Origin of the sequence: Paraburkholderia bannensis NBRC 103871, assembly GCF_000685015.1 — a bacterium.
GTDB lineage: Bacteria > Pseudomonadota > Gammaproteobacteria > Burkholderiales > Burkholderiaceae > Paraburkholderia > Paraburkholderia bannensis.
In genome coordinates this window covers 1-115,343 of sequence record NZ_BAYA01000018.1, presented here as the reverse complement: position 1 = coordinate 115,343, position 115,343 = coordinate 1, and the positions used below count along the sequence as shown (strand labels likewise).

Here is a 115,343-nt window from a genome sequence, read left to right as displayed (position 1 = left end):
CTTTCTTGGGCTGGACAACGTGGGGATTTTCGATCGCTCGTCGCCGTTGCCGACGGGCGGGCGTCTCGACCAGGCGGACGGCACCGCATGGATGGCCGCCTATGCGCTCGATCTCATGCGCATCGCGCTCGAACTGGCTTTCGACAATCACGTGTTCGTCGATATCGGCGTGAAGTTTTTCGAGCACTTCCTGTATATCGCGGGCGCGGTCAGTTGCGACGATGGCTGCGATACGGGCCTGTGGGACAGCGTCGACGAGTTCTTCTACGACAAGCTGCGGCTGCCCGATGGCACCACCGAGCCGCTGCGCATGCGCTCGATTGTCGGCCTGATTCCGTTCTTCGCGGTGCGCGTGCTGGAGGAGCAGGTGCACGGCGGCCTGCCTGGCCTGCGCGACCGGCTGGTCTGGTTTCTCGAACATCGTCCTGACCTGGCGCGTCTGGTGTCGCGCTGGAACCAGCCGGGCAAGGGCAATTCGCTGTTGCTCTCGCTATTGCGCGGGCATCGCATGAAGGCGCTGCTGAAGCGCGTGCTGGACGAAAGCGAATTCCTTTCGGCGCATGGCGTGCGGGCGCTCTCGCGCACGCACCTGGATGAGCCCTTCGTGTATCGCTACAACGGTTGCAATTTTGGCGTGCAATATCTGCCGGGGGAATCGGATTCGCGCGTCTTCGGCGGCAATTCGAACTGGCGCGGGCCGATCTGGATGCCGGTCAATTATCTGCTGATCGAATCGTTATACGAATTCCACCGCTATTACGGCGACGATTTTCTCGTCGAATATCCCACCGGATCGGGCAAAAAACTTTCGCTCGCGCAGATCGCCGATGAGCTCGCGCGGCGCGTGACCACGCTTTTTTTGCTCGACCACAAGGGCGAGCGCCCCGTGATGGGTGCGTATGCGCAGTTGCAGGCCGATCCGCGCTGCCGCGATCTCGTGCTGTTTCACGAGTATTTTCATGGCGACAACGGGCGGGGCATAGGCGCTTCGCACCAGACCGGCTGGACGGCGCTGGTTGCGCTGATGTTGCAGCCGCACGCGCTGGGCGCATCGGGCAACGTGCCGCTGGCGGCGGAAATGGGCGCGGTGTAGTTCGGCGGATTAGTTCGGTTTGCCAGGCTTATTGGCATGCCGCGCCAGGAAGCGGTCGAGCTGGCTGGCGAAGGTATTGCTGTCGCGCGTGGAAAAAGGCGCAGGGCCACCCGTTTCAATGCCGGTGCTGCGCAATTGATCCATCACGTCGCGCATGGTGAGACGCTCCTTGATGGTGTCGGGCGTGAACCAGTTGCCGCGCGGGTCGAGCGCATGCGCGCCTTTGTCCAGCACGGCCGCGGCCAGCGGAATATCCGCGGTAATCACGAGGTCGCCGGATTCGGCGAGTTCGACGATGCGGTTATCGGCAACGTCGAAACCCGCCGGCACCTGGATGGCCTTGATGAACGGCGAGGGCGGCGTGCGCAGATACTGGTTGGCGACCAGCGTCACGCAGACCTCGACGCGGCGCGCGGCCCGGAACAACATGTCTTTGATGACGGACGGACAAGCGTCGGCGTCGACGAGAATCTGCACGGACAATCTTCCGAAAAAATCAAACGGGGATCATAGCGCGTCCGCGCCGCGCCGGCATCACCATCGGCATCAATGGTGGCAGCGCGTCTCCCAATGGTGATGCACGCGCACCTTGTGGCAATTATGGTGGTCGTAAGCGAAAGCCGGTTGCACGGCGGCGAGCGAAACGAGCGTCGTAGCAGCGATCAGAAGCAGCTTTTTCATTGCGGATTCTCCCTGTGGTGAGGCGGCCGGAAAAGGGGCCAGCGTGGGGCCAGCGTGAGACCAGCGTTGGGCTTGCGTGGCCGCGCACTGCGAGAGCAATTTGCTTGCCCGGGGGGGGCAAAACCGCAAAAACCGCAAAACCGAAAAAGGGCAGCAAGGGCGGCGCCAATTCCTCTGCGCAATGAATGGCGCTTGCCCGCGCTGCTGGCGACGGCTAGATGTGAATGCCGCCCGCCACTTCGATACGTTGCGCGTTCACCCAGCCGAATTCATCGGAGAGCAGTCCCGCGATAACGGGGCCCACGTCCTGCGGCAGGCCGACCCGGCCGAGCGCCGTATGATCCGCCACCGCTTTGTTGACCTGCGGATTGTCGCGCACGATGCCGCCGCTGAAATCGGTGGCAATTGCGCCTGGCGCGACGACGTTGACGGCGATGCGGCGCGGCGCCAGTTCCACCGCCATATAGCGCGTCAGCGCTTCCACGGCGGCCTTGATGGAGCCGTAGCCGATGCGGTTTGGCATGGCAAAGCGCGCAAGGCCCGAGGAAATATTCACGATGCGCCCGCCATCGTTGATGAGCGGCAGCAGCTTTTGCGTGAGAAACAGCACGCCCTTGAAATGCACGTCGTAAAGCGCGTCCATTTCCGCTTCGGTAATCGATTCGAGATTCGCGCTCGACGAAATGCCAGCGTTATTCACGAGGTAATCGAAGCGTTGCGCGCCCAGCGTGCCGAGCGCCGCGCGTACGGCTTCGGCGAAACCGCCAAAGGTGCCCGAAGCGCCGGTATCGAGCTGCAAGGCTACGGCGCGCGCGCCTGCCTGCTCGACCAGCGCCACGACCTTATCGGCTTCCTCGCGGTTGGACTTGTAGGTGAGAATCGTATCCACGCCGCGCCTGGCGAGACAGAGCACGGCGTCACGGCCAATGCCGCGGCTGCCACCCGTCACGATCGCGATTTTGCTGCTTGCCATGATTGAGGCTCCTGTAAGTTTGCGTCGCCGTAGATTGGCGCACGGGTTCATTATGTCGAGCGCGCCGCGAGGCTAGAATGCCGAAACTCGCCGATTTCCTGCCTGATCCTGCTCAGCCTGATCCGCCCAATGCACCCGATGAACCCACTCGCCGATGTGCTGTTGCGCTTCACGCAGCGCCAGTCCGGCGCAAGTCCGTTTATGACGCCCATCCCCGGCGTGGCCGTGATGCGTTCGGATCAACCGAAACCGCCCTCGCACATGATCTCGAAGCCCGCGTTATGCATCGTCGCGCAGGGCGCGAAATGGGCGACGTTCGGCGGCAACCAGCTGGTGTACAACGCGGGGCAGGCGCTGGTGATCGGTGTCGAAGCCCCGTCGATTGGCCGCGTGGTCGAAGCCAGTCCCGGCGAGCCATGCCTCGTGATGGCGATTGAGCTGGATTTCACCGTGATGCGCAGCGTCGCCGACGAACTCGAAACACCACCCTTGCCTGGCGACACGCCTGGCGCGGGCATCTTCGTCGCCGACTTCGACGGGCCGCTTGCCGATTGCGCGTGGCGCATGGCGCGCCTGCTCGAAACACCGCAGGCGATTGCGGTGCTGCGCCCGCTGATCCTGCGCGAGATCGGCTACTGGCTGCTCACGGGCGCACAGGGCGCCGATATCGCGCGGCTGACACTGGTGAACAGCCCGTCGCAGCGCGTGATCGGCGCCATGCACAACCTGCGCGCGCGGTTCAGGGAAAGCGTGCGCATCGAGGAACTCGCGGAAATCGCGCAGATGAGTCTTTCGGCGTTTCATCGCCAGTTCAAGACGCTGACCTCGTTGACGCCGCTGCAATATCAGAAGCAGTTGCGCCTGCTCGAAGCGCGGCGGCTGATGATTTCGTGCGCGGCGAATGTCGAGACCGCGTCGTTCGAAGTGGGCTACGAAAGCGCGTCGCAATTCAGCCGCGAATATGTGCGCATGTTCGGCCAGTCGCCCAAACGCGATGCAATGGCCATGAACCAGGCGCTGCAAATGGAGCGCACCGGGTAATCGCGAACCATGCGTGAATGAGCGCGCGTCTCGCGCGGTAACATTGCGGTTTCGCGCGGCACGGTTTCGTGCATCCAGGGCATTCAAGTCACTTCCATTGGCGGACTATGGACAATCTCGGAGACATACGGCTTTTCGTCGAAGCGGCCAGTCAGGGCAGCCTGTCCGCTGCAGGCAGGAAGCTGGGGCTGTCGCCCGCCGCCGCCAGTGCGCGTCTCGTGAAACTCGAAGGGGTGTTGCGCACGCAACTATTCGAGCGCTCCACGCGCCGGTTGCGTCTGACCGATGAAGGCCGCGTATATCTCGCGCACTGCCAGCATGCGCTGCAGACGCTCGAAGACGCGCGCGCGGCGCTTCAGGCGGGCCGCGCGACGGTGAGCGGCGCGTTGCGCGTGTCGGCCACCTCGGACTTCGGGCGCGCCGTCCTGCGCCACTGGCTCGACGAATTCAACGAGCGCCATCCTCAGGTCACGCTCACGCTGGTGCTGTCCGATTCGCTCTCGCATCTGCTGCAGGACGATATCGACATGGCGATCCGCTTCGGTACGCCCGCCGACAGTGCGATGATCGCCAAGCGTCTTGCCGACAATCGCCGCGCGCTGTGCGCCTCGCCTGACTATCTCGCGGCGCACGGCATGCCGCGCCATCCCGACGAACTGTCCCAGCTCGATTTCGTTCTGTTGGGCTCGGCATCGGGCGTGGCGAACAACTGGCGCTTCACGCGCGGCAACGAAACCGCCACGTTCACCGCGCCGCCCGAGCGCGCGCGGCAGACCAACGACGGCGCAATTGCGCGCGAATGGGCGATCGAAGGGCGCGGCGTGGCCATGAAATCGATCTGGGATATCGGCGGGGATCTACAGGCCGGGCGCCTCAAGCTGGTACTGCCGGAATGGCGCTGCCCCGATGCGCCCGTGAACGCGCTGTTTCAGCGCACACCGTATATGGCGCCGCGCGTGCGCACGCTGCTTGATTTTCTGGAGCAAAAGTTTGATCAGGCATCCGAATCATTGCAGCCTTATCTGGCGTAACGCGATCGTCCATGCAAATTCATGATCCGACTTGAAGACCTCGTGATTTTCGTTTCAGCGGCGGCCAATGGCAGCCTTTCCGCCGCTGCGCGCCAGCTCGACCTCACGCCCGCGGTCGCCAGCGCGGGCCTCAAGCGCCTTGAAGCGGAACTCGGCGCGCGGCTGCTCGCGCGCTCGACCCGCAGCCTGAGCCTGACCGCCGACGGCGAGCGCTACCTGGAATTCGCGCGCAACGCCATCGAGCAACTGGAAGCCGGGCAGAACGCGGTCGCGCATGGACGCAAGATGATCGGCGGCGCGGTGTCGCTGTCCATACCTTCGGATCTGGGGCGCAGCCTGCTGGTGGGCTGGCTCGATGAATTTCAGGCCCAATACCCGGCGGTGTCGCTGCAGGTGCGCATTGGCGACCAGATCGCGGATATGTTCCGCATGCCGATTGGCCTCGCGATCCGCTACGGCGTGCCCGAGGATTCGAGCCTCGTGGCGCTGCCGCTCGTGCCCGACAACCGCCGCGTGCTGTGCGCCACGCCCGCGTATTTCGCGCGGCACGGCAAGCCCGCGACGCCCGCCGACCTGGCGCGCCACAACTGCCTGCGTTTCGCGCTGAGCGAGACGCTGCACGACCGCTGGACGTTCTTCAGCGACGATGAACCCGTGGTCGTGAGCGTGCACGGCAATCGCAGCAGCGACGACGGCGAACTCGTGCGCAAATGGGCGCTGGCGGGGCTGGGCCTCGCGTACAAATCGCACCTGGACGTGCTTGCCGATCTGCGGGCCGGTCTGCTTGAAGCGGCGATGCCGCAATTCGGCACGGAGCACGCGCCGCTTCATCTCGTCTGCGCGCATCGCGCGATGCTCTCGCCCACCGTCAGCGCGCTGCGCGATTTTCTCCAGCAGCGCTTCGCCGCCTATCTCGGCTGACGCATTTTCAATCGTGCTTTGAAACTGCTTGCGCGCCCACCCACTGGGTCGGGCGCGCGAATTCGGCCATCATGCTTCCCATGACGAACAGCGAACGCAATGGGAGGCGCACCGTGCTAATCGCCATCGCGCGTTTTCATTTGCGGCCAGAGAAGGCCCAGGCGTTCGAAGCCGTGTGGCAGGTGGCCAGCGCCGCGCTGGTGAACAAGGACGGCTATCGCGGACATCGCCTCGGGCCGCAATGCGAGGATGCGGGCTGCTACGTGCTGGAGATCGAGTGGGACAGTCTCGATTCGCAAAGCGCCTTCATGGCGCATGCTGATTTCCCGCCCTTTCTGCACAGCCTCTGGCCGTTTTTCGCCGCGGATCCCGAACTGATTCATTTCGAGCCGCTGGAGGTTCGCTGACTTCGCGCTGATTTTTTCGCGCCGACTGTCCTTCGAATCTTTCTTTCGAATCAATTCAAGTGGTTTTCAACTGGAGAAGCATGATGAAAGCGATTGGCTACCACCGCAGCCTGCCGATTACCGATCCCGAATCGTTGATCGATATCGAACTGCCCGATCCGGTGCCGGGCGCGCACGATCTGCTGGTCGAAGTGCATGCCGTGTCGGTCAATCCGGTGGACACGAAAGTGCGTATGCGCATGGCGCCCGAGAATGGCCAGCCGAAGGTGCTGGGCTGGGATGCGAGCGGCGTGGTGCGCGCGGTCGGCCCTGACGTGACGCTGTTCAAGCCGGGCGACAAGGTCTGGTATGCGGGCTCGCTCGTGCGGCCAGGCACGAATAGCGAGCTTCACGTGGTCGACGAGCGCATCGTCGGTCCTATGCCGGCTACGCTGGATTTCGCGCAGGCGGCGGCGCTGCCGCTCACGACCATCACGGCGTGGGAGCTGCTGTTCGATCGCCTCCAGGTGCCCGAAGGCCGCGAGGCCAGCGGCCAGGCGCTGCTCGTGATCGGCGCGGCGGGCGGCGTGGGTTCGATCCTCGTGCAGCTTGCGCGGCAACTGACCGGTCTCACGGTCATCGGCACGGCGTCGCGTCCCGAGACGGCGCAATGGGTCACGGAGCTGGGCGCGCACCACGTGATCGACCATACGAAGCCGCTTTCGCAGGAGCTCAAGCGCATCGGCCTGGAAGGCGTGGAATATGTGGCGAGCCTGAACCAGACCGATCATCACTTCGACGAGATCGTGGCGTCGCTCAAGCCGCAAGGTCGCCTGGGTCTGATCGACGATCCCGAGATGATCGACTTTCGCAAGCTCAAGACCAAGGCCGCGTCGCTGCATTGGGAGTTCATGTTCACGCGTTCGATGTTCGGTACGGCCGACATGGTTCGCCAGCATGAACTGCTCGATCGTGTGGCGCACCTGATCGACGAAGGCGTGTTGCGCACCACGCTCAACGAACGCTTCGGCAGCATCAATGCGGCCAATCTGCGTCGCGCCCACGAACTGATCGAGACCAACCGCGCGCGCGGCAAGATCGTGCTCGAAGGCTTTTGAACGCGTCAAAAGCGCGTGGGCGCCGGGATATACTTCGCTTCGACATTTGAGACAGGCAAGGGCGCGTGCCCTTGCTCATCCTTCATACGAAGCAACGATCATTCCGGCGGTGATTCATGGACCTCGTCCAAAGCATGCGGGTCTTCATACGTGTCGTGGACGCAGGCAACTTTACGGCGGCGGCCCATTCGCTCAACACGACCACGGCCTATACCTCGCGTGCCGTGTCCGATCTTGAGGCGCATCTGCAAACGCGCCTGTTCAACCGCACGACGCGCAAGATCATCCTGACCGAAGCGGGCGAGCGCTTTCTCGCCCGCAGCCGTCATCTCCTCGACGACCTCGAACAGGCTGAATCCGAGGCGCGCAACGCGACCGTGGTGCCTTCAGGAAGGTTGCGCATTCATTCGATGAGCGGCTTCGGCACGCGCTATGTGGTGCCGCTCGTGTCGCGCTATATGGAGCAGCAGCCGCTCGTCGAAGTCGATCTCACGCTGCATCAGCGCATTCCGGATCTGCTCGAAGAAGGGCTCGACATTTCGATCGTGCTGGCGCAATCGCTGAAGGAGTCGAACTATATTTCGCGCTCCCTCGGCAGTTTCTATAGCGTGATGTGTGCATCGCCCGGTTATCTCGAACGCCATGGCGCGCCGCAGACGCTCGCCGATCTCGACCAGCATGCGTGCCTGAAGCTCGTCATGCCGTCCGGGGAGTCGGAGTCGTGGGTATTCGAGAGCGATGAGGGGCAAGAGGTTTTCTCGCCGCAGAGGCTGCCGTTCTCGGTGAACCTGCCGGAGGCGCTGGCCGAAGCGCTCGCATCGGGCATGGGCGTAGGCGTGCTGCCCGCATCGACGTTCGCGCGCGAACACGCGGAAGGGCGTCTCGCGCGCGTGCTGCCTGACTACCGGCTCGACGTGCGCAATATCTACGCGATCTATCCTTCGCGCAAGTATCTGGATGCGAAGGTGCGCACGTGGGTCGAATTCGTCGGCGAGCACCTGCCAGCGTTGCTGGCAAGCGACAAGGCGGCAATCGGCTGAGCACTGATTGCGCGCGCAACCTTCGTGTTGCTATGACGCCGTGTTTTGCAGGCGCGGCGCGCCCATCTTGAACCACGCCCTGGCGATCTTGCCGTCGATGACTTCGTAGACGGCCAGCACATCGACTTCGCCCACGCCTTCGGGGAAGTCGCGCGTGACGCGCTCCTGGTCGAAGACCGTATTGCCCACCACGCCGCGATGGATCAGATGGCCGTGCAAATGCGGCTCTTCGAAGCGCGTGAGATGGCGTGCGCGAATCTGTTGCGCACCGCTCGCGAGCAGGCGCGAAGGGAACTCGTAGTATTCGGCGTCATCGGCCCAGCAGGCCATGAAGGCGTCGATATCGCGCGCATTATAGGCGTCGAGTTGCCGTGCGACGGGCAGGGCGATATCGGCGTGAAGGGCGTTGGTGGCGGTCGTATCGGACATGGCGGCTATTCCTCGTATGAAAGCGCGTTGCCGATTCTAGCCTGCCATGTATCAAAACCTGCAAACGAAAACGGGATCGATGCGTGAGCAACGATCTCGTTCGTTTGATTGAGGCCGGCAATAAACGTATCGCACGACCTCAGCGCAAATAATTACTTCGCAGCGAGTTCGCCTTCGACAACGGCTTGCTCGGCGTTTTGCTGGTGAGCGCGCGAGAGGCGGCCCATCAGCGGCAGCAGCAGGATGGCGAGCAGCGCGCCCGCAGCCGCGAGCCAGCCCAGGCCGTCGAACAGCTTCGTGTAAAGCGGCAGCGATTCGAGCGGCGAGAGGTTGCCTTCCGGCATCTTCGCGAAGGTGGCGACCACGCTGCCCAGGTATTGCGACACGCCCGTGGCCACGAAGTACGCGCCCATCATGAAGCCGCTCATGCGAGCCGGCACGTAGCGCGCGATCATCGCAAGGCCCAGGCCGCTCACGAGCAGTTCGCCCAGCGAGTAGAGGCCGTAGCCCGCCACCATGAACCACGACGACACGCGGCCATCGACGGCATAACGCCCGCTCAGCGCGTAGACGAAGAAGCCCGCCGACACCACGACGAAGCCCAGCGCGTACTTGGCCGCAACCGGCACGTCGCCGCCGCGGCTTGCGAGGCGCGAGTAGAGCGTCGCGAGGATCGGGCTCATGACCATGATCCAGATGGGATTGAGCGCCTGGAATTGCGCCGCGCTCCAGCTGAACAGCGTCGTGCCGAACAGGCGGAACGCCGGGTCGACGTTATGCACCGCGAACAGCGTGAGCGACGTCGACATCTGCTGGTAGAACACGAAGAACAGGATCACCTGCAGCACGAGGATCAGCGCGGCCACGAGGCCCGCGCGCTCCTGGCGCTCGCAGGTCATCAGCATCCAGCCGAAGATCGCGAGGATCGCCACGCCTGCCGTGTACACGCAGGTCACGGCCAGCTTCTTGTCCTGCAGCACGAACATGGTCGCCACGCCCAGCACGACGCCACCCGCGAGCACCCAGGCAAGACGACGCCACTGGATCGGCTCGGCATCGGGAATCGAGCCGATCTGCGCGAGCGTGCGCTTCATCAGGAAGAAGTTGGCGATACCCAGCAGCATGCCGCCGCAGCAGACCGCGAAGGCCGCGTGCCAGCCCCATTGATCCTTGATCCAGGGCGTGAGCAGCATCGACACGGTCGAGCCGATGTTGACCGCCATGTAATAAATCGTGAACGCCGCGTCGATGCGCGATTCGTCGCCTTCATAGATGCGGCGCACGAGATTGGCCGCATTGGACTTAAACAGGCCGTTGCCGACCACGATCACGCCGAGCGACGCGTACATATGGCCCAGATGATCGTTGGGCATGGCGAGCATGAAATAGCCCGCGAACAGGATGGCCGCGCCCAGCACCATCGAGCGACGCGAGCCGAGCACGCGGTCGCCGATCCAGCCCCCAATCGAAGGCGATGCATAGACGAGCGCGGCGAACGCGCCCCAGGTGAGGGTCGCATGCTCTTCGCTGAAACCCAGCCGCTCGACCATGAAAAGGACAAGCAGCGCCGCCATGCCGTAGTAGCCGAAGCGTTCCCACATCTCGATCAGGAAAACCGTCGAGAACGACTTCGTCCGTGAAACCGTTGAATTCATTGTGACCTCAATTTGCTGCCCTTGGACAGCGTGTTACTGCGATAGTTGGTGCAGGCGCGCGGGTCGCGCGCAAAGTGAGCCCCTACTCACGTCGGGAGTGGAGCTGCAGGCAGGACGGCGCTTATGGCGCCAGTAGGTGTCATATCTCCTCCTTGGCTGGTCTGCGGATCGCGCAGGCACCAGGTTTACAATTTCGTTTTTTGTCTGACTCTCCATCACAGTGACGGCGCGGATCTCGCTGACGCACTGTTTTGGTGCCGGTTCATATAAGTGAAAATTCGGCAAGCCGCAAGGGTATCAAACCAGATTTAGTTGGATCAAACATTTTTTGACGAAAATTTACGTACCTGATATGGCTTCTACAAGTGGAAAGCAGGATCCGATGGCATTGGCGCTCGGCGAAAAGATTCGCGCGCTGCGTCAGCGGCTGAACCAGACGCTCGACCAGACGGCAACAGCGGCGGGTATTTCCAAGCCGTTCCTGTCCCAGGTGGAGCGCGGTCTGGCTTCGCCGTCGCTCACGTCGCTGTCGGGTATTGCGCGCGCGCTGGGGGTGACGATGCAGTATTTCGTCGAAACGCCGTCGGAGGAACGATCGGTCAAGCGCGGCGACCAACTGGAGTTTTTCGGCTTCGCGAATTCGTCGAACCTGTTCGCGCGGCTCACGAATACGGCGAGCGGGCGTCAGCTCGAATCGATCCTGGTGCGCCTGCCGGTTGGCCAGAAGCGCTCGGAAGTGACCACGCACGCGGGCGAGGAATTTCTCTACGTGATCGACGGCGAGTTGTCGCTGGAACTGGAGGGCAAGTCGTTTGTGCTTCAGGCGGGAGACTCGGCGCATTATCAGTCGACGGTGCCGCATAGCTGGAGCAACAACGCCAGCAAGGAAGCGGTGGTCGTCTGGGTCGGGACGCCGCGACTGTTTTAAGCCTGGGCCTGAACCTGACCCTGAACCTGGGCCTGAAGCTGGGCCATAAAAAACGGGGCAATGCGCGACGCGCATTGCCCCGTTTGTTTTGCTGCGTGTGATGCGGGTGGATCAACGCACCGGAATCACCAGTTGCTCGCCCACGAGGATCAGGTTCGGATTCGGCAGGTTGTTGCGGCGCTGGATATCGCGGTAACGCGAACCGGCGCCCAGTTGCGCGGCGGCGATGGTATTGAGCGTATCGCCGCGCTTGACTGCGTAGGTATGCTCGCCATTGCCGGCGGCGATCACGTCGGCCTGATCGCTGCGGAAGTATTTGCGCAGCAGATCCAGATAGGCAGGCGTCTGCTTCACACGGCCAATCGCGCTGTTCAGGTACACGAGCAGGTTCTGGTCGTTCGCGCGCACGCCGATCTTGTAGCTGATCGACGATCCATCGAGCTTGGTCTGTGCGAACGTGAGGTCGCTGCCCTTGATCGATTCGACGGCGAACGGGTAGTCGTAGATGAACGCGTCGACCTGGTGCTCGTCGATGGCCTTGGTGATGAACTGATCGTCGGCGTCGTTGACTTCGACGAACTGCGTGTTGGGGAACTGGCGCGTGACAAAGGCCTTCACGTCCGGGTCGCCTTGCAGGATGCCGACGGTCTTGCCCGCGAGATCCGCCGTCGAATGCAGCTTCGAACCCTTCTGCACGATCAGCGCATAGCCGAAGTCGTCCAGATACGGATTCGTATAGATCACGCCCGACGGCGTGTTGTCGGGGAACGTCAGGCCGTCCATGGCGATATCGACGGCAGGCACGCCGTTATCGGACGCCAGCAGCTGACGCGGCACGTCCTTGTAAGCGCTCACCTCGTGATGCGTGTCGATCTTGATGGGGCCGCCCGCGCTGAATTCGGGCTGACCGAACAGCAGCTTCGCGAATTCATAGTTGAAGCCGTGCGGCGTGCCGTTGGTTTCGCCGTAGATCGGCTCGCTCGGGTTCTCCACCGAAATCCGCACGACGTGGTTTTGCAGGATCTGCTGCCGCGTATCGGCATTCGGCGTGAAGCTGGCGGGGATCGGCTGTTGCGTGGGCTGTTGCGTTGTCTGTTGGGTCGCGGCTTGCGTCGTGCTTTGATCCGCCGGCGGCGCGACGGACGTGGATTGCGAATTGTTGCCGACGTCGAGCGCCGCCGGCTGCGTATCGCCATGCTTGCCGATCAGGCCATGTTGCCAGGCATAGTACGCGCCGTAGACGATCGCGACACTTGCGACGAGGCCGAGGAAGCGCTTCGCACCAGTGGTCAACTGCATGAGGAGACTCCTTAGTCTTAGTTTTTGTAGCGGGTATAGTCGATCGGGCCGGGCGAGGGCGGCTGCGTCTTGCCGGATGCGGCGGACGACGCATGCGCGGTGTCGGTCAGGCGCGCGGCAGGCGTGAAGTCGATCTGGCGGCTGTTGAGATCGGCGAGCAGTTGCAGGCCGCGTTCGGTGTCGGCGTCGTCGCGGATCTGCACGGCGTCGATCACCTTCACGCTGTCCTGCACGTAGGCGCGCATTTCGCCCATCTTCGCGGCGGTGTCGTCGTTGATGTAGTCGACCAGCATCTCTCGCAACTCGTTGACCGTGGTCGTGCGGCTGAACGCGCGACGGAAGCCGCGCCATGCTTCGGTCATCGAGTTCACGGCCTCATATTCCTTGACCTTGAGGCGGATCTTGAACTCGGCTTCGTCGTGCATGCGGCGAAAGGCGTTTTCGGCTTCGACGAGATTGTTATAGGTCGCGCTCAATTCGTCGTAGACCTTGCCGGTGCGCTGGATCGCGGCGTCCAGCTGGCCGATGCGGCGCGCGTGCGAATTGATCTCTTCCTGCGGACGATGCTTGCGCGCCATCGCCACGGCTTCGCGCTTGAGCTGCTCCTCTTCTTCCTTGAATTCCTCGATGGTACGGCGCACCGCTTCGACGCGGCCGCCGCCTTTCACGCGTGCTTCGGAGGCCTCATCGATCATCTTGGTGATTTCTTTGGAAAGAATGCGCTCCGTGGCCGCCGGATCGTACTTGATGATCGAATAGGTCAGCCCCTTCATGAGCAGCTGATAGCCAAGCCACAAACGGCTGCGCAGCGTGTTATCGAAGACGAGCACATAAACGAGACCCACGGCGATCGCGCCGAAGAACACTGCGGCCGCCGTGTTCTCCATCAGCCGCGCGATAAACGGCATGACCTTGCCCGCGCCCCACACGAGCCCGCCTAGCGCCGCGACGCCGACCACCATGCCGACGCCGCCTTCCTTCGTGTCCCAGAACGAGCGCACGCGCTTCTTGATTTCGGACTTCACGATGTCGTTAGCCATGTGCCGAGTCTCCAAGATAACCCTGAAGCTTCTTCACGATGCCGTAATATTTCTGCACGAGCGTCGTACGCACCGATTCGAAATCGATCTTCGCCTTGGCGAGTCCGGCTGTCTTGCTGGTGATGGATTTGCTGACTTCGTCTTTCTTTGCGTTCTTTTCCGCGAGCTGGCGCGCGAGTGCGCCAATCTCCTCGTTCAGGCTGGTTTCCTGTTCGCGCAGCGAGGCGATCTCGGCTTCCGAGCGCACGACAAATGCGGCGGCAAAGTTCTGCTGTTCCTTCGCGAGTACATCGGCATGCGAATTGACTGCGCCAAGCAGCGCATCGAGATTGGTTTTCACGCCGAGCAGCGCGGCGCGATAACGCTGCTGCTCATCGGGCACGGCGGCGGCAATCGACTGGCTCATTTCAGCGAACGCGCGATAGGGCGCGTAAGCCGGATTGTCCTGGATGAGTGTGTCGATGCGCTTTTCGAGGTCGGCGACATCGATTCCGCTATTTACGCCCGGCTGTCCCGCCGATGCTGCCTGGTTGCCTTGCGTCGCGCCTTGTGTGTTTTGCGCGCTGGCTGACGAATCGCTTTCGGTCTCTGCTGTAGCTGGCGCGGACGCAGCGGACTCGTCCACGATAACCAGATTCACCACCTTCTTGAGACCTTCTGGAATTTTCATTCAGTCCTCTCTGGGTGTTTGCTGACAACGCAACGACTAATGCGCGCTCATTGTGCGCTGCCCACAACGAAAATCAAGTGGCACTTGAGCGGCGAGGATTAAGCGCTATGCAGGCGGCATTATTCTAAAAATATGCGAGATAGATGACTGTGACAGTCACACTAAAATTCAAGGCGAAGCCGGTTCATCAATTAATCAGCGTGCCTTTATATGTAGTTTGGAATCCGAATCATATTGATCGGAGAATGCCGAAGAAAAACCGCGCATCCCGACCAACGAAGCAGCCGATGAGCGCGACGCGCGCGGCGGCAAAAACTTGCCAATGGTGACGCGTGCGTGGTACGGGTATGTCCCAACCCAGACGGGCGACGAAGCCGCGGAGCAACGCGCTACGATAGCCAACGCGACATTGAAAAAAATACCTGTGCCCCACGACCTTTGTGCGGGCACTTATTTTGCTACCAAGAACAATTTGCGGTGCCCAGAACCGCCAGCGAAGGCCATGGCATTCCAGTACCATGGTAGGAGTCACGCCAGTTTGCCCTGGTTTGCTCCGGGGTCGCCCCGGGCTAAACGGACGAGGCAGGCGTGCTCAACGGCGGCTGGTGCCCGGTTCTGCAAGGAGACATCACGCATGCGCGCAATGCCTTATCTAGACGGCTCCACGAGCGAAGCCCCGGTACGCGATCTTCGCCGCGTGCCCATTCATCCCGATCATTGGTATCCGCTCGCCTGGTCGCGGGAGGTCAAGGCGGGCAAGGCGCTGGGGGTTCACTTCGCGGGCGAGCCCATCGTGCTTTTCCGCACCGAATCCGGCAAGGTGTTCGCGCTGGAAGACCGCTGCGCGCACCGCCAGGTGCCGCTGCACAAAGGGGTCGTGGACGGCGAATCGCTGCGCTGCGGCTATCACGGCTGGACGTACGACTGCTCCGGCCAGTGCGTGGACGTGCCGTACCTTGGCCGCGAGCGTCTGCCCAACGGTGTGCGCCCCTACCCCTGCCAGGAAGCGCACGGCATGATCTTCGTGTTCCCCGGCGACGCCACGCTGGCCCACGAGCGCCCGGTGCCGACGCTTACCTCGGCGGAAGACAAGAAGTACAAGACGCGCCGCTTCGGCCGCCCGGTCAAGTGCCACTACTCGTTCATGCACGAGAACCTGATGGACATGAACCATCAGTTCCTGCACCGCCGCCAGATGGGCCAGATGCGCGCGCGTTCGCTGGGCCGCCGGCGCGGCGAAGGCTGGATCGAGGTGGATTACACCTTCGTGCGCGAGGAAGGCAAGCAGCCTGCGGGCGAGGCGCTGGTGTTTCGCGGCAGCAAGAAGCGCGAAGACCAGAGCGGCGACAGCGTCATGACCATTCGCACGGAATATCCGTTCCAGACGCTCAAGATCCATTCGAGCGACGGCACGCTCGTGATGGATCTGTGGATCAACTATGTGCCGCTCGACGCGCAGCAGCGCACGAACCGCACCTTCGGCATGCTGTCGATCCGCCGTCCGTCCATGTCGTTCCTGCTGGATCTGGGCTGGCCGCTGCTGGTGTGGTTCACCGAGCGCATCTTCGCGGAAGACCGCACCATCGTCGAGCTGGAGCAGGCCGCGCACGACCAGCAGGGCGCCGACTGGAACCACGAGGTCTTCCCGGTCATCAACGAGTTGCGCGAGCTGCTGCGTACCTGCGGCGACCGCACGGTCATTCCGATCCGCGCAGTGACCGATCTGGCGTGAGGTTGTTCAGGCGTCCGCTTTTTTCGCTGCTTTAGCGGGCGCTTTCTTCGCTTTCTTGAGCTGATTGAATTCGATGGCCGCGCGGATCAGCGCCTTGAGCGCCCGCGCGTCGATCTTGTCGCCTTCGAAGAAGTCGATCGCGCGCCGCGCGTTGCCCTCCAGTCCCGCATTGAAGAGGCCGTTGGGGTCGGGCAGGCTCGCGCCGTACTGGAACGTCAGCTTCACCTTGCCCTTGTGCGCGTTGGCCACCGCGATGATGCCGTCGCGCTCCCAGACCGGGCTGCCCATCCACTTCCATTCCTCGACGATGTCCTTGTCTGCCGCGAGTATGGTCTTGCGCAGCGTGGCAAACGTCTCGGCGCGCCAGTCGGGGATGCCCGCGATCAGGGCGTCGATCTGTTCGGATGGCGTCATGATGTCTCCGTGCGTGAGTGTAAAAACTACGCGATGCGGCTCGCGTCAGCGCACATTGCGCGCCGCTGCCCAGATATTCTGCGCACCAATGCTCGCATGCCACGCATCGAACTGCGCGCGCCATTGCTCGAAGGGTTCGGTGAGCGGGTGGCGTGGATCGCCGCTCAGCGAATACGCCATGCCTTCGATGAGCCACCGCGGCCGGGTGGCCACGGCGAGATTGCCGAGCACTTCGGCCTGGCGGTAATGAATCAGCTCGTGCGCGAGATAGAACGGCTTCCAGCCGCGCGGCGCGACGATCACGCCGAAGTCGCCCACGGTTTGCGCCGCCTGGGCGCCGATGCCGAACGCCTGCGCACAGGCCGCCGTCGAGCAGAACACCACGCGCGGCATATCGCGGAACGGGCCGACCGCATTGCGCGCCATCGCATAGCCTTCGCGATAGAGCGTGCGCGCGGCGTCGAAGTTGGCCGCATCGTCGGTGCAGAGCGTGTCCTTGATGCAGAGGATGCCGGGCACCAGCGTCGGCGCGACGACGCGCAGCGGCTTGACGAGCGCAAAGGCAGCAACCGGCACGGCGGCGAGCGCCGCGAAGGTAACGCACAACAGACGCTTGAGAGTCATGGTCAGCAGCGGCGAGTCCGAGGTGCGGGCAAGCTTAGCATCGCTGCCCGCACGCCCGTGCGAGGCTGCTCGCCGTGGTCGTCTGGTGCGTCAGTGCGCCGTGAAGCTGTAATGCCCGGTGGTGCGGTGACCGTCCGCTGCGACTGCAACCCACGTCACCGTGTACTTGCCCGCACTCAGCGTATCGAGCGGCACCGACATACGCTTCTTGTTGCTCGCATCAACGGCGGCCTTGTCGCGGATCACCGACTTGCCCGACGCATCGGCCACCTGAATCGAGCTGAAGGCAGGTTCGAGCGCGTCGTCGAAGTCGATCGTCACGGCGCTTTGCGTGGTGGGCACCGTCGAGCCTGCCGGCGGCTCCTGATGCGTGGGGTAGGCGTGCGCCCAGGCGAGTTGCGCGGCGCCGAGCGCGAGAGCGGCGGCAGCGAAGCGGAAAGCGGCAAATTTCATGTTCGGATTCTCCACAAAAGCGATTACTGGAACAGCGGCTTGCCGATGGAGTTCGGCGCCACGTCGTCGAAGAAAATGTGCGTCTGCACGAGGATGCCCACGTGCGAGCCGCTCGCGCGGTTCACGGGGATCTGCGCCTCGATGCCAAGCTGGCCATAACGGTTGATCCAGATGAAGCCTGGATTGATCGTGCCGGTCGTCTGCCCCTGGCTGCGCGACAGAGGCACTTCCACGATCGGAATGAGGTTCGAGAGCGGCTGCGGCAGGCCAAGATCGTGTACGTGCTGCTGCAGATACGGCAGGCTGTACTGGAACGTGAAGCCGTAGTTGAAGGCGTTGGGCTGGCCTGCGCCGGTAGTGAAAGACGGGCCGAGTTCGCCGGTGATGGCGACCGGGCGCAGCCACGCGAGCGAATCGGGCAGGTCGCCCATGCCCTTGCCCGCATAGAACGTGGGCGAAATCGTCGAGAAGTTGTCGGCGACGGCGCGGCTGCCGGTGCCCCCGAGTTCGGCGTTCACGCCCACGGAGGTCATGAACTCGTGCGCGTCGTTCACGTAGAGCAGGTACTTCAGGCCGACGCCAAAGTTGTCGAAGCCGCGCGCGGTGGGGTTGTTCTGCATGACGTAGCCGCCGTCGACGGACAGTGCGAGGCGAGGCGTGAGCAGCTTGTCGTATTCGAAGTCGAACGAGTTGATGCTCTGGTCGCCGGCATCGCCCGGCACGCGCACGTGGCCGAACTGAAGATCGGCTTCGTCGCCGACGCCGGGGTCGTCGACGGCCATGGTCGCCGGAAATACGCGGTCGCCTGCGATGGCATGGGCGTGGGCGCCCAGCGGCGCGACAGCCAGCGCGCCCAGCAACGCGCAGGCGAGCGCGGCGGCCCTGCGCGGGAAAAGGTCAGACATGATAGTCCTGATGCAATGAAGGTGCGCGCGTCAAGGCGGACGCGCGTGCAGTCGCGCGGCGGTGCGCCAGGGCGCATCGTCGCGAGGGCGGGCAATCAGGTCAAACCAGGGGCGGGGCGCGCGCGAGCGCGAAGGTGAGGGGTTCGACGCGCGCGAGGCGCTCGAACCGCGCGGTGACGCGCTCGTGGACGAGCCGCGTGGCCAGCGCCAGCGTCACGGGAACGCCGGGCACCGCGGGCAGGTGGGCGAGCAGGTTGCAGTAGCCGCAGTCTTGCAGGTCGGCGCTTAAGGTTGGCGCGTGGTCTTTTGCGCCGGTCATGTGGCGCATCGACGGCATGTCGCAATGCGCAGACATCATGAGCGGCTGCGCGGAAAGCGTGCTCTGCACCGCTTGCGACGCGAGCAGGTGCGATATCACCGGGGCGAGCGTCGTCATGAGGATCGCAAGCGTCCCCAATAGACTGACCAGCCTGAGATGAAACCGGCGCATGGCGTCGAGCAAAAAATAGCGGTGAAGAAAAAGGGGATTATGCCACGCGCGACGTGCCTGCACGGTGCGGGGTTTTACGTCATCTCAACGTGTCGTGCCCGACTCGTCCATCCATGTAGATGTCCTGAGCAATCATTGTGATCGCACAACAACGCGCGCCACCGCCTTCATTTTTCCCTGCAACAAATCCTTCATCAACACCCGTTACGTTAGCGATCGATTGACCGCCTGTTCGTCCGAAAAACAAGCTTTAAATTCCTTACGGAGACGTTCCAAATGGCCATCGAGACCCTTCGTTCTGCTTTCCATTCATCGTTGTTTCCACGCCGTCCCGCGCTTGCTGCCTTGACGCTTGCCGTCGCGAGCACGGCGGCAAACGCCGGACTTCCCGAATCGTTCTTCAGCGGCCCGGGCCTGCTGATCGTAAGCCGCAGCGTGTACGACAATCTGTCCAGCAACGTGCAAACCGGCGCCGTGCTGCCGCCGGGCTGCACGAGCACCCAGGCGGGCTGCCCGAGCGGCAACGGCGCGACCAGCGACGGCACCTATCCGTATGTCTGGAACAACGTGCTCTACGATCCGAGCTTCGGCGTCACCGCGCGTATTTTCCTCGACACCATCACGCCGGGCGGCGAAGTCGTCCATACGCTCGAAGTGCCCAACAGCCTGCATCCGGGCCGGGATCCAGACCAGCTCGTGACGAGCTTCAGCTCGAAGTCGGAGCTTGCGCTCAACCTCTCCGCCGATGGCCGCTATCTCACCTTCATGGGTTACGTGGCCCCTGTGAACGCAATCGACGTGTCGAATTCGAACACGCCCGGCGCGAACGATCCCACCAATCCCGACGGCCAGGCGTTCTATCGCGCCGTCGCCCGTCTCGACCGCGAAGGCCACATCAGCTTCACCGAAACCAACGCCTATAGCGGCAACAATGGCCGCAGCGCGATCCTGAACGACGCCAGCGGCGAGGGCTTCTACTACACGGTCGGCAACGCGGGCAACGGTTCGAACCCGCAGCCTGCGAACGTGATCCTCGGTGCGGGCGCGCAGTACATCGCGGCGACGAAGGCGCATGAAGCGCAGCAAGCGCCGGGCATGCCCACGCCGCTCGCGAGCTTCTCGGTCACGGAGCTGGGCGCGAAAGCGGACAAGGTGGGCAAGGACGACAATTTCCGCGGCCTCACGGTGTACAACAACGTCGTGTACTTCACGAAGGGCAGCGGCAGCAACGGCGTCAACACCGTGTATTTCGTCGATACGACGGGCACGGCCTGTCCTTCGGGCGTCGGCGTGCCGGCGGCGAACGCCACGCTGCCCGCCAACCCGCTTGCCTACAACGCCGCCACGGTTCAGTCGAGTGGCTTGCCGAACAACGTGTGCGTACTAGCGGGCTTCCCCGCCACGCCGAACAAGACGGCGACCACGCTGGCTTACCCCTTCGGCATCTGGTTTGCCGATGCGAACACCCTCTATCTCGCCGACGAAGGCGACGGTTACGCGGGCGGCAGCGATCTCTACACGCACGCCGCCGCGCAGACCGGCGCGGGCCTGCAGAAGTGGGTGTACAACGCCGGGACGAAGTCGTGGAAGCTGGCTTATACGCTGCAAAACGGCCTGAACCTGGGCGCGGCGTACACGGTTGCGGGTTATCCGGCCGGCTCCAATAGCGCCACCGGCCTGCCGTGGGCCCCGGCCACCGACGGCCTGCGCAACCTCACCGGCCACGTGGATGCGGACGGCACCGTAACGATCTGGGCGATCACCTCGACGGTGAGCGGCAACGGCGACCAGGGCGCGGATCCCAACCGCCTCGTCGCGATCCGCGATGTGCTGCGCAATACGGCGGCCAGCGGCGCCACGCGCGAACACTTCGTTACGCTGCGCGAAGCGGGCTTTGGCGAAGTGCTCCGCGGCGTGTCGCTTGCGCCGGGCAGCGTCAACGGGAAGTGGTTTTAAGTTTTCAGACGGGCTTTAACGCTTCAACCAGGCCGGGTGCAGTCGCGCCCGGCCTTTCTTCTTCCGCGCGATTAACCCCTGTTTCAGGAAAGGTACTTTCGCGCGCGTCGTCTTGATCCTCCTTGCCGCCAGCGCCCACAATCGCGACCTTGCTCGTGCAGGGGCTGCGCGCGCCTGCCCGTAGCAACCGGAAGCAACCGGAAGCAACCGGAAGCAACCGGAAGCAACCGGAAGCAACCGGAAGCAACCGGACTAACTTCACCAACAAAAATCGGGTGCACGATGCATCGCGTGCGGTCTCGCGCGCGCAACGTACGCCCGCGAGACCAGCACATGATGAACAAGAAAGTCCTCTCCACCTGCGCCGCAGGCCTTTGCAGTCTGAGCGCGGGGGTTGCTCACGCGCAAAGCAGCGTCACGCTCTACGGCTTGATCGATACTTCGATATCCTATGTAAGCAACCAGCGCACCAACGGCCCGGGATCGTCGGGAAGCGGCAATGTGTCGATGAACAGCGGCAACCTGAGCGCCTCGCGCTGGGGGCTGCGCGGCAGCGAAGACCTGGGCGGCGGCGCGTCGGCGATTTTCATGCTGGAAAGCGGCTTTTCTTCGGTCAACGGCAAGACCAGCAACGGCGGCAACCTGTTCGGCCGCCAGGCCTACGTGGGCCTGCGCGCGAATGGCTATGGCACGTTCACGATGGGCCGCCAGTACGATTTCATCCTCACGTTCGTCACGCCGCTGGGGGCGGCCGGGTCGGGCTGGGGCGGCAATCTGGCGATGCATCCCTACGACAACGACGATTCGATCCAGAACATCCGCATCAACAACGCCGTGCGCTATACGAGCGAAACGTATCGCGGCTTCACGGCGGGCGCGATGTACGGTTTCTCGAACACGCCCGGCAGCTTCGGCAACAACGCGGCGTACAGCGCGGGCCTCTCCTATGCGAACGGCCCGCTCAAGGCCGGCGCCGCGTTCCTCAAGATCAATCGCGATGGCCATGTCGCGAATCCGGATGGCGCGGTGAGCACGACCGACGGTTCGGCAACCGTCACGGGCGGCGACCAGCTGATCGTGGCCGTGGGTGCGCGCTACGCGTTCGGCCCGCATTCGGTGGGGGTGAGCTGGACGCATTCGGCCACGGACGACGTCACGGGCATTTACCAGGGCGGCAAGATCGCGTCGCTCAAGGGCAATACGCTGATCTTCGATAATTACTCGATCGACGGCCGCTATGCCGTTACGCCTTCCCTTTACGTGGCGGCGGCTTACACGTACACGCAGGCGCGTTTCGATGCAGGCGCGGGTTCCGCGCGACCCAAATGGAACCAGGTGGTGGCGCAGGTCAACAAGCAGGTGACGCCGCGCACCGATCTTTACCTGGAAGGCGTCTATCAAAGCGTGAGCGGCGGCCGCAATATCGCTGCGTTCGATGCATCGGTCTACACGCTCACGCCGTCGTCGAACAGCAACCAGGTGGCGGTGGCGCTCGGCATGCGCCATCGCTTCTGATTTAGCCCGCTGCTTTACGGCCCTTTCGCCGATTCAAGTAGCCATTGCGCGAGCCGCTGCGCGCCGTCCGGCATTTCCGCGTCGGCGCGCCAGCAGAGGTAATAGTGACGCCCGTCGTCCAGCTCGTGATCGGACAGCTTGCGCAGCGCGCCCGATGCGAGTTCGCGCGAGATCAGCGGCGCGCGCAACAGCGCTGCGCCCAGGTCGGACAGCGCGGCGCTCAAGGTCAACTGGCCGTCTTCGAACAGCGGGCCTTCGGTGCGCGTGACGTGGCGCACGCCCGCACTTTGCAGCCAGTTTGCCCACGTGCTGCGGTCTTCGTCATGCACGAGCGGCACGCCCGCGAGATCGGCGGGCTTGCGCAGCGGCCCATAACGGCGCTCGAAGCGCGGCGTGCACACCGGCACCACCGCGCCCGAGAGCAGCGGCGTGCTCGTATAGCCAACCCAGTCCCCCGCGCCGAAACGGATCGACAGATCGGCGGCATCGCTGCGGTAGTTGCGGTGGTTCGCGTAGAGGACGGTCACGTCCACATCGTCATTAGTCGCGAGGAAATCGTGCAGCCGCGGAATGAACCAGCCAATGCCGAATAGCGGAATCAGGCTGACCGTGATCTGCCTGCGCGCCGAACGCTCGCGCACGAAACCCGTCGCGCTGCGCAGCACCGAAAACGCCGCGCTGATCGAGCGATAGTAGTCGCGCCCTTCGTCGGTGAGCACCAGCGAGCGGCCGCTGCGCACGGTCAGCGGCGTCTGCACGAACGATTCGAGCAACTGCAGCTGATGGCTCACCGCCGAGGGCGTGATGTCCAGCTCGCGCGCGGCCGCCGCGACCGAGCCGTGCCGCGCGAAAGCCTCGAACGCGCGCACGGCGCGCAGCGGCGGATCGTCGGCGATTTGCTGAATTTTATTCATGTGTCGAATTATATCGAACGTCGCTGGCGCGGGTGGTCATGCAAATTGTGGCGATAAATCAGTGATTTATCGACTATTGTGGCCTGCGGGAATAATGATCGAACTAAAGATAATTTAGGCGGTTTGGCATCAAACCGTAATCTTTTTCATTATTCAAGGCGGCGCTGCAAGCGCCTGCCCGTTCCCACATCGCACGCCTACCGACACATGAAAAAGAAAACCCTGCTGTTGCCGATCGCCGCGCTGGTCGCGACGCTTTTCGCGGGCGCCGTTCAGGCCCAGGACGAACAGGTCGTTCTGATTGGACTCGCCGCGCCGCTCACGGGCGGTTCCGCGCGGATCGGCAAGGACCTGGAAAACGGCGCGCAACTGGCCATCGACGACGCCAACGCGAAGCATCCGACCATCGGCGGCAAGCCTGTCGTCTACAAGCTCGCGAGCGCCGACGATCAATCGGATCCGCGCACGGCCGTGACGGTTGCACAGCAACTCGTCGATCGCCATGTGATCGGCGTGGTGGGGCACTGGAACACCGGTTGCAGCGTGCCGGCCGCGCGCGTCTATCACGATGCGGGCATTGCGCAGATCGCGCCGGCCTCGACGGGACATCAATACACGCTGCAAGGCTTCGACACGTCGTTCCGCATCATGGGCCACGACGACGACAGCGGCGCTTACACGGGCGCGTATGCCGTGAAGACGCTCAAGGCGAAGCGCATCGCCGTGATCGACGACCAGACCGCGTTTGGCGCGGGGCTTGCGAACCAGTTCATCAAGGGCGTGCAGGCAAACGGCGGCACGGTGATCGATCATCAGTACGTGACGGACAAGACCATCGACTTCAGCGGCGTGCTCACCGAAATCAAGGGCAAGCGCCCCGACCTGATTTTCCTGGGCGGCATCGACGTCGAGGCCGCACCGCTCGCGCGCCGCATGCGCCAGCTGCATATCCAGGCGCCGCTGCTGGGCGCGGGTGGCTTCGTGAGCCAGACCTTTCTCAAGCTCGCCGGGCCCGCTGGCGAAGGCGTGACGGCGCTTGAACCGGGCCGTCCGCTCGAACGTATGCCGGGCGGCCCTGCGTTCGACGCGCAGTATCGCGCGCGCTGGCACGCACCGATCGAGCTGCACGCGCCGTTCGCCTACGATGCCGCGGCCACGATCATCGCGGCCACGCAACAGGCCAACTCGACCGACCCGAAGAAGATCGTCGCGACGCTGCACACGATCCGTCGCGATGGCGTGACGGGCACCATCGCGTTCGATGCGCAAGGCAACCTCAAGGATCCGGCGTACACGATCTATCAGGTGCGCGACGGCAAGTGGGCCGTGGTGGACGTGCTGGGCGGCGGCGCGAAAGTCGCGGCAAAGTAAGGAGCGAGGAGTCGAACATGACACAGCAACATGACCAGCATGGCGAACAATCCGAAGGCGTGAATGGTGTGAACGGTGTGACGCTTGGCATTCTGGAGCGCCGCCGGATCGAAGCCGGGATCATCAAGCCGATCTACGAGATCCTCAAGCGCGACTTTGGCGCCGAACGTGCGCAAGCCGTGATTGCGGAAGCGGTGCGCGGCGCGGCAGTCGATGCAGGCCGCGAGTTCGCGGCGCGCGAGCCCAATGGCACGAGCATCGCCTCGTTCGTGGCGCTCCAGGTGCTCTGGGAAAAGGACGATGCGCTCGACGTCGAGACGTTGCGCGCCGACGCCGATGCCTACGACTACAACGTGCATCGTTGCAGTTATGCCGAGATGTATCACGCGATGGGGCTGGGCGAAATCGGTCATCTGTTGAGCTGCGCGCGCGATAGCGAATTCATCGCGGGCTACGATCCGCGCGTCGAACTCACGCGCACCAGCACGATCATGCAGGGCGGCAAGCGTTGCGATTTCCGTTATCGCATGCGTGACGCGGGCGCGGCTACAAGCGCGGAGAACACGAATGGCTGAGCAAGACCTCGCCGCTATCGCGGCGCTGCGCGTGAACGGTGCGCGCCTGTGGGACTCGCTCGAACGCATGGCGCAGATCGGCGCGACGGCGAAGGGCGGCGTATGCCGCCTCGCGCTCACCGAACTCGACCGCGAAGGGCGCGACCTGTTCGTGCAGTGGGCGCGCGACGCGGGCTGCACGATCCGCGTCGATCGGATGGGCAACATCTTCGCGCGTCGCGCCGGGCGCAACCCGGACGCCGCGCCCGTCCTGACCGGCTCGCACGCCGACACGCAGCCCACGGGCGGCCGCTATGACGGCATTTATGGCGTGCTGGGCGGCCTCGAAGTCGTGCGTGCGCTCAACGATGCGGGCATCGAAACCGATCATCCGATCGAAGTCGTGATCTGGACGAACGAGGAAGGCTCGCGCTTCGCCCCGGCGATGATCGCGTCGGGCGTCTATGCGGGCGTCTATCCGCTCGACTATGGGCTCTCGCGCACCGATGCGTCGGGCACCACGATCGGCGAGGCGCTGGCGCATATCGGCTATGCGGGCGAGGAGCCCGTGGGCGGCACGCCCGTCCATGCCGCGTATGAACTGCATATCGAGCAGGGCGCGATCCTGGAGCGTAGCGGCAAGACCATTGGCGTCGTCACGGCGGGCCAGGGGCAGCGCTGGTACGAAATCGAGCTCGAAGGCGTGGATGCGCACGCGGGCACGACGCCGATGGAGCTACGCCGTGACGCGCTGGTGGGCGCGGCCCGCATGATTACGTTTGTGGAAGCGCTGGGGCGCCGCTATGCGCCGTATGGGCGGGCGACGGTCGGCATGATCGACGCGAAGCCGAACTCGCGCAATACCGTGCCGGGGCGCTGCTTCTTCACGGTGGAGTTTCGTCATCCGGACTCCGAAGTACTGGCGCAGATGGACGCACAGCTTCGCGACGAACTGGCGCGCGTCGCCGAAGCCGCGCAGCTTGGCCACAAGATCGAGCAGATCTTCAACTACGCGCCGGTGCCGTTCGCGCCCGCGTGCATCGAGGCGGTGCGGCGTGCTGCCGATGCACTGGGCTTGCCGAACGCCGATATCGTCTCCGGTGCGGGGCACGACGCCTGCTACCTCGCGCGCGTCGCACCTACGGGCATGATCTTTATTCCCTGCATCGATGGCCTGAGCCACAACGAAGGCGAGGCGATCACGCCCGAATGGTGCGAGGCGGGCGCGAACGTGCTGCTGCATGCGATGCTGGCGAGCAGCCAGTCGGGCCAGCGCTAAAGATCGAGCACGAGCAAGGTCGTGTGCGAGCGCGAGCAGCAGGGCAGAAACTGGTCGCCTGCTGCTTTTTCCTCGTCGGTCAAGTACGCGTCGCGATGGTCGGGTTGGCCCTCGATCACGCGCGTGATGCAGGTGCCGCACACGCCTTGCTCGCACGAGGTCAGCACGTCCACGCCGTTGGCCGCAAGCGCTTCGATTACGGTGCAGCCTGCGGGCACCTCGATGGTTGCGCCGCTGCTCGCGATGCGTACCTGGAACGCGGCGTCGCTGGCGGACTGCTCCACCGCTGCACCGAAAAACTCATAGTGAAGCCGCGCTTCGTCCCATTGCTGGTCGCGTGCCTGCGCGAGCACGGCGTCCATGAAGCCACGCGGCCCGCAGACATAAAGATGGCTGCCCGCAGGCGCATTCGCGAGCGTAGCCGCGATATCGAAGCGCTGCGCCGGTGCTTCGTCGTCGAAATGAAACGAGGCTCGCGCGCTAAACGGCGCAGCGGCAATCCGCGAAGTGAAAGCCGTACGTTCGCGTGAACGCGTGCAATAGTGGAGATCGAACGTTTCGTCGGCGTGAAACAGGTGTTCCGCCATGCACAGAATGGGCGTAATGCCGATGCCGCCCGCGATCAGCACATGATGCGACGCGCCGTGCGCAAGGGGAAAGTGATTGCGCGGTGCGCCGATCGTCAGCGTCGAGCCCTCTTCGACCGCATCGTGTATTGCACGCGAGCCGCCGCGGCCGTTCTCGTCGCGCAGCACCGCGATCTGATAGCGTTGCGTGCTGCCGAAGTCGTTGCACAGCGAGTATTGTCGAACCAGCCCGCCAGGCAGGTGCACGTCGATGTGCGCGCCCGCGCTGAAGGGCGGCAATGCGCCGCCGTCTGCATTGACGAATTCGAATCCATAGATATCCTGAGCTTCATTCCACTTGCGGGAAACGATCACGTCCAGGGTAGCGTTGAGGTTGGCGTCGGACATCATGCCTCCACGCTTTCTGCAGCGAGCAGCCGGTCGATCACCTTGCGCGACAGCACGCCGCCCGCATCGATATTCAGCTTGAGCAGCTTGCGATCCGGCCACGCTTCCAGGTTGCGTTGCTGACGCTCCAGCATTTCCAGGTCTTCGGAGAAAATCTTGCCCTGGCCTTCGCGAATCTGCTCCGTGAGCGCGGCGTCGTCAGGCTGGAAATTGCGCGCCATGCCCCAGAAATACCAGATCGACGACTCGGTTTCCGGCGTGATGAAATCCACCACGATCGACGATGCCTTGTATTCGTCGGGAGCGTGATAGCCGCCGTGTCCCGCATGCGCCACGCCCACTTCGATCATCACGTGGCTGGGCGGCGAGAAACGGCAGATCTGCCAGCGGTCGACGGGCACGTCGTCGGCGAGGCCGTTGCCGCGCAGCGCCATGCGCCAGAACGGCGGCGCCATGATGTTCTCCATGAAGCGGCTCGTCACGACCTCGTTGCCTTCGCTGGTGGTTTTCGGCGGCGCTTCGTCGATTTCCTTCTGGCCGATGCTGCTCGCGTGCACGTAAGTTTCGTGCGTGAGATCCATCAGGTTGTCGATCATGAGACGGTAGTCGCAACGGATGTGATACAGACCGCCGCCATAGGCCCATGAGGGATCTTCAGCCCACGGCAAGGGATGCAGCGCGGCCGGATCGGCTGCTGCGGCGTCGCCCGGCCAGACCCAGATGAAGCCGTAGCGTTCGATCACGGGGAAGCTGCGCACTGCCGGAAAGCCGTTCACGCGCTGGCCCGGCATGCCAGTGGCCTTGCCGTGGCAGCCCATTTCCAGGCCGTGATAGCCGCATACCAGCGTGCCATCGCGTACGAAGCCCAGCGAGAGCGGCGCGCCGCGATGCGGGCAGAAGTCTTCGAGCGCCGCGACCTTGCCTTCGGCGGCGCGGTAAAACACTATCGCTTCGCCACAGATCGTGCGGCCGAGCGGCTTCTGCGCAATCTCGTCGGGCGTGCACGCCACATACCATGCGTTCTTGAGAAACACCTTGCGTCTCCTTGGGGATGGATTTGTCTTCGCGCGGGGAATGGCGAATCGAAGGTCGCGCGACGACCGATTCATCATTCCGTATACTGAATGACGTTCAGTGTACTTACCGATTCCATCATGAACAAGCGCTGCGGTATGCTGGTTTTCCCGTAACGCATTCGCATGGACGTTCCTTTTATGGCGACGATTGAGGCAAACCGCCCGCGCGCGATCGACCTGTACGACGACGCGGGCCACCTGATCCGCCGCGCGCATCAGATTGCGGTGGCGCTGTTCCTGGAGAAGATGGGGCGCGACGTGACACCCGTGCAGTACGCCGTGCTGCGCATGCTGCACGAGTCGCCCGGGCTCGATCAGGTGACCCTGGCGCAGCGCGTGGCGCTCGATACGTCGACGACGGCGGAGCTGGCCGCGCGTCTCGAAGCCAAAGGCTGGATCGTGCGCGAGATGCTGGCGCGCCGTCAGCGGCGGCTTTCGCTGACGCCCGAAGGCGAAGCGTTGTTGATGAGGCTCGCGCCGTCGATCGAGTCGATGCAGGAGGGTTTGTTCGAAGGCATGGAGGACGCCGAGTCGAGCGAGCTGATTCGCCTGCTGCGCAAATTCGTCGACTTGAACAACGAGCAGAGCCGAGCGCCGCTGCGTCGGGCGCAGGCAGGCTAAAGCGTCATAGTCGATGCGTTAAAATCCCTGGCTCAAGAAGCGGGCGTAGAAGCGGGCGTAGAGGCATTCGCCCAGCGGCCCCATGCAGCACCGTTCGACCAGAGGACATTCCATGAGCAGTACGGCAACGCGGCCGGCGACACGGACGCGCAAGAAGAAAAAAGACGAGCTGTCCACCGATCTCTACGAACAACCGGGCCACCTGATCCGCCGCGCGCATCAGATTGCGGTGTCGATGTTCCATACCGTGCTCGGCACCGATATCACGCCGGTGCAATATGGCGCGCTGCGCATTCTCCAGGATCATCCGGACATCGATCAGGTGACGCTTGCGCGTTATTGCGCGCTCGACAATTCGACCACGGCGACGCTCGCCGTCCGCCTCGAAGAGAAAGGGTGGATCGAGCGCATCACGCCGCCCGAGGACAAGCGCGTGCGCCTGCTGCGTCTGAGCGAAACGGGCGCGGCGCTGCTGGAGAGCCTCGTGCCTTCGGTGCACGAGCTGCGGCGGCGCATGATGCAGACGCTGTCCGCCGACGAGCAGGAGACCTTTCTCGCGCTGCTCGCGAAGTTCGTCCACATCAACAACGAAAAGAGCCGCGCGCCGTTGCGCCGGGGCGATCCCGACTGAACCGCGCGCCACTGGCCGAAAAACGGTGACTAGCGATGGCACCGTTTTTTGTGCTGCACATCTGCAACTAACTGCCAATTCCGGCGCGATACTTCCAACGCCGTTTCACGGCGCATTTACCCGCTAGCGCGCATTCCATCGGATCAGATCGACGCCGGTAATCTTTTAAGATGTCTGACGTCATACTTAACTTCGATCACTCCCTGTTTTCGTTTTTGTTCGTTTACGGGTCTTTCTCCTATTGACTGAGTTCGAAAGCGAACATAGCATCAGTCCCACGTTGAAAGCGCCAAGCGATGCTTCACGCATTCACGCTAAAGCCGTCGATACTTCTCGCAAAGAAAGTCATACGACAACGTAACAGATCAAAACAAGATGGAGACAGGCGGTATGGAGGCAGTCTCGAAAGGCATCAAAGGATTGCGCTGGTGGATCATCGCGCTGGTCTGCATCGGCACGATCATGAATTACCTCACGCGCAACTCGCTCGGCGTGCTCGCACCGCAGCTCAAGGGCGAGCTCAACATGTCCACGCAGCAGTATTCGTACGTGGTGGGCGCGTTCCAGGTGGGCTACACGATCATGCAGCCGGTGTGCGGCATCATCGTCGACCTGATCGGGCTGCGGCTCGGCTTCGCGCTGTTCGCGATGCTCTGGTCGGCCACCGGCGTGCTGCACGGCTTCGCCACGGGCTGGACTTCGCTCGGCATGATGCGCGGGCTGCTGGGCGTGTTCGAGGCGGCCGCGATTCCGTCGGGCATGAAGGCCGTCGCCGAATGGTTTCCGGACAAGCAGAAGTCGGTGGCGGTGGGGTACTTCAATGCGGGCACGTCGCTGGGCGCGTTGCTCGCGCCGCCGCTGGTGGTGTTCCTCTCGCTGCGCTACGGCTGGCAGTCTGCGTTCGTCGCGACCGGCGCGCTGGGGTTCGTCTGGGCGGCCGTCTGGTACGTGCTTTATCGGTCGCCTGCGCAGCATCCCCGCATTTCCCCGCAGGAACTGAACCTGATCGAAAGCGGCCAGGCGCGCGTCGCGCCGGTGGGCCGTCGCCCGGTGCTCGACATTCTCGGCTCGCGCCGTTTCTGGGCCATCGCGCTGCCGCGCTTTTTCGCGGAGCCGGCCTGGCAAACCTTCAGCTTCTGGATTCCGCTCTATCTCGCCACCGAACGTCACATGGATCTCAAGCAGATCGCGCTGTTCGCGTGGCTGCCGTTCCTCGCGGCGGATCTGGGCGGCATTCTCGGCGGCTATCTTTCGCCTTTCCTCATGCGTTATTTTCGCGTGCCGCTGCTGTGGTCTCGTGTGGCGGGTGTCGTGCTGGGCGCGTTCATGATGATCGGGCCTGCGTGCATTGGCCTCGTGGCGTCGCCGTATATGGCGATTGCGCTGTTCTGCCTCGGCGGCTTCGCGCACCAGATGCTGTCCACGCTCGTCAACACGCTTTCCGCCGATGTCTTCGATCCCGACGAAGTCGCCACGGCCAGCGGCTTCGGCGGCATGGCGGCATGGATCGGCGGCCTGAGTTTTTCGCTGGTGGTGGGCGCACTGGCCGACAAGGTGGGCTTCGGGCCGCTGTTTGCGTGCCTGGGCGCATTCGACCTGATCGGCGCCGCGTTGCTGATCCTGCTGATACGCGGGCAGACGCGTGAGGCACGCAGTGCGTTGCCGGCTTCGCGGCCGGCGGCTTGAGAAGAATCGGACTCCATACGATCCAGGCGAACATAAAATGAATAATTCATACTTCTCGTATCGCAGCAAGGCGCTCCAGACACTGATCGTTGCGGGCGCATCGATGAGCGCGCTGATGGGCACAAGCGGCGCACAGGCCCAATCGAGCGTCACGCTCTATGGCGTGCTCGACGATTCGATTGCCTACGTCAACAACCAGAAGGGCCATTCGAACGTCTATCTGCGGCAAGGCAATCTGTATGCGTCGAAGTTCGGCTTCAAGGGCGCGGAAGACCTGGGTGGCGGCACGAGCGCGATTTTCGATTTGCAGGCGGGCTTCGATCCGAATAACGGCACGGCGTCGTCGTCGGGGCTGCTGTTCAATCGCCAGGCGTACGTGGGCCTGCAAAACAAGACCTGGGGCGCGCTCACGATGGGCCGCCAGTACACGCCGTATTTCCTGCTGGTCGGCCCGCTCGCGTCCAGCACCTATCTGACCGGCGCGACCGGCGCGCATCCCGGCGATATCGACAGTCTTGATACGACGGTACGCATCAATAACTCGGTCACGTGGACGTCGCCCAACTGGCAGGGTTTCAGCGCGAGCGCGCTGTACGGCTTGAGCGGCATTCCGGGCAGCGTAGGCGCGGGGCAGACGTGGAGCGGCGCGCTGCGCTACTCGAATGGCAGCATCAATCTTGCGGCAGGTTTCCTGCGCATGAACAACACGGGCCGCACGGCGAATTTCGATCCCGGCGCGAGCGGGTCGTTCGCGACATCGGCGCTCAATGCGGGTTATCTCTCGGCGCGCGCCGTGCAGAATGCCGCGATTGCAGGCACGTGGGTCTCAGGCGATCTCACGCTCGGGCTGACCTATACCAACGTCGAATATCTGTCCGGAGGCTATTCGGCCTTCCGCGATACCGCGGTGTTCAACACCTACGCGGCACACGCCGTATATCGATTTACACCCGCGTTCGACGTAGCGGCGGGCTACGCGTGGACGCTCGCGTCGAAGGCCAACGGCGTGTCCAGCGCCGCGCGCTATCAGCAGGTCTCGCTCAAACAGGCTTATCACCTGTCCAAACGCACGACGCTTTACGCCTTGCAGGCGTGGCAGCACGCGAGCGGGCAGACGCTTAACTCGAACGGCGCTGTCGTCGATGCGGTGCCGGACGTCGGCGATTCGCAGAATTCGACGCCTTCGTCCACGCGTTCGCAATTCGTCGGGATGCTCGGCATCGCGACGGTGTTTTAACTATCAGGAAGCAATCCCAGGGAATCGCCAGATGGCATCGCTATTGAATCGCCCAATTTTCCGGCTGGTCGACGAGGTGCGCAACCGCCTGACGCTGCAAAGCGCGCAGGGCGCGACGCTCGAAATCTTCGTGCTCGAAGAGGACATCGTGCGGGTGCGCGTGTTGCCCGACGGCAAGGCGCGCGGCCCGCGCAGCTGGGCGATTGCGCCCGGCATGGACGACGTGCCGCTCGAAGGCCGCGATCGTCTCGATCTTGCGGGCTTTGCCCTGCCGCGATACGCCAGCGAGGTCACGCCCGATTGCGTGCGCGTGAGTACGTCGAAGATCCGCCTGACGGTGAAACTGGATGGCGGCTTCTGTTCATGGGAAATCGATAAGGATGGCGAATGGTGTGTGGCGCTGGAAGATCGCGCCACGCAAGCCTATAACTTCGGCTGGTGGGACGAGCGCGTCTATCACTACGTGCGCCGCCTGCCCGGCGAGATGTACCTGGGCCTGGGCGAACGCGCAGGCGCGCTCGACCGGGCCAATCAGTCCTTTCGCATGACCAACGTCGATGCAATGGGCTATAGCGCGAAGACCACCGACCCGCTCTACAAGCACATTCCGTTCTATCTGACGTGGCGCGCGCAGATGCAAACGGGTTTTGGCCTGTTCTACGACACGCTTGCCGATTGCACCTTCGACATGGGCCGCGAGCTCGACAATTATCACGGCCACTATCGTCACTTCATCGCCGATCATGGCGACCTCGATTATTACTTCATCGCGTCCGCAGGCACGCCGCTGGACGCGGTGCGCCGCTTTACGTGGATGACGGGCCGCCCCGCGCTGATGCCGAAGTGGGGCCTGGGCTATTCCGGCTCGACGATGACGTATACCGATGCGCCCGACGCCCAGGCGCGCATGAACGAGTTCACCGATCGCTGCGAAGAACACGACATCCTGTGCGATTCGTTTCATTTGTCGTCGGGCTATACATCGATTGACGACAAGCGCTATGTGTTCAACTGGAACCGCGAGAAGTTTCCCGACGTCGAGGGCTTCGTCAATCGCTATCTGGAACACGGCGTCAAACTGTGCGCGAATATCAAGCCGTGTCTGCTGCGCGATCATCCGGAATTCGAGCAGGCGCAGCGCGCGGGCCTGTTAATTCGCGCGTCCAATGGCGAGCCTGCCTGGGTGCAGTTCTGGGACGAGGTGGGTGCGTATCTGGACTTCACGAATCCGGCCACGGTGACGTGGTGGAAGGCACGCGTGACCGATGCGCTGCTGCGCTACGGCATTGCCTCGACCTGGAACGACAACAACGAATTCGAAATCTGGACGCCCAATGCAATCGCGCATGGCTTCGGCAAGCCATTTCCGGCGCGCGAGGCCAAGGTGCTGCAGACCTTGCTGATGATGCGTGCATCACGCGATGCGCAGCGCGCTTATGCGCCAGCAAAGCGGCCTTTTCTGGTGTCGCGCTCGGGTTGCGTCGGCATGCATCGCTATGTGCAGACGTGGTCGGGCGATAACGCCACCTCGTGGGAAACGCTGCGTTACAACCTCAAGATGGGACTGGGGCTCGCGCTCTCGGGCGTGTCGAATATCGGCCACGATATTGGCGGCTTCGCGGGCCCGGCGCCGGAGCCGGAGTTGTTTATCCGCTGGGTGCAGTTCGGTGTGTTCATGCCGCGTTTCAGTATTCATTCGTGGAACGACGACGGCACGGTCAACGAGCCGTGGATGTATCCCGAACTCACGCCGCGCATCGCCGATCTCGTGAAGCTGCGTTACCGGCTGATTCCGTATCTCTATCAGTTGCTGCACGAATCCAGCGCGAATTACGAGCCGGTGCTGCGTCCCACCTTCGCGGAGTTCCCGGCGGACGCGCAATGTTATGTCGAATGCGACGACATGATGCTGGGATCGTCGCTCCTGGTCGCGCCAGTCGTGGACGCGGGCCAGCGCGAGCGCCAGGTGTATCTGCCCGCGGGCGCGCGGTGGGTCGATTACTGGAGCGGCGCTGCATTCGACGGCGGCCAGACCGTGACGCTGCCTGCGCCCTGGGACAAGCCGGTCATGCTGGTTCGCGAAGGCGGCGTGATTGCGCTCAACGTCGCGCAGCAGCATTTCGGGCAGCGAGCGGATCGTCGCGCATTTATCGTCGCGCCGTTGGCAGGCGAGGGCCACACAAGCGCGCAATACATCGAGGATGACGGCGAGACCCAGGCGTGGCGCGACGGCGCTTGCGGTACATGGCGGATTGCCGCGCATAGCGGCGAGCAAACGCTCGCGATCTCGGTCGAACGCGAAGGGGACAAGCGCTTCCTCGCCGATACGATCGAGCTCCATCTGCCCGCTCACGAAACACGCGCGATCGTACTGGGCGCGGGGCGCATCGTCGCCGATGCGCGCGACGGCGGCTGGAGAAAGTTGACGGTGGAGCTGGCCTGAGCGGGCGGCCGGTTAAACCGTCAGCGCGCGCACATCGATGCGCGCGAGCCGCTTGACGTGGCGCGGCGCGGGCACGAGATCCGCACCTGAAAACAGCACCGGCGCGCCTTCTTCCTCGTTCAGGGGCGTGCCGCCGCATTCGTACACGACCATCGCCTGCTTGCCCACCGGCGAGTTGAACAACTCGTGCCACGTGAACGGCACGGCGTAGCCGTCGTGGCCGATGGCGAGAAAGATCATCCGTTTGAACTCGCCGTGAACCTCGCAATGCAGGCCAGCATGTTCGATCAGGTCGGTTAGCAGGACGCCGCGATACGGCTCGACGGTGCGGATAAAACGCTGCGTCGTGTAGCAGCGCAAGTCGAAGGGCGCGCAGGTCACGGACGGAAACGCGCGCAACGCTTCGAGCGTCAGCGCTTGTGGACGCAGCAGACGGCCCGTGAGCAGCAGGGCAGTTGCCTGTTCGTTGGAGCTAGCCAGGGCGGCGTCGGTTGGCGCGAAATCCATCGTCGGGTCTCCGGGCCGCAGCGGCCGGTCAGTCAATCCGTGAATCGAAGCGATATGATCGCACGTATATTACGCACGACGCGATGGATTCTTCAATGCGGCAAGCTGCATGGGCGTTATGTCGATGCGGTTATTTGAGCGGTGGGGTCGGAACGATTGAGCAATACGCTCAATCGTCCTCCCACGCGTCCTCATCCCTTCCCCGCAACCCGTCCAGCCGGTCAGCGAATTTCGCTTCCAGCCCGCGCAGAACCGGCCGATACCAATGCGGCTGCCTCACGCCATCGGGGAAATATCGCTGCCCGGCCGCAAAACCCTGCTCCTCGTCGTGCGGATTGCGATAGCCGCTCAAGCGGCCCAGCGCCTGCGCCGCAACGCTCAAGTGCCCTGGCACCGGCCGCGCGCCGTCCTGCGCGACAAACCCGCGCGCCAGCGACAACGCCACCCCGCCCGCATTGCTCTTCGCCGCACACGCGAGCATCAGCACGGCCTGCGCGAGCGCCAGATCGCCTTCCTCGCCGCCGAGCATTTCGCTCGCCTTCACGGCGTCGCTCGCATAACGCAGCGCGCGCGGATCGGCGAGTCCGATATCGTCCCAGCCGATCGCGATAATGCGTCGCGCGAGATAGCTGCGCTTCACGCCGCCGTCGAGCATGCGCGTGAGCCAATACAGCGCGGCATCGGGGTTCGATCCGCGCACGGATTTATGCAGCGCCGAAATCTGGTCGTAGAACTGCTCGCCGCCTTTGTCGAAGCGCCGCGCGCCGCGTGTGAGCAAACCCGAAACAAACGCTTCGTCGATATGGCGCGTGCGCGTGGCCGTCGCGAGCGTGCGTACCTGCTCCAGCAGGTTCAGGAGCCGCCGCGCGTCGCCATCGGCGTAACCCAGCAGCACGTCGACGGCACCCGCGTCGAAGTCGAGATCCGCAAGCGCGCGTTCGTGCGCGCGCTCGAACAGCAGCCGCAATTCACGCGCATCGAGCGCATTGAGCACATGCACCCGCACGCGCGCGAGCAGGGTGCGATTCACTTCGAAGCTCGGATTTTCCGTGGTCGCGCCAATCAGGATCACGTGGCCCGCACGCACGTAGGGCAGCAAGGCGTCTTGCTGTGTCGCGTTGAGGCGGTGGATTTCGTCGATGAAGAGAATCGTGCGGCGGTTTTCCTGCACGCGTTCGAGCGCGGCGCGGATCGCCTTGATACCGTCGAGCACCGCGGAAAGCGCGACGAACTCGCCATCGAACGCCTGCGCGGCCAGCCGCCCGAGCGTGGTCTTGCCGACGCCGGGCGGCCCCCAGAGGATCATGGAATGCGCCTCGCCCGCTGCGAACGCGCGTTGCAGCGGCTTGCCCGGGCCGAGCAGATGCGCCTGGCCTATCACGTCGGTGAAGGTCGCGGGGCGCAACGCTTCGGCGAGCGGTGTACGCGGCGTAGGCGCGTGCGATGCGAACAAATCGGCCATGAAGCGCGAACTCTCCCGTACCCTGAAGCGCCAAGCGGAGCCGGGATTATGCCGCGAGTTTCAACTCGTCGCTGCGCTCGCAGCGTCACTCCACCTCGCCGCCGCGCGCGCGGTGCTGCGCCGCAAGCTTGTCCTGCTGCGAGGGCGGCACGGGATCGTAGTGGCTCAACTGGATGCTGTAATTGCCGTTGCCGCCCGCCATCGCGTTCAGCCGCGACTGATAGTCGTTGAGTTCCGCGAGCGGCACCTTGCCCGCAATCACCATCGCGTTGCCGTTCACGTTGCGCGTGCCGTGCACCTGGCCGCGCCGCGCGGACAGGTCGCCGATCACGTCGCCCATGGCCGTTTCGGGCGTCATCACCTCGATATCGACGATCGGTTCGAGCACCACGGGCTGCGCCTTGAGCACCGCATCGATAAACGCCTTGCGCCCCGCTGTGACGAACGCGACTTCCTTCGAATCGACGGGATGGCTCTTGCCGTCGAACACGGTCACACGCACGTCCTGCATCGGAAAGCCCGCGAGCGGGCCGCTGTCGATCACCTGCTGAATGCCTTTTTCGACGGCGGGGATGAACTGCGTGGGAATCGCGCCGCCCTTGACCGCATCGACGAACTCGAAGCCCGCGCCGCGCGGCAGCGGCTCCACACGCAGCATGACTTCGCCGAATTGCCCCGCGCCGCCAGTCTGCTTCTTGTGGCGGCAATGCCCCTCGGCCTTGCCGCCGATGGTTTCGCGCCATGCGATAGTCGGCGGTCGCGTCACGACTTCGAGCTTGTGCTGGTCAGTGAGGCGCTCCAGCATGTAGCGCAGATGCAGTTCGCCCAGGCCGCGCACCACGGTCTCGTTGGTGCCCGCCGGATGGCTGATGACGAGGCAGGGGTCTTCGGCGGTGAGTTTTTGCAGCACGTCCCAGAGGCGTTGTTCGTTGCCGCGCCGCGCGGGCTCGATCGCGAGACCGTAAATCGGATTCGGAAAATCGGGCGGCACGAGATGGATGTTGCCGTCCTCGGGCGCATCGTGCAGCACGTCGCCGAAGGCGATGTCGTCCGCTTTCGCCACCGCGCAGATATGGCCGGGCCCCGCGCGCGCGATCTCGGTGTGATCCTTGCCTTGCAGCATCAGCAGATGCGCGACCTTGAACGGCTGGCGGCCGTTGCCGATATAAAGCTGGCTGTCGCGCGTGACCGTGCCCTGATGAATGCGGAACAGCGCGACCCTGCCGATATACGGGTCTACCACGACCTTGAAGACGTGGGCGAGCACATGCTTGTCCGCGTGCGGCTCGGCTTTCACGGGTTCGGTTTTATCGCCGGTTTCGCGATAGAAAAGCGGCGGATTGCCTTCGGTCACGTTGGGCAGCAGGCGCACGATCACGTCGAGCAGTTGCGCGATGCCGGCGCCCGTCGCCGCCGACGTGAAGCAGACCGGCACCAGATGGCCTTCGCGCAATGCGCGCTCGAACGGTTCGTGCAGTTGCTCCGGCTTGATCGCCTCGCCCTGTTCGAGATACAGCTCCATCAAGTCGGCGTCGAGTTCGATCACCTGGTCGACGAGCGCATTGTGCGCCGCTTCCACAGAATAAAAATCCGCCTCGCCGGACGGATTGAAGAAGCAGTCGACCACATCGGTCGCGCCTTTTGCAGGCAGGTTGATCGGCAGGCACTGTTTGCCGAACACCTCCTGGATCTGCGCGAGCAGTGTGGGCAGGTCGACCTTTTCGCCGTCGATGCCGTTCACGACGATCAGGCGGCAGAGCTTGCGCGCCTCGGCGGCGGCCATCATGCGGCCCGTGGTCATTTCGATGCCGGTGCGCGCGTCGATCACGATGGCCGCGGTTTCCACGGCCGGCAGCGCGCCGATGGACAGGCCCGCGAAGTCGGGGTAACCAGGTGTGTCGAGCAGGTAGATGCGCGTGTCGCGATAGTCGAGATGCGCGAGCGCGGAGCTGAGCGAGTGATGATATTTGCGCTCTAGCGGGTCGAAATCGCACAGCGCGGTGCCGCGGCTGACGCTGCCCTGGGCGTGTAGCGCGCCGCCCTGGTGGAGCAGGGCCTCGGCGAGCGAGGTCTTTCCGCAGCCGGCGTGGCCGACGAGCGCGACTGTGTGGATGGCTTCGGGACGGTAATCCATTTGGCGACCCCTAAAAGTGTAGGTTCATCCAGTGCAGTCTGCAGTGCTTATCTGATTTCACTTTATTATCAATAGGTTGTCAACGGCATTGGGCTGGGCTAAGCCATTTTGATCCGGCTGCTTCCAGGCTCGCCATGGTGGGCTGGAAGATGGGTCAAGATTAGGGAAATGCCTTATGCCCAAGCTTACAGACCGCGCTGCGTTACCTGAAACCTGACGACGCGCCGCTCACCGATAATCAGGTGCCTGGACTGATAATCCGCCCCAATGCGCATGGTGGCAAGTGGGCGCTACGCTACGTGAGCCCGAAGACGCGCACGCGCCGTGCGCGTGGGCAGCACGAGATTCGGCCTGGTAGCGTCGATCGTTTTCTGGCACTTCATCAAGCCACGCTCTCCAGACCCCACGCCAGAACACTGGCGAATCATCGACACAGTTCGACCGTTGCTCAACAGACGCCTCTCACTCAACGAGATAAATTCCAGTCTGCAATTCCGCTCCTTTCATCCCGTTCAAAAGGTGTTGTCGAATGTACATTGGATTTATCCCGGTGCTGGTGGCGTTTTTCGCCGCACTGAGTTCACTGCGTAGCCAGAAATTCGCGCGAATTCTCTGGATCGTTTCTTCGTTGCTGGTCGTTATATGGACCATTCATCATGGTCGCCATCACCTCCCCGATCTCGCGACGCTGGGGTCATGGTGATGACGATCGACACACGACACCTTACGGCCATCGATGCCGCGGCCCTGTTGGGAATCTCGATTGTCCTGCTTGGCGCGTTCTACTATCAACTCGTTCGAGGCGAGCTTCCCTGCGCGTTCTGCAATCTCATCCGCGTCGGCTTCATGTTGCTGGGCAGCGGATTTCTGTTGAATCTCCATCATGGCACTCGGCCCTCGAACTACGTGCTTAGTGCGGTAGGTGCACTGATAGGCAGCCTGATCAGTCTGCTTTTCATGTTCGCGAAGGCTCCGTCCTGGACAACGCCTACGGGTTCGGCTGTCTTGGGGCTGCATATGTACACGTGGACCTACATCATCTTCACGGCAGCCATCATGTTCTGCCTTGCGATGCTGGCTCTGACGGTTGGAGCGGGTGCGGACGAATCCCCATCTGCTGGCATGTTTCCAATGATTCGATTGGCCGCAGCAGTCCTGTTCATTCTGCTGGTTGGCGCCAATCTGGTTTCGGCGTTTCTGGAGAACGGCTTCGATACATTCCGCGCCGGTGGCCAGCAGCATTACCAGATGCTCTATGACGGCGACGTCATGAAGCCCTGACGATCCCACATCAAAGACGAACACAGTGTGGTTCGGCGCATGCGCGACGGGCGCGATGTCCGTCGCGCGATCATGTTTACCGGAGAATCTAATGAGTAATCACGTACGAGTGACACCGTGGCAGGATGGAGACGATGTTCCGGCTGAACTGCTGGCAGGTATGCAGGCGCGCCGTCCGAAACTACTTGGCCGGGTGCGGCCTTTAACGCTGCTCTAAGGCCGATCTGCCGACATCAACGGTCGTTCGAACGTCCTGGCGGTTCGGCTCTGAGCGGCTGTTTGTGGCCGACTACAGTCATGGTATCGGAGTAGGGCGACCGGCCGAGTGTGAGCCACTTCTGCCGCACGTTCGTTTCGCGCGAGTGTCGGCAATAGAACTAGAAATCGGCAGTCGGTGCAGACGTTTAAAGCGCCTGTTACTTAGGAGCCTGATTGCGCACCGGAGAACGCGCGTCGAACTATACTGATTCGTTTTTGCCCGGCACGCCAGACAATGTCGCCCGTTCCGTCCCACCGATATTCACACGCCCAGCCTCCCGCCCGCAGTACGAATCCTGCCGACTATCAACGATCAGCTGGGCCTGCCTCTGTTCTCGCCAAGGAATATGCAGACGGCTTTAAAGTTGGTGAGCACCAGCACGCGCGCGCCCAACTCATCTACGCGACGCGCGGTGTCATCGAGGTGACGATGGGGCAGTCGCTCTGGCTCGTTCCGCCGCAACGCGCGCTCTGGATGCCAGCCGGCACGCCTCACGCGATGCGTGCGCGGGGCGCAGTGTCGCTGCGTAGCCCGTATATTCGGCCCGAAAGCTGCCCGCGTGGGTTCCCCGAAACTCCTCATGCCGTCAACGTGACACCGCTCCTGCGTGAGCTGATCGTTCGCGCCGCGTCGATTCCACTCGACAGCGTGCTGACGGGACGAGATGGACTCGTCATCGCGCATCTGCTCGCCGAAATCGAATGGGTGCCGGGTCATCCACTGCGGCTGCCTTGTGGAGGCGATCGACGTCTCAAACGCATTTGCAACGCGATTCTTCGTGACCCCGCCGATGTGCGTACGCTGGATGAATGGGCCAACGAAGCTGGTGCGTCGACGCGCACGCTCGCGCGCCTTTTTCTCGCTGAAACTGGGATCTCGTTTGTCCATTGGCGCCAACTTGTGCGTGTCCAGCATGCGCTGCCGTTGCTTGCCAGCGGTTTGCCCGTCGCCGAAGTCAGCCTCTCTCTCGGCTATGAGACGCCGGGTGCTTTTGCGGCGATGTTCCGTCGTGTAACAGGCACGACGCCGAGTGCGTATTTCCGGTTGTCCGAATCGGCGTAGAGCATGTCCTGACCTGCGGTGCGCCGCGCGCCTCATTTGCGTATCGTGAGACCTGAGCGCCCAAACTCGGGCGCACCTGACTGTTGAGGGATACGCAATGGAACGTCAAAACGTGGAGTTTCTTTCGGAGGGGGCGCTTCTGCGCGGCTGGTTCTATCTGCCTGTGCTATCGCCGCGCAAGGGGAGATGTCCGGCCATCGTGATGGCGCACGGATTCTCAGCGGTCAAGGAACAATATCTCGATCGTTATGCCGAGGTGTTCGCCAGCGCGGGCTTCGCCGTACTCGTCTACGATCACCGCAATTTCGGCGAAAGCGAAGGGATGCCGCGCCAGGAAGTCGATCCGGCAATGCAGAAGCGCGGCTATCGCGACGCGATCAGCTATGTGTCCACGCGGGCAGAGGTAGACGCCACTCGCATCGGAATCTGGGGCTCTAGTTTCAGCGGCGGTCATGTGCTTGAAGTTTCAGCGATCGATCGACGCGTGAAATGCGTGGTTTCGCAGGTACCGCAGATCAGCGGTTATCAATCGGCATTGCGTAGGACGCGCGCAGATCATGTTCCGGCGCTGCTAGGTCGCTTCGAGGCGGATCGAGCTCGACGCTTTGCAGGGGGCGCACCCGCCCTGTTGCGTGCGACGAGTGCCGATCCCGCCGAGCCGTGCGCGATGGCTGGAGCCGACAGCCACGCATTTTTTGCGGGCACAGCAGCGTTTGCGCCGAACTGGCGAAACGAGGTGACGTTGCGCAGCGCCGAGCTTTCGCGCGAAAACGAACCTGGCGTGTACATCGCACGCATCAGCCCGACGCCACTGCTAATGATCGTGGCCGACGCAGACACGTTGACGGCCACCGACCTGTGCCTGCGTGCGTACGAGGATGCGCTACAACCCAAACAACTAGCGATGATCTCAGGAGGGCACTTTACGCCCTATGTGGAACACTTCGAAAAGACGAGCCGGTGTGCCGCGGATTGGTTTGCGCGACATTTGGGTTTCGACTATTGAGGCAATCAATGCGGCATAGCCGAGCGGCAGGCGTTACGATCCATTAGCTCGCCTGTCTATTGCCAGACTCGTAGCGGACGCTTGAGCTCGAACACGGAAAGTCGGCTTCTGGCCGACTACCGTCGCATGAGGTTTGGATGGGGCGCAGTTGTATCGCAGCTCGGTGACCGGCTCAACGCGGCCCGACTCTGCCGTTCGGCGATATTGCTCGCCATGTCCGTTTCCACTGAACAAGAGACAGTCAAGTATCCTGCTGACTGCAGCGTCAACGAGCGATCAGTGTCTCCGCAAGCATGTTGACGCCCAACCCTCCAAGCATGATACCCATCATCCAGCGCTGTGCCAGAAGGAGCGGCGGGCGCTGGCGAAGTGATGCGGCGATTGTTCCGGAAAAGACCGCGACTGCGCCATTCGCACACGCGAATGCAAAAATCAGGATCGATCCAAGCCGCAGCGACTGCGCGAGAATATTGCCCGACTGATAGTCGATGAATTGTGGCAGAACAGAGATGAAAAGCATCGCGAGCTTCGGATTCAGAATGCTTGTGGTTGCCCCCATCGCGAGAAGGCGCAAGGACGGCTCGCCCTTGACTTCCCTGATGTCGAATGGCGAACGCCCGCCAGGCCGCACTGCTTGCCACGCGAGATAAAGCAGATAGGTTGCACCCACGGCTGCCAGTGTGCGCGTCGCAAACGGCACCTGCACGAGCAGCGCGGTAATCCCAAACGCGGCACCGAACATATAGGTAAGGTAGCCGATCATCACACCGGCAAGCGAGACCAGACCCGCACTTCGTCCCTGCGAAATCGAACGCGACATGATGTAGACCATGTTGGGGCCAGGGGTGATGGCGAGCATTCCGCCCACAACAAGAAATCCGTAGAACGATCCTGACGCCTGCATGACTTGCCTTCCGCTTCGTTGACTACAGGCGATTATCCCGTCAAGCCTGTATGCAGTAAAACGGATTAAACTGAACAAATTACTCAGTTTTTCTGAATCATATGAAGAAGCTCGATCTCGATGTTCTGGAGATGGTCGTTGCCGTTGCCGAATCCGGCTCGTTTGCGCAGGGCGCTCAGGCGGTGCATCGCTCTCCATCTGCCGTCAGCATGCAGATCAAGGCGCTCGAAGAAGTGATGGGGAAACCCCTCTTTCGCCGCGATACCCGTAACGTCAGTACCACCGAGGAAGGCGCGACGCTCGTCGACTACGGCCGACGAATGCTGTCGATGCGCGAGGAAGCGTGGGCCTCGGTAGTCCGGCCGGAGATCAAGGGACGCATAACGATCGGTATTCCGGACGACTACATTTCATCGCTTCTGCCGCAGGTGCTTGGGAAGTTCGCAGCAACGCATCCACGTGTGGATATCCGCGTGATGGGACTGCCGAGCAGTGCGATCGTGCCGATGCTGAAAGACAACTCGATTGATCTTGCGTGTCTCACGAAGGTCAAAGGGGTTTCGGGTGAACTGATACGGTACGAATCCATCATCTGGACCGGTTCCATGAAACGCAGGGTATGGGAAGAGCGGCCACTGCCCCTCGCCGTATTCGCGCACGGAAGCACAGCGCGTGATCTCGCTGTGCGAGCGCTGCAGAGCGCGAGCATCAAATACCGGATGTCCTACGAGAGTCCGAGCTTCCTCGGGCTACTCAGTATGGTGGATGCTGGGCTTGCCGTTGCGCCTCTGGCACGATGCAGCATTCCGGCACATCTGGTGCAACTCACGCCGAATGATGGGCTGCCCGAACTGGGTGAGCTGGAAGTCGTGCTGGCGCGCAGCGCGCGATCAGCCAGGGCACCGTGCGACTACCTCGCCGAGCAGATTCTTTCGGAGTGGCGTGCATGATGCGGCTGTTAAGCGGATTGCCATGCCGATTGTTTTCGATCCATTTCCTGCACATCTTCGAACATGAAGCTTGATCCTGTTTCCTTGAGCCTTTTTATCGCGGTCGTCGAAGAAGGCAGCATCGCTGCGGCGGCGGAGCGCGAGCATATCGCGGCCCCGGCGATCAGCAAACGTATCAGCGCGCTTGAGGAATCTCTCAGAACCACGCTGCTGACCCGGCACCACAAGGGCATTGAGCCGACAGCGGCGGGCTATGCGCTGTTGAATCTGTCCCGACGCGCGGTCAACTATCTGGACGATATCCACACGGAAATGCTGGACTACGCGTCGGGAACACGAGGACAGATCCGCGTGTTCTCGAACATTTCTGCAATCACGCAATTTCTTCCGGACGACCTTTCGACATTCCTTGAGGGGCATCCGGCTGTCGAAGTCCGGCTTGAAGAGCGTAATAGCCTCGTGACGCTCCGGGCGGTCGCGGAAAACGCCGCTGATGTCGGGATCTTCACGGTGGAACCCCATGCGGAGGCGGTGGAAACGCTTTCTTATGAAGAGGATGAGCTAAGCGTCGTTGTTCGCCGCGACCATCCGCTTGCGGGAAAGAAAAGCGTTCGTTTCGAAGAAACGCTGGCCTGGGATTTTGTGGGCCTGCGCACGGGAAGCGCGATCAACACGCAGCTTACACAGGTCGCGAACCGGCTCCAGAAGGACTTCCGCCTGCGCATTCAGGTCACGGGCTACGACGCGCTGTGTTTGATGGTGTCGGCGGGACTCGGTATCGCCATTGCGCCGCGAAGTCTCACAAAGCTTTTTGTCCGACGCCTGGGCGTGACGGAGGTTTCGCTGGCTGAACCATGGGCGCGACGCAGGCTGGGGATTGCGATCCGGAACCGCGAAAGCCTTTCCCCCGCGGCGGAAGCGCTTGTCAGTCATCTGCAGGACAGAGCCGCTGCAAGGAGGCGAAAAACTAAATTTCAGCCATAACGGTTCGTTACGGCTGACTCGCCAAAGACTAATTCACGGGCGGCGCGACATTGACCATCATTTGATCCACATCAAATCTTTCTGGAGACAAGTGATGAGCAAAGCCCACTACGAAATCGCATTGCTGCCCGGCGATGGCATTGGCCCCGAAGTTGTGGATGCCGCCGTGCGCGTTCTGACCGCCGCCGCAGACCACGCCGATCTCAAGCTCGCCTACACCCGCTATGAAGCGGGTGCTGGCCTGTATCAGCGTACTGGCGAATCCATGTCGGAGGCCGACATGGAAGCCGTTGGCCAGGCGGATGCGGTTTTGCTCGGTGCGATGGGACTGCCCACTGTTCGAAAGGCAGACGGCACCGAGATCGCGCCGCAAATCGACCTTCGCGAGCGCTATGGCCTGTTCGCAAGCCTGCGCCCGTGCGAACTGTTTCCGGGCGTTCCGAGCCGCGTGAAGGCGGACAAGGTCAACATGCTGGTGATCCGCGAAACGACGGAAGGTCTGTTCGCCGGGCGCCATGACAAGCTCGAACCGAGCGACGAGGCGGTGAGCGATCGACTCACCATCACCCGTGCTACCAGCGAAAAGCTGTTCGAACTCGCTTTCGAGCAGGCGAAGCAACGTCGCGCGACGCACGGCACGCCGGGTCATGTGACTCTGCTCGACAAGTCGAACGTTCTGCGCAGCAACGCTTTCCTGCGCAAGGTCTTTGACGAAGTCGCGGAGCGCCACCCGGATATCGGCTCGGCGCGTCTGTATATCGATGCGGGCTCAATGATGTTCGTCACGAACCCCGAGCGCTACGACGTCGTGGTGACGGAAAACGTCTTCGGGGATATCACCTCGGAGATCGCGGCTGGGGTAGTGGGTGGCCTGGGCGTCGCACCCTCCGGTGACGTCAGCCTGAAACACGGCATCTTCCAGCCGAGCCACGGCAGCGCACCGGATATCAGCGGAAAGAACATTGCCAACCCTGTCGCAACGATCCTTTCCGCCGCAATGATGCTCGAATGGCTCGCACAGCAGCACGACGACAAGCGTTGCGCGCAGGTTGCTGCCGCCATTCGCAACGCAACGGCCAAGGTGCTTCTGGCGGGCCCGCGTACGCCGGATATCGGCGGCGACAGCAACACCGAAAGCGTGACGAAAGCCGTTGTCGCAGCGCTGAGCGCATAAGGAGTCCGATCATGGCAAAGGTAGCAATCGTCGGCAGCGGCGCGATGGGTTCGGTGTACGCCGGTCTCATGGTCAGCGCAGGCCACGAAGTTCACGCAATCAGCCTCTGGCCCGATCACGTTGCCGCGATGCAGGAGAAAGGTCTGCGGGTCGAAGGCGCCAGCGGGGATCGCACAGTCCCTATCCACGCGAGCACGACAACGGCTGGGATCGGTGTCTGCGATCTGGTCATCATCGCAACCAAAGCTTTCGACGTTGAAGCGGCCGCGCGCTCCTGCGAGCAGCTCCTCGGCCCAAATACGGTTGTGCAAACAATCCAGAACGGGCTTGGGTCGGCTGAAAAGGCGGCAGCGATTCTTGGCGAAAATCGCATCGCTGTGGGCGTTGTCGGCGGCTTTGGTGCGTCAATCCGCGCTCCGGGCCACGCTCACCACAACGGCATGGAAATGATTCGCTTCGGGGCGTACCGTGGTCTGCCGAAGGAAGACCTCGAACAATCCGCAGAGATCTGGCGTTCGTCGGGATTCAAGGTTGCGATCTTCGACGACATCGACCAGATGGTTTGGGAGAAGCTGATCATGAACGTCGCGTTCTCGGGCACGACCTGCGCGACAGGCATGACGATCGGCGAAGTCATGGGCAACCCCAACGCATGGAGCGTTGCAAAGGGGGCCGCAGAAGAGGCAATTGCAGTTGCGAAGGCGGCCGGCATCCACCTTGATGTGGGCGACCCGATCGAGCATATCCGCAAGCTGGGCAGCAAGATCCCCAATGCGCGCCCTTCGATGCTCCTCGACTACAACCTGCGTCGTCGTGGCGAAGTCGATGCGATCAACGGATCAATCTCGCGCGAAGGGCGTAAATACGGTGTTCCTACCCCGGTCAACGACACTGTGGTCGGCATCATCAAGGCCCGCGAAGCGGGTTTCACAGACTAAAGCCGCGCCATCTGTACTTGATGGTTGATAGTACGTGGGCGTGGGGAGTAACTCTCACGCCTACCCGGTCACGCTCAAATAAATATTAAAAAGACGACCCAGTTGGAGACACTTATGAACCCCCAGCCCACCTAGAACGGCAGGCACACCAAGGCAGTCGCATCGCGCGCTCTCAAGCGCGGGTGGTGAGTGCTTTCGGTGCTGACCTGCGTCAATCTGATCATCCTGGAAGAACCCGGGTACATCGTCACGGACGCTGCACGCAAAACGTTGCGGCAACCACCCTTTACCGAGACAGAAGGGGGAGCATATGCTCATCAATAAGGCATTGGATGGAGGCGCAGAAATGCGCGATGCCGAGTCGGCGCTCATGCTGAAGGTAAAACTTCGCGTGATCCCACTTGTTATTATCTGCTACCTGTTCGCTTGGTTCGATCGGATCAACATCAGCTTCGCAAAGTTTCACCTGCAAAAAGAGTTGGCCCTGAGCGATACCGCTTATGGTCTCGGCGCAGCACTCTTTGTTGTCGGCTACGTCGCCTGTGAGGTGCCCAGCAATCTGTTTCTTTACCGCGTCGGGCCGCGAAAGTGGATTGCACGCATCATGATCTCGTGGGGCATTGCAACCGCGAGCATGGTGTTCGTGAGAAGCGAAACGCAATTCTATGTTGCCCGGTTCATCATCGGTGCGATGGAAGCTGGATTTGCTCCTGGCGTCCTTTACTATCTTTCTACCTGGTTTCCGGCCAAACAGCGAGGCCGTGTGAGCGGACTGCTTTTCCTGGCGCTGGCATTCTCGGGCGTTCTCGGTGCGCCCTTGTCCGGCTTCATTCTTGGTCACTTCGACGGTGTTGCCGGAGTGCTCGCATGGCACTGGATCTTCCTCATTGGCGGCTTGCCCTGCGTGCTGCTTGGGATCATTGTGCTGTTCCGGTTCGACGATCGGGTAGAAGATGCCAAGTGGCTCAGCGACAGTGAAAAGCGGCTCCTGCGCTCAAAACTGGATGCAGACGCCAGGAAAGTCGTCAGTCACTCCTTTCTTGGCGCATTGAAGTCGCCCGCATTCCTGATCCTTGCCGTGGCGTATTTCCTTGTCCAGATCGCGTCGTACGGTATGAACTTCTGGATGCCGCAACTACTGCGCTCGTCGGGGGTTCGCGATGCGACAACGATTGGCCTGTACACGGCGCTTCCGTATCTCGTAGGCGGCATTGCGATGATGGTAATGGGCAAGCTGGGCGATCGCAGCGGGAACCGTCGACTGGTCTTTGCCGGGTGCATGTCGCTTACCGCGATTGGCTTCCTGGGTGCGGGCATATTTGCACATGAAACGTTGCCTCTTGTTCTCTCTCTGACGATCCTTGGCGTCGGAATGCTGACGACAATTCCCGCGTTCTGGACGATGCCACCGAAAGTTGTCACTGGCGTCGGGGCGGCGGGCGGGATCGCGCTGATCAATTCGATCGGTCAGATGGGCGGTATCGTTAGCCCGATCATGGTGGGCCGGATCAGTGATTTGACGGGCAGCACGACGCCTGCGCTTTACGCGATCGTCGCGTTGTGTATGTTGTGCGTGGCAATCGCGCTTTGGGTTTTCCCGCAAGAACTTCGTTCCAGGGATGTCTGAGGTGTCAAACATACCCGTCGACCTCGATATCGCCGCCACGCATCTGGAACGGGCCTGGAAAACAGGATTGAGGCTCAGTGATCTACCTCTTGGCAGTCGCCCCGGTTCGCTTGAGGAAGCTTATGCCGCTCAGGCACGCTTCATCGAGCGTACGGGTGAGAAAGCCGCAGGGTGGAAGATTGCTGGCGCATCTCCGCGGGGGCTCCGCGGCGACCATCCGAATGTGCCCGCATTCGGAACGCTGATCGAGTCGAGGATTATCGATTCAGGCGGCGTATTGATGTTTCCCGTCGGAATGACAGCTACCCTGGAGACCGAGATAGCATTTCGATTCGGTCGCAGTGTATCGCCTGCGATAGAAAGGTTTGAACCACTAACGATGATCGAAAGCGCGTTTGTCGCAATTGAAGACGATAGTGCATCGCCGAGCGCCAGGATCACAGCTGACTGGATGGATAGCGCGGAACCATTCAAGCAGTCGGAATTTTAGCCGTTCGAACTCGCGCCTGACCGGTTAGGTTTTCACTGGGGCTTCGCTCATGTCACTGTTGACATTGCGGCGTCGCCAGGAAGGCCCAATAGCGTCCGTGGGTTCCGCTGCCCCTGATCCTTGTCATTGTTGATTTGTACAGGCATTTGAGCTTGCATCTCCTCTCCAGCCATCAAGCTCTCTGTCGTCACAAACTTATTCGTTCACCAACGCCGTTTGGCGCGCGAGAAGCGTGTGTGCGAGCCGGCCCAGGCGACGGACTCCGTTTTCCATGCGCTTGTCCCAGGCATGCCCGGCGCTCAGGCGCAGGCAGTTGCGAAAGCGCCGGCTCGCAGAAAAGACGTCGCCGGGTGCGAAGCAAATGCCTTGCTCAAGCGCCTCGTCGAAGAGCGCCCGCGAATCGAAGCGCCTCGGCAATTCGAGCCAGAGTACAAATCCGCCTGCTGGCCGACTGACTTTCGTGTCCGAGGGGAAGCTTTCCTCGATCGATCGAGTCATGCGCGCCAGGTTTTCTTCGAAGATCCTGCGGATACCGCGGAGGTGCGAATCGTAGGCGCCACTCTCGAGGAAGTCCGCGAGCGCGACCTGGGGCAAGACGGGGCTGCAGAGACTGAACGCGAGCTTGCGCTCCATGACTTGCTGCGAGTAGGCGCCCGCTGCAATCCAACCGACCCGGTAGCCGGGTGCAAGCGATTTCGAGAATGAGCTGCAGTAGATCGTATTGGCTCCGCCGTCGAGTGCGATAAACGGCTTCGGCCGCTCACGACCGAAGTAAATGTCGCCGTAGACGTCGTCTTCGATGAGCGGTACGGCATGTCGGGCGAGTACCGCGAGGAGTGCACGTTTGTCGGCCTCGGCCATCGTCGCGCCGAGCGGATTGTTGAAGCTCGATGAGAGCAAACAGGCCGCCACGGGTTCTGTATCGAGCAGGCGTGTAAGCGCACCGACATCGATGCCGCGCGTCGGGTGCGTCGGCAGCTCGAATGCCTTCAGGCCGAGCATCTCAATTGTATGAAGGAATCCAAAGTAGGTTGGCGACTCGATCGCGATGGTGTCCCCGCGACTGGCGACAGCCGAAAGCGCGAGCGCGAGCGCCTCGGTGCAGCCGCAAGTCACGAGCACGTCGTCGGGCGAGAGTGCGTGCCCGACGCGCATCGCGCGCTTTGCGATCTCACGGCGCAGGCGCGGCTCGCCGTGCGGCGAACAATAGGTGTTGTAGCGCGTACCGTGCTGCCGCGCGGCGCGCGCGAGCGAGAGGTCGAGCCGCTTCGATTGCAGCAGCGCGGTGTCGGGCACCGCGCAGCCCAGCGGTACGAGCGCCGAGTTCGATGCGTGCTCCAGCAGCGCTGCAACGGCTCCGCTGATCGAAACGGTCGACGCCTTCGCGCGCGGCCGAGAGGCCGACGGCAATGCGAGGGTGCCGCGGTGCGCGCTCGCGACGTAGAAGCCCGACTGAGGACGCGCGACAAGCACACCGCGATCTTCGAGTAGACGGTATGCCTGCAGGGCCGTCGAGATGCTGATCTGATGTTGCTCGCTGACCGCACGCACGGAGGGCAGGCGCATACCTGGCGCCAGTGCGCCATTGTCGATCATGCCGACGATAAGCTCGGCCAGCTGTTCGTAACGATAAGGTGTAGGCGTGTTCACGGGAGCGCTCGTGACCTGGGAACTTCCATTATCTAGCCGTGCCTTCCGGTTCGCCAAGCAAAACTGTGATGGTTCAATTAGCAGAAAATTGTGGCTGTTATGGTCGGCTGCACAGCGCTACGATGCGCCTATTCCTGTTGCGACCAAAGGAGCCCCGATGTCTGCCCCGAATCGTTCCCTGCGACCGGGCCTGAGTGCGGCCGAGACCCTGCGAGGATGTTCGCCCGCAGAAACTTCGAACGCGTCGGCATCCCCCGATTGGCGCGGCCGATTTCCCTATAACGAGATCATTTCCCTGCTCGATGTGAATCGGCCGCTTAACCTGGCGGAGAGCACCTCGCAGGATCTGACGGTGGGCGAACTCCTGGATCTGGCCGGAATCGAGCGCATCCGGAAACTGAAACTTGGCTACTCCAGATCCGCAGGGGCAATCGAACTCCGTGAGGCCATTGCAGAGGTCTGCAAGGTTCCGGCTGAGCAGATCATCACGACGCAGGGCACCGCGCTTGCGCTCTTCCTTCTGGCGTTCGAAGTCTGCCGGCCGGGTGATGAGGCCGTGCTCGCGACGCCATGCTTTCCGCCGAGTCGCGACAGCCTGCTCGGTGTCGGCGTGAACGTCCGCGAGGTGCGCCTGTCGTTCGAGAGCGGCTATCGGCTCGACCTGGAGCAGATCGAGGCGAACCTGTCGCCGAAGACGCGGCTCGTCAGCATCGCTTCACCGCAGAATCCGAGCGGCGTTCAGGTGACGCGCGCGGACATCGAGAAGCTTCTTGCCTTGATGAAAAAGCATTCCCCGGAAGCGATACTTTTCATCGACGAAACCTACCGCGAAGCCACCTACGGTGAACATGCCGCGCTCGACAGTTTCGCCGCGTTCGATCCGCGCATCGTCACCGGTGCATCGGTCTCCAAGGCGCTCGGTGCACCAGGTTTGAGGACGGGCTGGCTCACGGTAGCGAACGCCGATCTTCGCGCACGTTTGACCGTCGCCAAGATGAATACCGTGATCTCGGGTTCGGTACTCGATGAGACGCTCGCCGCGGTCTTGCTGCGCCACCGGGACGATGTACTCGCATCGCGACGTCGGCTGCTTGCCGGCGCCCTCGGGGAACTGGCGGTCTGGTGCGCGGGCGAACACAAGCGTATCGAGTGGGTGAGGCCAGATGCCGGTGCGTTGTGCTGCCTGCGTCTGCGGTCCGACGTATTCGACGATGGAGCAGTCTCGCGGTTCTGGGATGGATTGCCTGATTACGACCTGCAGCTTGCATCGGGCGCATGGTTTGGTGAAAGCAGTCGGGTGTTCCGACTTGGTTTTGGTTACCTGCCGCCCGAGCGCCTGGGCTCTGCGCTGTCTGCGCTCTCGTCGGCGCTGGACGCGGTTGCAGCCTGACAGCCGGAGCGCGTTGCAATGAAGCGCTCAGGCGGCATTGCCCCAAAGCGATCCACCGGTTTGGTTACGCAATGCCAACCCTTTCACCCCTTAATACGCGGAGTAGAGCCATGAAGGTCAGAGTCGCTTATATCGAAGAACCCCCTTTTTACGGCACTGGCGAAGACGGGGTTCCGACAGGTGCAGACATTGAACTGGCTGAAGTCGTGCTTCGAGCAATCGGTGTCTCGGCCATCGAATTTCAGCTGACCTCGTTCGGCGAGTTTCTGTCCGGTGTACAGGAAGGCCGCTGGGACATGAACGTCCCCATCTTTTCGACTGCCGAGCGTGCGCAGCACGTCGCGTTCAGCGTACCTGTCTGGACGTTGGGCGACGGATTCATCGTGCACCGCGGCAATCCGAAAGCGCTGACCAGCTATGCGGCGGTGGCTGCACGAAGCGACGCGCGGCTGGGGTTGATTCCAGGGCAAATACAGTTCGACGCGGCCAAATCGGCAGGTGTGAGCGATAGCCAGATCGTAACTTTCACCGATCAGCCGGGCGCAATCGCAGCTTTGCTTGCAGGAACGATTGACGCATTTGCTGCTACGGCAGTGGGGAACCGCGCTGCGGCCAGCGCGAACGAGGAACTCGAAGCTGTTGCACATGAAGTCAGCAAGGTTGGGAGCGCTCCCGTTGGCGCTTTTTCGTTCAGCAAGAGCAACCCGACGCTTCTGCAGGCTGTGAATGACGAACTGCGCAAGTATCTGGGGTCGGCCGATCACCGCGCCCGCATGGAGAAATACGGTATCACTCACACCGAGATCGACGGTGTGTTGGCGGGCAGTGGTTCGTAACGGTTAATCGCTGAATTTCTGCGCTCGCCTGCGTGACGAAGGCGGCGAACCTGTTGAACAGAGGCCAGCATGAAGCGGACTTACAAGGTAGTAGATGTCTTCACATCGCAACCCCTTCGGGGTAATCCTGTGGCCGTGATACTGGATGCACAAGGGTTGAGCGCCGATGAGATGCAGGCCATCGCCGGGTGGACGAATCTATCGGAAACGACGTTTGTTTTTCCGCCTGCGACAGATGCAGCGGACTATCGTCTACGTATCTTTACGCCGCGCAGTGAGCTTCCGTTCGCAGGGCATCCGACATTGGGGAGTGCTCACGCCGTACTCGAAGCGAACCGCGTTGCGCTTCGTGCGGGTGGCCGTCTGGTACAGCAATGCGACGCTGGCCTCGTTGAACTGACGGTACAGGAACAGGGCCGCGATCGCATGCTCACGTTCGCGCTTCCTTCTGCGAAGTTGGAGCCGCTGCTAACGCATGACATTGCGGAGCTGGAAGACATTCTTGGCTGCAAGGTGTCAGTGCAAAGCGACCCGGCCATCGTCGACGTCGGCCCAGTCTGGGTGATTGCGCGCTTGGACGACGCGAGCTCGGTGCTCGGTCTGCGACCCGATTTCACGCGATTGGCTCAATTCGAGCGTCGTCTCGGCGCCACGGGCGTCACGGTGTTCGGCGCACACGCACATGGCGACCCGGCAATAGAAGTGCGTACGTTTGCGCCCTCCTGCGGCGTTGAAGAAGATCCTGTCTGTGGGAGCGGCAACGCTAGCGTGGCTGCGTTCCAGCGGGCGCGAGGTCTGTTGCCGCTCAGTGGGACGGATTATGTGGCGACTCAGGGCCGTTGCGTCGGTCGGGACGGGCGCGTCAACGTGAGTTTGGATGCGAGCGGCAAGGTGCGTGTCGGTGGCGCTTGCGTGACGTGTATCGAAGGTTCACTGATGGTCTAGAAACCCGAGGTGCCGGCACCGCGAAGGTATGCCGGACATCACTGCTGCAGACAGCAAACAATACGGCCGGAGGCCCTTTGACGTGAACGTTCCCGCATTCCACACAGAGTCATCGTTTGGCTTTATTCCCGTGACGAATCCGTTCGATGGCGCCGAAGTCGGGATCGTCGCGAACATTCCACCGGAAGGCGCGCAGTTGCTGATTGAGGCGGCCAGGGCGGGTGCGCGTGTTTGCAGGAACCTGTCCCGTCATGAACGCGCCCGCGTGCTTGAGAACTGCGCGTTGATGGTGGAGCGTGACAAGGACGCTTTTGCCGATCTCATTGTCGCCGAAGCCGGCAAGACGATCCGTCAGGCGAAAAAGGAAGTGCTTCGCTGCGTCAACACGCTCAAGTTGTCTGCCGACGAGGCGCGTCGCAGTGCGGGTGAGGTCGTACCGTTCGACGGCTACGCAGGATCGGAGAACCGCCAGGGATGGTTCACCCGCGAACCGCTCGGCATCATCGTTGCCATTACGCCTTATAACGATCCGCTCAACCTGGCCGCGCACAAGCTGGGGCCGGCGATTGCTGGCGGCAACGGAGTCGTGATCAAACCATCCGAGCTGACACCTCTTTCAACAATCAAGCTCGTCAACTATCTGATGGCCGCGGGCATGCCATCGAACGTTGTGTCGGTTGCGACGGGGCGCGCCGCACTTGGGCAGGCACTCGTTTCGTCCAGGGACGTGAGAATGGTCTCCTTTACCGGCGGCTTTTCGACGGGCGAGAAAATCGCCCGGTCCGCAGGGCTGAAAAAGCTGGCAATGGATCTGGGAGGGAACGCACCCGTTATCGTTCTGGCTGACTGCGACCTCGATGACGCTGTTAAATCGTGTGTTTCTGGGGCCTATTGGGCTGCGGGCCAGAACTGTATCGGCACCCAGCGAATCCTGATCCAGTCTTCCATTTACGAGGCGTTCAAGGCGCGGTTTGTTGCTGCCACTGAAGCCCTGAAGGCAGGGGATCCCACGCAGCCCGACACCGACGTCGGGCCCATGATCACGGCACAGTCGGCCTTGCGGACGAAAGGTATCGTGGATGCAGCGATTGGGCAGGGCGCGACACTGCTGTGCGGCAATACCTGCGCCGGCTCGGTCTACGCGCCCACTGTGCTGGAAGAGGTCAGCTTCGCCTGCGAACTCTGGACGCAGGAGATCTTCAGTCCGGTTGTCGTGCTTCAGCGCATCGATACGCTGGATGAGGCGCTAACGCTTGCCAACGGTCCCGAGTACAGCCTCCATGCGGGCATCTTCACGAGTGACCTGCATGCTGCACTTAAGGCGGCTAACAGCCTCGAGGCGGGTGGCGTCATGATCAACGACTCGTCGGACTACCGGTTTGACGCCATGCCGTTCGGGGGTTTCAAGTACGGCAGCCTCGGCCGTGAAGGCGTGCGTTTTGCGTACGAAGAGATGACCCAGCCGAAGGTTGTTTGCATCCGGAGAACGGTCTAGTCAATGCAGTCAGCCGGATTGGGAAGTGATTGAGGAGCGTAACCCATGGCAACCAGAGGCACTCAGCAACGCCCCGACAAGGCGTATCTGGCGAGCCTGGCCTTCGACAGTCAGGCAGTACATGGCGGCAATCTCACCGACACCACTGCAGGGGCAATCCGGACGCCTATTGTGATGGCGAATTCGTACCGGTTGCCTGATGACCCGACCTCGCTCGACTGGTCGGATGCGCAAACGCTGTTTTATACACGCAACCGGAGCTACAACCAGCTTTGTCTTGAACGTAAGCTGGCAGCCATGGAGCGCGGCGAAGATGCGGTTGTTTTTAGCACCGGTGTCGCGGCGCTACATGCGATCTTCTTCACGTTTCTGAAAAGTGGCGATCATGTCGTAGTCAGCGACGTGACGTACGAGGCCGTCTGGCGTATTTTGCGTCTGCGTCACACCGGACGAGCGTGCATATTGCGGTATTCCCCTGGAGTAACACCCGTCCATGCCTTGAAAGCACGCAGGAATGAGTTGGTATCCTGAAAACCAATCAGGAACGCAATCTCGCCAGGCGAGATTGCCGAACGGGCAAGATAGTAGCTAGCCAGTTCCTGTCGCGTGCCGTTAAGCACATCCTGATAACTGACCGCTTCGTCGGCGAGATGGCGCTGTAGCGATCGCTTGCTCATTGCCAGACGGTTCGAGATATCGTCGATGCTGCTCTGGCCGCTCGGCAGCATATCGAGCAGCGCGCTGCGTACGCGTTCGCGCGCGCTTGCATCGGCATCGAGTTTCGAGAGTCGCGCCTGTAGCTCCGGCTCGAAGAATTGCCACATGGCCACGTTCTCGGTCAGGAACGGTCGCGCGGCGTCCTCTGCCGAGAAGCTGATGCGATTCTGCCTGCCGTGCTGCAAGCGGCAGCCGATAAACTCTTCGCACGGCCTTGTCTCACACGGCAGCGTCGCCAATTCCGCTTCTATCGGGTTAATCGCGTGCCGCGTGGCGAGGCGCGCCAGTTGCGTGAAGAAAACCACTTCCATTGCGCATAGGCTGCGCGGTAGCGGACGATCGTAGCCGTAGCATTCGATGAGCACCTCAGTACAGTTTCGACCAACGGCTACATCCATCGCCAATGGTCCGCAAAGGCGCTTGTATTCCGCGAGCCGGGTGAGTGCGACATTCAGATTCGGGCTGCACAGGCATGCGAAAAGCGACGTATCGAATGCCTCGACCGAGATGCCACTACCAAGCCGTACCGGCAACTGTGCTTCCCCGACCATCGTCTCGAGACTGTGAAAGATACGAAAGTATTCGGCAGGCGTCAGCGAGGCATCCTTGCGGCTAAACAGGTCGGCGGGAAGTTCGGCCAGCGCTAGCAAATCGCCGGGTGCGATGCCCATATCGACGACGATCAGTTTCCATCCGGGATGCACGGAAAAGCGCGTAGCCTGCTTCATCAAGCAACCTTTTCCATCGCCTGCCGCGACATCTTCAACACTGTTTTGCGCGGCAGTAACGGAACAATCCAATCGAGGACGATTTGCAGCTTGCCTTCATTGAAGGCCACCAGTTCGCCGCGCTCCATGGCCTCGTAGCCACAGCGTGCTACTGAATCTGCTGACTTGGCGTTCTTCCAGACGCTCACGCCTTGCAGATCGCCAGCGGCGACGAAACCAGTCGCCACCGCGCCGGGGCATAGTGCCGTGGCGGTGACGCCATACTCGCGGACTTCTTCGGCAATAGCCTGAGTGAACGAGGTGACATAGGCCTTGGTCGCGTAGTACACGGCCTGGAGAGGGCCCGGCATGAACGACGCGGTCGAAGAGACATTCAAGATACGTCCACGCCGACGGGCCACCATGCCTTTCAGGTAGTGATGTGTCAGGTTGGTCAGCGTCACGATGTTGACCTGCATCATCGCTTGTTCGGCCTGGAGATTGCGTTCGACAAATTTGCCGTGGCCGCCAAAGCCGGCGTTATTGATCAGGACGTCGATGCAAAGCCCCAGTGTCTCAGTGGCAGAAAAGACGCGATCGGCCGAACCGGGGTCGGCGAGGTCTTCCGCGATGACATAAGCTTTCACGCCATGTTTCGTCTGGAGCTCCTGCTTGATTGATTCGAGCTTGTCACGCGAACGCGCAACAAGAACGACATCGCCGCCCTTGCTTGCATGGAAGCGCGCCAGTTCGAGACCGATGCCGCTTGACGCGCCAGTGATCAATGCCATTCCGGGTTGCATGCCGTTCTCGCTAGTTTGATTGGATAGCCAGATAGTAGGCGTTTGAGCCACGGGTGACACTAGCAAAACGCGCCATGCATAATTCCGATCGCGCCAATACGGCTGGGGATAACAGACGCGCCGTCGGGCAAGTTTTGGACGGAAGCCGTCGCTTGAATGACACGGCCGCGAATACGGCGATTGGCAGAAACTGGCCGGCAGCAGAATCCGGTTTGACCCGTTCTCCGCGGGTCGTAACCGGGCGAACAGGCAGCGTGACTCCATAACGGTACCCCTGCGTTGTTTCCCCAGCCGATCAAAACTGCGCGGCGAGCGTGCTCCGATTCTTCACACGAACCCTAACTGGTCGTAAACCACTACGAACGCGATTGTTCGTTGACCCGCCTACCCATAGTAACTACGATAATAGTATTCAAAAAAGAATACTTTAAAAGAGATAGGCTCTGGTGCCCCTGGCGTGAATCCTGTTCAAGCCTTGCGTGGCGTCCAGTGTTCGACAAAAGTCTGGAGACAGGAGACGAAAGTGCACAAGAAAGTCATGGGATGCCTGATCGGGGCGTTACTTCCCTGCGCGGCGGCGCAGGCGCAGTCGAGCGTGACACTTTACGGTGTCGCCGATGTCTTTTACGGCTACTTCAAGAACTCGACGACAAGCGCAAGCAGCCTGAATTCGGGCGGCGCAGGGGGCTCGCGTTGGGGGCTGCGTGTGAAGGAGGATCTCGGTGGTGGCTTGTCGGCGATTGCCGTGCTCGAAAGCGGCTTCAACATCAACAATGGAACATCGGGCGAGGGCGGGCGTCTGTTTGGGCGCCAGTCGTATGTGGGTGTCGATAGTCCGTGGGGTTCGCTGATCGCCGGGCGTCTCCAGACCGAAGGATATACGTGGGGCGTCACCTTCGATCCGATCCTGATGGCGGCAGGGTCCGTCCTCGGCTCGATTACCGGGGAGGAGCCCCGGCCATGGATTTTCAACCCGCTGCTCGATCCCGCCCGCGAAGACAATGCCGTTCAGTACGCTTCGCCCACGTGGCATGGCATTAGCGGCACCCTCGGTTATTCGTTCGGTTCCAACCAGGGCGCCGCGACCAATACGAAATACGAAATCGGCACGCTCTGGTATACGAACGGTTCACTGGTCGCCAGCTACGGGCTCGGCCGCAGCCTCACGGTCGCGCCAGGTGCGGATAGCAACACGCTGGAGCAGGCGCTCGGGGTGAAGTACGCATTCAAGTGGGTCACGCTCTACGGCACCTATCAATGGCGCCGCAACAATCCGGGTTACACCGATAAGGCCTGGCAGGTGGGTTTTAACGTGCCGACCGGGAATGTCGGCGCTCTGGGTGTCGCATACGGTGGCCTGAGCGACGAGAACGAAGCGACGCCTGGCAACTGGAGCTTGCGTTCGTTCGCGCTAAGCTATACGTACTACTTATCAAAATCGACGACCCTGTATGCCTTCTACAAGAAGCTGCTGAATGGCGGCGTAGCGGTTCAGTCGATCTATCCGCCCGGCGGCTTGCCGGCGCCGACCATGCGCGACGAAAACGTCTCTGCACTGGGCGTTGGCATGCAGATGCGTTTTTGACCGGCGTCTGACCGGCACGCCGCGGCGGTGCGCAAAGTCATTTCACTGCCCGGCAATCCAGATATAATTCTAGATTGTATAAAATTCAGGATTGGCGGGCATCGTGGCAAGTGCAGAGCTCAACGGGATCGACCTCCCGTCCCAGATCGCGGCGGAAACCCGCAAATTGATCAACCGCGGCACGTTGGCGCCGGGCCTCCAGCTGCGCCAATCGGATCTCGCGGATCGTTTCGGCATCAGCCGCGTACCCGTGCGCGAGGCACTCAAGCTGCTGGCGGCGGAGGGCATCATCGAGCACGATGCGAATCGCGGCTTCTTCGTCGCCCAGCTTTCCAGCGACGAGGCGCGCCAGCTTTACCGTATGCGCCATCTGCTGGAGGCAGAACTGCTGGCTACAGTCGTGTGGCCCACGCAGGCGCATCTCAAGCTGCTTGAGACCATGGTGGAGGAGTTGAACCAGTTGCTCGCGGCCGGTGCTCGGGATGCCTGGATCGAGCGCCATCGTGCGTTTCATGACGCCATCTTCGATTTGTCGGAAAACAAGGTGCTCAAGCGGGAGGTGCTCAGGCTCATGCGCCTGACCGATCGCTACCGCTCGCTGGCGACCGATATCACGGCGCAGGGCGCGCACCTCGATGCGAGAATCGAAGAGCAACTGATCAAGGCGCTGGCCACGCAGAACCGGCAACTGCTGCTGGACGCGTATGACAAAGGCCGCAATATCGTGCTGACGGGCCTCATGGCGGTGTTGCAGGCACGCGGCGTTTAACGTGCATGAGGCGCGTTACCGCGCCTCGCTCATATCAGAACCTCACCAGCATCCCGAGCGCCACCACCGACTGGATATTGCCCGACGCCACGGTGTTGCCGATTTCGGCTGCGTAAGCGCCATTGGTGCGCTGGAACACACCGGTCAGGTAGATCGAGGTCAGCTTCGACAGCGCATGGGTCAACTGCAACGCAGCCTGATTGACCGTCACGTTCTTCAGCTGGCTGTTGCCGTTGGAGTAGGTGTAGGCCGCGCCCAGATACCAGTCAAACGTGAAGTCATAGCCAACACCCGTTGCCAGCGCGTAGATCCGCGCGCCGGTGTAGGTGTTGCGCGCCTGGCTGTACATCGCGCTCAGCTTGAAGTCCGAGATGCGGGTGCGCACACCGGCGAGCAGATTGGCAATACCGCCGTGACCGCCGTCTATCGCGCTGTAGTTCTGCTCGGTATACACGACAGCGGCATGGGTCTCGTGCGCGCGGTAGCTCAATACGGCGCTCTTGCCGGATTCGTTCGAAAAGTCGCCCGCCACGCCGCCGAAGCTGTACATCGCACCGATCGAGAACCCCGCGTATTCGTCCGAGACGACCTTGACGGCATTGGACATGCGCGTGCCGCCCACGCGGTCCCAATTGATTGCGCCGAGTCCGGTCGGCACGCCGTTGGTGATGATCGGTGCATAGGGGCCGCCTGTGATCGCCGCGCCGATCTGTGCCGGCCCCTTGACGCCCAGCAGATCTGCGCCAAAGCTCCCGGTGCGAAAGTTCAGCATGCCGCCCGCGATGCCGGTCGCGGGATCGATGCCGCCAATCAGAAAGTAGTCGAAGCTGAAGTCGTTTTGTTGCCCCATGCGGATACTGCCCAGGTTGCTCTGACGCAAGCCGACCCACGCGGAATTTTCGAACAGCGCGCCGTGCGATTGCGGCGAAAGACTGCCGTTGCTCAGGCCGATCATCGAATCGAGGCTGAAGTTGGCGCTGAGGCCACCGCCGAGATCGTCAGTACCACGAAAAAAGATCTTGGTGGGAAAGATCGCCGAATCCTGCATCTGAACGAGCCGCGCACCGTTTGAATCGCGGTACGCGGTCACGCTCTCGTCCAGAAACCCGCCGATGGTGTACATCGCCTGCGCATGCGCGGCGCCTGCGTAGCCGGCAAGCGCGCCGGCCACGAGCATGGCGTGTGAAAGCGGATAGTGCCTCCTGCTGTCTTGCCGAAACATGGTGTCTCCTCACTTTGTCTTCGTCTATCGCGATGTTGTGTGACGGGAAAACGTGTGTCGATGTATCGGTGCGTCGATGGCTTCGTGTCGAACAATCAGCTTTGGCGGACTTCCTCCGGGTCCCAGCTGGAAATCCAGAGCAGATCGGCCACCGGCACGGTTTGCGCCGAGGCGAACGAGCCATAGGCGCCACGCGCATAAAGCAGCGGCGTGTCATCTGTCGGCGTGATCTGAACGGCGTGAATCGCGCCGAATAGCACCAGATGCGTGCCGGCTTCGATCACGCGCTCCACGTGGCAGTCGAAGCTGGCGAGCGCGTGGGCGAGCACCGGCGCGCCCGTGTCGAGCGTGGCCCAGCGGCCTTCGGCGAATTTATCGTCGGGTGCGAGTGGGCTGGCGAATCGATTGGCGAGCGCCATGCCGGCCTTGCCAAGCACGTTGACCGCGAAATGCCCCGCGTCACGAATCGCGCTGGACGACGCGCTGCTGCGGTTCACGCAGACCAGCAAGGTCGGCGGCTCCGCGCTGACCGAACAAACAGCGGTCGCGGTCAGACCGCTGCGCTGGCCATCGGCCGAGCAGGTGGTCACAAGGCAGACGTGCCCCGTCAGGCAGCGCATGGCGGCCTTGAATTGCGTGATGTCGATGGTCATGGTCGGTTCCGGCCTCAGCCGGCGGAGTGCGCCTGCTGAGGCCTCGTTGCGGTGGGATGTCATTGCCAGCCAAAGATGCCGAGCGTCGTTTCGCCCGCTTTCAGTCGGCGCAACTGATCAGCTTCCGCGGCCTCGCGTGCGTGGCCCGCGTCGATCGCCAGCGCGGCCTGCTGGCGCGCGACGCACACCACGCCGTCCTCGTCGCCCACGATCAGATCGCCCGCATGCACGGTGGTGTTGCCCACGCGCGTCGGCGCGTTGATCCAGCCGCGTGCGCCGAAGTCCTTGCCCGTACCCTGGATCGCCAGACCTCGCGCGAAAACGGGAAAGCCGATCTGTTCGAGCAGCACGCGGTCGCGTACACAGCCGTCGATCACCAGCCCGCCGAGCTGGCGCACCTGGCTCGCGGTGGACATCACTTCGCCCCAATAGCCGTGCTCGTAGGCATCGCCGACCGAAACGACCAGCACGTCGCCCGGTTGCGCGGCGTAGATGGCGCGGTGCAGCCAGAGGTTGTCGCCGCCCGGCGCGTGAACCGTGACCGCCGCGCCGCAGACCTTGAATCCCGGCGCGACCGGTTTGATCGCTGCGGGCAGGGCGCCGCGCTTGCCTGCGGCTTCGTGCAGCGTGGCGCTGGGCAGCGCGCGGGCGGATTCGACGAGTGCGGCGCTGACGCGATCGATATCGAGCTGGGTCGTCCCGGCCGGGTCGAGGCGCTGATTGTCTGCGCTCATGCGGCCTCCCCGTGCTTGCGCGTTTGCAACTGGTGATATTTGTGCTGGCGGCGCGCTTCATCGAGACGCATCCCGGATGCCACGGCCGCGCGGATCGCATTTTCAGCCGCGTCGATTTCCTCGGCGATGGCGAGAATGCGCTCCTCGTGTTCCTGAGCGATAGCCACGAGGCCATCGGCGTCGCCGCGCAGCAGGTCGCCCGGCGCCACGCGCACGTCGCCGATATTGACGGGCACGTTCACGCCTTCCACCTGCACGCGGTCCTTGCCGGTACGCATCCAGTGATCGCGCGAATACACCGGATAGCCGAGCGACAGGCACAGATGCACATCGCGATTGATACCGTCGATCACCGTGCCGGCGACGCCGCGACGATGCGCAATCTCGGTCATGATGTCGCCCCAGACCGTGGCGTCGGCGCGTCCGCCGTTATCGAGCACGACCACGGCGCCGGGCGGTACATCGTCGATGAAGTCGCCCACCGTGCCAGGCGGCGTGGCCGCCGGGCCGTATAGCACCGTGAATGCGCGACCCGTCATCCTGAATGCGCTGTCGCGCGGTTTGATCAGACGGCACTGCCCGTTGATGCCGAGGCGGTCCATCGCGTCGCTGAGCGTCGCGGTGTCGAGCCGCGCGGCGCGCGCGACGTTGTTGTCCTGCTTGAGCGTTTCCATGGTTCAGTCCTTGAGCATGAATTCGTAGTTGCCGCCCATCACCTGGCTGATGGGCGTCTGCGCAAGCACGGCTTTGGCCATGCGGGCTTCGCGCGAAACGATGGCTTCGGCGCTGTCCAGCACGCGTTCGATGTCAGCCGCGCGGATAAAAATCACGGCGCTGCGGTCGGCCACGACGTAGTCGCCCGCATGCAGCGTCACGCCGAAGACCTCGATTGCCACGTTGGTCGCCTTCTCGACGATGCGCCCGCGTGCGGTGCGCGCCGTCAACGCGTTGGCGAAAACCGTGAACTGCATCTCGCGGGCTTCGTCGATGTCGCGCACGGGACCATCCGCGATTACGCCCGCGATGCCTTTGACCTTCGCGCCGAGCGACAGCAGGCCGCCCCAACTGCCCGCTTCGATGCCAGTGCGCTGCTCGACGACGATCACATCGTCCGGGCCCCCGAGTTCGATGGCGGTCGTGCCGAGATGGCGCGGCTCGCCGGGCGCGGGCGCGCCGGTGCCGAGCTTGACCGTGATGACGCGGCCTGCCAGCCGCCCATTGCCCGCGGCTTGTTGCACACCGCTGACCACGCCGCCCAGTTCGAGTTTGTCGAGCGCATCGGAAACGGCGCAGCAGTCAAGTCTGCGCAGACGCCGCACGTATTCGTTTGTCTGTGTCATAAACCGGTTTCCTCGATCAGCAAGGTTGTTGCGGGCGCCAGCATGCAAAGCCCATGGCGTTGCCGGTGCCTGCTTCGGTGCGGTAGCAGGGGATGTAGTCGATCAGTTCCATGTCGAAACCGAGTTCGTCCATCGCGCCCGCGACCGGAATCCAGTTCTTGATCTCCGACGTGCCGGCCTGGAAGATCGCTTCGCCCAGCGCTTCGACGGACGCTGGATCGTGCGCTTTCATGGCGTCGAGAATCGCGTGATCCACGCGTTCATCGATCACGAAATGCGTGAGTCCGCCGGAGGCGATCAAGGCGACGCGCAGGTCGCTGTCCCACGATGCGATGGCGCGTCCGAGCGCGCGCCCGAATTCGTAGCAGCGTCCGATGGTCGGCTGATTCGGCGGATAAAAGGTGTTCACCAGCACCGGCACGGTGGGCACGACGCGGTCTTTCATCAACTGGCGAAACACGAAGCCGAACGCGTGCGGCGTTTCGGTTTCGGAAAGCCGCTTGAGCGCGGCAACGTCAAAGCGTTCGGCGATGGCCGTTTCAATGATGTGGCGCGCAAGCGCCGGCACGCCGCTATAGCTGGCGGTCTGCGGCATATAACCGGGCATGGCGTGCGCAACGCCTTGCGGCAACGCGGCGATCTTCTGCTCGCTAATCATGTTGTTGACGATGGTTTCGCCCCACATGACGCTGAACGCCGGCACGCAGGTATCGTCGAAGATCTCCATCTGATCGTTGCCGACGATCACCACCACATCCGGGCGCGCGTCGTCGAGAATCTGCGACATGCGCCCGATTGCGGCCTGACACGCGGCATGCCGTGCGCGCCAGACCTCCGGCGTAGTCTGTGCGTGCAGATTCTCTGCGCGCCGAAACTCGACGAGTTCGTCGAAACGCCACTGACGGCCTTCGAAATGATGCGTGCTGCGCCGGTCGTCGGGCACGCGCGAATCCCATGTGTGGGGCGGTGTGACGAGCATGGGGCCGTGCGACGTGCCCATGCCCAGAACGATCTTCGCCATCGATAAGCTCCGGTGAACGACGGCTCAGCGATACGCCGAGAGGTCGAGGTTGAACAGATCGCGTGCATTGCCGAAGAAAATCGCATCCTTGTCTTCGGGCGAAAGCCAATCGAAGCCTTGAATAAAGGGCTTGATATCGTCGAACGTCTTACCCGTGGCCGGATTCACCACCGAACCGACGCCGGGGCATTCCGCGCCGAACAGGCAGCGGTCGGCGCCTACCGTCTTGATCAGCAGGCGCAATGATTCTTCGGAGTACAAAACAGTGTCGTAATAAAGATTTCGCATGCCGGCGAGAAAGTCGCGTCCCGCGCGCGCGGCGCCCGACTGAAAGCGGCCGATCTGATAGGGAATCGAGCCGCCGCCGTGCGACACGAGAATCTTCAGCTTGGGGAAATCCTTGAAGACGTCGGAATTCACCAGACCGAATACGGCGATGGTTTCTTCGTTGATGAAATGCACGGTGTACGGCGAGCGCGCCGAATGCGATCCGGTTGCATGAATGTGGGCGGGCACATCCAGTTCGCAGAGCTTTTCGTAAAGCGGATACCAATAGCGGTCGCCCAGCGGCGGTGCTTCGCTGCCGCTGTTCTCATACGGATCGGGGTTCAGCAGCACGCCGCGAAAACCGAGTTCTTTTACACAGCGCGTCAGTTCCGGCAGGACATCTTCGATCGGCTCGCCTGCGACCTGCGGCAAACCGCCAATGCCGATAAAGCGTTTAGGCAGCAGCTTCACGGTGCGCGCAATGATGTTGTTGGTTTCTTCCGTGAACCAGTGCACGAGCTTGCCGGGCTTCTGGCTGTGCATCATCTGGAACGGGCGCGGCGAGAGCAATTGCACGGTGGTGCCAACGCGGTCGAGCATGTCGATATGTCCCGCCGGGCCCATCTCCTTGCGGTTCGCGTAGTGCAGGATTTCCTCATCGCTGACTTCCGGCATGCGGCGGCCGTGCTCCCCGCGGTGCGAAAGAATGTGTGCTTTGTAGACCCACAACTCGGCTGGCGGGCTGACGTGGCCGTGGCAATCGATGATCATCAGTGTCTCCTTGGGAATGTCGGGAATGAGCGTGCGCGGCCTTCGCACCGTCGCAACGGGCCGCGAAAACGCAAGGGTTGAAGCAGGGCGCTTTTGCCGTGGCGTTACAGATCGAGGACCAGCCGGTCGCCCTTGCAGCCAGAGCAACAGATGATCATGGTGTTATTGGCGGCCTTTTCCGGCTCGGACAAAATCGCGTCGCGGTGATCGGGTTGCCCTTCCAGCACACGTGTTTCGCAGGCGCCGCATACGCCTTCCTCGCAGGAATACGCGACATCGATGCCCGCTTCGCGCAGCACGTTGAGGATGGTCTTGCCGCCTGGAACCGCGAAGGACTTGCCGCTGCGGCGCAACTCGACCGTATAGCCGCCCTCCAGCGCCGCTTCCTGCTTCGCCGTGAAATATTCGACGTGGACCTGCGCGCGCGGCAATGACCCGGTGGCCGCTTCGAAGGCCGCGAGCATCGGGCCGGGGCCGCAGCAGTAGAAGTGCGTGCCGGGCGGCTGCCGGTTCACGAGCGCAGCGATATCGAGCACACCGCCTGCTTCGGCGTCGATATGCAGATGCATGTCGGCGAATCCGGCCAGTTCTTCGACAAAGGCGGCATCGACACGCTCGCGGCACGAGTAGTAGAGCGACATCGGGCGCTCAAGCGACTTCAGGCGGCGCGCCATGCAAAGAATCGGCGTAATGCCGATGCCGCCGCCGATCAGCACTGTATGGGCGGCGTTTTCGTCGAGCGGAAAGTTGTTGCGGGGCGCTTCGATCTGCACGAGGTCGCCTGGGCGCAACTGTTCATGCATGTATTGCGAGCCGCCGCGGCTCTTGGCATCGCGCTTGACGCCCACCTGGTAAAAGCGCGGATCGGTGCTGCCGTCGAGCAGCGAATATTGCCGCACGAGGCCATTGGGTAGATGCAGGCCGATATGCGCGCCGGGCGTACCGGACGGCAGTGGGGCGCCGTCCGGGCGCTCGAAGGCATAGGCCAGGGTGTCACGCGCCAGATAGTGAATCGACGCAAGACGCAGCGTCATCAGGTCGTCGGCACGGGCTTGGGGCTCGTTCATGGCTGTCTCCGTTTCCAGTTGTCCATTTCGATCGTCTGGCGCCGCCGAATCCAGCAACGTCGGCTAACACGCGCCATCTCGATCTCTCCATCGCTCAAAACCGGCAGCCGGTTGTCGTCGCGGTGAGTTTGTTGACTCGAAATTCTTTTTTGCATATTATTTCGACTAACAAGAAAAAAGTCAAAGAATCCAGGCGAGGGAAATCCCGAGGATTCCGAAATGGGTCAACCGCGTTGGGACGGGCACTGAGCTTCGTCGAGGCGCATCCATAGGAGGAGAAGGAATTGATCGCAATCCTGTCTTGTAACGGCGGCACGGTGACCCACGGCGAAGGCCCGGCCACAACGCTGCTGGTTGCGACCTTGCGTGGCATGCAGGTGTTCGGGCGTAGCGATGAGTCCGACACCTGGCGCTTGACGCGCACGGCGCTGGAACATCTGCATGTGAGCGCGTTGCTCTACGAGCCGGAGTCGAGGTTGTTGTTTGCCGGTGCGCATGGCAACGGCGGCCTCTGGGTGAGCGAGGATCTGGGCGTGAACTGGAAACCGTGCTCTGAAGGCATCAAGAGCGCGCATATCTATACGCTGGCCGCGCAACCGCGTGCGCAAGGCGTGGTGCTCTATGCGGGTACGGAGCCTTCCGCGCTTTATCGCAGCGACGATCTGGGCAAGCGATGGACCGAGGTGAGCGCGATGCTCGAAGTGCCAGGTCAGGAGCGATGGGAGTTTCCGCCCCCGCCGCACATCGCGCACGTCAAGAACGTGGCGTTTCATCCCGATGAGCCGCAAACGCTCTACGTCTGTATCGAGCAGGGCGCATTGCTCAAGACCGTAGACGACGGACGCACATGGACCGAGCCGCGCAGCTACGAATCCGAGCAGGACAAGTTCTATCACGACAACCATCGCGTGCTGATCCGCCGCTCGAACCCCGCGCAGCTTTTCATGTGCGGCGGCGAAGGACTGCACTACAGCGCGGATGCGGGCGAAAGCTGGACGCACCTGATGACGCGCGCCGATGCGATCGGTTACCCCGACGCGATGTTCATCGATCCGCGTGACGAGAACGTGCTGTATCTCGGCGGCCCGGGCAACGCGCCGCGCGAGTGGGCCGCACGCCGCAGCGCCGACGCGAAGGTGTTGCGCAGCATCGATGGCGGCGTGACCTGGCAACCCATCCGCAACGGTCTGCCTGAGGAGATTGTCGGCAATATCGAAGGCATGGGCCTCTATCACTGGGACGACCGGATCATGCTGATTGCAGGCACGGCGACCGGCGAAGTTTATGCGAGCGAAGACGACGGCGCGAACTGGTACACCGTCGCGACCGGATTGCCGCCCATCTCGAAGGGCGGCCACTATCGCTGGTTCCTGGACGTAGCCGCGCGCGAAAAGGTTGAAGACAAGATGCGCGCGGGCGCCTGATTCATCACTGAGGAGACACATTGTGAACACATCCCCTGCGAATTCCATTGCTCAGGAGTCCAATACGTTGCCGCGCCTCGATAATCATGAGGATGCCATTGCTTGCGCACGCGCTCTGCACGAACGCATCCGGTCGCGCGCGGCACGCACGGAAGCCGACCGCATCGTGCCAGCCGAGACCATCGCCGAATTGCGCGAATCCGGCCTCTTCAATGTCGTGACGCCCAAACGTTTCGGCGGCTCGGAACTCGGCTTCGCAACCCTCGTAGAAGTGACCGCGGAAATCGCCTCGGCGTGCGGTTCCACGGGCTGGGTCTACGGCGTGCTTGCAGGCCATAGCTGGATGCTCAATCTCTTTCCGCTCGAAGCCCAGCGTGATGTTCTGGGCGATATGGGCGACGCCCGCACCCTGACGGCAACCGTGTTTCGCCTCGGCGGCACGGTCACGGAAGTGGAGGGCGGCTACCGTCTTGTCAACGGTGATGGTCGCTTCTGCTCGGGCATCGATCACGCGCAATGGGTGATCGTCGGCAATGCGGTGCAGCGCGAGAACGCGCCGCCCGAGCCGCGCTTTTTCGTGGTGCCGCGCGCGGATATCGAGATCGTCGACGACTGGCACACCGCTGGCATGCGCGGGACGGGTAGCCGTTCGATCCGCATCGCCGAAGCGTCTATTCCCGCGCACCGCTCGGTATCGGTCAAGGAGATGATGTCGGGCCAGGAGGCAACGGCGGGATCGGTCAGGGCGCCAATCTATCGCATGCCGTTCCAGAACGTGACGCCCTTTTCGTTGATCGGCGCGCCGCTTGGCATGGCGCGCGCGGCGATCCGTTCGTTTTCGGAAGGGTTGGCGCCGCGCCTCAAGTCATTCGATAGCGAGCAGATGGCGGAGCAGTCGGCCACGATGGCGCGGCTCGCCCTGGCCGTTGCCGAAGTCGATGCGGCCTTTGCGCTGGTGCGCGAGGATGCACGCCGTGTCGACACGGCGGACGATCCGAAAGCCATCTCGGCACTCGAATGGGCACGCGTGCCGCGCGACTGGGCCTACGCGGCGCAAACGGCGCGCAAGGCCGTCAACAGTCTGTTCGAGGCGGCGGGCGGCACGGGCATCTACAACACGTCCGAACTGCAGCGCGTCTGGCGCGACACGAATTCGGCGGCGCAGCACTTCGCCTTTACGTGGGATAGCGCGATGACGAATTACGGCCGCGTCGCGCTCGATCTGCCGCCGTCGAAATTTGGCCCGAAGGGCCGCTAGAAACGGAGCATCGTCATGACGCTTCAAGACCTCAATACCGGTGCCGCGCGCTACGTCGACGATCTCACCTCCATCGACAACTACACGGTTGCGACGTTGCGCGAACTGGCCGGACGCATCGGCGCTTCGAGGGAGATCGAACACATGATCTACCGCGAGTCCGAACTCGATGAAGTCTGGCGTTTGCTGGACGCCGACGTCGCGGCGGCCGCGCGCACGGGTCTGGTCGACGCGCAATTGCAGCGTTTGCTGAGGCTGCGCGAACTCGTGATCGAAGCCCACGATCTGGTGGGTAACGACGCCGACACCGTGGCCGCCTGCGAGCGGCTGAACCAGGCCATCGCGCTGATTTGATCACGCCGGCCGGACCACCGGCAGGCGTTCCCCACATTCCCCATTCAATGCAGGCAAGGAGACACCATGCTTTCTCGCGAAGACAACACGATTCTCACGCAGGTCGGCCGTGGCACGCCCACAGGCGATCTGATCCGCCGATTCTGGATTCCGGCGCTGCTCGCCTCCGAAATCAGTGAACCCGGCGGCAAACCGGTGCGGTTGCGCCTGCTGGGCGAAGATCTGGTCGCGTTTCGCGATACCGACGGCAAGGTCGGTCTGCTCGACGAACAGTGTCCGCATCGTCGCGCTTCGCTCGCGCTGGGCGACAATTCCGAGGGTGGCCTGCGCTGCCTGTATCACGGCTGGAAGTTCGCCACCGATGGCACCTGTCTCGATACGCCGACCGAACCGGCGGGATCGGCGTTCTGCTCGCGGATTCGCGCACTGGCTTATCCCACGCGCGAAGTCGCGGGCGTGATCTGGACGTATATGGGCGACGCAGCGCATACGCCCGCCTTCCCGGAATTCGAATTTCTCGCTTATCCGGCTCAGAACGTCGTGCCGTTCAAAGTGCTCGAAGACTGCAATTACGCGCAGGCGGTGGAAGGCACGATCGATTCGGCGCACGCGGGCGTGCTGCATCGCGAGCAGCCGTGGAGTGCGCCTGCGAAGTACGACCACGAACGCGATCTGCAACCGAAGATCGAAGTCGAATACACGAAATATGGCTTGCGCTATGCCGGCGTGCGTAATTTCCGCGAGGAAGGAAAACTGCACGCGCGTGTAACGGAAGTGGTGTTGCCATTCTTCACTTTGATTCCGCCCGATGGCTTCGGTGTGCGAAAGAATCGGCGTATGGCCAATGCCTTCGTGCCGCGTGACGACGAATCGACCTGGCATATCCAGTGGTTCTTCGACGAAACGCAGCCGGTCGACGTGGCTTACCGTATCGAAGAGGGCGGTCATTGGGTCGATGAACACTTCCGCAAGAAGCTCAATATCGACAACTGGTACGAGCAGGACCGCGACGCGATGAAGACCGCGTCGATGTCGGGCATCAAAGGCATTCTCACCCAGGATCACGCGGTCAGCGAAACGCAGGGCCGCATCCTCGATCGCACCAAAGAGCATCTGGGCACCTCCGACGTGGCCGTGGTCGCGTGGCGGCGTCAGATGATCCGCACGGCGCGGGCGCTTGCCGAGCGCAACGAGGTTCCGCTCGTGCTGAGCGCGCCGATCCCCTGGCAGCAGATTCGCGCGGCCACCGTGATCTTCTCCAGCGAGCGCACCTGGAAGCAGGAAGTGCCGCTCAATCCCGATGTAGCGCTGACTGCGTGATGCGCCCGGAGGCGGCGATGATCGTCGATAGCCATGCGCATGTCTCGCCGTGCTGGTACGAGCCCGTCGAGACACTGCTGCATCACATGGACCGGCATGGCGTCGAAACCGCCGTGCTCACCCAGATGATCGGGCAGGTCGACAACGGCTATCAGCAAGCTTGCGTTTCGCGTTACGGCGAGCGATTCCTGAGTGTCGTATGGGTGGATGCGCAGGCGCCCGAGGCTGGCGCAACAGTGGAGCGTCTGGCGCACGCGGGCGCGGCCGGGGTGCGTCTGCGCCCCGGTGCGTGCCTGCCCGACGGCACGCTGCCTGACGTATGGCGCGCCGCGCAGCGATGTGGCTTGCCCGTGAGCTGCGTGGGATCGGCGGAGGCTTTTGCCGCCCCCGCGTTTGCCGGGCTGCTTGCCGCGTTGCCGGAAATCACCGTCGTGCTCGAACACCTTGGCGGGTCGAGTGCGCCCGTCGATACCGACGAAGCGTTAGCGCTGCGGCTAGCCGTGTTCAGCCTCGCACGTTTGCCGAACGTCATGCTGAAGTTGCCCGGCATGGGCGAACTCATGCCGCGCTCGCCCACGGCACTGCGCGATGGCGAGCCGTTCGGCGGGCGCAGCCATCCGCTGGTGGAGCAGGCGCTGGTGGCATTCGGCGCGCGACGCCTGATGTGGGGCAGCGATTTCCCCGTGGTGAGTGCACGCGAGGGCTACGGCAATGCGCTGAAGTTCGCTATGCAGAGTCTGGCTGGGCAGTCGGCGCAGGCGCTGGACGACATTTTCTGTCACAACGCGCTGCGGGTATTTCGTGCGCGCTGAATGTGGCGAGAACAATCTGGACTGGAGACAAGCGATGTCAAAGAAAGTGTGGGCGGCGGTCAAGACTGCTGCGGAAACAACCGAACTGCGCCAGTTCGACTATCCCGACCTGAAGTCCGATACGGGCATTCTGCGCGTGGAAGCGAGCGGTGTGGGCGGCAGCGACCCGGAGGTCTACCGCAAGCCCGATCACGCGCCGCTGATCATGGGTCACGAGAACGTCGGCACGCTGGAAGCCGTCGGGCCGGTCGCGGCGCGGCGCTGGGGGGTGAAGGCTGGCGATCGCGTGGCACTGCACGAATATCTGCCGTGCTGGCACTGCGAGTGGTGCATGAAGGGCGATTTTCGTCTGTGCATGGAAGTCGACTTTTTCAACGTCAAGGATCGTCTGAATACGCTGCGCTTCGGCATGTCAACCTGCGAGATCGCACCGCATCTGTGGGGTGGTTACGCGCAGTACATGTATTTGCCACTTAATACCGTCATGCATCGTATTCCTGACGATATGCCGGCGACGCACGCCACGCTCGCCGTGCCATTCGGCAATGGCGTGCAATGGGCCTGCAATGATGGCGGTGCGGGGCCGGGCAAAACCGTGCTGGTATTCGGGCCGGGCCAGCAGGGTCTGGGTTGCGTGCTCGCCGCGAAGGCTGCTGGCTCGCTCACGGTCATCCTCGCGGGCATGACACGCGATCGAAGCCGCCTCGACCTGTCACTGCGCATGGGCGCGGATCACGCCATCGACGTGCAAGACCAGAATCTCGAAGCCGAGGTCATGCGCGTGACGAACGGGCGGGGCGTCGACGTGGTGGTCGATACCACGGGCGACCCCGATGGCTCGGTGGCCGCACAGGCCATCGCGCTCGCCGCCAAGGGTGCGTGGCTGAGCCTGAATGGCCTGCATCAGCAGGTGCCGATCGGTGAAATCAAGAAGCGCTATCTGACGGTGCGCGCTCCGCGCGGGCGCAGCTACGCCGCCGTCGAGCTTGCTTTGCGCTATATCGCGTCGGGCCGTTATCCGCTCGACGAGGTGTGCTCGCACACGTTCGGACTGGCGCAGACCCACGAGGCGATTCTCGCGACGGCCGGGCGAGGCATCGAAGGCGCAATCCATGTATGCGTAGACCCGTGGCGCTAAGCCCGGGCACCTCTAGCAACACGCAAACCGAACACAACATGCCATGGAGACACCATGATTGACAGTCATGCCCATCTGATTTCCGCCGATGTGGGCCGATATCCGCCGTCTCCATTGAGCGGTACGCTCGAAGACGGCGCGCTCGACAACCCGGTCACTGCCGAACGGCTGATCGCGCTGCTCGACGCCAATGGCGTGGAGCGCGCGCTGGCCGTGCAACGTGCCCATATTTATGGATTTCACAACGATTACGTCTGCGATGCGGCCGCGGCGTATCCCGAACGTCTGCGCGCGCTGTGCATGGTCGATGCCCTTGCGGATGACATCGACGAAATAGTGCGTTACTGGGTGCGCGAACGCGGCTCGGTGGGAATTCGGCTGACCGAGCCGCACAAAGGCGCGGATCCGGGCTGGTTTTCGTCGAAAGCGGCATTGCGCGCGTGGGAAACCGTCGCGGAACTGGGCGGCTCCGTGCGCCTGCACTTCTACCGCTGGAATCGCGAGGCCGCGTTGCGCGCGCTGCTGCCCGTGCTCAAGTCCTTCCCCGATACGCCCGTCGTGCTCGATCACTTCTCCAATATCGTGGGCGAGTCGGGTGCGCCCCACTACGGCGTGGACGAAGCGCTGCTCGCACTCGATGACCAGCCGAACGTTTACCTGCTGTATTCGATGATCAACCTCGGCAAGCTGGCAGCGCTGGATCTACCTGCCGCGCCCGTGGTGGCCAAGGTCGTGAGCGCTTTCGGCGCGCAGCGAGTCATGTGGGGCTCCGACGTGGCGCAGTCCAAAGGCAACTACAGCGATATGGTCGAACTCGCGCGGGCATCCGTGGGCCTGTTGTCGCAAGCGCAGCAGCAACAGGTGCTGCATGGCACGGCAAACGCCGTGTACTGGGAGCGCTGAATTGCTGCGCGGCGCACGCATTGAATCGCTTCAGGTCACGACGTCTGGCGCCAGCGCGCCGCCAGACGACGAGCCGCTCGCCGACGGGCCCGTTCAGCCCGCCCGAAGGGCGCCCGATCTGCCGTCACAGATTGCAGCTGGCATTCGCGAGATGATCAACGACGGCGTGATCGCGCCCGGCGCGTCGCTGCCGCAACTCCAGCTAGCGGAGCGATTCCGTGTAAGCCGTGCGCCGGTTCGCGAAGCCCTGAAGTTGCTGGTGGCCGAAGCGGCCGTGGAACACGATCCCAATCGTGGGTTTCAGGTTGCATTGCTTTCGAGTGTCGAGGCGCGGCAGATTTATCTGATCCGAAGAATTCTGGAATCCGAATTATTGCGTACGGTGCGCTGGCCTACGCGGGCTGAACTGCGGATTCTGCAAGACGATCTGGCGATTCTGGATTGTGGACTGGCCGTGGCGGCACGCGCCGACTGGCTGCGCGTGCATGGCCGGTTTCATGCGTTCGTCTTTGGACTTTCACCTGAACACGTGATCGCGCGGGAGGCCATGCGACTGATGCGCCAGACCGATCGCTACCGCGCGCTTGCACCGGCGGCTTCGTGGGGCGCCGGGTTCCCCGCCACGCCTGAACACCATCTTGTTGAAGCGCTCGCGAAACAGGATCGCGATGCCTTACTGGCGGGCTTTCTTGCGGATCGCGCTGAGGTCGAACGCCATCTGCTCGCCTCGCTCGAAGCACGAGGTCTCTGAACTTCATCGTTTTTTGCGGGTATACCCCCCGACGCGCATCCTTGTGCTCACCGGAGACTCCGCATAACATGATGAATACTAAATTGAATACTATTTGTTGATTTCGACGATGGCTCTGCCGTCATGGCGGGCCGCATCAATCGATCAGGAGACAAACGATGTTCCTTCGCAACTGCTGGTACATGGTGGGATGGGCCGCGGACTTTTCCGCTGACGCAATCGTGCCATTCACGGTGATGGACGAGCCGCTTGCGATTTATCGCAAGTCGGATGGCACGCTGGCCGCACTGGAAGACCGCTGTCCGCATCGGCTCGTGCCGCTGACCGTTGGGCGCAAGGAGGGCGATGAACTGCGCTGCATGTATCACGGTTTGAAGTTTGCCGCCGACGGCCGTTGCACCGAAATCCCCGGCCAGGAGCGCATTTCGGCCAAAGTCTGCGTGCGTGCCTATCCGATCGAGGAGCGCCACGGCGCCGCATGGGTCTGGATGGGCGATCCGCAAAAAGCGGACGCTGCCTTGATTCCGCCGATCATCGGCCCCGACGACGCGGACTGGGCGATGGTCTGCGCGAGCTTCGACATCGACGCAAACGCTGAACTGATCTCCGACAATCTGCTGGATCTCTCGCACGCGCCGTTTGTGCACGAATCGACCTTCGGCGGCAGCAACATGAAATCGCTCAAGCTGATGAAAGAGAGCGAAACGAAACGAGGCATGGCAGTGCTTGAGCGCGGCGTGCAGGCCGACCGCTGGCACGCGGGGCGTCAGTCGAATCCGTATTTCGGCGAAGTGCCGTCCGACGACCGCGTGGTGAGCACCTTCCTCGTTCCCGGCGTGTTCATCCTGACGATTCATTCCTACGCGCCCGGCGTTCAGGAGCGCATGGGCAGCGACGGTTCCGTCGAAGCCCCCATCTTCGCGCGCTGCACCAACCAGATGATCACGCCCGTCAGTGCGACGAAGTCGAAGTTCTTCTACAACTTCGGCCCGTGGGCCAAGGGCGCTGATCTCAAGGCACATTGCTTCGGCATTGCCGACGCGGCGTTTCAGGAAGACAAATTCATCATCGAGGCACAGCAGGAGCTGATCGGCCGTTCGCCGGACAGCAAGATGATCATGCTCGCCATGGATGCACCGGTGCTTCGCTACAACGAAATCTATGACCGGCTGCGTTCGGCCGAACAGCCGGTGAACCAGGCCGCCTGAGTGTACCCATCCGTTTGTCGCGAGAGAATCGATGCAGAACAATGAACTGACGGTGACGTGGTCCTCGCCCCGCTGGGACCTGGAAGCCGATATGGTGGTGGTGGGATACGGCGGCGCGGGCGCGACCTTCGCCCTGAGTGCGGCAGAGTTGGGCGCCGATGTGCTGATCCTCGAAAAAGGCGAGCGCGGTGGCGGCAATTCGGTGTGCGTCGCCGGTGGCCTCATCATGACGTCGAACGACGAGCAGGCGACCTTCGAGTACATGAACTGGCTGTGCGCCGGACAAACCGACGAAAGTGTGCTCAAACAGTTTGTACAGGGGCTGAAGGCCATCCCCGCTTTTCAGCACAAACTCGGCCTGCCGTTGAAAGACAATCCGAAGCCATTCAGCGCGCCGGGCTTTTTCCCCGAGTTTCCCGGCGCGCCGGGCAGCGAGAGCGTGCAGGGCATGAGCGTGGTGTCGGCGCCCGGCGGAGCGGGACTGTATAACGCGATTGCGGCGGTGGCTGAGCAGCGCGGCGCGCGCGTGCGCTGTAGTACGACGGTCACGCGACTCGTGCAGCATCCGGTGACGCGCGAGATTCTCGGTGTCGAGGCACGCACCGCCGACGGAGAGACGCTGGCAGTCAAGGCCCGCCAGGCGACTGTGCTGGCCAGCGGCGGTTTCGAAGCCGACGAATCGATGTGTCGTCAATTCATCACACCTTGTCCTGTTTATTTTCTTGGCAGTCCGAATTTGACGGGCGATGGTATTCGTATGGCGCAGGCGGTGGGCGCGCAACTCTGGCACATGAATGCCGTGGCGGGACCGCTCAGTTGGGGCATCAAGTCGAAGCGCGGGCATGTTTATGTGACGTACGACCTGAATCGCATTGCCGGATTCGGCTACAACTCGGGGGCATTCAAGGATGGCGGCAGCCTGATATGGGTTGACCGGCATGCAAAGCGCTTTCACAACGAAACGACCGACACGGCCGAGGTGCGCCACGGCCTGGCTAATCGCGACAATTGGCTCGCCACCACGCCGGAGGTGCCGGAATTCAGCCACGTTCCGGTATTCCAGATTTTCGATGAGAAAGTTCGCGCGGGTGGCGCGGCCATGACGACGCTGAATTCACGCACGCCTGCCTGGAGCGCCGATAACCTCGCAGAGCTGGATGAAGGCTCGATCATCAGCGCGGACACGCTGGAGGAACTGGCGCTCAAGTGCTGCTGGCCTGACATCCCCGGCGTGGCGCGTGCCGGTCACCTGGATCCGGAGGCGCTGAAGGACACGGTCGCGCGCTACAACGCGCATTGCGAGCAGGGCAACGATCCTGACCACGGGCGTAGCAGCTTTCTCGTGTCGCTCGATACCGGGCCGTATTACGCAATCGGCCCAATGTTCCCGACTTATCTCAACACGCACGGCGGCCCGAAACACGATGCGCGCCAGCGTGTGCTCGACCATGACGACCGGCCGATTCCGCGTCTTTATGCCATCGGTGAGTGTGGGTCGCTATGGGGGCCTTACTACAACTCGATGGGCGATATTGCCGAATTCATCGTCTCAGGTACGACTGCGGCGCGCGCAGCGGTTGATGAGCCTGCGTGGGACCGCTAGCGAAACCCAATACAGAAGCCGATCACATAAAAAATATCGCTTCATAGGAGACAGCAATGTACGAGAACCCCACTGCGCACGACGCACCGCCTCGTTCCGCCGATCGCGCCGGCGGATCGCAGGCGCCTTTCACTGTCGCCGAAGGGGCAATCAGCGCTGGTGGCTGGCCGCTGCTGGTGATCCTTACGATCGTCTATGTGGTGTCGTTCATCGATCGTGGCGCGATTTCGCTGGTGGTCGGGCCGATCAAGCAGGATCTGGGCGTATCGGACTTGCAGGTGAGCTGGCTGCTCGGACTGTCGTTCATGCTGCTTTACAGCGTGCTCGGCATCCCGGCCGGTTATCTCGTCGATAACTGGCGTCGCAAGCGTCTGCTCGGCGGTGCGATGTTGCTGTGGTCGGGTGTGCAGATTCTGTGCGGTCTGAGCCAGACCTATCTGCTTCTGTTCCTGACGCGCATTGGTCTGGGGGTTGGTGAAGCTGTGCTGCCGCCCGCCGCTGCATCCATGATCCGCGATGCGTTTCCGCCCGAGCGTCGCGGCCTGGCGTTCGGGATCTACAACATCGGGCCGTTGCTGGGCACAGGCCTCGCGCTCGTGCTGGGCGGCTATTTGCTGAAGTTTTCGGCCGCGGGCCATCTCGCCGGGATTCCGCTGCTGGGTCTGCTCAAGCCGTGGCAGTTCGTGCTGGTGGTGCCGGGCCTGCTTGGCATCCCGCTTGCGCTCATGCTCTGGCTCGTGCGCGAACCTACGCGCCGCGACGCCGTGAGCGCCGACAAGGTCAGCTACGGCGATGCCCTGCGATATGCCTGGACGCGCAAAAGCGTCTATCTGCCGCTGTGGTGTGCGATCTGCCTATACGGCATTGCAATTGGCAGTCAGATGGCGTGGTTGCCCGAGATCATCGCGCGAACCATGGGCTATAGCCGCCCCGTTATCGGTCAGACGCTGGGGGCCGTCGGGCTGATCGCGTCTCCGGCGGGACTGCTGATCTGGGGCAGCGTTGCCGATCGCCTGCGCAAGCGGGGGATGGTCGACGCGCCGGTGCGCGTGGCGATCGTCTCGACCGCGATTGCTGCGCTCGTCACCGCAGCGTTTCCGTGGATCGAATCCGCGCAACTGGGCATCCTGGCGTATGCGGCGCAGACCTTCTTCTTTGCGGTATTCGCCGTCGCGGGAGGGGCGACGATGGCCAATCTCACGCCCGGCAACATGATGGGCAAGCTCACCGCGATCTACTACCTCGTGACGAATCTGTTCGGGCTTGCGCTCGGGCCCACGGTTGTCGCGCTCGTGGCGCGTGTGCTGTTCGCGGGGGCGGGCGCGCTCGGTCACGCGTTCGTTGCCTGCTACGTCGTATCTGTTGGCCTTGCGATCGTGCTGCTGATGCGCGTCAGCCGATCGATTCGCGCTCGCGCAGCCGAAGCCTCATGACACATCGTGGCGCGCGCCACGTCTATTCGAACCTCGCTCCTCTTATTGCCATGAAAATCACCCGAATCGAATGCATCCCATTGTCGATGCCGTTAAAGAAGCCGCTTCGACTACCGAACGTGACGATCACCTGCCTGAATACCGTGTTGCTGCGCGTTTATGCCGATACCGGGCTGGTGGGCGTGGCGGAGTCCGGCGACACGTCGTCCTGGTATCGCGGAGAAAGCCAGGCGTCGATTGTCAGCATGATCTGCGACGTCTTTGCGCCGCGCATCCTGCTTGGTGAGGATCCGCGCAATATCGAGAAGATCGTCGGCGCGATGGACACGCTGGCACGCGATAACAATCAGGCCAAGGCGCTGGTCGATTGCGCACTGCACGACCTGAAGGGCAAAGCGCTGGGTGTGCCGGTCTATGACCTGCTCGGCGGCCGCACGCGCGAGGCGGTGCCGTTGGGCTGGGTGCTGTCGGCGGGCGAGCCGGAGCAGGTCGCCAGCACGGCTGTGGCCGCCAGGGAGGCAGGCTACGCGGCATTCAAGCTGAAAGTGGGCCGCGGCACCTTTGAGAACGATATCGCAACGGCCGCGGCCGTGCGCACTGCACTAGGCGACGGCGCACGCATCATGCTGGACGCCAATGGCTCCTGGAACTATGAAGAAGCGCTGCGCACGATCAGGCGGCTCGATCGGTATCGGCTCGATTTCGTCGAGCAACCGTTGCCGCATTGGGATCGCGATGGGATGGCGCGTCTGCGCGAGCGTGTCGAGACGCCGATATATGCGGATGAGGGCGCGCAGGAACTGCACCATCTGCGCGAAATCGCGGAACGGCGTAGCGCCGATGGCGTCATTCTCAAGGTGCAAAAGGTGGGCGGTCTGCTGAAGTCTCAGCGCTTCCTGGCCGTGTGCCGGCTTTACGACCTGCCGGTGTTTTGCAGCACCCTGATCGGATCCGGGATCGAGGCCTGTCCGAGTACGCATCTATGGGTCGCCGATCAGTGGGCCTGCCAGTTCATGAGCGAAAGCGCCGGGCCGCTCGCGGTGCATGCAGCATGGAATAGCGACGACATTCCCGCAGGCGAGGATCTCGCGCTGGGCGGACAACGCTTTCATCGCGGTCTTGCCTACCCGAACGAGCGCCCCGGCTACGGTGTGGACGTCGACGAGACGCTGCTCGCCCGCATCGGCACGCCGGGAAAACCGGCGGTCAGTGTGGGTGAGTGAGTTGTGACCGGGATTCGTCGAGGCAAGCGGAGCACCTACGCAGCGCTTTCGCCCGGCGTTCCACGGTTCGTGGTTGGAAGACTTATTAACGAGTATTCAGGAGACAGTGTATGAACAGCGCCAGCACCTCACCATGGAAGTACGTCATCATGTGGCTGCGGCTCTACTTCGGAGCCCACCTCTTTTTCTCGGGTATCCGATACATCACGAGCGGATATGTTCCACCGATTCCCGGCGTCGGCGGTGCCTACGTTGCGGCCGCCACGACGATCCACCTGTATCCCGCGGTCAAGTACATGGAGTTCGTCTTCGGCACGATGCTGCTGACGAACCGCTTCGTGATGCTTGCCCTCATTCTGGAAATGCCGACTACGGTAACCATCTTCTGGCTCAACACCTTCGTTGTTGCGACGCCGCGTCAGCTTTTCTCGGGCCCGCAGGAACTGCTGATGAACGGCCTGCTGCTGCTTGCCTATAGCGGCTATATGGCTTCGGTGTTCCGTCCCACACTCAAACCAATGTGGCTTTGGGATGGCTGGAAGGGCTACTTCAAAAACGAGACCGGCACCGAGCCTCTGAGCCAGCCGCTTTCTTCCGCGCGGCATGGCAAAGCTTGAATCAGGAGATCGAGATGAAAAAAGAAACGGCAATCGCAGTGGGCATTTGTCTGCTGCTGACGGCGGCGGCATGTATCGGTTCGACCGGGCTTGGCTATGCGGATTATCGTCCGCTGCGCAATTTCGATTATTTCGGGCTGGGTGTTTCGTGGCTGATGTTCATCATCTTTCTGATCCGCGATCGCCGCGCCGGGATTGCCTGATCGGGATGTGAGCGAGCGCCTGGTCGCCGTTGTCGCGGCTGGCGAACAGGCGCGCTGGCACTGCCCTTAGAATAGCGGCTGTGAGATGCGAACACCGACGCATTCAAACGCTAGAGAGACGACGAATCCCGTGAGCAAAATCGAACTGAAAGATATCGATATCCCCGCGCAGGTTGCCGAAGATATCCGCAAGCTGATCAACCTGGGTACGCTCTCGCCGGGCCAGCAATTGCGGCAGTCCGAACTGGCGGAGCGCTTCGATATCAGCCGGGTGCCGGTGCGCGAAGCGCTCAATCTGCTGGCTGCAGTGGGTGTCATCGTGCACGATCCAAATCGCGGCTTTTTCGTGGCGCCGCTGTCGTCGAGCGAAGCGGCGCAGCTTTATCGCGCGCGGTTCCTGATCGAGAGAGAACTGTTTTTGTCGATCGCGTGGCCGGACAAGGCGCAGACGGCGACGCTGGACGCCATGCTATCGAAGCTCGACGAACACCTGAGCAAACGTCAGCGTTCGGCGTGGATCGAGGAGTACTACGCGTTCTATGCCTGTTTGTTCGACCTGTCGCCGGAGAAAATCATCCGTCGCGAGGCGTTGAGGCTGATCCGGTTGACCGATCGCTATCGTGCGCTGGCAACCGAAGCCAATCGTCCGGATGACGCGATGCATGCCCATCTCGAACGGTCTCTGTTGAACGCGATTGCCATGCACGATCGCGAACAGTTGATGCAAACCTATACGGTTGAGCGCGAACGTATCAAGGACGCGGTGATGATGGTGCTTGAATCGCGCGCGTTGTGAGACGTAGGGAAAGTTATCGCGCCCCGCGAGTTGAATCGATGCGGAGCGCGGCGAAGTGCGATTTAAACCGGCGCACCGTTCAAGCTGCGTCTCAGGGCGAGCGGATTGCCCTTGCGCAGCGAAGCGGGACAGCTCCGGCACGTCAATGTCCTGGGGCAGAACTGGGTTGGTGCAGAACTGCGCCGTGTCCAGCGTGGGCGAAATAGCAAACGACCGGCCGGTCGTATCGGCTTGAGCACGCGTGCTTCGCTTGAAGTGTGCGGGGAATTGGCTGCAAGCGACCCACAAGAGACAATCAAATCTTGCGATAACGGTCGTTCGAACTAACGGCGTCGAAACTGAACACGCTCGGTCTATTACAACCGGCGATAAATCGAATTTTGGCGTGTCATCAACAGATTGTCGACCAGTTCTCTGCGCAGCGTAGCAAAATCCTCGTGAAACTGTTTGAGAAACGCGTTGATCTCTTTCTCAGAGTACTCGGAAGCCGGATCTAGTTGATCAACGAGCCAGTGCAAAATGACACGACGTTTCTTCCGCATCTCCGGAATTTTGATCAAACGCCCCCCAACAATGAACGACTTGAGGATTCGTTGTGTTTCGGCATCGACCTCTGCAAGTACGTCAACAGCCGCTTGCTCCTCGGGCGGCGTCAGGTCGAAATGTTTTTGAAATTTATGGAGATTCGGAGCATTGAGTGCGTAGGCTCGAGTGTTGCCGAGCTTGGTCATCGTCACTAACTCGACCTCAGCAAGCCGGGCAAGATGGTGAGAAATAGTCGGTTCGGTTAGTTTCAGGGCTTGCGCAATCGCGCCGACGCTCAACTCGCATTCCGTCAACAACCCAAGAATCTTGAGGCGCGTAGCATCGGCCAATGCCTTCAACACCCGAACCATTTCGGCAATCTCTTCGTTATCCATAACGAATCCTTAGATGAGCGTCTAATTAGAACGATATCTAAGGAGATTTTTGAGGTCAACAACTATTTCGACATCCATCTAAGTTTCAATTGCGCGTGTGAAGTAGGCGCAGTCCGTTTGCCTCCATGAGTGGCCGAAACTGGCAGCGGAATCAACCGGTCGATGTAACGGCAGCTTCGGCTGCTCGCTGAGCGGCGGGTTTTGGCCTGGCTACCGTCCCATCAGGCGCGCAGGAGCGCGCTGCGGCGGCGGATAGGCTCAAAGCGACCAAGATTGATGGACAGTGAGACTCGCCCTAAGCGGCGATTGAGCGACCTCACGTTTCCGTCTCCGCCCTGAGCCACGGCATTTCCCTTGTGGTTCGCCAGGCGTGCCACCCAACTGGAAGATCGGATAAATCTCGAACCGAGTCGTCCAACTGAACGATACTTTGCGAACTTGCCACAAGCGCATCGGTTTCCTGCATTGGGTTAGATTGAGAGCCGTGAAATTGCCACGCACCGTCCTCATAGTCGTGCGACACAAAGGCGATCCAATCCTGCTCGTACACAACGCTCCTGGTTACGATGACTGCAACGTTTGGTGGATCACCAAAAGTCCCCATTTCGCCTTTCATGCGTTAGCCGCCGCAGTGATTAAACAACGTCGATTGCCGACGACCAACGCATCGTTGTCGAACGACCGCTTATGGCCGACTACGTGCTCATGCAGTTTACATGAGCCAAGGTAGCATCGAAGTCGAGCGGCCGGCCGAGTGCGACCCGTTCCAGCCTGTGGCTGCTGAACGCGAGCAGTGTCCGTTCAGATTTCCTTAAAACTGCCGATCAACGGGTGAGAGTAGCTTCCAGCGCGAGTAAGCCAGCTCACTCGCGCTCAATAATTTGGCTGGGAGGCCAATGCTCCTTGCACACTACGTCATTCCCAGGTTTACAGAATCCCTCGACCACGACCTCCGCACGCCCAACTTCATCTACCTGACTCCCCGCTTTTATCGGCTCAGTGAAAGTGTGAATGAGAGCATGAAACTGAGGCGAAGCGCGCTCAGCATAAAAACTATTGATCGCATTTGCGCGCGCGCCAGCAAGCATAGTTTGAAAATCTTGATTTTCATCGCCTGATACCACGTCTCCGTGAGCGATGACAAGGAAGACATTCAGCGATACAAAGTCGTCCAGATTCACGATCAACTTTGCCAGTCGAGATTTCTCGTGATCCGATAGTGAAAATTTCCCCTCGTCGAAGCGGATCGAGATTCCCTTCGAATAAATTGTCGGCGTAAACGCTGAGGAACTAAAAGCGCACGTTGATATCGCTAAAGCTGTGACCAATTTTGTGACTTTCTTCATTCCTGATTTATATAAAAATCAATGGTTAATGAATCAACTCGATATTGACATGACCTAAGTGTACGTATTGTCGACGATTCACGCAGAATGTCGAATGGCTGAAACTAGCCGATCGCTACCCGATGCCTAGGTGAGATCATTGCCTCACGCACTGTGTTCGATGCAAGTGGCATAGTCCAGACTTATTCCAGCCACTCGTTGCCGGACGCGAACGGTGTTCGTTAGTGAAGTTATCCTAACGGCAGGTTTGGCTGCGCGCTGAATGGCAGGTTGTGGCCGGACTCTGTTTTAGGCGCTTTGCCACTTGTCCGCAGTGCGGGGTATCGCATCTCACCGTCGTCGCCGGTTGGGGATTCCACGATATACCTGGCACTGCTACTAGATCGAGCGGTCGTCCGCCAAGCAGGCGCTTGCGTTCCTGCTGGAGGAGAAGGCATAAGTTGAAGTGCCGGAGTGTATGCCGGGAAGAGGCGTGCAAAACTGACCCAGTGGGGATGCGGCTATTTTCTTGGACTACCTCCAAAGTAGTCCAAGAATTTGGCCTGGGCGACCGCCTTCGCGTGCTGGCTGCGTTCATCCGCAGGGTGATCGAGGAGGGCCGCCAGATCCTCGCGGTGCACGGCACGCGCGCGCCACCGGCCGTCGCCGGATGCGCCCGAATACGCCCGCGGGCCGGACGGCCCCGTCCACGTAACAGGCGCGTAACACGGCGAGTTCGGCGGCATCGGGCAAGCCGGATGAATCGTGCTTGTCCGGAAGTTCACCGCCGTGCCCCCAAAAACCTCCGCATCCCCGCAAACCGTAAGCCCTTTGAAGGCAACCCCGCGCTTTTTCAATGACACCCGTTAGAACGTCATTAAAGCTCGTGTGGGCTTGAGTGAATCCCCTTGACACTCATCATCAGAGGAATTAACTTTCTATTCTGATTGAGAAGCATTCTCATTCAATGGGCATCAAGCAGGCCTTAACTGAAACGGATGGAGGGCAGGAAAAGTGAGCTGGGATGACGAAAACGCCGAGTTCGAGGTCGTGATCAATCAGGAAGAGCAGTACTCGATCTGGCCGAGCTACAAGCAGATTCCCGCCGGCTGGCAGGCCGTCGGCAAGAAAGGCCTGAAGGCAGATGTGCTGGCCTATATCGAGGAGCACTGGACTGACATGCGCCCCGCGAGCCTGCGCAAGGCGATGGAAGCCGCTGCCGAAACGAATGCCGCTTCATCGGCCTGATGTCGCATTTCGCGTCGCAAAAGGCGGCAGCAGAAGGTGAGCTGACGCTGTTCTGTCTGCCGTATGCGGGTGGCAGCGCCGCGGTGTACCGCGAGTGGCAGCAGCGCCTGCCCGGCTGGATCAAGCTCGCGCCGCTGCACATGCCCGGACGCGGCGTGCGGCACGCGATGCCCGCGTTGCATGCGTGGCCTGCGCTGCTCGATCTGTTGCTCGACGATGTCGTCTCGTATCTCCAGGGGCCCTTTGCGATCTTCGGGCACAGCATGGGTGGGCTGATCGCCGTCGAACTCGCGCATGCGATTCGCGAGCGTCACGGTGTCGAGCCGGTCTGGCTCGGTGTTTCGGCGTGCAAGGCGCCAAGCCGCCGCGAGCGCGCGCTGCACTGGCTGAGCTGTCCGGAAAGCGAGTTTGTGGATGAAGTGCGCTCGCTCAACGGTATGCCCGAGGAATTGCTGGCGAACCGCGAATTCATGGATCTCGTGCTGCCGTTCCTGCGGGCCGATTTTCATCTATGCGGCAGTTATACGTACCGGCAGCGTGTGCCGCTCGATTGTCCGATGCTGGTGGCGGGCGGTGCGCAGGATCGCGAGATCGCGTGCGATCCGGTGAATCTTGCGGCGTGGTCGCTGGAAACGCGGGGTGCGTGCGAGCAGCACACGCTCGACGCGGATCATTTTTTTATCAATACCCATCGCGATGCGCTAATTGGGCTGGTCGCCGGCAGCCTCGCGAGGGCGTTCCAATTGAGCGGTCAGTCGGGCAATGCGTTTGCGTGTTCGCACGCCTGATATCCCGCATCTCCCGTGGAGGTCTGTATGGCGGACAACTCGTCTGCGCTTTTCGATTTTTCACCTTACGTCGCACAGCGCGAGGAAATGCTTGCGTTGATTCGCGAATTTGCGTCGCATCACGCTTTTCGCAGCGCGGCGGTCGAAGAGCTTGAACTCGATGAGGACTACTATCGTCGGCCGCTGCGTCCGGAAGACCTTGAGTTTCTGCAATTCAAGAAACCCGTGCCCGCCGATCGGGTAAGCCGTTTGCCGTCGCTGGCGACGCAACGTTTGCTGATGTCGCTCAACGAAGTGGGCATCGCGCGTGCGCCAAAAGCCCACGCTACGGATGCGGTCGCCGAGTTCGCGCGTTTCGATGCGTTCTACGGAGAGCGCAACCAGGTGCTGGGCGCGCGCATCCGTCCGTTCCTGGAGCACTACGGCTTTACGTTCCTCGGCAGCGAAGGCCGCCGCGGCGAAACCGTCGCGCGCTATGAGGAACGGTTGCGTGCGGTACTGGAGGCCGAGCAAAAGTTTTGGTCTGATATGTTCGCGCTGCTCATGCGCAACGATTATCTGATCGAGGGTCTGCGCTTCATCATGATCCAGCGCTACAGTCTCGCGCCGTCGCGTCGCAAGGCGGTCGAGCGCGCGGTGGCGGCCGGCTATTTCGACTTCGTCGAGCCCGCCGATCGTCCTGAAACCAGCACGCCCGCGAAGGATCCGATGCTGGCGCGTGTGGCCGAATTCGTCGGTGCGACGCAGCGCGAGCATTCGTACTGGCAGTTCTATCTGCCCACCAGCATGGCCAAGGCCAATCTGCTGTATGCGCTCGGTACGCGCCCCGATCGCGCGTTCCAGCTACTCGGTGCGACCTTCACGGCCGAAGCCGAAGCGCTGGCGTTCTCTGCCGCACTCGCGAAAGCCTGCCCGCATCTCGTGCAGCCAGGCAGCGCGCCGGTGGACACCGACGATCTCGTCGCGCGCTTCTCGCGTGCGCTCGCGCAAGTGGATAACGCCTACGGTGCAGAAGGTCTGTACCGCGTGGGCCAGGGTTTCGGCGCGGGCGAAAAGCTCGCGGAGCGTGGCCGTTGGGATCTGGGCGAGCAGCTCAAATGGCTGTCTGCGATCGACAACTACATCGAGTGGGCCGAAAAGATCGCGACGCGCATCGAAGCAGAGTGCCCGGAAATCGATCGCGAAACCTTTATTGAGCCGCGCGATCTCTGTTCGACCACGCATGTGCACAACGATCACCGTCTGGTCGTGATCCGCAGCGGCGGGGTGGGCACGCAGATGCTGTTCTGGGGCAATCTCGGCATGCGCCTGGAAATGGGCGAGGGCGACAAGGTGTTGATTCCTGATGGCCGTCTGCATGGCTCGACGGTGGTATGCCCTGAATGCACCTACGACCAGCCGATCATTCCCGAGGAGTGGATCGCCGAACTGCTCGAAGGCGCACCTGCCTCGGCTGCAGCCACGGCCGCGGTTGCGGCCTGAAACACGCAGTAAAACGCGGCGGCTAGACCGACCGCGTCCGGATGCTTTTCGCCAGGCAAGTATTTCCCCAGCTCCGTTCTTCGATGAACGATCCGGATGACTGATTGACCCGACGGGCTCGCAACGCGCGATCCGCGGGGAGTGTTTGTTGTATCCGTGCGCGCCAACGGCCCGCGCAGACAGCAAACCCGGACAGAAACCGTTGAGATGGAGAGGATCATGCAGGCGGAAAACAAAAGCGCGGTGGCGGTCGAAAGCCGCAAACGCGAAGTAAGCGACTGGCGAGCGCGCATCATCCTGGAAGATCAGGTGGGCTTGAACGACATCCCGCCGTGGCTCGCCAGCTCTTATGAAACGCTGCGTTCACAGGTGCTGTCGGACGGTTACCCGTGTTTCTTCGGCACCATCGCCGAGCGGCGCGGCGAGATGTTCTATTCCTACGTCGATGGCAAGGAACTCAGCACTTTGCCCGCGACGATGGCGACGTTCGCGCGCCTGGCGGATCAGGTCGAATTCCGCCGTCACAACATCGCGATCTTCTTCGAGCCCGATGCGCAGCCGCTATCGCACGAGGACTATCACGATCACTTTTGGGGTGCGCTCCAGCATCTGCATAACGTGGACAAGGCGCCCGGCGCCGACTTCCAGCCTGATCCCTCCGACGAAGCCTGGGAATTCTCGTTCGGCGGCGTGCAGATGTTCGTGGTGTGCGCGTGCCCTTCGTTCAAGAAGCGTCACAGCCGCAATCTCGGGCCGGGCATGGTGCTGCTGTTCCAGCCGCGCGCGGTGTTCGTCGATACCATCACCAACAAGGTGATCGGGCGCGAAGCGCGCAACCAGGTGCGCGAACGTTTGCGTACGTGGGACGAGGTGGAACCGCATCCGGATCTCGGTTTTTACGGCGATCCAGGCAATCTCGAATGGAAGCAGTATTTCCTCGCCGACGACAGCGAGCGCGCTCAGGATCGCTGCCCGTTCCTGAGCCGCAAGCGCAAGAACGCCGCTCAGGGCGCCAGCGCGCCGCGCATGGCAACCCACGCGCCTGCTCAGGATGCCGAGGAATATGTCGATGAAATCGGCGTCGAATATTCGGCCGGCAAGTAAGCAGTCGTTCACAAACCTTAAGGGACACAGGCTATGACGATTGCCGAACCGACCTTGTTGCTGCCCGAGGGCTTTAGCGAGCGCGTGATCGAAATGCACGGCACGCGCGTCCTGAGCGTGGAGTGCGAAGGACTCGACGCCAACGCCCTGGTCGACAACCCGGAGATTCGCGCGTCGCTGCTGCGTGAATTGAGCCGGTACGGCGGCGTGCTGATTCGCGGTGCGCTGCCTGTGGGCGCGGCGGGCTTCAACACGCACGCTGCGCGCTACGGCAAGCCGTTGCTGTCGTACGAATTCGGTTCGACGCCGCGTTCGCACGTCGAAAAGGGCGTGTATTCGTCGACCGAATATCCGGCGTCGCAATGGATCGACCAGCACAATGAGCAATCCTATACGCTCAAATGGCCCGCGTGGATCTGGTTCTACTGCGATATCGCCGCGCAGCAGGGCGGCGCCACGCCGGTCGCGGACAGCCGCGAAGTGTGGAAACGCATCGATCCAGCGTTGCGCCGGCTGTTCGCGCAAAAGCGCGTGATGTATGTGCGCAACTACGGCACGGGTCTGGATCTGCCGTGGCAGAAGGTCTTCAACACGGATCGCCGCGAGGTCGTCGAGGCGTTTTGCGCGGATAACCAGATTCACTACGAGTGGAACGACGACGGGGAAGCATTGCGCACGAAGCAGGTGTGTCAGGCCGATCTGCGCCACCCGCAGACGGGCGAGATGGTGTGGTTCAACCAGGCGCATCTGTTCCATGTTTCGAGCCTGCCCGACGATCTGCGCGAATCGCTGCTTGACGCATTTCCGGAAGAAGAGCTGCCGCGCCACGCTTTTTTCGGCGACGGCACGCCGATCGACGATGCCATGCTCGCTGAAATCCGCGACGTGTACGAGCGTACGATGCTGACGTTCGACTGGCGCGCAGGCGATCTGATGATGCTCGACAATCTGCTGATGTCGCACGGGCGTGCCCCGTTTGCCGGCGCGCGCCGCGTGCTGGTGGCGATGGCTTGAAGTCCGGATACAAGCTACTAACGACAAGCTCTCAATACAGGGTCTAAGGGAAATTCATGTCGCTACTTCTGTACCTCATCCGCAATTCTCGGGGGACGCTCCTCATCGCCCTTGTCATGAGCATCGTGGGTGGGCTGGGCAACGCGGCGCTGGTCGCGTTGATCAATCAGGCGCTGAGCGCGTCGAGAGACGGACTCGCGCGTCTGGGCGTTGAATTTCTCGCGATCTGCCTGGTCGTGCTTATTACGCGCACGCTGTCGCAAACGATGTTCATGCAGCTCGGCCAGCGCGCCAAGGCCACGCTGCGCATGCGCACGATTCGCCGCATCGGCGAGGCTTCGTACAGGGCGCTGGAAAAGCAGGGCTCGGCCCGTCCGCTTGGCGTACTGACGCAGGATCTCGATAACGTCGTGGTGTTCTTCGTGAATCTGCCGGTGCTCGCCACGCAGGGCGCGGTGATCGCCGGCTGTCTTGCCTACCTGGGCTATCTATCCTGGCCCATTCTGCTGTGCGCCATCGCGACGATCGGGTTGGGCGTGGTGGGTTCGCATCTGATCAGCGCCAAAGCGCTGTTTCATCTGCGCAGCTCGCGCAAGCGCGAGGACGAACTGGTCAAGGATTTCCGCGCGCTGTTCGACGGTGCGAAGGAACTGAAGCTGCACAAGGCGCGTAAGCAGGCCTTTATCGACGACATCATCGCGCCGAACGTGGAAGCGGTGCGCGTGCAGCGCAGCCGCGGCTATGTGCTGAATTCGGCGGCCGCGAGCTGGGGCAACATGATCCTGTTCGTGTTCATCGGTTGCACGCTGTTTATTCTCGCGCGGCTGTTCCCGGTGTCGTCGGCGGTGATGTCAGGCTACGCGATGACCTTCCTCTACATGATCATGCCGATCGAGGGGCTGCTTTCGGCGATTCCGACTGTCAGCATGGCGCGCGTCGCGCTCGAACGCATCGAGCAGGTCAACGCCGAACTGCCCGAAGAAAAGCTGGAGTCCGCGACGCCCGCGACCGGCTTCGACACCATCGCGCTGGAGGGCGCGACGCATCGTTATTTCCGCGAGAAGGAAAACGAGGTCTTTACGCTCGGGCCGGTCAATCTCACCTTTAAGCCGGGCGAGCTCGTTTATCTGATCGGCGGCAACGGTAGCGGCAAGACCACGCTCGCGAAGATGCTGGTGGGGCTTTATCCGCCTGAAAGCGGGCGCATCCTGCTCAACGGCGAGCCAGTCGGCGAGGCGCAGCGCGAGATCTATCGCCAGCATTTCTCGGTGGTGTTCAGCGACTTCTTCCTGTTTGACAGCCTTCTGGGCATGCGCGCGAACGGACTCGACGCGAAGGCCCGCGCGCTGCTCGAAGAGTTGCAGCTCGATCATAAGGTCAATATCAACGACGGCACCTTCTCCACCACGCAGCTTTCGCAGGGCCAGCGCAAGCGGCTCGCGCTGCTGGTTGCGTATCTGGAAGACCGGCCGTTCTACCTGTTCGACGAATGGGCCGCGGATCAGGATCCGGTGTTCAAGGACGTGTTCTACAAGCATCTGCTGCCGCAACTGAAGGCGAAGGGCAAGACCGTGTTCGTCATCACGCACGACGATCGCTTCTTCCATCTCGCCGACCGCTATATCAAGCTCGACTACGGCCAGGTGGTAGCGACGGGCAAGGGCAGCGATCTCGTAGCGCAACTGCAGCCCGACAACGCGCGTGCGCAGATGTCGGCATGAATGTGCGGCAACGTGCGAACGCAGTGCGAAAGGCGGTGACCAGTGAATAACGGGCAGGTAAAGGTTTTGAGTATGAACGGGCAGGCAGCAGCATCAGGCGCGGTACTGGACGACACGGCGCCCGAGAACGGCGCACAGCGCCATCGCGAGGCGCCAGGCTGTGCCACGCCAATGTACGAAATCGAAAGCGCGTCGTTCGTGGTGGGCGAGCGCACCTTGCTCGCACCGCTCACGCTGAACCTGCGCGCCGAACGCGTGTCGGGTCTGATTGGCCATAACGGCTCGGGCAAGTCCACGCTGCTCAAGCTGCTGGCGCGCCAGATGGCGGTGACCGCGGGCACGGTGCGCTTCGGCGGGCGCGCGCTGCCGCAATGGCGCAGCCGCGAGTTCGCGCGCAAGGTCGCGTACCTGCCGCAGCAACCGCCCGCCGCCGATGCGATGACCGTGCGCGAACTCGTCGCGCTGGGCCGCTACCCGTGGCACGGGGCGCTGGGCCGCTTTACCGACGCCGATCACGAGAAAGTCGAGGAAGCGATCCGCCTGACCGATCTCAGCGCCTTCGCCGGGCGCGCCGTGGACAGCCTGTCGGGCGGCGAGCGCCAGCGCGCCTGGCTTGCCATGCTGGTGGCGCAGGACAGCGAGTGCCTGCTGCTCGACGAGCCGATTTCGGCGCTCGACATCGCCCATCAGCTCGAAGTGCTCGAACTGGTGCGTTCGCTGAGCCGCGAGCGCGGGCTGGGCGTGGTCGTGGTGCTCCACGACATCAATATGGCCGCGCGTTTTTGCGACGATCTCATCGCGCTCAAAGGCGGCCGCCTGCTCGCGAGCGGGCCGGTCGACGAGATCGTGCAGGCCGACAAGCTCGGCGAGATCTACGGCGTACGGATGGGCACGATCGCCCATCCGCACGGCGGCTTGCCGATCTGCTTCCCGCACTGAGGCCGCAATTTAGTCGTTTTTCCGGATAACTGGCCGACCGCGCCGCGCGCGACCTGCACCACGCTCGCGCGCCATGCAATCGCACCGGCCACCTCGTCCAGCGATGCCCATCGGCACAGCGCCGCTGACGCGTCACCCCAGCACACGGCGCTCCCACGAGTGCGCCGGGCTTTCCCCGCAGTGACTTATTGGCCGTGCCCGCGAAGCGGCGCACGGGAACTAACGGATCGTTTTCGGGCCGCTGCCGACGCGCGCGCCCGTCAATGTGAAACGGCGGATATCAGGAGAGCAAGATGCCTTTGAGTGACAATTCCCGCGCAGACGACGCGGCGCGCGCCGCTGTTGCGGCCGATGCCGTGCAGGCTCCCGCGCGCGATCTGGTTTCCGCGCTGCAGGTGCATCTCAAGCAACGCCCGCAACAGACTGCGGTGCGATTGCTCGTCGACGGCGACACGAACGTCGAAGCGCTGAGCTACGCGCAACTCGACGCCCGCGCCCGTGCGCTGGCGCAACGCCTGCGCGCCGCCGCGCCTGCGGGCGAACGCGTGCTGATCCTGCTGCCGACCAGCCTCGACTACGTGGTCGCCTTCCTCGCCTGCCAGTACGCGGGGCAGATTGCCGTGCCGGCCTATCCGCCCGAGGCGGGACAGGGCGCGCATGGCGCGCGGCTGCGCGCGATGGCCGCCGACTGCCGTCCCGCGATTGCGCTCGTCGCAGCGGCGGGCAGCGCATTGATCGACGTGGCGGGCCTGCGCGACGCGCTCGCGGACACGCAACTGATCGATCCGCAGCAAGCGAACGAAGCACAGGAAGCCCACGACAGCGGATTCTGCATCGAGCAGGGCGACCCCGAGGCGCTGGCGTTTCTGCAATACACCTCGGGTTCGACGTCTTCGCCCAAGGGCGTGATGGTTACGCACGGCAATCTGTGCGCGAACATCGACGCCATTGCGCAATCGATGGCCTATACGGCTGCCGACCGCATGCTTAGCTGGCTGCCGCTCTATCACGACATGGGGCTGATCGGCGGGCTGCTGTCGCCGCTCGTTTGCGGCTTCCCGGTCACGCTGATGACGCCGCAGCACTTCCTCGAACGTCCCGCACGCTGGCTCGCAGCGGTGGCGCGCGAACGCGCGAGCGTCAGCGGCGGCCCCGATTTCGCGTATCGGCTCTGTCTCGATCGCGTGCGCGACGCGCAACTCGGCGGCCTCGATCTGGGCAGCTGGCGTGTCGCTTTCTGCGGCGCGGAGCCGATCCGTCAGGCGACGCTCGACGGTTTCGCCGCGCGTTTCGCACCGTGCGGCTTCGATGCCGCCGCGCTTTATCCCTGCTATGGCCTCGCCGAGGCGACGCTGCTGGTGACAGGCGTGCGCGCGGGCGGCGGTGCGCCGCAGCGGCGTTTTCTCGCGGCGGCGCTGGCCGAAGGTCAGGCGCGCGAATTCGCGCCGGAGCACGAGCAGACGCAAGACGCCGCCGACCTCCAGGCGATCGTCGATTGCGGCGTGCACGCGGCGCAGCACGCACTGGCGATTGTCGATCCGCGCACGCTTGAGCTGCGCGGCGAGGGCGTGATCGGCGAAATCTGGGTGCAAGGGCCGAGCATCGCACAAGGCTACTGGCGCAACGCGCAGGCGTCCGACGCGACCTTCGTTGCGCATCCCACCCTGGGCGGGCGCTGGCTGCGCACCGGCGATCTGGGTTTTCTCGTCGATGGCCGCTTGCATGTGTGCGGCCGCGCCAAGGATCTGATCGTCATTCATGGGCAGAACCTGTATCCGCAGGATATCGAAGCATCGGTTGGCGATGCACTCGACTGGGTGCGGCGCGGGCGTGTGAGCGCGTTCCCCGTCGTGCGCGCCGATGGCGGCGAGGGCATCGGTCTGGCCGCCGAGGTTGCGCGCGGCAAGCGCCGCGAAGCCGGTGCGCAGGCGCTGTTCGCGGAACTGCAGCGTGTGGTCGGCGAGTGTTTCCAGCAGGAAGTGACGCTTGCGCTGCTGCTCGAACCGGGCGACCTGCCGCGCACGTCGAGCGGCAAGCTGCAGCGCAGCGCCTGTCTGCCGCAGTGGAATGCCGGCACGCTGACGCCGTTTGCGGTGCTCGATGCGCGTTCTGCCAATGCGGGCGATCAGCTGGCGGACGGCCCGCCACGGCATGCCGAAATCGAAGCGCGCGTCGCGCAATGCTGGCGCACGGCGCTGCCTGCGACCAGCGATTCGCAGGCCGATGCCGATAGTCCGTTCGACGCCGATACCGACTTTTTCGCAGCAGGCGGCCAGTCGATCGCGGCCGTGCGGCTGGCGGCGGCGCTGGGCGAGGCGTTCGGCGTGACGGTGCCGGTTGGGGCCGTGTTCGTGCGGCGCACCGTGCGCGCGCAGGCGGCGATGCTCGCGGACGAATTCGGCGTGAGCGACGGCGCGTCCGCCGTTGCGCGCCAACCGGTTGCGCCCGACGCGTCGCCGGGAGACGCGACGATATCGGCGGGCCAGCGCGCCTTGTGGTTCCTGTGGCGCGTCGATCCGAACGACCCGGCCTGGCACGTCAGCGCGACGCTCGAACTGAACGGCGCGTTGCGCACGGACGCGCTGCGCCACGCGCTGGCGCTGACGCTCGCGCGCCATCCGGAGCTGCGCGCGCGCTTCGACGAGCGCGACGGTCTGCCGGTGCGCAGCGTGGTTCAGGACGCAGCGGTGGAGTGGCAGGCGCTCGACAGCGCCAATGCGGCGCTTGCCGACGCACACGCCACGCTCGCCGCCGCCGCCGCGCGCCCGTTCGATCTCACGCGCGGCCCGCTGCTGCGCGCGACGCTGGTTCGGCTCGATGCGCAGCGTTACCGGCTTGGCCTCGTCACGCACCACATCGTCTGCGACGCGGCGTCGTGGCATCTCGTCTGCCGCGATCTGCTGACGGCCTATGAGACGGCGCTGGATGCCTCCGACACCTCCAGCACAAGCCTCGACTTCGCCGCCGATTTTCCGGCCGGGGCGGCCGTTGCGGCAGGCGTCGATCTGGACGCACAACGCGCCTACTGGCGCGAGCGGCTGGGCACGTCGCATCCGCGCATGGTTTTGCCCGAAGAGACGGGCGCCGCGCCGCTGCAGGCTTCTCAAGCTGCGCAACCGCAGACCCACGGCCACGGCGCGCGCGTCGCCCGCAGCCTGAGCGACGCCCTCACCGCGAAACTCGCGGACTGGTCGCACGCCCAGGGCGCGACCGCCTTTGCGGGTCTGTTCACCGGATTCGTTGCGCTGCTGCATCGCCTGAACGACCAGCCGGACTTGCGCATCGGTATGCCGGTCAGCCTGCGCGAGGCCGCAACGCATCGGCGCGTCGGCTATCTCGTCAACAGCGCGGTCGTGCGTGTGCAGGCGGATGCGCGCATGAGCGTCGATGCGCTGCTCGCACAAGTCGGCGCGCGCGTGATCGAGGCGCTCGGCCATCGCGAGCTGCCGTTCGCCGAAGTCGTCGATCTGCTGTCGCCCACGCGCGACGCCGCCGCGACGCCGCTCTTCAACGTCATGTTCAACGAGCAGATCGTGCCCGCTGGCGTGTGGCGCGCGGGTGCGCTGGAGGTCGAAGCCGTCGAGGAGCCGTGGGGCAGCGCGCAGTTCGACCTGACGCTCAACGTGGTGCGCAGCGGCGCGTCGGTGCGCGTACTGCTCGACTATCGCGCCGGACGTCTTTCGACGCCCGCTGCACAGCGTCTGCTCGACCAGTATGTCGCGGTGCTCGAAGCGATTGCCGCCACGAACGCCACGAACGCGCTCACACTCGCTGACCTGCTGCCCGACGACGGCGCGCAAGCGAGCGGCGACGCCGTCTTGCGCGAACCGCAATTCGTGCCGGTGCACCGGCGTTTCGCGCGCATGGCGCAGCAAACTCCCGAAGCGTGCGCTGTGGTGTGCGACGGTGACGCGCTGTCCTATGCCGAACTCGCGCGCTGGTCGAACCGCATCGCACGCGTGCTGCAGCACCGCGGCGCGCGCGCCGACGAATGCGTGGGCGTATGCGTGGGCCGCTCGACGGCGCTGATCGCGGCGGGATTGGGCGTGTTCGCGGCGGGCGCGGCGTACTTGCCGCTTGACCCCGACTATCCGGCGCAGCGTATCAGCGCGATGTTGCGCGATGCACGCGTGCGCTATTGCGTCGCCGACGTCGAGGGCGCGGCGCGGCTGCGCGAAATCGGCGCAGATCTGGTGCTGATCGATGCGGCCGCACTGCGCGCCAACGACGCCGGTAATGCCAACGAAGCCAACGAAGCCAACGACAACGTCTGCGACGCGTTGGCGTACACCGCGATCGACGCGGCGCACACGGCGTACGTGATCTACACCTCGGGATCGACCGGCGCGCCCAAGGGCGTGGCGTTGCCGCACGGCGCCTTCGACGGCCTGATGCAGACGATGCGCGAAGCGCTCGAACTCACGCCCGCAGACACCTGGCTCGCGGCCACGTCGGCGTCGTTCGATATTTCCCTGCTCGAACTGTTCCTGCCGCTGACCGTGGGCGCGCAAATCGAACTCGCGAGCCGCGAGACGCAGCGCGACGGCGAACGCCTCGCGGCCTTGCTCGACGCCAGCGGCGCGACGGTGTTCCAGGCCACGCCGACGGGCTGGAAACTGCTGCTCGCGGGCGGCTGGCGCGGCGCAGGCGCAAGGCAGGGCGCGCGTCTGCAGGGCTTGAGCGGCGGCGAAGCATTGCCGGCCGATCTCGCGGGCGCGCTGATCGAGCGCGGCGTCGATCTCTGGAATCTCTACGGCCCGACCGAAACGACCATCTATTCGTTGGGCGCGCGCGTGGCGGCGGATCGTTCCGTGACGATCGGCCAGGCGCTCGCGCGCAACCGCCTGCGCGTGCTGTCGCGCGCGGGCGAAGCGGTGCCCGCTGGCGGCATCGGCGAGCTGTGCATCGGCGGGGACAATCTCGCGCGCGGCTATCTGGGCCGCGCCGCGCAGACGGCCGAGCGCTTCGTGCCCGATTCCGCTGGCCACGGCGCGCGCCTCTATCGCACCGGCGACCTGTGCCGCGTGGACAGCGATGGCCGCATCGCCTACCTGGGCCGCCTCGACCAGCAGATCAAGCTGCGCGGCCACCGCATCGAGCCGGGCGAAATCGAAACCGTGCTGCGCCGCTGCGCGGGCGTGCGCGATGCCGCCGTAGTGCTGCGCGAAGACGACGCGCCCGCGCGGCTCGTCGGCTACGTGGCGGCGGATGCCGGGGCCGATGCTGCGAATCCAGGTGCGCAACTGCGTGCGGAACTGCGCGCCGAATTGCAGCGCCGCCTGCCGCCCTATATGGTGCCCGCCGCGCTGGTGGTGCTGCCGGCGCTGCCGCTCACGCCCTCGGGCAAGATCGATCGCCGCGCCTTGCCCGCGCCTGCGCTCGCGGATGGCGATGCTCCCGCCCATGCCGCCGATATCGATCACGCCGACGTCGTGCCCGGCTCGCCGCTCGCGCGCCTGCTCGACATCTGGGCAAGCGTGCTGGGCCTCTCCTCGGTCGCGCCTTCGGACGATTTTTTCCAACTGGGCGGCGATTCGATCCTGACCTTGCAGATCGTCTCGCGCGCCCGCGAGGCCGGATTGCGCGTCACGCCGCGCCAGGTGTTCGAGCACCCGACGCCCGCTGCGCTGGCGGCCATCGTTGCGACCCAGAGCGCGGCGCTCGCGCCGGGCGCGGCCGCCGTGCATGGCGCGTTGCCGCTCACGCCGATCCAGCACGCCTTCTTCGAAACCTTCCCGCACGGCGAGCCGCACTGGAACCAGGCGGTGCTGCTCGAACCGGGCCGCGCGCTCACGGCGGCGCGTCTGGAACGCGCGCTGCGAGCGCTGCGCGCGCGCCATGAAGCGCTGCGCCTGCGTTTCGAGCGCCGCGCCGACGGCGGCTGGCAGCAGGAAGTCGTGCCGCTTGCCGCGTTCGATGCGCAGCCCGTGCTTACGCATGTCGAAGTCGCGCACGCGCACGACTGGGACGCGCGTCTTGCGGCAGCCTGCGACGCCGTGCAGCGTGGTTTCGATCTGGCTGGCGGCCGGCTGTTCGCGGCGGCGCTGGTTGAGCAGCCGCAGGGCGGGCGCCGCCGTTTGCTGCTCGCGGCGCATCACCTGGCCGTGGACGGCGTGTCGTGGCGCGTGATCGTCGCTGATCTGGAGCGGTTGCTGGCTTGCGCCGATCAGGCCGAAGCCGCAATCGATGCGAACGCCGTCCCCGTACCGTGGAGCGCGTGGGTCGAGGCGCAGCGGCGCTACGCAGACGCGCTCGATCTGACGCACGAAGCGACGCTCTGGCAGGACGCCGAAGCCGTGATCGCCGCTGGATCAGGTCTGCCGTTCGCGCAGGGTCACCATGCGAACCAGCCGCCACGCACGCTCGCCTGGTCGTGGGACGCCCAATCGACGCAGCGACTGATCGACGCCGCGCCGCGCGCGCTGCGCCTGCGCGCCGACGAAGTCCTGCTAGCGGCGCTCGTGCGCACGCTGCACGGCTGGAGCGGCGGCAACGGTTGTACGCGTCACGCCATCGAACTCGAAGGCCATGGCCGCGCGCCGCTCGACGGCGATCTCGACACCAGCGCGACCGTAGGCTGGTTCACCACGCGCTATCCGGTCGTGCTGAGCGCGCATGACGACGCGCTCGCCACGCTGCGCGCGGTGAAGACGAGTCTGCGCGCCGTGCACGAGGGCGGTCTGCACTACGGCATGCTGCGCCGCGCGCAGCAAAGCGCCTCGCATCCCGCCATCGCGTTCAACTATCTGGGCCGCTTCGAGCATGAGAACGTCGATCTCGCCAATGCGCCCGCCGACGCCGCACAGCGTCTCGCCTTCACCCACGAAGCGCCCGGTGCGATGCGCGCCGTCGCGCCCGCGCGCTACGCGCTCGACATCAACGCGATGATCGTCAACGGCGTGCTTTCGCTGACCTGGGACACCGATCCCGCGCGCGTGCCCGAGGCAACGGCCGCGGCCTTGCTCGACGCCTTCGGCGCGCAGCTGGACGCGCTGGTGCGGCAATGCGAAAGCGCACACGCGCAGGACGCCGCCTTCCAGCCCGCCGATTTCCCCGACGCCCAACTCAACGCCGCGCAGCTTGCGCAACTCGCGCTCGATCCAGTCACGACCGAGGACGTCTACGCCGCGACCGAGCTTCAGCAAGGTCTGCTGATCCACTCGCTGTCGCGCCGCGACGAGAGCCTCTACGTGAACCAGATGTGCCTCACGCTGGCGGGCGGCGTCGCAGAAGCAACGCTGCGCGCCGCATGGCAGGCGGCGATTGCGCGCCATCCGGTTCTGCGCACGGGCTTTCGCTGGCTGGGCACCGACGCCGCGTTGCAGATCGTCGTTCGGGCGGCCGCGCTGCCGTGGCAAGCGCACGACTGGTCGGCGCTCGATGCGCAGGACTACGCGGCGCGTCTGGCTGCCTGGCGCGACGCCGACGAGCGCACGCCCTTCGACATGGCGCAGGCCCCGCTGATGCGCGTGGCCTTGTTCGCGCGGCCCGATGGCCGCCAGGATCTCGTCTGGACCCATCATCACGCGATTCTCGACGGCTGGAGCGCCTCGAAACTGCTCGCCGACGTGCTGCAGGCCTGCCGTGCCCAGACAACCCAGACCGCTGCGCCCGATTCAGCCTGGCGTGGCTATATCGCCTGGCTGCAACGCCGCGGCGCGCAGTCGGCAACGTCGTCAACGTCGGCAACGCCGTCCGCCGAAAGCTGGTGGCGTGCACAACTGGCGCGCGCCGACGAACCCGCGCGTCTCGTCGAAAGCCTCGGTGCGCCGCTTGCGCCGCGCGACGGCATCGGCCGCCATACGCTGGCGCTCGACGCCGCCACCCGCACGCGTCTGCTGGCCGGGGCGCAGCGTCAGCGCGTGACGCCAGGCACGCTCGCGCATGCAGCGTGGGCATGCGTGCTGGCGCGCGCGGGCTACCGCCGCCAGGCCGTGTTCGGCACGGCGATGGCGGGGCGCCCGGCGACGCTGCGCGGCGCGCAGCAGGCGGTCGGCCTCTTTATCAACAGCCTGCCGCTGTGGATCGACGTGCCGGGCCGCACGCCCGCGACGCAGTGGCTGCAGGCGGTGCAACAGCAGGTCGCCGCGTTGCGCGAGCACGAAACCACCTCGCTCGCGCAGGTGCAGCGCTGGGCCGCGCAGGGCAACGAAGCGCTGTTCGACACGCTGCTCGCCGTCGAAAACTATCCCGTCGACGCCGCGCTGCGTGACGGCGCGGCTGGCGCCCCGTGGGTTGCCGGGGTGGACGTGCGCGAGCGCCCGCATTTCCCGCTGACGGTCAGCTTCGTCATGGGCGCGGTCATCGAGATCCAGTGCAACTGGGACGAGCGCCTGTTCGACCGCGTGACGGTGGAGCGATTGATCGGCGATTTCGCGACGCTCACCGGACGTCTGGCCGACGCGCGCGACGAATCGCTCGCGCAACTCGTGCCTGCGGAACTGGGCGCACAAGCGGAGCAACCCTCGCACGCCGCACCTGAAACACCGTTCGAATCCGTCACGCAGCGCATCGCCGTGCAGGCGCTGCGCCGTCCGCACGCCGAAGCCGTCGCCGACGCGCAGCGCCGCATCGACTACGCCACGCTCTCGGCCTGGTCCGATCGCATCGCGGCGCAGCTTGCTGCGCTGGGCATCGGCCGCGAGGACCGCGTGGGCGTGTGCATGGAGCGCTCGGTCGGTCTGGTGGCCGCGTTGCTCGGCGTGCTCAAGGCGGGCGCGGCTTACGTGCCGCTCGATCCGGCCTATCCGCAGGAACGCCTGCTCGACGTGGCCGCCGATGCCCGCCTGGCCGCGCTGGTCGGCGACGAGAGCAGCCTCGCGCTGCTGCCCGCCGTGTTCGAGGGCCGCGCGTGCGTGATGGCGTCGGCCTGCGATCCGCAGCACGCTGCTGCCGATTCCGCCGCCCATGCCGACGCGCCGTTCGTCGCCGCGCCCGTGCATCCCGAACAGCTCGCCTACGTGATCTACACGTCCGGTTCGACCGGCCGGCCGAAGGGCGTGGCGGTCACGCACCGCAACGTCGCGCGCCTGTTCGACGCCACGCGCCACTGGTACGCCTTCGACGAGCACGACGTCTGGCCGCTGTTCCACGCCTACGCATTCGACGTATCGGTGTGGGAGCTGTTCGGCGCGCTCACGCACGGCGGGCGGCTCGTGGTGGTGCCTGCGCAGATCGCGCGCGACGCCGCCGCGTTCCACGCCTTGCTGTGCCGCGAAGGCGTGACGGTGCTCAACCAGACGCCCTCGGCGTTCATGCCGCTGATGCAGGCCGATGCCGATGCGCCCACGCCGTTGACGCGCGTGCGCGCCATCGTGTTCGCCGGAGAAAAGCTCGAACCGGGCGCGCTCGCGCGCTGGTACACGGCCCGCACGCGCGCCGGGTTGCCGCAGCCGCGCATCGTCAATATGTACGGCATCACCGAAACCACGGTGCACGTGACCTACCGCGTGCTGGGCGAAGCGGAAATCACGGCGGCCGTGCCGCGCAGCCTGATCGGCGAGCCGATGCGCGATCTCCAGTTGCGCCTGCTCGACCGCGACGTCAACGCCGCACCGGTGGGCGGCGTGGGCGCGCTCTACGTGGGCGGGCCGGGTGTCGCGCGCGGCTATCTCGGACGGCCCGGTCTGACCGCCGAGCGCTTCGTGCCGGATCCGCACGGCGCGCCTGGCAGCCGTCTCTACGCGTCGGGCGATCTGGCGCGCGGCCTGCCGACGGGCGAGCCCGAATACATCGGCCGCAGCGACTTCCAGGTGAAGATCCGCGGCTACCGGATCGAGCCGGGCGAAGTCCAGGCCGTGCTGTATGGCCACCCGGCGGTGCGCGAAGCCGCGGTGCTCGCGGTGCCGGACAACGCGGGCGTGGGGCTGCGCCTCGTCGCGTGGGTCGTGCCTGACGATGTAGCCGATGTCGATATGGCGACGCTGCGCGACTGGGTCGCGCAGCGCATGCCCGCTTACATGGTGCCGTCGGCGTTCGTGGCGCTCGACGTCCTGCCGCTCACCGTCAACGGCAAGCTCGATCGCCGTGCGCTGCCCGCGCCCGAATCGGCGCAGACCGCGCAGACCACGGGCGTCGCGCCGCGCAACGACACCGAGCGCACCATCGCAACGGTCTGGGCGGAAGTGCTGCGCATCGACGCGCCGGGCGTGGCGGGCGACTTCTTCGCGCTCGGCGGCCATTCGTTGCTGGCGCTGCGCACGATGTCGCGGCTGCGCGATGCGTTCGGTCGCGAAGTGCCGCTTGAACTCCTGTTCAGCCATCCGGTGCTGGCCGATCTGGCCGCCGCGCTCGACGCGCACTGGCAAAGCGCCCAGCACGGGCAGCACGGCGGCGCGCGGATCGACGCCGCTCCGGCGCTGGTCGCCCGCGCCGGGGACGCCGGGCTTTCCGCGCCGCTCTCGCTTGCCCAGGAGCGCCTGTGGTTCCTGTGGCAACTCGATCCCGACAGCGCTGCCTACAACGTTTCGGGCGCGCTGCAATGCGAAGGCGCTCTGGACGTCGACGCGGTGCGCGCAGCCTTCGACGCGCTGGTCGCGCGCCATGCGGTGCTGCGCACGCGCTTCTCGGGCCGCGAGGACACGCCGCGCCAACACGCGCTGCCGGCAGCCGACGCAAGCACGGCGTATCGCTGGGACACCTTCGACGCATCGGCGCTCGATGCCGATACGTTGCGCGCACAACTGATTCGCAATGCACGTGCGCCATTCGATCTGGAAAGTGGGCCGCTGCTGCGCGTCACGCTCGCGCGGCTCGCGCCGCAACGCCATGTGCTGCATCTCGTGCTCCATCACATCGTCTCCGACGGCTGGTCGATCGAGGTGCTGCTGCGCGAATTCGCGGCGCTGTACCGCGCAGCGCGGGCGGGCGAGCAGGCCGGGTTGCCCGCGCTGCCGATCCAGTACGCCGACTATGCGAGCTGGCAACACGACTGGCTCGCACAGGGCGGCGCGGCGACCCTTGAGCGCCAGCTCGGCTACTGGCGCGAGCGGCTGGCGGGTTTGCGCACGCTGATGGATCTGCCGAGCGCGCACGACCGCAGCAGCGCGTTCCGGCCCGACGGCGCGCGTCACCTGATCCGGGTGCCGCAGCGCGTGTGCGCGCAGGCCGAGGCGCTCGCGCTCGACGAAGGCGCGACGCTCTTCATGGTGCTGCTGGCCGCCTTCGACGTCTTGCTCTACCAGTACAGCGGCAGCGCCGACGTGCCGGTGGCGATTCCGGTGGCAGGGCGCAATCGTGTGGAGACCGAAGGTTTGATCGGCTTCTTCGTCAACACGCTGGTGATGCGCGCGCGCATTTCCGGGGCCGATTCGTTCGCCGATCTACTGCATCAGGTGCGGGCCGACAGCATCGGCGCGCAGGGCAACAGCGAGGTGCCGTTCGACCGCCTCGTGGCCGAACTGCAGCCGCAGCGCCACACGGCCGGCAACCCGCTCACGCAGGTCAAATTCCTCTATCAGGACGCGTTTGCGGCCGAGCAGGATCTGGACGGCGTGCGCTGCGAGCTGCTCGACGTGGATCCGGGCGTGGTGCGCTTCGAACTGGCGCTCGACGTACTGCGCGATGCGCGCGGTCTCGAATGCGTGTTTGCCTACGCGCTCGATGTTTATGACGCGGAGTTCGTCGAGCAACTGGCGCGCCATTACGTGTCGCTGCTGCGCCGCATGGTGAACGAACCGACGCGCGCGATCGGCAGTTTCGAGCTCGACGATGACGATTTCGACGCGGCATTCGACGCCGATCTCGACGCCGATCTCGACGCAGCGCGCACCGCCGCAAACGAAACGTATTGATGTTCGCCTGCCAGGCGGTGCGTGCATCGCGCGCTGCCTGGCAGGCCTTTAAATTTTTCGCGCCGGTGTTTTCGCGACATCGGCGGATGTGATCCGGACGAGGCAACATGGAATCGAACACGCTTAAAACCGAAGCTCTTCTCATTCGCGTTCAGGAGACCGTACGCGCGACGCCGCAGGCAAACGCCGTGGCCGACGCGCACGACACACTCGACTGGGCCACGCTGTGGGCGTGGTCGGGTCGCGTTGCCGCTGCGTTGCGCGAGGAGGGCGTGCGCGCCGGCTCGCGCGTGGCGCTGGCGCTGCCGCGCGAGACCGCGCTGGTGGCGGGCATTCTGGCGATCTGGCGTCTGCGCGCGTGCTACGTTCCGCTCGACCCCGCGCTGCCCGAGGCGCGGCTGCGCTGGCAGGCCGAAGACTGCGGCGCGCGCGTGCTGCTCGCGCACACGCCGCCTGCGTGGCTGCCCGACGGCGTGCGCACGCTCGCGCCGCAGGCGTGGCGCGATGGCGTGCATAGCGCCGAAGAAAACGCCGAACCAGTGGGCGATGCCGCCGACCTCGCGCAATGGCCGGCCTATGTGATCTACACCTCTGGCTCCACGGGCCGCCCGAAGGGCGTCGAAATCGGGCAAGCCGCGCTGGGCGCATACCTGCGCAGCGTTAGCGAGCGCGTGCCCGCAGACGTGCGCAGCGCCGCGTATCTGTCGACGCCCGCCGCCGACCTGGGCCACACGGCGTTGTTCGGCGCGTTGTGGAACGGCTGGACGCTGCATCTCGTCGATGCGCAGATCGCCGCCGATCCCGACGCCTTCGCCGCCTTCATGGAAGCGCGCCGGATCGACCTGCTCAAGATCGTGCCGAGCCATCTGGACGCGCTGATGCAGGCTGCGCGCCCCGAAGCCGTGCTGCCGCTGCGCTGCGTCGTGGTCGGCGGCGAACCGGCGGCCACGCGGCTGGCGGCGCGCATCGCCGCGCTGCGTCCCGCGTGCGTGGTGATGAACCACTACGGCCCGACCGAAACGACGGTCGGCGTGTTGACGCGCCACGGCGGCGAAAGCCGTGGCGCGACGCTGCCGCTTGGCACGCCGCTCGCGCATGTGCGCGCGGCGGTGCTCAATAAGGATGGCAATCCTGTACCGCGCGGAGTCGCGGGCGAACTGTGCATCGGCGGCGAAAGCCTGGCGAGCGGCTATCTCAACCGCGCCGCCCTGACCGCCGAGCGCTTCGTGCCCGATCCGCGCGGTGACGGCGCACGCCTCTATCGCACCGGCGACAAGGTCAAGCAACTGCCGGGCGGCGAATTCGCGTTCCTGGGCCGTCTGGACGATCAGGTGAAGATTCGCGGCTATCGCGTCGAGCCGGAGGAAGTGGCCGCGCGTCTGCGTCTGCTTGACGGCGTGCGCGACGCAGTGGTGGTGGCGCGCCGCGAAGGCGAGGAGCAAGGGGAAGCACAGGCCGACGAAGCAGGCGCGCTGCGTCTGGTCGGCTATGTGACCGCACAAACCGCGCTCGACGGCGAGGCGCTGCGCGCGCAACTGGCCGCCGAACTGCCCGACTACATGGTGCCGTCGGCGATCGGCGTGCTGGCCGCGCTGCCGCTGACCGCGAACGGCAAAGTCGACCGCGCCGCGCTGCCCTGGCCGCTCGAACAGGCTGCCGGGGCGGGTGCAGCAGGCGATGCCGCGCCCGCTATCGTGGAAGCGCGCAACGACAACGAGCGCACGCTGCTCGCGGTGTGGCGCGAAGTGCTGCGGCGCGACACGATCGGCGTGACCGACAATTTCTTCGAAGTGGGCGGCGATTCGATTCTGAGCCTGCAGGTGATCGCGAAGGCGCGCCGCGCCGGACTTCGCCTGACGCCGCGCCAGATGTTCGACCACCCGAGCGTGGAAGGAGCGGCGCGCGTGGCGCAAAGCACGGCTGCCGCCTCGCCGCGTGCGGCGGCGCCTGCAACGCCGCCTGCAATGCCGCTTGCAACGCCTGCTGAGAAAACCACCGCGCCGGCTCCCGACGCCGCCTTGCTTGCGCGCGCCGGTCTCGCCACTGATGCGGCGCAGACGGTGGAATCCGTCTACGCTGCCACGCCGATGCAGCAGGGCCTGCTGTTCCACGGCATGCTGGAAGGCCAACCGGGTCTCTACGTGGGGCAAATGCGCCTCACGCTGGTGGCGCGCGCGGGCGGCGCGCTCGACGCCGCCGCGATGCGCGCCGCGTGGCAGCATGTCGCCGCGCGCCACGCGGTACTCCGCACGCGCTTCGTCTGGCCCGCCGAGGGCGAACCGCTGCAGATCGTCGAACGCCACGCCGACGTGCCGTTCGCGCTGCACTCGCCCGAATCGGCCGATGCCGACGCCGTTATTGCGCAGACCTGCCGTCGCTTCGTGGAAACGGGCTTCGACGCCACGCGCGCGCCGCTGATGCGCGTCGATCTGTTCGCGCGTGCCGACGGCGCGCACGAACTCGTCTGGACCCATCACCACGTGCTGACCGACGGCTGGTCGAGCGCCCAGGTGCTGGCCGAAGTCGCGCGCGCCTATGAAGCGCTCACGCGCGGCGAGTCGCTCGCCGCCGCGTCGACCGAGCCTGCCGTGCCCTACGCGCACTACGTGCAATGGCTCGCGGATCAGCGCGACACCCAGGCGTTCTGGAGCGAGCGCCTCGCTACCCGGGACGATCCCGCGCGCCTCGCCGACGCGCTGGGCCCGGATCTGCGCGCCGCCGACCCGCACATGCCGCAAACGCAAACCGAAGCCGCCGAACCGATGCGGGTCGAATCGCTCGCGCCCGCGCTGCAGATGCGCCTCGCGCGCGCCGCGCAGGATGCGCGCGTGACGCTGAACACGGTGGTGCAGGCGGCGTGGGCGCTGGTGCTCGCGCGCTTCGCAGGTCGCGAGCAGGTGGTGTTCGGCGCGACGGTCTCCGGCCGCCCGGCCGATCTGGCCGATGCCGACAAGATCGTCGGCCTCTTCATCAACAGCCTGCCGCTGTGGATCGACGTCGACCCGGGCGCTGCGCCCGCTGCATGGCTGCGCGCGATCCACGCGCAGACCGTGGCGCTGCAGGACGCCGCGCACACGCCGCTGGCGAAGCTGCAGCAATGGGCGGGCGTGGCGGGCGATGGCCTGTTCGACAGTCTGATCGTGTTCGAGAACTATCCGCTCGACGATGCGCTGCAGGCCGGGCAGAGCGCCTTCGACGTGCGCGCGGTCGAGACCGTGGACAACACGCATTACCCGCTCACGCTGATCGTGACGCCGGGCCGCACCGCCACCGAGGGCCTCGCGCTCAAGTGGCGTCACGACGCGCGGCGCGTGTCGAGCGCGGCGGTCGAACGGCTCGCGCGCCAGTTCCACGCGATGCTCGACCAGCTTGCCGATGCGGTTTCGGTCTCTGCGCAGCCCGCGCGTCTTGCCGATATCGCGTTGCAAGCGGACCTGCCGCCCGCGCCGCCGCGTGAGGCTTTTGCGTTCGAGCCGGTTAGCGCGCGCCTGGCGGCCATCGCGCGGGCGCAGCCCGACGCGATTGCGCTGCTGCATCCCGCCGATGACGGCGCTGCCCCCGCGCTTGCGACGCTGACCTACGGTGCACTCGACGCGTGGTCCGCGCGCATCGCGCAGCTATGCACGCAGGCTTGCGCGGGCCGCACGCGCGAAGTCCGCATCGGCGTGGCGATGAGCCGCTCGCCGGCGCTGGTGGCGACGCTGCTTGGCGTGCTGCGTGCAGGCGCGGCCTACGTGCCGCTCGACCCCGCCTATCCCGACGAACGCCTGCACTACATCGCCGACGACGCAGCGCTTTCGCTCGTGCTCTGCGACGCGGAGCAAGCCGGGCGATTCGCGGCGCTGTTGCCCGACGTCGCGCGCCTGGCCGTGCCTTGCGCCGACGCGCTGGCCGGCAGCGACGGCGAAGCCGCAGCGTTCGACGAACCCGCAGTCGATCCCCGGCAACTCGCTTACGTGATCTACACGTCCGGTTCGACGGGCCGCCCCAAGGGCGTGGGCGTGACGCAGGAAAACCTCGCGCGCCTGTTCGATGCGACCGCGGCCGACTTCGGCTTCTCGACGCAGGATGTCTGGACGCTGTTCCATTCCTACGCCTTTGACTTTTCGGTGTGGGAGCTGTTCGGCGCGCTCGTGCATGGCGGGCGGCTCGTGATCGTGCCGCAGGACGTGGCGCGCGACCCCGCGCGCCTGCACGGCCTGATGCGCGCGACGCGCGTGACGGTGCTCAACCAGACGCCTTCGGCGTTCGACGCGCTGAGCGATTACGACGCCACCCAGATGGCGGCCGGCGTTCGCACCGACGCATTCGCCGCACTGCGCTACGTGATCTTCGGCGGCGAGAAGCTCGAACCGTCGACGCTCGCGCGCTGGCTTGCGGCACGCGAGGCGCACGCGCTGCCGACGCCCGCGCTCGTCAATATGTACGGCATCACCGAAACCACGGTGCACGTGACGCTGCGCACCCTGCAGCACGCGGACATCTTCACGGGCGCGGCGCCGAGCGTGATCGGCGCGCCGCTTGCCGACCTGTCGCTGCAGGTGCTGGACGGCGCGGGGCGGCCGGTGCCGGCGGGCGCGGTCGGCGAGCTTTACGTGGGCGGCGCGGGCCTCGCGCGCGGCTACCTGGGCCGCGCCGCGTTGACCGCCGAGCGCTTCGTCCCGGATCCGTTCGGCGCGCCCGGTGCGCGCCGCTATCGCTCGGGCGATGTGGCCCGTCGTCTGGCCGATGGCGACATCGATTATCTGGGCCGCAACGACAGCCAGTTGAAGGTGCGCGGTTTCCGCATCGAGGCGGGCGAGGTCGAAGCCGCGCTGCGCGCGCATGCCGATGTGCGCGCCGCCGTGGTGGAAGTGCGCGATCAGCAACTGGTCGCGTGGGTGGCGGCGGCGGCGGGCGCGACGCTCACGCCCGAAGCGGTGCGCGCACATGCGCGTGCGGCGCTGCCCGCCCATATGGTGCCGTCGCGCTGGTGCGTGCTCGACAGTCTGCCGATGACGACCAACGGCAAGCTGGACCGCCGCGCGCTGCCCGCGCCGACCGACGCCGTCGATGAGACGCGTAGCGCCTTCGTCGCGCCGCGCGACGCCACCGAACGCACGCTCGCGGGCATCTGGCAGCAGGTGCTGGAAGTGCCGCGCGTGGGCGTGGACGACGACTTTTTCGCGCTCGGCGGCCATTCGCTGCTGGCGGTGCGCGTGCTGGCGGCGGTGCGCGCGGCGTTCGGCGCGGCGCCCGACCTGCGCGCGCTGTTCGACCAGCCGGTGCTCGGCGACTTTGCGGTGGCGGTGAAGGCGGCGAATGGCGACGCCGGCGTCAGCGTGCTGCAAGGCGCGAGCGCAGCAGACGCCCCGGCGCGACCTGCACAGCCCGGCGCGCTGCCGCTGAGCGCGGGCCAGCAGCGCCTGTGGTTCCTCTGGAAGCTCGACCCGCACAGCGCCGCCTACCACATCCATGGCGCGCTCGACCTGCAAGGCGCGCTGGATCGCGCCGCGCTCGAAGCCGCGCTCGACACGCTGGTCGCGCGTCATGCCGCGCTGCGCATGCGTTTCGCCGAAACGGGCGGCGTGCCGCAGCTCACGATCAAGGACGAGGCGCGCTGCGATCTGCGCGTGGTCGACGCCGCGCAAACCGGCTCCATCGATACACAGCTGAACAGCTTGCTCGCGCAACCGTTCGATCTGCTCAACGAGGCGCCGCTGCGCGTCACGCTGATCCGCGTGCGTGAAGACCTGCACGTCCTGCAGTTCGTGATGCATCACCTGATCGCCGACGACTGGTCGATTGGCGTGCTGCTCGACGGTTTCGTGAGTGGCTATCGGGCCCATGCGCAGGCCGCAGCCTCTGGCTGCGCCGATGTGCCCGCAGAAAGCGACGACACCACCTGGCACGCCGTCGTGCGCGCACAAGCCGACAAGCTCGCAAACGGCGGCGCGCAGCGCCAGCTTGCCTACTGGAAAACGCGCCTCGCGGGCGCGAATGCGCCGCTCGCGTTGCCGGTGGACCGCGTGCGCACGGGCGCGCGCAACGGCGCGGGCGCACGCGTAAGCGCGACGCTGCCGGCCGCCGTGGTGAGCGCGCTCAAGCTTCAGGCGCAGACGCGCCGCGCGACGCTCTTCATGACCGCCATCGCGGCCTTCAACGCGCTGTTGCATCGCCATACGGGCGAGGCCGATATCCGCATCGGCGTGCCGGTCGCGCATCGCGATCTGCCGGGCGCCATGCGTCTGGTCGGCTTCTTCGTCAATACGGTGGTGCTGCGCACTCAGGTTAGCGGCATGACGTGCGCGGGCGAACTCGTCGAACAGGTGCGCGAAGGACTGCTCGAAGCCTACGCGCATCAGGACGTGGCCTTTGCCGAGGTGGTCGACGCCTTGCAGCCCGAGCGCGATCTCTCGCAGACGCCGCTTTTCCAGGTGATGGTCAACCAGCAGCAGTCGCATGCGTTCGACGCCGATGTCGGGCCCGATCTGCGTCTGCGCGCGCGCGGCGAAGAGGGTTCTCAGGCGCAGTTCGACCTCGTGCTGAACCTGGTCGAGCAAGCGGACGGCGCGCTGCGCCTGACGCTGACCTACGCGCGCGACGTATTCGACGCCGCCACGGCCGAACGCATGACGCAGCAGCTGCGCGCGCTGCTCGAACAATGGAGTCACGGCGACGATGCGCGCATCGCCGCGTTCGCATTCGAGGACGGTGCGTCGGTGGCAGGGCCGCTGCACGCGCATCGCTACGAGCCGGTGCACGCGCGTTTCGCGCGCGTGGCGCGGCAACAGCCCGACGCCGTCGCACTGGTCTGCGACGACGACAGCGTGCGTTACGGCGAACTCGCGGCATGGACCGCACGCATCGGTGCCGGCTTGCGGCGTGCGGGCGTGCAGCCCGAGGCGCGCGTGGGCGTGTGCGTGGGGCGTTCGCCCGCGCTGCTCGCGGCCTGCCTGGGCGTGCTGCGCGCGGGGGCGGCGTTCGTGCCGCTCGACCCCGACTATCCCGCCGATCGCCTCGTCGCGATGCTTGACGACGCGCGGATCGACTACGTGATCGCGGACCACGACGGCCAGGCGACGCTGGGCGATGCGCTCGCTACGCGCACGGTGCTCGATGCGAACGCCTTGCGCGCGGGCGCGGATGCCGATGCCGATGCAAACCACACCCTCGACACCCTCGACACCATCGAGCCGATCGATGAGAGCCGTCTCGCCTACGTGATCTACACCTCCGGCTCGACCGGCAAGCCCAAGGGTGTGGCGATCCCGCACGGCGCGTTCGACCGTTTGCTGGCGGGCGTCGGCGATTTTGTCGCGCTGCGTGGCGACGATGTCTGGCTCGCGGCCACGTCGGCATCGTTCGATATTTCGCTGCTCGAACTCTATTTGCCGCTGACCGTGGGCGCGCGCGTCGAGCTGGCGAGCCGCGCCGTCCAGCGTGACGGCGTGCGGCTCGCCGCGTTGCTCGAAACCAGCGGTGCGACCGTGTTCCAGGCGACGCCGTCGGGCTGGAAGCTGCTGCTCGCGGGCGGCTGGCGCGGCCAGGCGCGCCACGCCGGTCGCGTGCTCAAGGGCCTGTGCGGCGGCGAGGCGCTGCCGCCCGACCTTGCAGCGACGCTGCTCGATGCGGGCGTCCATCTGCGCAATATGTACGGCCCGACCGAAACGACCATCTGGTCTGCCGCGGACACCGTCACGCGCGCCGCGCCGGTGGCGCTGGGCCACGCGCTCGCGGACAACGCGCTGCGCGTGGTGGGCCGCTCGGGCGAGCCGGTGCCGGCTGGCGGCGTGGGCGAACTATGCATCGGCGGGGCCAATCTCGCGCGCGGCTATCTGGGGCGTGCGGCGCAAACCGCCGAGCGCTTCGTGCCCGACCCGCACGGCCAGGGCGCGCGCCTGTATCGCACGGGCGACCTGTGCCGCGTCGGCAGCGACGGGCGGCTGAGCTATCTGGGCCGCCTCGACCAGCAGATCAAACTGCGCGGCCACCGCATCGAACCCGGCGAAATCGAAGCCGTGCTGCGCCGCTGCGAAGGCGTGCGCGACGCGGTCGTGGTGCTGCGCGAGGACGGCGGCGCGGCGCGCCTCGTCGGCTATGTCGCGGGCGCAGGGCTGGACGCGGCGCAACTGAACGCGCATCTGCTTGGCCAGTTGCCCGAATACATGGTTCCGGCGGCGCTGGTCGTACTCGACGCGCTGCCGCTCACGCCCTCGGGCAAGATCGACCGCCGCGCGCTGCCTGCTCCGCAAGCGGGCGCTTCGGCGCACACGCAGCGCGACGCAAAGACGCCTGCCGAAGCGGCCTTGCTCGCAATCTGGCGCACGGTGCTGCGCAGCGACGCCATCGGCGTGACGGACAACTTCTTCATGGCGGGCGGCGACTCGATCCTGAGCCTGCAGATCGTCGCCCAGGCCGCCGAGGCCGGGCTGCACATCACGCCGCGCCAACTGTTCGAAGCGCCGACCATCGAGCGCCTTGCGCGCGCTGCGGTGGCGGTGACGCCGCCCGCTCTGGCGTCGATCCACGAAGCCCCGGCTGGTGGCGAAGCGGATTCGCTGTGGCGTTCGCTGGGTCTGAAGCCCGAACATGTCGAAGACGTCTACACGGCCACGCCGCTGCAGACGGGCCTGCTTTACCACGTGCTGGCGGAGCCGGAGCGTCACGCCTATCTGAACCAGTTGCGCCTCACCTTGCGCGGGCCGCTCGATCGTGCGGCGCTGGCTGCCGCCTGGCAGGCGGCGATGGCGCGCCACGCCGTGCTGCGCACGCGTTTCGAATGGCGTCAGGGCGGCACGGTGCTGCAGATCGTGCAGCGCCGCGTGACGCTGCCTTATGTCGAACTCGATTTTTCGCACGAGGCCGACTACGAAGCCGCACTGGCGGCATGGCGCGAGCGCGATCTGGCGGTGGGCTGCGCGCCCGATGCCGCGCCGCTCATGCGCGTCGCGCTGATCCAGCGCGAGGACGACGTGGCCGATCTCGTCTGGACTTACCACCATCTGCTGCTCGACGGCTGGAGCACGGTGCGTCTGCTCGACGAAATCCTGCGCGACTATCGCGCGCGCAAGGACGGCGCGGCGGCGACGCTCGCGCCTGTGCAGCCGTATCGGCGGTATGTGGAATGGCTGGAGCGCCATGCCGGACCCGATCAGGGCGAGGCCTGGTGGCGCGCCCGCGCGCAGGCGGCGGGCGAACCCGCGACGCTGCTTGCGGCGCTGCCGCCGTGCACGGGCGACGAACCCGGCACGCACGTGCGCCGCGCCGACCTGCATGGCGACCTGGGCGCGCGTCTGCACGATGCGGCCCGTGCGCACGGCGTCACGCTCAACACCCTGATGCAGGGCGCGTGGGCGCTGCTGCTCGCGCGTTATGTCAATCACCGCAGCGTCGCGTTCGGCACCACGTTGGGCGGTCGGCCCGCTCAGCTTCCGGGTGTAGGCGACATGCTCGGGCTGTTCGTCAACAGCTTGCCCGTATGGGTCGAGGTGACGCCGCAGGCGCGCGTCGGCGACTGGCTTGGCGCGCTGCAGCGCCAGTTCGGTGAGCTGCGCGAACACGAGCACACGCCGCTCGCGCGCGTGCAGCAGTGGAGCGGCCGCAGCGCCGACGCGCTGTTCGACACCCTGTTCGTCTTCGAGAACTATCCGGTCGAGGCAATGGGTCGTGGCGCTGCAGCCGAGGGCGAGGCGCTGACGATCGAGCGCACCGATTCGGTCGATCCGACGCACTATCCGCTGGCCGTATCGGTGATTCCGCGTGGGCGCGTGGCGCTCGAATGGGCGTGGGATGGCGCACGCATCGACCGCGCGACGGTCGATCGGCTTGCTGCGCAGTACGAAGCGTTGCTCGCGCAACTCGCGGACGATGCGACGCGGCGCGTGGGCGAACTGGTGCTGCCGGAGGCGGCTGCGGCGCAGGACGCGCGGGTGTATGCGTTTGGCTCGCTTGCGGACTCGCTGGTGGCGCAGGCTGCGCGTTCGCCTGCAGCGGTGGCGTTGCGGTGCGAGTCGCAATCGCTGAGCTATGACGAATTGCAGCGCTGGTCGGGGGCG

93 protein-coding genes (1 of these 93 running past the window's edge) are annotated in these 115,343 nt (G+C 63.8%); 59 read left to right on the top strand and 34 right to left on the bottom strand.

Annotated features, from left to right (window positions below):
* On the top strand, positions 1–1,093 hold the end of the coding sequence (locus BBA01S_RS42780; RefSeq protein ID WP_042297900.1) for an MGH1-like glycoside hydrolase domain-containing protein. It extends 1,625 nt beyond the left edge of the window; the window shows 1,093 of its 2,718 coding nt (coding positions 1,626–2,718); its start codon lies off the left edge, out of view; its stop codon occupies positions 1,091–1,093.
* Between the two features lie 9 nt (positions 1,094–1,102).
* On the opposite strand, the gene BBA01S_RS25730 is transcribed toward BBA01S_RS42780, so the two are convergent.
* From BBA01S_RS25730 to BBA01S_RS25720, 3 genes are all read right to left on the bottom strand, one after another.
* Positions 1,103–1,570 (bottom strand): YaiI/YqxD family protein, encoded by a 468-nt coding sequence (locus BBA01S_RS25730; RefSeq protein ID WP_027818959.1) that lies wholly within the window; start codon positions 1,568–1,570, stop codon positions 1,103–1,105.
* Between the two features lie 69 nt (positions 1,571–1,639).
* A complete protein-coding gene (locus BBA01S_RS48480; RefSeq protein ID WP_281176993.1) occupies positions 1,640–1,774 on the bottom strand; it encodes a hypothetical protein in 135 nt (44 codons plus the stop codon).
* A gap of 214 nt (positions 1,775–1,988) precedes the next feature.
* Positions 1,989–2,747: an SDR family NAD(P)-dependent oxidoreductase gene (locus BBA01S_RS25720; RefSeq protein ID WP_042297899.1), complete on the bottom strand. Its 759-nt coding sequence runs from the start codon at positions 2,745–2,747 to the stop codon at positions 1,989–1,991.
* A 138-nt stretch (positions 2,748–2,885) separates the two neighbouring features.
* Between BBA01S_RS25720 and BBA01S_RS25715 the strand changes: the two genes are divergently transcribed.
* The 6 genes from BBA01S_RS25715 (at position 2,886) to BBA01S_RS25690 (ending at position 8,284) form a co-directional block, all read left to right on the top strand.
* Positions 2,886–3,788, top strand: a complete 903-nt coding sequence (locus tag BBA01S_RS25715) for an AraC family transcriptional regulator (RefSeq protein WP_027818957.1) — start codon at positions 2,886–2,888, stop codon at positions 3,786–3,788.
* 107 nt (positions 3,789–3,895) lie between these two features.
* The gene (locus BBA01S_RS25710; protein WP_027818956.1) at positions 3,896–4,819 is read left to right on the top strand and encodes a LysR family transcriptional regulator; all 924 of its coding nucleotides are present in this window, start codon (positions 3,896–3,898) and stop codon (positions 4,817–4,819) included.
* Between the two features lie 21 nt (positions 4,820–4,840).
* Positions 4,841–5,740: a LysR family transcriptional regulator gene (locus BBA01S_RS25705; protein WP_027818955.1), complete on the top strand. Its 900-nt coding sequence runs from the start codon at positions 4,841–4,843 to the stop codon at positions 5,738–5,740.
* A gap of 113 nt (positions 5,741–5,853) precedes the next feature.
* Positions 5,854–6,147 carry an antibiotic biosynthesis monooxygenase family protein gene (locus BBA01S_RS25700; RefSeq protein WP_167336043.1) on the top strand — a complete coding sequence of 98 codons (294 nt, stop codon included), beginning with the start codon at positions 5,854–5,856 and terminating at the stop codon, positions 6,145–6,147.
* Between the two features lie 83 nt (positions 6,148–6,230).
* On the top strand, positions 6,231–7,244 hold the full coding sequence (locus tag BBA01S_RS25695) for a zinc-binding alcohol dehydrogenase family protein (protein ID WP_027818953.1): 1,014 nt from the start codon (positions 6,231–6,233) through the stop codon (positions 7,242–7,244).
* Positions 7,245–7,360: 116 nt separating this feature from the next.
* Complete coding sequence (locus BBA01S_RS25690; RefSeq protein WP_027818952.1) at positions 7,361–8,284, top strand: LysR family transcriptional regulator; 924 nt, start codon at positions 7,361–7,363, stop codon at positions 8,282–8,284.
* A gap of 30 nt (positions 8,285–8,314) precedes the next feature.
* Here the strand turns inward: BBA01S_RS25690 and BBA01S_RS25685 are convergent, their stop codons facing one another.
* Positions 8,315–8,713: a nuclear transport factor 2 family protein gene (locus tag BBA01S_RS25685; protein ID WP_027818951.1), complete on the bottom strand. Its 399-nt coding sequence runs from the start codon at positions 8,711–8,713 to the stop codon at positions 8,315–8,317.
* A gap of 152 nt (positions 8,714–8,865) precedes the next feature.
* Positions 8,866–10,368 (bottom strand): peptide MFS transporter, encoded by a 1,503-nt coding sequence (locus BBA01S_RS25680; RefSeq protein WP_027818950.1) that lies wholly within the window; start codon positions 10,366–10,368, stop codon positions 8,866–8,868.
* 352 nt (positions 10,369–10,720) lie between these two features.
* Between BBA01S_RS25680 and BBA01S_RS25675 the strand changes: the two genes are divergently transcribed.
* Positions 10,721–11,296 carry a cupin domain-containing protein gene (locus BBA01S_RS25675; protein WP_042297897.1) on the top strand — a complete coding sequence of 192 codons (576 nt, stop codon included), beginning with the start codon at positions 10,721–10,723 and terminating at the stop codon, positions 11,294–11,296.
* Between the two features lie 111 nt (positions 11,297–11,407).
* On the opposite strand, the gene BBA01S_RS42775 is transcribed toward BBA01S_RS25675, so the two are convergent.
* Genes BBA01S_RS42775 through BBA01S_RS25660 form a run of 3 tightly spaced genes read right to left on the bottom strand, consistent with a single transcriptional unit; the run spans position 11,408 to position 14,305 of the window.
* Positions 11,408–12,595 carry a transporter substrate-binding and LysM peptidoglycan-binding domain-containing protein gene (locus BBA01S_RS42775; RefSeq protein WP_052391890.1) on the bottom strand — a complete coding sequence of 396 codons (1,188 nt, stop codon included), beginning with the start codon at positions 12,593–12,595 and terminating at the stop codon, positions 11,408–11,410.
* 17 nt (positions 12,596–12,612) lie between these two features.
* Positions 12,613–13,635, bottom strand: a complete 1,023-nt coding sequence (locus tag BBA01S_RS25665) for a hypothetical protein (RefSeq protein ID WP_027818948.1) — start codon at positions 13,633–13,635, stop codon at positions 12,613–12,615.
* The gene (locus tag BBA01S_RS25660) at positions 13,628–14,305 is read right to left on the bottom strand and encodes a hypothetical protein (RefSeq protein ID WP_027818947.1); all 678 of its coding nucleotides are present in this window, start codon (positions 14,303–14,305) and stop codon (positions 13,628–13,630) included. The genes BBA01S_RS25665 and BBA01S_RS25660 overlap by 8 nt, the downstream gene beginning before the upstream one ends.
* Before the next feature lie 634 nt (positions 14,306–14,939).
* Here BBA01S_RS25660 and BBA01S_RS25655 point away from each other — a divergent pair.
* The gene (locus tag BBA01S_RS25655) at positions 14,940–16,037 is read left to right on the top strand and encodes an aromatic ring-hydroxylating oxygenase subunit alpha (RefSeq protein ID WP_027818946.1); all 1,098 of its coding nucleotides are present in this window, start codon (positions 14,940–14,942) and stop codon (positions 16,035–16,037) included.
* Positions 16,038–16,043: 6 nt separating this feature from the next.
* Here the strand turns inward: BBA01S_RS25655 and BBA01S_RS25650 are convergent, their stop codons facing one another.
* The 5 genes from BBA01S_RS25650 to BBA01S_RS25630 form a co-directional block, all read right to left on the bottom strand.
* Positions 16,044–16,451 (bottom strand): DUF1801 domain-containing protein, encoded by a 408-nt coding sequence (locus BBA01S_RS25650; protein ID WP_027818945.1) that lies wholly within the window; start codon positions 16,449–16,451, stop codon positions 16,044–16,046.
* Positions 16,452–16,496: 45 nt separating this feature from the next.
* Positions 16,497–17,075, bottom strand: coding sequence for a membrane protein (locus BBA01S_RS25645; protein ID WP_027818944.1), 579 nt, complete (start codon positions 17,073–17,075; stop codon positions 16,497–16,499).
* Positions 17,076–17,165: 90 nt separating this feature from the next.
* Entirely contained in the window at positions 17,166–17,528 is a 363-nt protein-coding gene (locus BBA01S_RS25640; protein WP_027818943.1) for a copper resistance CopC family protein, read from the bottom strand.
* A gap of 23 nt (positions 17,529–17,551) precedes the next feature.
* Positions 17,552–18,433, bottom strand: coding sequence for a hypothetical protein (locus BBA01S_RS25635; RefSeq protein WP_027818942.1), 882 nt, complete (start codon positions 18,431–18,433; stop codon positions 17,552–17,554).
* 100 nt (positions 18,434–18,533) lie between these two features.
* Positions 18,534–18,923 carry a DUF2946 domain-containing protein gene (locus BBA01S_RS25630; RefSeq protein ID WP_027818941.1) on the bottom strand — a complete coding sequence of 130 codons (390 nt, stop codon included), beginning with the start codon at positions 18,921–18,923 and terminating at the stop codon, positions 18,534–18,536.
* Between the two features lie 345 nt (positions 18,924–19,268).
* Between BBA01S_RS25630 and BBA01S_RS42770 the strand changes: the two genes are divergently transcribed.
* Both BBA01S_RS42770 and BBA01S_RS25620 read left to right on the top strand, forming a co-directional pair.
* Positions 19,269–20,879: a hypothetical protein gene (locus BBA01S_RS42770; RefSeq protein ID WP_245641588.1), complete on the top strand. Its 1,611-nt coding sequence runs from the start codon at positions 19,269–19,271 to the stop codon at positions 20,877–20,879.
* A 336-nt stretch (positions 20,880–21,215) separates the two neighbouring features.
* Positions 21,216–22,394 (top strand): porin, encoded by a 1,179-nt coding sequence (locus BBA01S_RS25620; protein ID WP_027818940.1) that lies wholly within the window; start codon positions 21,216–21,218, stop codon positions 22,392–22,394.
* A gap of 14 nt (positions 22,395–22,408) precedes the next feature.
* Here BBA01S_RS25620 and BBA01S_RS25615 read toward each other — a convergent pair whose 3' ends face one another.
* Positions 22,409–23,308: a LysR substrate-binding domain-containing protein gene (locus BBA01S_RS25615; RefSeq protein ID WP_027818939.1), complete on the bottom strand. Its 900-nt coding sequence runs from the start codon at positions 23,306–23,308 to the stop codon at positions 22,409–22,411.
* Positions 23,309–23,515: 207 nt separating this feature from the next.
* Between BBA01S_RS25615 and BBA01S_RS25610 the strand changes: the two genes are divergently transcribed.
* Genes BBA01S_RS25610 through BBA01S_RS25600 form a run of 3 tightly spaced genes read left to right on the top strand, consistent with a single transcriptional unit; the run spans position 23,516 to position 26,512 of the window.
* Complete coding sequence (locus tag BBA01S_RS25610) at positions 23,516–24,679, top strand: branched-chain amino acid ABC transporter substrate-binding protein (protein WP_027818938.1); 1,164 nt, start codon at positions 23,516–23,518, stop codon at positions 24,677–24,679.
* Between the two features lie 17 nt (positions 24,680–24,696).
* Entirely contained in the window at positions 24,697–25,254 is a 558-nt protein-coding gene (locus BBA01S_RS25605; protein WP_084162540.1) for an L-2-amino-thiazoline-4-carboxylic acid hydrolase, read from the top strand.
* On the top strand, positions 25,247–26,512 hold the full coding sequence (locus tag BBA01S_RS25600) for a Zn-dependent hydrolase (protein ID WP_042297895.1): 1,266 nt from the start codon (positions 25,247–25,249) through the stop codon (positions 26,510–26,512). Before BBA01S_RS25605 ends, BBA01S_RS25600 begins: the two co-directional genes overlap by 8 nt.
* Here the strand turns inward: BBA01S_RS25600 and BBA01S_RS25595 are convergent.
* On the bottom strand, positions 26,509–27,486 hold the full coding sequence (locus tag BBA01S_RS25595; protein WP_027818935.1) for a PDR/VanB family oxidoreductase: 978 nt from the start codon (positions 27,484–27,486) through the stop codon (positions 26,509–26,511). The two genes, BBA01S_RS25600 and BBA01S_RS25595, sit on opposite strands and share 4 nt — an antisense overlap.
* Positions 27,486–28,520: an aromatic ring-hydroxylating oxygenase subunit alpha gene (locus tag BBA01S_RS42765; protein WP_042297894.1), complete on the bottom strand. Its 1,035-nt coding sequence runs from the start codon at positions 28,518–28,520 to the stop codon at positions 27,486–27,488. Before BBA01S_RS42765 ends, BBA01S_RS25595 begins: the two co-directional genes overlap by 1 nt.
* Before the next feature lie 165 nt (positions 28,521–28,685).
* On the opposite strand from BBA01S_RS42765, the gene BBA01S_RS25585 reads away from it, so the two are divergent.
* The 5 genes from BBA01S_RS25585 (at position 28,686) to BBA01S_RS25565 (ending at position 35,180) form a co-directional block, all read left to right on the top strand.
* Positions 28,686–29,183, top strand: coding sequence for a MarR family winged helix-turn-helix transcriptional regulator (locus BBA01S_RS25585; RefSeq protein WP_245641587.1), 498 nt, complete (start codon positions 28,686–28,688; stop codon positions 29,181–29,183).
* Positions 29,184–29,295: 112 nt separating this feature from the next.
* A complete protein-coding gene (locus tag BBA01S_RS25580; RefSeq protein ID WP_084162539.1) occupies positions 29,296–29,814 on the top strand; it encodes a MarR family winged helix-turn-helix transcriptional regulator in 519 nt (172 codons plus the stop codon).
* Positions 29,815–30,204: 390 nt separating this feature from the next.
* A complete protein-coding gene (locus BBA01S_RS25575) occupies positions 30,205–31,500 on the top strand; it encodes an MFS transporter (RefSeq protein ID WP_027818932.1) in 1,296 nt (431 codons plus the stop codon).
* 103 nt (positions 31,501–31,603) lie between these two features.
* On the top strand, positions 31,604–32,737 hold the full coding sequence (locus BBA01S_RS25570) for a porin (RefSeq protein WP_245641593.1): 1,134 nt from the start codon (positions 31,604–31,606) through the stop codon (positions 32,735–32,737).
* A gap of 31 nt (positions 32,738–32,768) precedes the next feature.
* Positions 32,769–35,180, top strand: a complete 2,412-nt coding sequence (locus BBA01S_RS25565) for a glycoside hydrolase family 31 protein (RefSeq protein ID WP_027818930.1) — start codon at positions 32,769–32,771, stop codon at positions 35,178–35,180.
* Between the two features lie 12 nt (positions 35,181–35,192).
* Here the strand turns inward: BBA01S_RS25565 and BBA01S_RS25560 are convergent, their stop codons facing one another.
* The 3 genes from BBA01S_RS25560 to fusA form a co-directional block, all read right to left on the bottom strand.
* A complete protein-coding gene (locus BBA01S_RS25560; protein ID WP_027818929.1) occupies positions 35,193–35,687 on the bottom strand; it encodes a molybdopterin-dependent oxidoreductase in 495 nt (164 codons plus the stop codon).
* 169 nt (positions 35,688–35,856) lie between these two features.
* Complete coding sequence (locus BBA01S_RS25555; protein WP_027818928.1) at positions 35,857–37,149, bottom strand: replication-associated recombination protein A; 1,293 nt, start codon at positions 37,147–37,149, stop codon at positions 35,857–35,859.
* Positions 37,150–37,234: 85 nt separating this feature from the next.
* A complete protein-coding gene (gene fusA, locus BBA01S_RS25550; protein ID WP_027818927.1) occupies positions 37,235–39,283 on the bottom strand; it encodes an elongation factor G in 2,049 nt (682 codons plus the stop codon).
* Between the two features lie 696 nt (positions 39,284–39,979).
* Between fusA and BBA01S_RS42760 the strand changes: the two genes are divergently transcribed.
* The 3 genes from BBA01S_RS42760 to BBA01S_RS25535 all read left to right on the top strand — a co-directional run bounded on the left by BBA01S_RS42760 (position 39,980) and on the right by BBA01S_RS25535 (position 42,891).
* Positions 39,980–40,564, top strand: a complete 585-nt coding sequence (locus BBA01S_RS42760) for a disulfide bond formation protein B (protein ID WP_052391888.1) — start codon at positions 39,980–39,982, stop codon at positions 40,562–40,564.
* A 493-nt stretch (positions 40,565–41,057) separates the two neighbouring features.
* Positions 41,058–41,885, top strand: coding sequence for an AraC family transcriptional regulator (locus BBA01S_RS42755; protein ID WP_042297892.1), 828 nt, complete (start codon positions 41,058–41,060; stop codon positions 41,883–41,885).
* 97 nt (positions 41,886–41,982) lie between these two features.
* Positions 41,983–42,891, top strand: a complete 909-nt coding sequence (locus BBA01S_RS25535; RefSeq protein ID WP_027818926.1) for an alpha/beta hydrolase — start codon at positions 41,983–41,985, stop codon at positions 42,889–42,891.
* Positions 42,892–43,156: 265 nt separating this feature from the next.
* On the opposite strand, the gene BBA01S_RS25530 is transcribed toward BBA01S_RS25535, so the two are convergent.
* Entirely contained in the window at positions 43,157–43,795 is a 639-nt protein-coding gene (locus tag BBA01S_RS25530) for a LysE family translocator (protein WP_027818925.1), read from the bottom strand.
* A gap of 101 nt (positions 43,796–43,896) precedes the next feature.
* On the opposite strand from BBA01S_RS25530, the gene BBA01S_RS25525 reads away from it, so the two are divergent.
* The 6 genes from BBA01S_RS25525 to BBA01S_RS25500 all read left to right on the top strand — a co-directional run bounded on the left by BBA01S_RS25525 (position 43,897) and on the right by BBA01S_RS25500 (position 49,958).
* Positions 43,897–44,745 (top strand): LysR substrate-binding domain-containing protein, encoded by an 849-nt coding sequence (locus BBA01S_RS25525; protein ID WP_027818924.1) that lies wholly within the window; start codon positions 43,897–43,899, stop codon positions 44,743–44,745.
* 63 nt (positions 44,746–44,808) lie between these two features.
* Positions 44,809–45,729 (top strand): LysR family transcriptional regulator, encoded by a 921-nt coding sequence (locus BBA01S_RS25520; protein ID WP_027818923.1) that lies wholly within the window; start codon positions 44,809–44,811, stop codon positions 45,727–45,729.
* Between the two features lie 61 nt (positions 45,730–45,790).
* A complete protein-coding gene (locus BBA01S_RS25515) occupies positions 45,791–46,903 on the top strand; it encodes an isocitrate/isopropylmalate dehydrogenase family protein (protein WP_245641586.1) in 1,113 nt (370 codons plus the stop codon).
* An 11-nt stretch (positions 46,904–46,914) separates the two neighbouring features.
* Entirely contained in the window at positions 46,915–47,841 is a 927-nt protein-coding gene (locus BBA01S_RS25510) for a ketopantoate reductase family protein (protein ID WP_052391887.1), read from the top strand.
* A 310-nt stretch (positions 47,842–48,151) separates the two neighbouring features.
* A complete protein-coding gene (locus BBA01S_RS25505; RefSeq protein WP_027818920.1) occupies positions 48,152–49,468 on the top strand; it encodes an MFS transporter in 1,317 nt (438 codons plus the stop codon).
* 1 nt (position 49,469) lies between these two features.
* Positions 49,470–49,958 carry a hypothetical protein gene (locus tag BBA01S_RS25500; protein ID WP_156966081.1) on the top strand — a complete coding sequence of 163 codons (489 nt, stop codon included), beginning with the start codon at positions 49,470–49,472 and terminating at the stop codon, positions 49,956–49,958.
* Positions 49,959–50,153: 195 nt separating this feature from the next.
* Here the strand turns inward: BBA01S_RS25500 and BBA01S_RS25495 are convergent, their stop codons facing one another.
* Complete coding sequence (locus BBA01S_RS25495) at positions 50,154–51,608, bottom strand: aminotransferase-like domain-containing protein (protein ID WP_027818918.1); 1,455 nt, start codon at positions 51,606–51,608, stop codon at positions 50,154–50,156.
* A 157-nt stretch (positions 51,609–51,765) separates the two neighbouring features.
* On the opposite strand from BBA01S_RS25495, the gene BBA01S_RS25490 reads away from it, so the two are divergent.
* The 5 genes from BBA01S_RS25490 (at position 51,766) to BBA01S_RS46105 (ending at position 56,805) form a co-directional block, all read left to right on the top strand.
* Positions 51,766–52,998, top strand: a complete 1,233-nt coding sequence (locus tag BBA01S_RS25490) for a pyridoxal phosphate-dependent aminotransferase (protein WP_084162537.1) — start codon at positions 51,766–51,768, stop codon at positions 52,996–52,998.
* Between the two features lie 110 nt (positions 52,999–53,108).
* Positions 53,109–53,834 carry a transporter substrate-binding domain-containing protein gene (locus BBA01S_RS25485; protein ID WP_027818916.1) on the top strand — a complete coding sequence of 242 codons (726 nt, stop codon included), beginning with the start codon at positions 53,109–53,111 and terminating at the stop codon, positions 53,832–53,834.
* A 69-nt stretch (positions 53,835–53,903) separates the two neighbouring features.
* On the top strand, positions 53,904–54,779 hold the full coding sequence (locus BBA01S_RS25480) for a PhzF family phenazine biosynthesis protein (protein WP_027818915.1): 876 nt from the start codon (positions 53,904–53,906) through the stop codon (positions 54,777–54,779).
* Positions 54,780–54,807: 28 nt separating this feature from the next.
* A complete protein-coding gene (locus tag BBA01S_RS25475; RefSeq protein ID WP_084162536.1) occupies positions 54,808–56,274 on the top strand; it encodes an aldehyde dehydrogenase family protein in 1,467 nt (488 codons plus the stop codon).
* A gap of 45 nt (positions 56,275–56,319) precedes the next feature.
* On the top strand, positions 56,320–56,805 hold the full coding sequence (locus tag BBA01S_RS46105) for an aminotransferase class I/II-fold pyridoxal phosphate-dependent enzyme (protein WP_084162535.1): 486 nt from the start codon (positions 56,320–56,322) through the stop codon (positions 56,803–56,805).
* On the opposite strand, the gene BBA01S_RS25470 is transcribed toward BBA01S_RS46105, so the two are convergent.
* Positions 56,715–57,719 (bottom strand): AraC family transcriptional regulator, encoded by a 1,005-nt coding sequence (locus tag BBA01S_RS25470; RefSeq protein ID WP_027818913.1) that lies wholly within the window; start codon positions 57,717–57,719, stop codon positions 56,715–56,717. The genes BBA01S_RS46105 and BBA01S_RS25470 overlap by 91 nt on opposite strands.
* Positions 57,719–58,489 (bottom strand): SDR family NAD(P)-dependent oxidoreductase, encoded by a 771-nt coding sequence (locus BBA01S_RS25465; RefSeq protein WP_245641585.1) that lies wholly within the window; start codon positions 58,487–58,489, stop codon positions 57,719–57,721. The genes BBA01S_RS25470 and BBA01S_RS25465 overlap by 1 nt, the downstream gene beginning before the upstream one ends.
* Positions 58,490–59,024: 535 nt before the next feature.
* Between BBA01S_RS25465 and BBA01S_RS25460 the strand changes: the two genes are divergently transcribed.
* Positions 59,025–60,086 (top strand): porin, encoded by a 1,062-nt coding sequence (locus tag BBA01S_RS25460; protein WP_027818911.1) that lies wholly within the window; start codon positions 59,025–59,027, stop codon positions 60,084–60,086.
* A gap of 100 nt (positions 60,087–60,186) precedes the next feature.
* Entirely contained in the window at positions 60,187–60,855 is a 669-nt protein-coding gene (locus tag BBA01S_RS25455; protein ID WP_245641592.1) for a GntR family transcriptional regulator, read from the top strand.
* A gap of 34 nt (positions 60,856–60,889) precedes the next feature.
* On the opposite strand, the gene BBA01S_RS25450 is transcribed toward BBA01S_RS25455, so the two are convergent.
* From BBA01S_RS25450 to BBA01S_RS25415, 8 genes are all read right to left on the bottom strand, one after another.
* The gene (locus BBA01S_RS25450; protein ID WP_245641584.1) at positions 60,890–62,077 is read right to left on the bottom strand and encodes a porin; all 1,188 of its coding nucleotides are present in this window, start codon (positions 62,075–62,077) and stop codon (positions 60,890–60,892) included.
* Positions 62,078–62,172: 95 nt separating this feature from the next.
* The gene (locus BBA01S_RS25445) at positions 62,173–62,730 is read right to left on the bottom strand and encodes a flavin reductase family protein (RefSeq protein ID WP_027818908.1); all 558 of its coding nucleotides are present in this window, start codon (positions 62,728–62,730) and stop codon (positions 62,173–62,175) included.
* 59 nt (positions 62,731–62,789) lie between these two features.
* Positions 62,790–63,464 (bottom strand): 4-carboxy-4-hydroxy-2-oxoadipate aldolase/oxaloacetate decarboxylase, encoded by a 675-nt coding sequence (locus BBA01S_RS25440; RefSeq protein WP_027818907.1) that lies wholly within the window; start codon positions 63,462–63,464, stop codon positions 62,790–62,792.
* The gene (locus BBA01S_RS25435; RefSeq protein WP_027818906.1) at positions 63,461–64,138 is read right to left on the bottom strand and encodes an RraA family protein; all 678 of its coding nucleotides are present in this window, start codon (positions 64,136–64,138) and stop codon (positions 63,461–63,463) included. Before BBA01S_RS25435 ends, BBA01S_RS25440 begins: the two co-directional genes overlap by 4 nt.
* Before the next feature lie 3 nt (positions 64,139–64,141).
* The gene (locus BBA01S_RS25430; RefSeq protein WP_027818905.1) at positions 64,142–64,804 is read right to left on the bottom strand and encodes an RraA family protein; all 663 of its coding nucleotides are present in this window, start codon (positions 64,802–64,804) and stop codon (positions 64,142–64,144) included.
* Between the two features lie 16 nt (positions 64,805–64,820).
* Positions 64,821–65,825 carry a DODA-type extradiol aromatic ring-opening family dioxygenase gene (locus BBA01S_RS25425; protein ID WP_027818904.1) on the bottom strand — a complete coding sequence of 335 codons (1,005 nt, stop codon included), beginning with the start codon at positions 65,823–65,825 and terminating at the stop codon, positions 64,821–64,823.
* Positions 65,826–65,849: 24 nt separating this feature from the next.
* Positions 65,850–66,863: an amidohydrolase family protein gene (locus tag BBA01S_RS25420; RefSeq protein WP_027818903.1), complete on the bottom strand. Its 1,014-nt coding sequence runs from the start codon at positions 66,861–66,863 to the stop codon at positions 65,850–65,852.
* Between the two features lie 104 nt (positions 66,864–66,967).
* Entirely contained in the window at positions 66,968–67,930 is a 963-nt protein-coding gene (locus BBA01S_RS25415; protein ID WP_027818902.1) for a PDR/VanB family oxidoreductase, read from the bottom strand.
* Between the two features lie 284 nt (positions 67,931–68,214).
* Here BBA01S_RS25415 and BBA01S_RS25410 point away from each other — a divergent pair, with 284 nt between their 5' ends.
* The 15 genes from BBA01S_RS25410 (at position 68,215) to BBA01S_RS25340 (ending at position 82,973) form a co-directional block, all read left to right on the top strand.
* Positions 68,215–69,354: a WD40/YVTN/BNR-like repeat-containing protein gene (locus BBA01S_RS25410; RefSeq protein WP_027818901.1), complete on the top strand. Its 1,140-nt coding sequence runs from the start codon at positions 68,215–68,217 to the stop codon at positions 69,352–69,354.
* Between the two features lie 22 nt (positions 69,355–69,376).
* Positions 69,377–70,612, top strand: a complete 1,236-nt coding sequence (locus BBA01S_RS25405; protein WP_027818900.1) for an acyl-CoA dehydrogenase family protein — start codon at positions 69,377–69,379, stop codon at positions 70,610–70,612.
* 15 nt (positions 70,613–70,627) lie between these two features.
* Positions 70,628–70,966 (top strand): hypothetical protein, encoded by a 339-nt coding sequence (locus tag BBA01S_RS25400; RefSeq protein WP_042297889.1) that lies wholly within the window; start codon positions 70,628–70,630, stop codon positions 70,964–70,966.
* A 66-nt stretch (positions 70,967–71,032) separates the two neighbouring features.
* Complete coding sequence (locus BBA01S_RS25395; protein ID WP_027818898.1) at positions 71,033–72,286, top strand: Rieske 2Fe-2S domain-containing protein; 1,254 nt, start codon at positions 71,033–71,035, stop codon at positions 72,284–72,286.
* A gap of 17 nt (positions 72,287–72,303) precedes the next feature.
* Positions 72,304–73,098: an amidohydrolase family protein gene (locus BBA01S_RS25390; RefSeq protein ID WP_027818897.1), complete on the top strand. Its 795-nt coding sequence runs from the start codon at positions 72,304–72,306 to the stop codon at positions 73,096–73,098.
* A 34-nt stretch (positions 73,099–73,132) separates the two neighbouring features.
* Positions 73,133–74,236, top strand: coding sequence for a zinc-dependent alcohol dehydrogenase (locus BBA01S_RS25385; RefSeq protein WP_027818896.1), 1,104 nt, complete (start codon positions 73,133–73,135; stop codon positions 74,234–74,236).
* A gap of 54 nt (positions 74,237–74,290) precedes the next feature.
* A complete protein-coding gene (locus BBA01S_RS25380; protein WP_027818895.1) occupies positions 74,291–75,139 on the top strand; it encodes an amidohydrolase family protein in 849 nt (282 codons plus the stop codon).
* A 118-nt stretch (positions 75,140–75,257) separates the two neighbouring features.
* The gene (locus tag BBA01S_RS25375) at positions 75,258–75,890 is read left to right on the top strand and encodes a GntR family transcriptional regulator (protein ID WP_027818894.1); all 633 of its coding nucleotides are present in this window, start codon (positions 75,258–75,260) and stop codon (positions 75,888–75,890) included.
* 158 nt (positions 75,891–76,048) lie between these two features.
* Positions 76,049–77,098, top strand: a complete 1,050-nt coding sequence (locus BBA01S_RS25370) for an aromatic ring-hydroxylating dioxygenase subunit alpha (protein WP_027818893.1) — start codon at positions 76,049–76,051, stop codon at positions 77,096–77,098.
* Positions 77,099–77,129: 31 nt separating this feature from the next.
* Positions 77,130–78,701, top strand: a complete 1,572-nt coding sequence (locus tag BBA01S_RS25365; protein ID WP_027818892.1) for an FAD-dependent oxidoreductase — start codon at positions 77,130–77,132, stop codon at positions 78,699–78,701.
* 56 nt (positions 78,702–78,757) lie between these two features.
* Positions 78,758–80,134 carry an MFS transporter gene (locus BBA01S_RS25360; RefSeq protein ID WP_027818891.1) on the top strand — a complete coding sequence of 459 codons (1,377 nt, stop codon included), beginning with the start codon at positions 78,758–78,760 and terminating at the stop codon, positions 80,132–80,134.
* The gene (locus BBA01S_RS25355) at positions 80,131–81,357 is read left to right on the top strand and encodes a mandelate racemase/muconate lactonizing enzyme family protein (RefSeq protein WP_322787838.1); all 1,227 of its coding nucleotides are present in this window, start codon (positions 80,131–80,133) and stop codon (positions 81,355–81,357) included. The genes BBA01S_RS25360 and BBA01S_RS25355 overlap by 4 nt, the downstream gene beginning before the upstream one ends.
* 110 nt (positions 81,358–81,467) lie before the next feature.
* The gene (locus BBA01S_RS42750) at positions 81,468–81,974 is read left to right on the top strand and encodes a hypothetical protein (protein ID WP_042297888.1); all 507 of its coding nucleotides are present in this window, start codon (positions 81,468–81,470) and stop codon (positions 81,972–81,974) included.
* Positions 81,975–81,988: 14 nt separating this feature from the next.
* Positions 81,989–82,177, top strand: a complete 189-nt coding sequence (locus tag BBA01S_RS25345) for a hypothetical protein (protein ID WP_027818889.1) — start codon at positions 81,989–81,991, stop codon at positions 82,175–82,177.
* A 130-nt stretch (positions 82,178–82,307) separates the two neighbouring features.
* Entirely contained in the window at positions 82,308–82,973 is a 666-nt protein-coding gene (locus BBA01S_RS25340; protein ID WP_027818888.1) for a GntR family transcriptional regulator, read from the top strand.
* A gap of 356 nt (positions 82,974–83,329) precedes the next feature.
* Here BBA01S_RS25340 and BBA01S_RS25335 read toward each other — a convergent pair whose 3' ends face one another.
* From BBA01S_RS25335 to BBA01S_RS47030, 3 genes are all read right to left on the bottom strand, one after another.
* Positions 83,330–83,893, bottom strand: a complete 564-nt coding sequence (locus BBA01S_RS25335) for a DUF2087 domain-containing protein (protein ID WP_027818887.1) — start codon at positions 83,891–83,893, stop codon at positions 83,330–83,332.
* Positions 83,894–84,209: 316 nt separating this feature from the next.
* Positions 84,210–84,509: a hypothetical protein gene (locus BBA01S_RS25330; protein WP_027818886.1), complete on the bottom strand. Its 300-nt coding sequence runs from the start codon at positions 84,507–84,509 to the stop codon at positions 84,210–84,212.
* A gap of 247 nt (positions 84,510–84,756) precedes the next feature.
* Positions 84,757–85,239 carry a hypothetical protein gene (locus BBA01S_RS47030; RefSeq protein WP_156966080.1) on the bottom strand — a complete coding sequence of 161 codons (483 nt, stop codon included), beginning with the start codon at positions 85,237–85,239 and terminating at the stop codon, positions 84,757–84,759.
* A 993-nt stretch (positions 85,240–86,232) separates the two neighbouring features.
* Here BBA01S_RS47030 and BBA01S_RS25320 point away from each other — a divergent pair.
* The 9 genes from BBA01S_RS25320 to BBA01S_RS42730 all read left to right on the top strand — a co-directional run.
* Positions 86,233–86,466 (top strand): MbtH family protein, encoded by a 234-nt coding sequence (locus tag BBA01S_RS25320; RefSeq protein ID WP_027818884.1) that lies wholly within the window; start codon positions 86,233–86,235, stop codon positions 86,464–86,466.
* Positions 86,466–87,254, top strand: coding sequence for a thioesterase II family protein (locus BBA01S_RS25315; protein ID WP_027818883.1), 789 nt, complete (start codon positions 86,466–86,468; stop codon positions 87,252–87,254). The genes BBA01S_RS25320 and BBA01S_RS25315 overlap by 1 nt, the downstream gene beginning before the upstream one ends.
* A gap of 27 nt (positions 87,255–87,281) precedes the next feature.
* Positions 87,282–88,736: a cupin domain-containing protein gene (locus tag BBA01S_RS25310; RefSeq protein ID WP_027818882.1), complete on the top strand. Its 1,455-nt coding sequence runs from the start codon at positions 87,282–87,284 to the stop codon at positions 88,734–88,736.
* Positions 88,737–88,955: 219 nt separating this feature from the next.
* Complete coding sequence (locus tag BBA01S_RS42745) at positions 88,956–89,840, top strand: YqcI/YcgG family protein (RefSeq protein ID WP_042297886.1); 885 nt, start codon at positions 88,956–88,958, stop codon at positions 89,838–89,840.
* 33 nt (positions 89,841–89,873) lie between these two features.
* Positions 89,874–90,854, top strand: coding sequence for a TauD/TfdA family dioxygenase (locus tag BBA01S_RS25300; RefSeq protein ID WP_027818881.1), 981 nt, complete (start codon positions 89,874–89,876; stop codon positions 90,852–90,854).
* Between the two features lie 56 nt (positions 90,855–90,910).
* Positions 90,911–92,575, top strand: coding sequence for a cyclic peptide export ABC transporter (locus BBA01S_RS42740; protein ID WP_042297885.1), 1,665 nt, complete (start codon positions 90,911–90,913; stop codon positions 92,573–92,575).
* Positions 92,576–92,746: 171 nt separating this feature from the next.
* Positions 92,747–93,514 (top strand): ATP-binding cassette domain-containing protein, encoded by a 768-nt coding sequence (locus BBA01S_RS25290; RefSeq protein ID WP_042297914.1) that lies wholly within the window; start codon positions 92,747–92,749, stop codon positions 93,512–93,514.
* A gap of 293 nt (positions 93,515–93,807) precedes the next feature.
* Positions 93,808–105,306 carry a non-ribosomal peptide synthetase gene (locus tag BBA01S_RS42735; RefSeq protein WP_027818879.1) on the top strand — a complete coding sequence of 3,833 codons (11,499 nt, stop codon included), beginning with the start codon at positions 93,808–93,810 and terminating at the stop codon, positions 105,304–105,306.
* A 107-nt stretch (positions 105,307–105,413) separates the two neighbouring features.
* On the top strand, positions 105,414–115,343 hold a 9,930-nt coding region (locus BBA01S_RS42730), incomplete at its 3' end, for a non-ribosomal peptide synthetase (protein WP_042297884.1).

Excerpts from the sequence above, each read along its gene's own strand:
- BBA01S_RS48480 (WP_281176993.1), bottom strand. The coding sequence starts at position 1,774 with ATGAAAAAGCTGCTTCTGATCGCTGCTACGACGCTCGTTTCGCTCGCC.
- BBA01S_RS25720 (WP_042297899.1), bottom strand. The coding sequence starts at position 2,747 with ATGGCAAGCAGCAAAATCGCGATCGTGACGGGTGGCAGCCGCGGCATT.
- BBA01S_RS25715 (WP_027818957.1), top strand. The coding sequence starts at position 2,886 with ATGAACCCACTCGCCGATGTGCTGTTGCGCTTCACGCAGCGCCAGTCC.
- BBA01S_RS25710 (WP_027818956.1), top strand. The coding sequence starts at position 3,896 with ATGGACAATCTCGGAGACATACGGCTTTTCGTCGAAGCGGCCAGTCAG.
- BBA01S_RS25705 (WP_027818955.1), top strand. The coding sequence starts at position 4,841 with ATGATCCGACTTGAAGACCTCGTGATTTTCGTTTCAGCGGCGGCCAAT.
- BBA01S_RS25695 (WP_027818953.1), top strand. The coding sequence starts at position 6,231 with ATGAAAGCGATTGGCTACCACCGCAGCCTGCCGATTACCGATCCCGAA.
- BBA01S_RS25690 (WP_027818952.1), top strand. The coding sequence starts at position 7,361 with ATGGACCTCGTCCAAAGCATGCGGGTCTTCATACGTGTCGTGGACGCA.
- BBA01S_RS25685 (WP_027818951.1), bottom strand. The coding sequence starts at position 8,713 with ATGTCCGATACGACCGCCACCAACGCCCTTCACGCCGATATCGCCCTG.
- BBA01S_RS25680 (WP_027818950.1), bottom strand. The coding sequence starts at position 10,368 with ATGAATTCAACGGTTTCACGGACGAAGTCGTTCTCGACGGTTTTCCTG.
- BBA01S_RS25675 (WP_042297897.1), top strand. The coding sequence starts at position 10,721 with ATGGCTTCTACAAGTGGAAAGCAGGATCCGATGGCATTGGCGCTCGGC.
- BBA01S_RS42775 (WP_052391890.1), bottom strand. The coding sequence starts at position 12,595 with ATGCAGTTGACCACTGGTGCGAAGCGCTTCCTCGGCCTCGTCGCAAGT.
- BBA01S_RS25665 (WP_027818948.1), bottom strand. The coding sequence starts at position 13,635 with ATGGCTAACGACATCGTGAAGTCCGAAATCAAGAAGCGCGTGCGCTCG.
- BBA01S_RS25660 (WP_027818947.1), bottom strand. The coding sequence starts at position 14,305 with ATGAAAATTCCAGAAGGTCTCAAGAAGGTGGTGAATCTGGTTATCGTG.
- BBA01S_RS25655 (WP_027818946.1), top strand. The coding sequence starts at position 14,940 with ATGCGCGCAATGCCTTATCTAGACGGCTCCACGAGCGAAGCCCCGGTA.
- BBA01S_RS25650 (WP_027818945.1), bottom strand. The coding sequence starts at position 16,451 with ATGACGCCATCCGAACAGATCGACGCCCTGATCGCGGGCATCCCCGAC.
- BBA01S_RS25645 (WP_027818944.1), bottom strand. The coding sequence starts at position 17,075 with ATGACTCTCAAGCGTCTGTTGTGCGTTACCTTCGCGGCGCTCGCCGCC.
- BBA01S_RS25640 (WP_027818943.1), bottom strand. The coding sequence starts at position 17,528 with ATGAAATTTGCCGCTTTCCGCTTCGCTGCCGCCGCTCTCGCGCTCGGC.
- BBA01S_RS25635 (WP_027818942.1), bottom strand. The coding sequence starts at position 18,433 with ATGTCTGACCTTTTCCCGCGCAGGGCCGCCGCGCTCGCCTGCGCGTTG.
- BBA01S_RS25630 (WP_027818941.1), bottom strand. The coding sequence starts at position 18,923 with ATGCGCCGGTTTCATCTCAGGCTGGTCAGTCTATTGGGGACGCTTGCG.
- BBA01S_RS25620 (WP_027818940.1), top strand. The coding sequence starts at position 21,216 with ATGAACAAGAAAGTCCTCTCCACCTGCGCCGCAGGCCTTTGCAGTCTG.
- BBA01S_RS25615 (WP_027818939.1), bottom strand. The coding sequence starts at position 23,308 with ATGAATAAAATTCAGCAAATCGCCGACGATCCGCCGCTGCGCGCCGTG.
- BBA01S_RS25610 (WP_027818938.1), top strand. The coding sequence starts at position 23,516 with ATGAAAAAGAAAACCCTGCTGTTGCCGATCGCCGCGCTGGTCGCGACG.
- BBA01S_RS25605 (WP_084162540.1), top strand. The coding sequence starts at position 24,697 with ATGACACAGCAACATGACCAGCATGGCGAACAATCCGAAGGCGTGAAT.
- BBA01S_RS25600 (WP_042297895.1), top strand. The coding sequence starts at position 25,247 with ATGGCTGAGCAAGACCTCGCCGCTATCGCGGCGCTGCGCGTGAACGGT.
- BBA01S_RS25595 (WP_027818935.1), bottom strand. The coding sequence starts at position 27,486 with ATGTCCGACGCCAACCTCAACGCTACCCTGGACGTGATCGTTTCCCGC.
- BBA01S_RS25585 (WP_245641587.1), top strand. The coding sequence starts at position 28,686 with ATGGACGTTCCTTTTATGGCGACGATTGAGGCAAACCGCCCGCGCGCG.
- BBA01S_RS25580 (WP_084162539.1), top strand. The coding sequence starts at position 29,296 with ATGAGCAGTACGGCAACGCGGCCGGCGACACGGACGCGCAAGAAGAAA.
- BBA01S_RS25575 (WP_027818932.1), top strand. The coding sequence starts at position 30,205 with ATGGAGGCAGTCTCGAAAGGCATCAAAGGATTGCGCTGGTGGATCATC.
- BBA01S_RS25570 (WP_245641593.1), top strand. The coding sequence starts at position 31,604 with ATGAGCGCGCTGATGGGCACAAGCGGCGCACAGGCCCAATCGAGCGTC.
- BBA01S_RS25565 (WP_027818930.1), top strand. The coding sequence starts at position 32,769 with ATGGCATCGCTATTGAATCGCCCAATTTTCCGGCTGGTCGACGAGGTG.
- BBA01S_RS25560 (WP_027818929.1), bottom strand. The coding sequence starts at position 35,687 with ATGGATTTCGCGCCAACCGACGCCGCCCTGGCTAGCTCCAACGAACAG.
- BBA01S_RS25555 (WP_027818928.1), bottom strand. The coding sequence starts at position 37,149 with ATGGCCGATTTGTTCGCATCGCACGCGCCTACGCCGCGTACACCGCTC.
- fusA (WP_027818927.1), bottom strand. The coding sequence starts at position 39,283 with ATGGATTACCGTCCCGAAGCCATCCACACAGTCGCGCTCGTCGGCCAC.
- BBA01S_RS42760 (WP_052391888.1), top strand. The coding sequence starts at position 39,980 with ATGGTGATGACGATCGACACACGACACCTTACGGCCATCGATGCCGCG.
- BBA01S_RS42755 (WP_042297892.1), top strand. The coding sequence starts at position 41,058 with ATGTCGCCCGTTCCGTCCCACCGATATTCACACGCCCAGCCTCCCGCC.
- BBA01S_RS25535 (WP_027818926.1), top strand. The coding sequence starts at position 41,983 with ATGGAACGTCAAAACGTGGAGTTTCTTTCGGAGGGGGCGCTTCTGCGC.
- BBA01S_RS25530 (WP_027818925.1), bottom strand. The coding sequence starts at position 43,795 with ATGCAGGCGTCAGGATCGTTCTACGGATTTCTTGTTGTGGGCGGAATG.
- BBA01S_RS25525 (WP_027818924.1), top strand. The coding sequence starts at position 43,897 with ATGAAGAAGCTCGATCTCGATGTTCTGGAGATGGTCGTTGCCGTTGCC.
- BBA01S_RS25520 (WP_027818923.1), top strand. The coding sequence starts at position 44,809 with ATGAAGCTTGATCCTGTTTCCTTGAGCCTTTTTATCGCGGTCGTCGAA.
- BBA01S_RS25510 (WP_052391887.1), top strand. The coding sequence starts at position 46,915 with ATGGCAAAGGTAGCAATCGTCGGCAGCGGCGCGATGGGTTCGGTGTAC.
- BBA01S_RS25505 (WP_027818920.1), top strand. The coding sequence starts at position 48,152 with ATGCTCATCAATAAGGCATTGGATGGAGGCGCAGAAATGCGCGATGCC.
- BBA01S_RS25490 (WP_084162537.1), top strand. The coding sequence starts at position 51,766 with ATGTCTGCCCCGAATCGTTCCCTGCGACCGGGCCTGAGTGCGGCCGAG.
- BBA01S_RS25485 (WP_027818916.1), top strand. The coding sequence starts at position 53,109 with ATGAAGGTCAGAGTCGCTTATATCGAAGAACCCCCTTTTTACGGCACT.
- BBA01S_RS25480 (WP_027818915.1), top strand. The coding sequence starts at position 53,904 with ATGAAGCGGACTTACAAGGTAGTAGATGTCTTCACATCGCAACCCCTT.
- BBA01S_RS25475 (WP_084162536.1), top strand. The coding sequence starts at position 54,808 with ATGCCGGACATCACTGCTGCAGACAGCAAACAATACGGCCGGAGGCCC.
- BBA01S_RS46105 (WP_084162535.1), top strand. The coding sequence starts at position 56,320 with ATGGCAACCAGAGGCACTCAGCAACGCCCCGACAAGGCGTATCTGGCG.
- BBA01S_RS25470 (WP_027818913.1), bottom strand. The coding sequence starts at position 57,719 with ATGAAGCAGGCTACGCGCTTTTCCGTGCATCCCGGATGGAAACTGATC.
- BBA01S_RS25465 (WP_245641585.1), bottom strand. The coding sequence starts at position 58,489 with ATGGCATTGATCACTGGCGCGTCAAGCGGCATCGGTCTCGAACTGGCG.
- BBA01S_RS25450 (WP_245641584.1), bottom strand. The coding sequence starts at position 62,077 with ATGTTTCGGCAAGACAGCAGGAGGCACTATCCGCTTTCACACGCCATG.
- BBA01S_RS25445 (WP_027818908.1), bottom strand. The coding sequence starts at position 62,730 with ATGACCATCGACATCACGCAATTCAAGGCCGCCATGCGCTGCCTGACG.
- BBA01S_RS25440 (WP_027818907.1), bottom strand. The coding sequence starts at position 63,464 with ATGAGCGCAGACAATCAGCGCCTCGACCCGGCCGGGACGACCCAGCTC.
- BBA01S_RS25435 (WP_027818906.1), bottom strand. The coding sequence starts at position 64,138 with ATGGAAACGCTCAAGCAGGACAACAACGTCGCGCGCGCCGCGCGGCTC.
- BBA01S_RS25430 (WP_027818905.1), bottom strand. The coding sequence starts at position 64,804 with ATGACACAGACAAACGAATACGTGCGGCGTCTGCGCAGACTTGACTGC.
- BBA01S_RS25425 (WP_027818904.1), bottom strand. The coding sequence starts at position 65,825 with ATGGCGAAGATCGTTCTGGGCATGGGCACGTCGCACGGCCCCATGCTC.
- BBA01S_RS25420 (WP_027818903.1), bottom strand. The coding sequence starts at position 66,863 with ATGATCATCGATTGCCACGGCCACGTCAGCCCGCCAGCCGAGTTGTGG.
- BBA01S_RS25415 (WP_027818902.1), bottom strand. The coding sequence starts at position 67,930 with ATGAACGAGCCCCAAGCCCGTGCCGACGACCTGATGACGCTGCGTCTT.
- BBA01S_RS25400 (WP_042297889.1), top strand. The coding sequence starts at position 70,628 with ATGACGCTTCAAGACCTCAATACCGGTGCCGCGCGCTACGTCGACGAT.
- BBA01S_RS25395 (WP_027818898.1), top strand. The coding sequence starts at position 71,033 with ATGCTTTCTCGCGAAGACAACACGATTCTCACGCAGGTCGGCCGTGGC.
- BBA01S_RS25390 (WP_027818897.1), top strand. The coding sequence starts at position 72,304 with ATGATCGTCGATAGCCATGCGCATGTCTCGCCGTGCTGGTACGAGCCC.
- BBA01S_RS25385 (WP_027818896.1), top strand. The coding sequence starts at position 73,133 with ATGTCAAAGAAAGTGTGGGCGGCGGTCAAGACTGCTGCGGAAACAACC.
- BBA01S_RS25380 (WP_027818895.1), top strand. The coding sequence starts at position 74,291 with ATGATTGACAGTCATGCCCATCTGATTTCCGCCGATGTGGGCCGATAT.
- BBA01S_RS25370 (WP_027818893.1), top strand. The coding sequence starts at position 76,049 with ATGTTCCTTCGCAACTGCTGGTACATGGTGGGATGGGCCGCGGACTTT.
- BBA01S_RS25365 (WP_027818892.1), top strand. The coding sequence starts at position 77,130 with ATGCAGAACAATGAACTGACGGTGACGTGGTCCTCGCCCCGCTGGGAC.
- BBA01S_RS25360 (WP_027818891.1), top strand. The coding sequence starts at position 78,758 with ATGTACGAGAACCCCACTGCGCACGACGCACCGCCTCGTTCCGCCGAT.
- BBA01S_RS25355 (WP_322787838.1), top strand. The coding sequence starts at position 80,131 with ATGACACATCGTGGCGCGCGCCACGTCTATTCGAACCTCGCTCCTCTT.
- BBA01S_RS42750 (WP_042297888.1), top strand. The coding sequence starts at position 81,468 with ATGAACAGCGCCAGCACCTCACCATGGAAGTACGTCATCATGTGGCTG.
- BBA01S_RS25345 (WP_027818889.1), top strand. The coding sequence starts at position 81,989 with ATGAAAAAAGAAACGGCAATCGCAGTGGGCATTTGTCTGCTGCTGACG.
- BBA01S_RS25335 (WP_027818887.1), bottom strand. The coding sequence starts at position 83,893 with ATGGATAACGAAGAGATTGCCGAAATGGTTCGGGTGTTGAAGGCATTG.
- BBA01S_RS25330 (WP_027818886.1), bottom strand. The coding sequence starts at position 84,509 with ATGAAAGGCGAAATGGGGACTTTTGGTGATCCACCAAACGTTGCAGTC.
- BBA01S_RS47030 (WP_156966080.1), bottom strand. The coding sequence starts at position 85,239 with ATGAAGAAAGTCACAAAATTGGTCACAGCTTTAGCGATATCAACGTGC.
- BBA01S_RS25315 (WP_027818883.1), top strand. The coding sequence starts at position 86,466 with ATGTCGCATTTCGCGTCGCAAAAGGCGGCAGCAGAAGGTGAGCTGACG.
- BBA01S_RS25310 (WP_027818882.1), top strand. The coding sequence starts at position 87,282 with ATGGCGGACAACTCGTCTGCGCTTTTCGATTTTTCACCTTACGTCGCA.
- BBA01S_RS42745 (WP_042297886.1), top strand. The coding sequence starts at position 88,956 with ATGCAGGCGGAAAACAAAAGCGCGGTGGCGGTCGAAAGCCGCAAACGC.
- BBA01S_RS25300 (WP_027818881.1), top strand. The coding sequence starts at position 89,874 with ATGACGATTGCCGAACCGACCTTGTTGCTGCCCGAGGGCTTTAGCGAG.
- BBA01S_RS42740 (WP_042297885.1), top strand. The coding sequence starts at position 90,911 with ATGTCGCTACTTCTGTACCTCATCCGCAATTCTCGGGGGACGCTCCTC.
- BBA01S_RS25290 (WP_042297914.1), top strand. The coding sequence starts at position 92,747 with ATGTACGAAATCGAAAGCGCGTCGTTCGTGGTGGGCGAGCGCACCTTG.
- BBA01S_RS42735 (WP_027818879.1), top strand. The coding sequence starts at position 93,808 with ATGCCTTTGAGTGACAATTCCCGCGCAGACGACGCGGCGCGCGCCGCT.